This is a genomic window from Mannheimia haemolytica, assembly GCF_004342115.1.
In the GTDB taxonomy this organism is placed as follows: Bacteria; Pseudomonadota; Gammaproteobacteria; order Enterobacterales; family Pasteurellaceae; genus Mannheimia; species Mannheimia haemolytica.
In genome coordinates this window covers 1-94035 of sequence record NZ_SMAC01000008.1, presented here as the reverse complement: position 1 = coordinate 94035, position 94035 = coordinate 1, and the positions used below count along the sequence as shown (strand labels likewise).

At 42.0% G+C, this 94035-nt stretch carries 90 protein-coding genes, 4 tRNA genes, 1 rRNA gene and 2 riboswitches; of the genes, 35 read left to right on the top strand and 60 right to left on the bottom strand.

Annotated features, from left to right (window positions below; all coding sequences use genetic code 11):
- Positions 1-66 precede the first annotated feature (66 nt).
- Positions 67-885 (bottom strand): chalcone isomerase family protein, encoded by an 819-nt coding sequence (locus tag EDC41_RS04255; protein WP_020831136.1) that lies wholly within the window; start codon positions 883-885, stop codon positions 67-69.
- 189 nt (positions 886-1074) lie between these two features.
- On the opposite strand from EDC41_RS04255, the gene EDC41_RS04250 reads away from it, so the two are divergent.
- Entirely contained in the window at positions 1075-1290 is a 216-nt protein-coding gene (locus EDC41_RS04250; protein ID WP_006251804.1) for an HP1242/YdcH family protein, read from the top strand.
- Between the two features lie 58 nt (positions 1291-1348).
- On the opposite strand, the gene EDC41_RS04245 is transcribed toward EDC41_RS04250, so the two are convergent.
- From EDC41_RS04245 to focA, 6 genes are all read right to left on the bottom strand, one after another.
- Complete coding sequence (locus tag EDC41_RS04245; RefSeq protein WP_006250033.1) at positions 1349-2506, bottom strand: chorismate mutase; 1158 nt, start codon at positions 2504-2506, stop codon at positions 1349-1351.
- Between the two features lie 122 nt (positions 2507-2628).
- Positions 2629-4695, bottom strand: coding sequence for an oligopeptidase A (prlC, locus tag EDC41_RS04240; RefSeq protein ID WP_006251803.1), 2067 nt, complete (start codon positions 4693-4695; stop codon positions 2629-2631).
- A 107-nt stretch (positions 4696-4802) separates the two neighbouring features.
- Positions 4803-5543, bottom strand: coding sequence for a pyruvate formate lyase 1-activating protein (gene pflA, locus EDC41_RS04235; RefSeq protein WP_006251802.1), 741 nt, complete (start codon positions 5541-5543; stop codon positions 4803-4805).
- Between the two features lie 248 nt (positions 5544-5791).
- On the bottom strand, positions 5792-6817 hold the full coding sequence (locus tag EDC41_RS04230; protein ID WP_006251801.1) for a virulence RhuM family protein: 1026 nt from the start codon (positions 6815-6817) through the stop codon (positions 5792-5794).
- A 234-nt stretch (positions 6818-7051) separates the two neighbouring features.
- Entirely contained in the window at positions 7052-9376 is a 2325-nt protein-coding gene (gene pflB / locus EDC41_RS04225; RefSeq protein WP_006251800.1) for a formate C-acetyltransferase, read from the bottom strand.
- 89 nt (positions 9377-9465) lie between these two features.
- Positions 9466-10290 (bottom strand): formate transporter FocA, encoded by an 825-nt coding sequence (gene focA / locus EDC41_RS04220; RefSeq protein WP_006251799.1) that lies wholly within the window; start codon positions 10288-10290, stop codon positions 9466-9468.
- A 200-nt stretch (positions 10291-10490) separates the two neighbouring features.
- Between focA and EDC41_RS04215 the strand changes: the two genes are divergently transcribed.
- Positions 10491-10985 carry a YqaA family protein gene (locus EDC41_RS04215; RefSeq protein ID WP_006251798.1) on the top strand — a complete coding sequence of 165 codons (495 nt, stop codon included), beginning with the start codon at positions 10491-10493 and terminating at the stop codon, positions 10983-10985.
- 53 nt (positions 10986-11038) lie between these two features.
- Here EDC41_RS04215 and htpX read toward each other — a convergent pair whose 3' ends face one another.
- Both htpX and dinB read right to left on the bottom strand, forming a co-directional pair.
- Positions 11039-11908 carry a protease HtpX gene (gene htpX / locus EDC41_RS04210; protein ID WP_006253684.1) on the bottom strand — a complete coding sequence of 290 codons (870 nt, stop codon included), beginning with the start codon at positions 11906-11908 and terminating at the stop codon, positions 11039-11041.
- Between the two features lie 87 nt (positions 11909-11995).
- Positions 11996-13078, bottom strand: coding sequence for a DNA polymerase IV (gene dinB / locus EDC41_RS04205; protein WP_006251796.1), 1083 nt, complete (start codon positions 13076-13078; stop codon positions 11996-11998).
- 122 nt (positions 13079-13200) lie between these two features.
- Between dinB and EDC41_RS04200 the strand changes: the two genes are divergently transcribed.
- The 3 genes from EDC41_RS04200 (at position 13201) to EDC41_RS04190 (ending at position 20717) form a co-directional block, all read left to right on the top strand.
- Positions 13201-14112 carry a LysO family transporter gene (locus EDC41_RS04200; protein ID WP_006251795.1) on the top strand — a complete coding sequence of 304 codons (912 nt, stop codon included), beginning with the start codon at positions 13201-13203 and terminating at the stop codon, positions 14110-14112.
- 154 nt (positions 14113-14266) lie between these two features.
- Complete coding sequence (gene aspS / locus EDC41_RS04195; protein ID WP_006253225.1) at positions 14267-16033, top strand: aspartate--tRNA ligase; 1767 nt, start codon at positions 14267-14269, stop codon at positions 16031-16033.
- Positions 16034-16352: 319 nt separating this feature from the next.
- Positions 16353-20717 carry a S6 family peptidase gene (locus tag EDC41_RS04190; RefSeq protein ID WP_006251793.1) on the top strand — a complete coding sequence of 1455 codons (4365 nt, stop codon included), beginning with the start codon at positions 16353-16355 and terminating at the stop codon, positions 20715-20717.
- A gap of 74 nt (positions 20718-20791) precedes the next feature.
- Here EDC41_RS04190 and EDC41_RS04185 read toward each other — a convergent pair whose 3' ends face one another.
- A complete protein-coding gene (locus EDC41_RS04185; protein WP_006251792.1) occupies positions 20792-21628 on the bottom strand; it encodes a DUF72 domain-containing protein in 837 nt (278 codons plus the stop codon).
- Between the two features lie 77 nt (positions 21629-21705).
- Between EDC41_RS04185 and EDC41_RS04180 the strand changes: the two genes are divergently transcribed.
- From EDC41_RS04180 to ruvC, 5 genes are all read left to right on the top strand, one after another.
- A complete protein-coding gene (locus EDC41_RS04180; RefSeq protein ID WP_020831133.1) occupies positions 21706-22611 on the top strand; it encodes a DMT family transporter in 906 nt (301 codons plus the stop codon).
- 135 nt (positions 22612-22746) lie between these two features.
- Positions 22747-23187, top strand: a complete 441-nt coding sequence (gene nudB / locus EDC41_RS04175; RefSeq protein ID WP_006249686.1) for a dihydroneopterin triphosphate diphosphatase — start codon at positions 22747-22749, stop codon at positions 23185-23187.
- 12 nt (positions 23188-23199) lie between these two features.
- A complete protein-coding gene (locus EDC41_RS04170) occupies positions 23200-23940 on the top strand; it encodes a YebC/PmpR family DNA-binding transcriptional regulator (protein WP_006249687.1) in 741 nt (246 codons plus the stop codon).
- 129 nt (positions 23941-24069) lie between these two features.
- Entirely contained in the window at positions 24070-24597 is a 528-nt protein-coding gene (locus EDC41_RS04165; protein WP_006251789.1) for an ACP-like domain-containing protein, read from the top strand.
- Between the two features lie 66 nt (positions 24598-24663).
- Positions 24664-25242 (top strand): crossover junction endodeoxyribonuclease RuvC, encoded by a 579-nt coding sequence (ruvC, locus tag EDC41_RS04160; protein ID WP_006249689.1) that lies wholly within the window; start codon positions 24664-24666, stop codon positions 25240-25242.
- A 65-nt stretch (positions 25243-25307) separates the two neighbouring features.
- On the opposite strand, the gene murA is transcribed toward ruvC, so the two are convergent.
- The 7 genes from murA to mlaF all read right to left on the bottom strand — a co-directional run bounded on the left by murA (position 25308) and on the right by mlaF (position 30124).
- Entirely contained in the window at positions 25308-26588 is a 1281-nt protein-coding gene (gene murA, locus EDC41_RS04155) for a UDP-N-acetylglucosamine 1-carboxyvinyltransferase (RefSeq protein ID WP_006251788.1), read from the bottom strand.
- Positions 26589-26697: 109 nt separating this feature from the next.
- Positions 26698-26958: a BolA family protein gene (locus EDC41_RS04150; protein ID WP_006249691.1), complete on the bottom strand. Its 261-nt coding sequence runs from the start codon at positions 26956-26958 to the stop codon at positions 26698-26700.
- Between the two features lie 32 nt (positions 26959-26990).
- Positions 26991-27314 carry an STAS domain-containing protein gene (locus EDC41_RS04145; RefSeq protein ID WP_006249692.1) on the bottom strand — a complete coding sequence of 108 codons (324 nt, stop codon included), beginning with the start codon at positions 27312-27314 and terminating at the stop codon, positions 26991-26993.
- An 11-nt stretch (positions 27315-27325) separates the two neighbouring features.
- Entirely contained in the window at positions 27326-27961 is a 636-nt protein-coding gene (mlaC, locus tag EDC41_RS04140; protein WP_006249693.1) for a phospholipid-binding protein MlaC, read from the bottom strand.
- 45 nt (positions 27962-28006) lie between these two features.
- Positions 28007-28531 carry an outer membrane lipid asymmetry maintenance protein MlaD gene (gene mlaD, locus EDC41_RS04135; RefSeq protein WP_006249694.1) on the bottom strand — a complete coding sequence of 175 codons (525 nt, stop codon included), beginning with the start codon at positions 28529-28531 and terminating at the stop codon, positions 28007-28009.
- 20 nt (positions 28532-28551) lie between these two features.
- On the bottom strand, positions 28552-29328 hold the full coding sequence (mlaE, locus tag EDC41_RS04130; RefSeq protein ID WP_006249695.1) for a lipid asymmetry maintenance ABC transporter permease subunit MlaE: 777 nt from the start codon (positions 29326-29328) through the stop codon (positions 28552-28554).
- A complete protein-coding gene (gene mlaF, locus EDC41_RS04125; protein ID WP_006253227.1) occupies positions 29321-30124 on the bottom strand; it encodes a phospholipid ABC transporter ATP-binding protein MlaF in 804 nt (267 codons plus the stop codon). Before mlaF ends, mlaE begins: the two co-directional genes overlap by 8 nt.
- A gap of 224 nt (positions 30125-30348) precedes the next feature.
- On the opposite strand from mlaF, the gene EDC41_RS04120 reads away from it, so the two are divergent.
- Positions 30349-31743: a Do family serine endopeptidase gene (locus tag EDC41_RS04120; RefSeq protein ID WP_006249698.1), complete on the top strand. Its 1395-nt coding sequence runs from the start codon at positions 30349-30351 to the stop codon at positions 31741-31743.
- A 51-nt stretch (positions 31744-31794) separates the two neighbouring features.
- Here EDC41_RS04120 and EDC41_RS04115 read toward each other — a convergent pair whose 3' ends face one another.
- The 8 genes from EDC41_RS04115 to nrfA all read right to left on the bottom strand — a co-directional run bounded on the left by EDC41_RS04115 (position 31795) and on the right by nrfA (position 39490).
- Positions 31795-32556, bottom strand: a complete 762-nt coding sequence (locus EDC41_RS04115; RefSeq protein ID WP_006249699.1) for a TPR domain-containing protein — start codon at positions 32554-32556, stop codon at positions 31795-31797.
- The gene (gene nrfF, locus EDC41_RS04110; RefSeq protein ID WP_006251786.1) at positions 32543-32995 is read right to left on the bottom strand and encodes a heme lyase NrfEFG subunit NrfF; all 453 of its coding nucleotides are present in this window, start codon (positions 32993-32995) and stop codon (positions 32543-32545) included. Before nrfF ends, EDC41_RS04115 begins: the two co-directional genes overlap by 14 nt.
- Positions 32985-33518 carry a redoxin family protein gene (locus EDC41_RS04105; protein ID WP_006251785.1) on the bottom strand — a complete coding sequence of 178 codons (534 nt, stop codon included), beginning with the start codon at positions 33516-33518 and terminating at the stop codon, positions 32985-32987. The genes nrfF and EDC41_RS04105 overlap by 11 nt, the downstream gene beginning before the upstream one ends.
- Entirely contained in the window at positions 33515-35419 is a 1905-nt protein-coding gene (gene nrfE, locus EDC41_RS04100; protein ID WP_006249702.1) for a heme lyase NrfEFG subunit NrfE, read from the bottom strand. Before nrfE ends, EDC41_RS04105 begins: the two co-directional genes overlap by 4 nt.
- 269 nt (positions 35420-35688) lie before the next feature.
- A complete protein-coding gene (gene nrfD / locus EDC41_RS04095; protein ID WP_006251783.1) occupies positions 35689-36636 on the bottom strand; it encodes a cytochrome c nitrite reductase subunit NrfD in 948 nt (315 codons plus the stop codon).
- Entirely contained in the window at positions 36636-37313 is a 678-nt protein-coding gene (gene nrfC / locus EDC41_RS04090) for a cytochrome c nitrite reductase Fe-S protein (protein WP_006251782.1), read from the bottom strand. The genes nrfD and nrfC overlap by 1 nt, the downstream gene beginning before the upstream one ends.
- Entirely contained in the window at positions 37313-37969 is a 657-nt protein-coding gene (gene nrfB, locus EDC41_RS04085) for a cytochrome c nitrite reductase pentaheme subunit (protein WP_006251781.1), read from the bottom strand. Before nrfB ends, nrfC begins: the two co-directional genes overlap by 1 nt.
- Before the next feature lie 18 nt (positions 37970-37987).
- Complete coding sequence (gene nrfA / locus EDC41_RS04080; RefSeq protein WP_006249706.1) at positions 37988-39490, bottom strand: ammonia-forming nitrite reductase cytochrome c552 subunit; 1503 nt, start codon at positions 39488-39490, stop codon at positions 37988-37990.
- Between the two features lie 341 nt (positions 39491-39831).
- Here nrfA and ilvG point away from each other — a divergent pair, with 341 nt between their 5' ends.
- The 10 genes from ilvG to EDC41_RS14010 all read left to right on the top strand — a co-directional run bounded on the left by ilvG (position 39832) and on the right by EDC41_RS14010 (position 49936).
- The gene (gene ilvG, locus EDC41_RS04075; RefSeq protein ID WP_006251780.1) at positions 39832-41484 is read left to right on the top strand and encodes an acetolactate synthase 2 catalytic subunit; all 1653 of its coding nucleotides are present in this window, start codon (positions 39832-39834) and stop codon (positions 41482-41484) included.
- Between the two features lie 9 nt (positions 41485-41493).
- A complete protein-coding gene (ilvM, locus tag EDC41_RS04070) occupies positions 41494-41712 on the top strand; it encodes an acetolactate synthase 2 small subunit (protein WP_006251779.1) in 219 nt (72 codons plus the stop codon).
- Between the two features lie 212 nt (positions 41713-41924).
- Positions 41925-42398, top strand: a complete 474-nt coding sequence (gene nrdG / locus EDC41_RS04065) for an anaerobic ribonucleoside-triphosphate reductase activating protein (RefSeq protein ID WP_006249709.1) — start codon at positions 41925-41927, stop codon at positions 42396-42398.
- On the top strand, positions 42395-44176 hold the full coding sequence (gene nrdD / locus EDC41_RS04060; protein ID WP_006249710.1) for an anaerobic ribonucleoside-triphosphate reductase: 1782 nt from the start codon (positions 42395-42397) through the stop codon (positions 44174-44176). Before nrdG ends, nrdD begins: the two co-directional genes overlap by 4 nt.
- A 56-nt stretch (positions 44177-44232) precedes the next feature.
- Positions 44233-44329, top strand: a riboswitch (TPP riboswitch).
- A 56-nt stretch (positions 44330-44385) separates the two neighbouring features.
- Positions 44386-45204, top strand: a complete 819-nt coding sequence (gene thiM / locus EDC41_RS04055) for a hydroxyethylthiazole kinase (RefSeq protein WP_006249712.1) — start codon at positions 44386-44388, stop codon at positions 45202-45204.
- Positions 45197-46510, top strand: coding sequence for an MFS transporter (locus EDC41_RS04050; RefSeq protein WP_006249713.1), 1314 nt, complete (start codon positions 45197-45199; stop codon positions 46508-46510). Before thiM ends, EDC41_RS04050 begins: the two co-directional genes overlap by 8 nt.
- A gap of 135 nt (positions 46511-46645) precedes the next feature.
- A riboswitch (TPP riboswitch) is annotated at positions 46646-46742 on the top strand.
- 67 nt (positions 46743-46809) lie between these two features.
- Complete coding sequence (gene thiE, locus EDC41_RS04045) at positions 46810-48339, top strand: thiamine phosphate synthase (RefSeq protein ID WP_006251778.1); 1530 nt, start codon at positions 46810-46812, stop codon at positions 48337-48339.
- A complete protein-coding gene (gene cytX, locus EDC41_RS04040) occupies positions 48332-49504 on the top strand; it encodes a putative hydroxymethylpyrimidine transporter CytX (protein WP_006249715.1) in 1173 nt (390 codons plus the stop codon). The genes thiE and cytX overlap by 8 nt, the downstream gene beginning before the upstream one ends.
- 38 nt (positions 49505-49542) lie before the next feature.
- A complete protein-coding gene (locus EDC41_RS14125) occupies positions 49543-49752 on the top strand; it encodes an autotransporter outer membrane beta-barrel domain-containing protein (protein ID WP_080542704.1) in 210 nt (69 codons plus the stop codon).
- Complete coding sequence (locus EDC41_RS14010) at positions 49733-49936, top strand: autotransporter outer membrane beta-barrel domain-containing protein (RefSeq protein ID WP_006249717.1); 204 nt, start codon at positions 49733-49735, stop codon at positions 49934-49936. The genes EDC41_RS14125 and EDC41_RS14010 overlap by 20 nt, the downstream gene beginning before the upstream one ends.
- A gap of 40 nt (positions 49937-49976) precedes the next feature.
- On the opposite strand, the gene sppA is transcribed toward EDC41_RS14010, so the two are convergent.
- Positions 49977-51833, bottom strand: coding sequence for a signal peptide peptidase SppA (sppA, locus tag EDC41_RS04025; protein WP_006249718.1), 1857 nt, complete (start codon positions 51831-51833; stop codon positions 49977-49979).
- Between the two features lie 107 nt (positions 51834-51940).
- On the opposite strand from sppA, the gene EDC41_RS04020 reads away from it, so the two are divergent.
- Positions 51941-52504 (top strand): nitroreductase family protein, encoded by a 564-nt coding sequence (locus EDC41_RS04020; protein ID WP_006249720.1) that lies wholly within the window; start codon positions 51941-51943, stop codon positions 52502-52504.
- A gap of 70 nt (positions 52505-52574) precedes the next feature.
- Here the strand turns inward: EDC41_RS04020 and EDC41_RS04015 are convergent, their stop codons facing one another.
- Positions 52575-54899, bottom strand: a complete 2325-nt coding sequence (locus tag EDC41_RS04015; protein WP_006251774.1) for a Tex family protein — start codon at positions 54897-54899, stop codon at positions 52575-52577.
- On the bottom strand, positions 54899-55453 hold the full coding sequence (pilW, locus tag EDC41_RS04010; RefSeq protein ID WP_006251773.1) for a type IV pilus biogenesis/stability protein PilW: 555 nt from the start codon (positions 55451-55453) through the stop codon (positions 54899-54901). Before pilW ends, EDC41_RS04015 begins: the two co-directional genes overlap by 1 nt.
- A 219-nt stretch (positions 55454-55672) precedes the next feature.
- Here pilW and EDC41_RS04005 point away from each other — a divergent pair, with 219 nt between their 5' ends.
- On the top strand, positions 55673-55924 hold the full coding sequence (locus tag EDC41_RS04005; RefSeq protein WP_006251772.1) for a type II toxin-antitoxin system RelE family toxin: 252 nt from the start codon (positions 55673-55675) through the stop codon (positions 55922-55924).
- The gene (locus EDC41_RS04000; RefSeq protein ID WP_006251771.1) at positions 55908-56255 is read left to right on the top strand and encodes a helix-turn-helix domain-containing protein; all 348 of its coding nucleotides are present in this window, start codon (positions 55908-55910) and stop codon (positions 56253-56255) included. The genes EDC41_RS04005 and EDC41_RS04000 overlap by 17 nt, the downstream gene beginning before the upstream one ends.
- A gap of 40 nt (positions 56256-56295) precedes the next feature.
- Here the strand turns inward: EDC41_RS04000 and rlmN are convergent, their stop codons facing one another.
- The gene (rlmN, locus tag EDC41_RS03995) at positions 56296-57456 is read right to left on the bottom strand and encodes a dual-specificity RNA methyltransferase RlmN (protein WP_020831129.1); all 1161 of its coding nucleotides are present in this window, start codon (positions 57454-57456) and stop codon (positions 56296-56298) included.
- Positions 57457-57715: 259 nt separating this feature from the next.
- Here rlmN and EDC41_RS03990 point away from each other — a divergent pair, with 259 nt between their 5' ends.
- Positions 57716-58612: a metal ABC transporter substrate-binding protein gene (locus tag EDC41_RS03990; RefSeq protein WP_006251769.1), complete on the top strand. Its 897-nt coding sequence runs from the start codon at positions 57716-57718 to the stop codon at positions 58610-58612.
- Between the two features lie 12 nt (positions 58613-58624).
- Complete coding sequence (locus tag EDC41_RS03985; protein WP_006250122.1) at positions 58625-59368, top strand: metal ABC transporter ATP-binding protein; 744 nt, start codon at positions 58625-58627, stop codon at positions 59366-59368.
- A 56-nt stretch (positions 59369-59424) separates the two neighbouring features.
- Here the strand turns inward: EDC41_RS03985 and EDC41_RS03980 are convergent, their stop codons facing one another.
- From EDC41_RS03980 to mfd, 13 genes are all read right to left on the bottom strand, one after another.
- Positions 59425-60234: a metal ABC transporter permease gene (locus tag EDC41_RS03980; RefSeq protein WP_006250123.1), complete on the bottom strand. Its 810-nt coding sequence runs from the start codon at positions 60232-60234 to the stop codon at positions 59425-59427.
- Entirely contained in the window at positions 60227-61087 is an 861-nt protein-coding gene (locus tag EDC41_RS03975; protein WP_006250124.1) for a metal ABC transporter permease, read from the bottom strand. Before EDC41_RS03975 ends, EDC41_RS03980 begins: the two co-directional genes overlap by 8 nt.
- Positions 61088-61160: 73 nt before the next feature.
- Positions 61161-61946: a Rossmann-fold NAD(P)-binding domain-containing protein gene (locus EDC41_RS03970; protein ID WP_006251768.1), complete on the bottom strand. Its 786-nt coding sequence runs from the start codon at positions 61944-61946 to the stop codon at positions 61161-61163.
- An 87-nt stretch (positions 61947-62033) separates the two neighbouring features.
- Positions 62034-62109 (bottom strand) — tRNA-Gly (locus tag EDC41_RS03965).
- A 21-nt stretch (positions 62110-62130) separates the two neighbouring features.
- Positions 62131-62217 (bottom strand) — tRNA-Leu (locus tag EDC41_RS03960).
- Positions 62218-62258: 41 nt separating this feature from the next.
- A tRNA-Leu gene (locus tag EDC41_RS03955) sits at positions 62259-62345 on the bottom strand.
- Between the two features lie 18 nt (positions 62346-62363).
- Positions 62364-62439: transfer RNA gene (locus EDC41_RS03950), tRNA-Gly, on the bottom strand.
- A gap of 166 nt (positions 62440-62605) precedes the next feature.
- Entirely contained in the window at positions 62606-63844 is a 1239-nt protein-coding gene (gene pepT / locus EDC41_RS03945) for a peptidase T (protein WP_006251767.1), read from the bottom strand.
- 19 nt (positions 63845-63863) lie between these two features.
- Positions 63864-64253: a type II toxin-antitoxin system VapC family toxin gene (locus tag EDC41_RS03940; RefSeq protein ID WP_020831127.1), complete on the bottom strand. Its 390-nt coding sequence runs from the start codon at positions 64251-64253 to the stop codon at positions 63864-63866.
- Positions 64254-64514 carry an antitoxin gene (locus EDC41_RS03935; protein ID WP_006251766.1) on the bottom strand — a complete coding sequence of 87 codons (261 nt, stop codon included), beginning with the start codon at positions 64512-64514 and terminating at the stop codon, positions 64254-64256. It abuts the gene before it with no gap.
- Between the two features lie 115 nt (positions 64515-64629).
- Positions 64630-64842, bottom strand: coding sequence for a BrnA antitoxin family protein (locus EDC41_RS03930; RefSeq protein ID WP_006251765.1), 213 nt, complete (start codon positions 64840-64842; stop codon positions 64630-64632).
- Positions 64843-65130 carry a BrnT family toxin gene (locus EDC41_RS03925; protein ID WP_006251764.1) on the bottom strand — a complete coding sequence of 96 codons (288 nt, stop codon included), beginning with the start codon at positions 65128-65130 and terminating at the stop codon, positions 64843-64845.
- 162 nt (positions 65131-65292) lie between these two features.
- Positions 65293-68826 (bottom strand): transcription-repair coupling factor, encoded by a 3534-nt coding sequence (mfd, locus tag EDC41_RS03920; RefSeq protein WP_006251763.1) that lies wholly within the window; start codon positions 68824-68826, stop codon positions 65293-65295.
- A 160-nt stretch (positions 68827-68986) separates the two neighbouring features.
- Between mfd and EDC41_RS03915 the strand changes: the two genes are divergently transcribed.
- Positions 68987-70204, top strand: coding sequence for an aromatic amino acid transport family protein (locus EDC41_RS03915; RefSeq protein WP_006251762.1), 1218 nt, complete (start codon positions 68987-68989; stop codon positions 70202-70204).
- Positions 70205-70283: 79 nt separating this feature from the next.
- Here the strand turns inward: EDC41_RS03915 and hutX are convergent, their stop codons facing one another.
- From hutX to EDC41_RS13660, 3 genes are read right to left on the bottom strand one after another with little or no spacing between them, the layout of a single operon-like run.
- On the bottom strand, positions 70284-70790 hold the full coding sequence (hutX, locus tag EDC41_RS03910) for a heme utilization cystosolic carrier protein HutX (protein WP_006249322.1): 507 nt from the start codon (positions 70788-70790) through the stop codon (positions 70284-70286).
- Positions 70791-70844: 54 nt separating this feature from the next.
- Positions 70845-72872, bottom strand: a complete 2028-nt coding sequence (locus EDC41_RS03905) for a TonB-dependent hemoglobin/transferrin/lactoferrin family receptor (protein WP_230269122.1) — start codon at positions 72870-72872, stop codon at positions 70845-70847.
- A 17-nt stretch (positions 72873-72889) separates the two neighbouring features.
- A complete protein-coding gene (locus EDC41_RS13660) occupies positions 72890-73273 on the bottom strand; it encodes a TonB-dependent receptor plug domain-containing protein (protein ID WP_006251760.1) in 384 nt (127 codons plus the stop codon).
- A 153-nt stretch (positions 73274-73426) separates the two neighbouring features.
- Between EDC41_RS13660 and hutZ the strand changes: the two genes are divergently transcribed.
- Together hutZ and pepN are read left to right on the top strand one after the other, a co-directional pair.
- A complete protein-coding gene (hutZ, locus tag EDC41_RS03900) occupies positions 73427-73945 on the top strand; it encodes a heme utilization protein HutZ (RefSeq protein ID WP_006251759.1) in 519 nt (172 codons plus the stop codon).
- A 149-nt stretch (positions 73946-74094) separates the two neighbouring features.
- Complete coding sequence (pepN, locus tag EDC41_RS03895; protein WP_006251758.1) at positions 74095-76707, top strand: aminopeptidase N; 2613 nt, start codon at positions 74095-74097, stop codon at positions 76705-76707.
- A gap of 59 nt (positions 76708-76766) precedes the next feature.
- On the opposite strand, the gene EDC41_RS03890 is transcribed toward pepN, so the two are convergent.
- The gene (locus EDC41_RS03890) at positions 76767-77039 is read right to left on the bottom strand and encodes an acylphosphatase (protein WP_006249326.1); all 273 of its coding nucleotides are present in this window, start codon (positions 77037-77039) and stop codon (positions 76767-76769) included.
- Positions 77040-77092: 53 nt separating this feature from the next.
- Positions 77093-78727, bottom strand: a complete 1635-nt coding sequence (locus EDC41_RS03885) for an ABC transporter substrate-binding protein (RefSeq protein WP_020831124.1) — start codon at positions 78725-78727, stop codon at positions 77093-77095.
- Positions 78728-79153: 426 nt separating this feature from the next.
- Here EDC41_RS03885 and leuC point away from each other — a divergent pair, with 426 nt between their 5' ends.
- Together leuC and leuD are read left to right on the top strand one after the other, a co-directional pair.
- Positions 79154-80572 (top strand): 3-isopropylmalate dehydratase large subunit, encoded by a 1419-nt coding sequence (gene leuC / locus EDC41_RS03880; protein ID WP_020831122.1) that lies wholly within the window; start codon positions 79154-79156, stop codon positions 80570-80572.
- 12 nt (positions 80573-80584) lie between these two features.
- Complete coding sequence (leuD, locus tag EDC41_RS03875; protein WP_006249786.1) at positions 80585-81187, top strand: 3-isopropylmalate dehydratase small subunit; 603 nt, start codon at positions 80585-80587, stop codon at positions 81185-81187.
- Between the two features lie 71 nt (positions 81188-81258).
- Here the strand turns inward: leuD and EDC41_RS03870 are convergent, their stop codons facing one another.
- Genes EDC41_RS03870 through dusA form a run of 3 tightly spaced genes read right to left on the bottom strand, consistent with a single transcriptional unit; the run spans position 81259 to position 83253 of the window.
- A complete protein-coding gene (locus EDC41_RS03870; RefSeq protein WP_006249785.1) occupies positions 81259-81723 on the bottom strand; it encodes a hypothetical protein in 465 nt (154 codons plus the stop codon).
- A gap of 23 nt (positions 81724-81746) precedes the next feature.
- Positions 81747-82253 (bottom strand): DUF2301 domain-containing membrane protein, encoded by a 507-nt coding sequence (locus EDC41_RS03865; RefSeq protein WP_006251755.1) that lies wholly within the window; start codon positions 82251-82253, stop codon positions 81747-81749.
- Between the two features lie 22 nt (positions 82254-82275).
- Positions 82276-83253, bottom strand: a complete 978-nt coding sequence (gene dusA, locus EDC41_RS03860; protein ID WP_006251754.1) for a tRNA dihydrouridine(20/20a) synthase DusA — start codon at positions 83251-83253, stop codon at positions 82276-82278.
- Positions 83254-83603: 350 nt separating this feature from the next.
- On the opposite strand from dusA, the gene EDC41_RS03855 reads away from it, so the two are divergent.
- The 3 genes from EDC41_RS03855 to EDC41_RS03845 are packed head-to-tail and all read left to right on the top strand — an operon-like array spanning position 83604 to position 86658.
- Positions 83604-84581, top strand: a complete 978-nt coding sequence (locus EDC41_RS03855) for a ribonucleotide-diphosphate reductase subunit beta (protein WP_006251753.1) — start codon at positions 83604-83606, stop codon at positions 84579-84581.
- Complete coding sequence (locus EDC41_RS03850) at positions 84568-86235, top strand: ribonucleoside-diphosphate reductase subunit alpha (RefSeq protein ID WP_006249789.1); 1668 nt, start codon at positions 84568-84570, stop codon at positions 86233-86235. Before EDC41_RS03855 ends, EDC41_RS03850 begins: the two co-directional genes overlap by 14 nt.
- Before the next feature lie 3 nt (positions 86236-86238).
- A complete protein-coding gene (locus tag EDC41_RS03845) occupies positions 86239-86658 on the top strand; it encodes a hypothetical protein (RefSeq protein ID WP_006249790.1) in 420 nt (139 codons plus the stop codon).
- A 234-nt stretch (positions 86659-86892) separates the two neighbouring features.
- Here the strand turns inward: EDC41_RS03845 and nudC are convergent, their stop codons facing one another.
- Genes nudC through pepQ form a run of 5 tightly spaced genes read right to left on the bottom strand, consistent with a single transcriptional unit; the run spans position 86893 to position 90984 of the window.
- Positions 86893-87654 carry an NAD(+) diphosphatase gene (nudC, locus tag EDC41_RS03840; protein WP_006249791.1) on the bottom strand — a complete coding sequence of 254 codons (762 nt, stop codon included), beginning with the start codon at positions 87652-87654 and terminating at the stop codon, positions 86893-86895.
- Complete coding sequence (locus EDC41_RS03835) at positions 87647-88306, bottom strand: pseudouridine synthase (protein WP_162832621.1); 660 nt, start codon at positions 88304-88306, stop codon at positions 87647-87649. Before EDC41_RS03835 ends, nudC begins: the two co-directional genes overlap by 8 nt.
- 20 nt (positions 88307-88326) lie before the next feature.
- Complete coding sequence (locus tag EDC41_RS03830) at positions 88327-89175, bottom strand: DMT family transporter (RefSeq protein ID WP_006251751.1); 849 nt, start codon at positions 89173-89175, stop codon at positions 88327-88329.
- Complete coding sequence (locus EDC41_RS03825) at positions 89175-89660, bottom strand: FxsA family protein (RefSeq protein WP_006251750.1); 486 nt, start codon at positions 89658-89660, stop codon at positions 89175-89177. The genes EDC41_RS03830 and EDC41_RS03825 overlap by 1 nt, the downstream gene beginning before the upstream one ends.
- Position 89661: 1 nt before the next feature.
- Positions 89662-90984 carry a Xaa-Pro dipeptidase gene (gene pepQ / locus EDC41_RS03820; protein ID WP_041447983.1) on the bottom strand — a complete coding sequence of 441 codons (1323 nt, stop codon included), beginning with the start codon at positions 90982-90984 and terminating at the stop codon, positions 89662-89664.
- A gap of 10 nt (positions 90985-90994) precedes the next feature.
- Here pepQ and tusA point away from each other — a divergent pair, with 10 nt between their 5' ends.
- A complete protein-coding gene (tusA, locus tag EDC41_RS03815; RefSeq protein WP_006249796.1) occupies positions 90995-91237 on the top strand; it encodes a sulfurtransferase TusA in 243 nt (80 codons plus the stop codon).
- Positions 91238-91303: 66 nt separating this feature from the next.
- On the opposite strand, the gene rraB is transcribed toward tusA, so the two are convergent.
- The 5 genes from rraB to rrf all read right to left on the bottom strand — a co-directional run.
- On the bottom strand, positions 91304-91735 hold the full coding sequence (gene rraB / locus EDC41_RS03810) for a ribonuclease E inhibitor RraB (protein ID WP_006249797.1): 432 nt from the start codon (positions 91733-91735) through the stop codon (positions 91304-91306).
- A gap of 14 nt (positions 91736-91749) precedes the next feature.
- Complete coding sequence (gene yihA / locus EDC41_RS03805; protein ID WP_006251748.1) at positions 91750-92361, bottom strand: ribosome biogenesis GTP-binding protein YihA/YsxC; 612 nt, start codon at positions 92359-92361, stop codon at positions 91750-91752.
- 1 nt (position 92362) lies between these two features.
- Positions 92363-92779 (bottom strand): DUF805 domain-containing protein, encoded by a 417-nt coding sequence (locus EDC41_RS03800; protein WP_006249799.1) that lies wholly within the window; start codon positions 92777-92779, stop codon positions 92363-92365.
- Positions 92780-92782: 3 nt separating this feature from the next.
- Complete coding sequence (locus tag EDC41_RS03795; RefSeq protein ID WP_006251746.1) at positions 92783-93613, bottom strand: ZIP family metal transporter; 831 nt, start codon at positions 93611-93613, stop codon at positions 92783-92785.
- A gap of 336 nt (positions 93614-93949) precedes the next feature.
- Positions 93950-94035: ribosomal RNA gene (rrf, locus tag EDC41_RS14120) — 5S ribosomal RNA — on the bottom strand; the annotation flags it as partial.

The window sequence follows — 94035 nt, the reverse complement described above, 5'->3', positions numbered from 1 at the left end:
TTTGGGTGGAAAAGAATTTAAGCTCAAATTAATCTGACAGACACGGTAATTTAAAACGGGGGACTGTCAGATTAGGTTTGATCTTCTACACATTAAGATATCATCATAAATCGGTGAAATGAACACTTCCGGATTTTCAATCTTCATCTCCTTTGGTTTTTCTTCTAGCTTTTCTGGCTCTTTCTTATCTTTATTCTCTACCGGTTGAGTCGCTTCATTTGCCACACTGGATTGGGTCTTATCTACCTCTAGGGTTTCTGTTTTGTTTGATTCTTGCTCTACAGTTTGAGACTCTTTCATCTCCTTAGAAACCTCAGTATTGGCAATAGGTTCTTGTGCTTTCACTTCCGCTGATTTTTCCTCAGCTTGTGATTCTATATTTTTTGACTCAACTCTTGGCTTATAAGAGGGATCAAGTAATTGATGGCTAATATCCATTTTCGGATCAAGCCAAATTGCTACAATGGCATCATTGAAAGCTTTATTAAACACATCAGAGACTACTTTATCATTTAAAATAAAATAACCTCTATCTTCTAATGCAATATAGTGCAATGTATCTTCAGGCTTAATATCTGGGAAAGTTTTTCTCAGGTGGGTAATAACCTCATCTAGCTCTTTTTCAGGTAGCTTAATGCCTAAATTATTCCAAGTTCTTGCTAAAGAAACCGCAAAATCGCGCCCTTCCCACGGTTTTTTATATTGTAGAGTAAGCATTAAAGGACGTGTACCTTCTACATAAGTACCGCTCTCAGTAAAAAGCGTAATATGGTAAATATTAAATGGCCCCCACGTATAATTCACATCATTAATTTTTGTCCAATTTGCATTTGCTGTTGATAAAAATAGAGAAAACAACAGCGAAAAGACCACTTTATAGCTCATTATTTTTGTGTCCTTAAATCTAAAATTCCTACTCATTATTATAGCCTTAAATATGGCTCACACACATTATAATTTTCGATATAAATTTTGTGATCAAGTTCAAAAAAATAGAAAGATTTAACAGTAAATCAACAAAAAAATGCTAGTATTTAATCAAGTAAAATTTGCAACCACTATTAGGAGTTAAATATGTTTCCAGAATTTCGTGATCTCATAACCCAATTAAAGCAAAACAATTCACATTTTGCTCGCTTATTTGATAAACATAATGAGCTAGACCAGCGTATTAAGAATATGGAGGCAAATATTGAACTGGCAACATATGAAGAAGTTGAGGCACTAAAAAAAGAAAAATTGCATTTAAAAGACCAACTTTATGCAATTCTAAAACAAGAATCGGCTTAACCTAAAGTAAAAGCTCAGAAAATATTCTGAGCTTTAATTTCGGTCATATTAGACAATATTACAGTTTTACCGGCTCAATAATTTCGCTTGGGTAGCAACCCAACACTTTGAGGTAGCTGGTAACTTGCTCCAATTCCGCCAATGCTTTTTGGGTGTTCTCGGAATGAATATTTGCCTCCAGCTCCACATAAAACATCTCTTCCCAAGGTTTGCCGTAAATCGGGCGGGATTCCAGTTTCATCATACGAATATGATGATTTTTGAATACCATTAACGCATCGACCAATGCACCCGCCTGTTGCGTGGTGGTCATTAACAGTAACGTTTTGGTTTGTACCTGTGGCGAAACCTGCACAGCCTCTTTGGCAACAACAATAAAACGGGTGATATTGTGAGCTTGATTAGCAATATCGGTTTTGATATTCGTCAAGCCATACAATTTTCCGCCATCTTCATTGCCCAAGGCAACAATATTCGGCTTATTCAAGCGAGCCACCATTTGCATTGCGTGCGAGCTGCTTTCGCAATATTTGATATGTACTTTATCTAGCCCGGCTAAAAATTGGCTACATTGCTGGGCAGGCTGAGGGTGGGTGTAAATGGTATCCACCTCCGCCAAATCAACCGTGCCGTTTGCCAATACACAATGTTTGATTGGGTACGCCAATTCACCCACTAAGGTTAAATCGGTATGCTGCAATAAATCATACACTTCATTGATCGAACCTGAAGTCGTGTTTTCAAGCGGCAGTACGCCAAAATCGGCTTCACCAAGGCTGACTTTCTCAAATACTTCATTAAAAGAATGGCAGCTTAATTCCGCCAATGTGCCTTGATATTTTTTGGCAAACTGTCGAGATGCCATATTGGAATAAGAGCCTCGCATTCCCAAAAACGCAATCGAAACCTGCTCTTCTTTTTGTGCATTCAATTTATTTTGCAGATAATTTTGCTGAGTCAGCACTGAATCTTCAATAATACGTTGGAAAATTTGGGTCACATATTGCGGATCAAGCTGGTAATTCTCCGCTTCGGCAAAATTTACCAGTTCTTGAAGCAAAATCTTTTCCCGTTCTAAATCTCTCAAGGGTTTTTGTGTGATTTCTTTGCTCCGCACCACATCAAAGGCTAAGCGGTGACGTTCTGCCAGTAGCTTTAATAAATTGCGGTCTAAGTTGGTTATTTGGGTTCGAATATCGGCTAAATCTAAAGACATTATTTCACTCTCTGTCAGGCTAAATGCTGAAAATTATAACGAGTTGCAAAAGAAAGAAAAGACAAGCGGTCAAATTTACAAAAAAAATTTGCAAATCTAACCGCTTGTAAAACGTGTTTACTTTATTGAGTGCAATCAACAGGCTCGGCATTACCTAAAATGCCTTTGTGTCTGAGCAAGGCATCAAGGGTTGGCTTACGCCCACGGAAGCGTTCGAACAGCACCATTGGCTCTTCTGAACCGCCTCGGGTTAAGATATTATCTAAGAAAGACTGCCCCGTTTCAGGGTTGAAAATCCCCTCTTCCTCAAAGCGTGAATAGGCATCTGCTGAAAGCACTTCCGCCCATAAATAACTGTAGTAGCCCGCCGCATAGCCGCCTGCAAAAATATGCGAGAAACTGTGTGGCGTTCTCGCCCACTCTACGCCTTTGGCAACAGCGACTTGGTCTTTCACCTCTTTAAGTAAGGCTAACACTTGTCCTTGTTTGCTCGGGTCATATTCGGTGTGTAGGCGGAAATCAAACAAGCCAAATTCTAATTGGCGAAGCACAAACATTGCCGCTTGGAAGTTTTTCGCCGCCAATAATTGCTCCAATTTCGCTTTTGGTAACGGCTCGCCGGTTTCATAATGCCCTGAAATAAAGGCTAATGCCTCTTCTTCCCAGCACCAGTTTTCTAAGAATTGGCTTGGCAACTCCACTGCGTCCCACGGCACGCCGTTAATACCGGCAACATCGCCCACATCAATTTCAGTCAGCATATGGTGAATGCCGTGTCCGAATTCATGGAACAAGGTAGTCACTTCATCGTGAGTAAACAATGCCGGTTTATCGCCAATCGGTTTATTGAAGTTACAGGTTAAATATGCCACCGGTTTTTGTAATGTGCCGTCAGCCAAGCGTTTTTGGTTGATGCAATCATCCATCCACGCCCCACCACGTTTGTTTTCACGAGCGTATAAATCTAAGTAGAACGAGCCACGCAAGCGGTCATTTTTATCAAAAATATTGAAAAAACGTACGTCTTTGTGCCATACATCAACCTCTTTTTGTTCTTCCACACGCATACCGAAAATGCGTTTAATCACCTCAAATAAGCCCGATAATACACGATTTTCCGGGAAATACAGGCGAAGTTCTTCATCATTGACTGAATACAATGCCTGTTTTTGTTTTTCGCTGTAGAACGGAATATCCCATAAATCTAAATGTTCAATGCCGAAATGGGCTTTAGCAAATTTTTTCAAATCGCATAATTCATTTTTGCCTTGAGCTTTCGAGCGAGTGGCTAAATCGTTCAAGAAATCCAGCACCTGTTGTGGATTTTCCGCCATTTTGGTGGCTAATGAATAATCAGAATAGGTCTTAAAGCCGAGTAGTTGGGCTTTTTCGTGACGCAGTTTTAAGATCTCATCAATCACCGCACTATTATCCCATTTGCCTGCATTCGGGCCTTGATCAGAGGCACGAGTCACATAAGCACGGTACATTTCCTCACGCAATGCTTTGTTTTCACAATAAGTCATCACCGGCAAATAACTTGGGATTTCAAGAGTGAAGCGATAGCCTTTCTTACCTTTGCTTTCTGCGGATAATTTTGCCGCTTCTAATGCCGATTCCGGCAAGCCTTTAAGCTGTGCTTCATCGGTAATCACAATATCCCAGCCCATTGTTGCATCAAGTACGTTGTTGCTAAATTGCGAGTTGAGTTCCGACAAACGAGCTGAAATTTCGCCGTAGCGTTTTTGCTTCTCTGCCGGCAGTGAAATGCCTGATAATTCAAAATCTTGCAAGCTGTTTTCAATCGCCTTTTTCTGTGCAACCGAATAAGTTTCAAACTCAGGGCTGTTTTTTAACTTCACATAGCCTTGATATAACCCTTGATGTTGCCCCGCCCAAGTGCTGTATTCCGATAATAACGGCAAGCACGCTTGGTAAGCCTCACGCAACTCTGGGGAATTTTTCACCGCATTTAAATGCCCGACCGGTGACCACGCACGGGAGAATTTATCCCCAGCCATTGCTTGTGGCATATAGAAATTTTCCCACGTCGGGTTTTCAATTTGTGCGACTTTTTCAACAGTTTCACGGCATTCTTTGATCACCGCTTCTACCGCCGGTTTAATATGTTCAGGTTTGATTTGTGAGAACGCAGGCAAGCCCGTGTAATTTAAAAGAGGGTTAGACATATTAATGTTCCTTTTTAGATGTAGGGGCGAAATATTTTTCGCCCTTTTAAAAATAATATGACAAGGGCGAAAAATATTTCGCCCCTACAATTCAGGATTTTACAAAATTAAAATTTCACGGTATGCCCGTAACTTTCAATGATTTTTTGGATACGCTCTAAATCCTCTTTAGACGGTGGCATTACCCCTTCCAGCTCATATTTATAGCCTAAAGTTTCCCATTTATGAGCTCCTAAACGATGATAAGGCAGAAGTTCCACTTTCTCAATGTTATCCATTCCTTGAATAAACTGCCCTAAACGATGGGCAGAATCATCGTCATCGGTATAACCCGGCACGACCACATAGCGAACCCAAGTCGGTTTATTTAATTTGTGTAGATAACGGGCGAAATCAAGGGTACGCTTATTCGACACCCCGACTAAATCTTGGTGAACTTCATCATTGAGCTGTTTTAAATCCAGCAAGACCAAATCGGTCACTTCAAGCATTTCATCCACCACCGGGCTATAATGGCGAACAAAACCATTGGTATCTAAGCAGGTATTAATGCCTTCAGCCTTACAGGCACGAAACCAATCCCGCACAAACTCCATTTGCAACACCGCTTCCCCACCCGAAGCTGTTACACCACCGCCGGTTGCTTTCATAAAATGCTTATAAGTCGTGACTTCTTTCATCAGCTCTTCAACCGTAATTTCCTTACCACCATCAAGATCCCAAGTATCACGATTATGGCAATATTTACACCGCATCAAACAGCCTTGCAAGAACAGAATAAAACGAATCCCCGGTCCATCTACCGTACCGCAGGATTCAAAAGAATGGATACGTCCAACAACAGACATTTGTCACCTCAACCCTCAAAAAATTTTGAGAAATTGTAGCAAATTTTTATGTTGTTCGCAGAAATAAATCACACCGGTATATTTTAAGAAAGGAGAAAGTCATACTATTTTTTGCCTATTTCAGGAATAGGCTTTTATTAATCTATTGACTCCATCAACATATCAACCAAATATGTTTAAATTTTTGCATTTTTTAAAGCTATTTTGACCGCTTACAAGCAGTCGGTTTTTCTGAAAACTTTGCAAACCTAGCCGGCGTGGTATTTGGCGGCGACCTCTTTTACCAGTAAGTCGAAATCGCTTTCGTAGGTGAGATCCTGCTTGACTCGGTATTTTTCAAATTCGCTGAGGGCGAAAGATTTAGCAATTTCAGCGGTAACTTTGCCGGCATCTTGTAAGATTTCTCGGTCGGTGGCGGCAAGAAAGCGGTTAAGGCGGGTTTCCCAGTCTGCCATTGTCATCGGAATTTGGCGTTCTGCCATATCTTCCGCCATATCCAAATAGGCAGAGACCAGCCGTTGTAGTTGTGCTAATTCATTATCCGATAAATAATTTTTGGCAACCACCACATCAAAGGGGTAAATTTTGCCTTGCGGAGCGTCTTTCCAATTCGTTAGCCCCATATTCGGCTTTTCAGCGTTGGCTCGTGCCATAATCAGCTCGGCGGCGGTATGCCCGTGAATTGCCCAATGGAGCTTGTTCTGCACGGTGGCAAAAAAGCGTTTGGTGGCGGTTGCGGTGCGGTCGTAGTCCACGGCGGTAGCGTAAATGTCGGTGATTTTTTGGTAGAACTTGCGTTCGGATAACCGAATTTCCCGAATACGAGCAAGCTGTTCTTCAAAGTATTTTTTGCCCAAAATCGTGCCGTCATTTTTCAGCCGTTCATCGTCCATCGCAAAGCCTTTAATCGCAAAGCTCTGCACGATTTCGGTTGCCCATTTGCGAAACTGCACCGCTCGCTCGGAATTGACTTTATAACCCACCGCAATAATTGCCGACAGATTATAATGCTTGGTGTGGTAGTTTTTGCCGTCTTGGGCAGTTATCCAAAAAAATTGGATAACTGAATTTTCAGCTAACTCATTGTCACTAAAGATTTTTTTGAGATGATAGCTAATGGTTCGTACATCAACATCATACAACACCGCCATCATTTTTTGGCTAAGCCATACATTTTCATCGGCGTAAACGGCATCAACTTGGCTTTCGCCGGTAGCTGTAATAAAAGTGAGGTATTCCGCCACAGAGGAACGAATTAAATCTTGCTTAGACATCTCTTTCTCCCATATAGAACACTGTAATTATAAACAATATTACGAAAGCTGTGTAAATGAATAGCCAATTTTTCGAGCGAGATCACAAAAAAACCGCTTGCGGCATAAATGCTACAAGCGGTTGATTATTACTCACAAAATTGTTTCCAATTTTGTTCGCTCCTACGGAGCCGTCGGCAAAGCCAACGTTCAAAACGCAATGCGTTTTGTGGCTAAAAGTTTTGCAAATTGTAATTACATACTTTCAGTGAAGGTGCGGGTAATTACGTCCATTTGTTGCTCTTTGGTTAAAGAGTTGAAACGTACCGCATAGCCTGAAACACGAATCGTTAATTGCGGATATTTTTCAGGGTGTTCTACCGCATCTAATAATGTATCACGGTTTAACACGTTCACATTTAAGTGCTGACCGCCTTCTACAGTTGCTTCGTGGTGGAAGTAGCCGTCCATTAAGCCTGCAAGGTTACGTTTTTGGGCTTCGTAATCTTTACCTAACGCATTTGGTACGATAGAGAAAGTATAAGAAATACCATCTTTCGCATAGGCAAACGGTAATTTCGCCACAGAAGTTAATGAAGCTACCGCACCTTTCTGGTCACGACCGTGCATTGGGTTCGCACCCGGTCCGAATGGAGCACCTGAGCGACGACCGTCCGGTGTATTACCGGTTTTCTTACCATATACCACGTTAGAAGTGATAGTAAGCACAGACTGAGTCGGCGTTGCATTGCGGTATGTTTTGAGTTTTTGAATTTTCTTCATAAAACGTTCAACTAAATCAACTGCAATGTCGTCCACACGGTTATCGTTGTTACCGAATTGCGGATATTCACCCTCAATTTCAAAGTCGGTTGCTACGTTTTTCGCTACACCAACCACTTCGCCAGCTTTGTTTTTGATTTCAATATCGGTACGGATTGGTTTTACTTTCGCATATTTAATGGCTGAAAGTGAGTCTGCCGCTACTGAAAGCCCTGCGATACCACACGCCATTGTGCGGAACACATCACGGTCGTGAAGAGCCATTAATGCCGCTTCGTATGCATATTTATCGTGCATAAAGTGGATAATGTTCAGTGCTGTCACATATTGGGTTGCAAGCCAATCCATAAAGCTGTCTAAGCGGGTCATTACATCATCGTAATCTAAGTATTCACTTGTAATTGCTTCAGTTTTAGGCCCTACTTGGTCGCCTGATTTCTCATCAACACCGCCATTGATTGCGTATAACAAGGTTTTCGCTAAGTTTGCACGAGCGCCGAAGAACTGCATCATTTTACCCACGATCATTGGCGATACGCAGCACGCAATCGCATAGTCATCGTTTTGGAAATCCGGACGCATTAAGTCATCGTTTTCATATTGAACTGATGAAGTATCAATAGACACTTTCGCACAGTAGCGTTTAAATGCTTCCGGTAATTGTTCAGACCAAAGAATAGTTAAGTTTGGCTCCGGTGACGGTCCCATTGTGTAAAGGGTATGTAAAATACGGAAGCTGTTTTTGGTTACTAATGTGCGACCGTCTAAACCCATACCGGCTAAGGTTTCGGTTGCCCACATTGGATCGCCTGAGAATAATTGATCGTATTCTGGAGTACGCAAGAAACGCACCATACGCAATTTCATTACTAAGTGGTCGATTAATTCTTGGGCTTCTTGCTCGGTAATTTTACCGGCTCTTAAGTCACGTTCGATATAAATATCTAAGAAAGAAGACACACGACCAAAAGACATCGCCGCACCGTTTTGCGATTTTACCGCTGCAAGGTAAGCGAAATAAGTCCATTGCACCGCTTCTTGTGCATTGGTTGCCGGACCTGAAATATCAAAACCGTAGCTTGCTGCCATCTCTTTCATTTTGCCTAAAGCACGATGTTGCTCGGCAATTTCTTCACGCAGTTGAATCGTGGCTTGAATATCTTCGCCGGATTCTAAACGAGCTTGTAATGAGGCAAACTGGCGTTGTTTGTCTTTCATTAAGAAATCCGCACCGTAAAGTGCCATACGGCGGTAGTCACCGATAATACGACCACGACCATAAGCATCCGGTAAACCGGTAATTACGCCCGATTTACGGCAACGTAAAATATCCGGAGTGTAAACATCGAATACCCCTTGGTTATGAGTTTTACGATATTCAGTAAAGATTTGTTCTACTTCAGGTTTAAGCTCACGGCGATAAACTTTGCACGAACCTTTTACCATATTGATACCGCCAAACGGCATAATGGCACGTTTTAATGGGGCATCTGTTTGCAGACCGACGATTTTTTCTAACGATTTATCAATATAACCCGGTGCGTGTGAGGTAATGGTTGATGGCGTGTCGCAGTCAATATCATACGGCTCGTGTGTTTTGTTTTCTACTTTGATCATTTCCATCACATCTGCCCACAATTTGCTGGTTGCAGGTGTTACTTCAGCTAGGAAAGACTCATCACCCTCATAAGGTGTGTAGTTTTTTTGGATAAAATCACGTACATTTACTTCAGTTTGCCACTCACCTGCGGCAAAACCTTCCCACGCTTTTTGTTGAGCGTCTGTTAGTTGAGTCATTTTAAGTCCTCTGTGTTAGTAAGTTAAAACGGGAAAGCGGTAATTTTTTGCAAAAAATTTGCAAAATTTGACCGCTTGATTCTGAAATCTTAGTGCTTTCTAATGTATAAGAACCACTGCATTAAGCCGATGAAAAACACACCGCCGACAATATTACCCAGCGTTGCCGGAATTAGGTTCTTAAACACAAAATGATATAGATCTAAATCGGCAAATTGCGTTTGGTCAACATTGATTGCCGTCCAAAATTCAGGACCGGCAAAGTGAGAAATCGCAATTCCCATCGGAATCATAAACATATTTGCCACACAGTGTTCAAAGCCGGAAGCCACAAACATTGCAATCGGTAACATCATAATAAAGGCTTTATCGGTTAGGCTTTTACCTGCATAAGACATCCACACCGCAATGCACACCATAATGTTACAGAAAATGCCTAAACAGAAAGCCTCAAACCATTGGTGGTGAATTTTGTGCTGTGCGGTATTTAAAATAACCAAACCCCATTGCCCTTTGGCTGCCATAATCTGACCACTAAACCAAATCAACAATACAATGGAAATCGCCCCAACAAAGTTACCGAAATACACCACTACCCAGTTTTTAAACATCTGTAACCAGTTAATTCTTTGGCTGGCTCTGGCTACAATCGTAAGTGTTGATGAGGTAAAAAGTTCTGCCCCAAACACCACACACATAATCACGCCGAGTGAAAATACCAAACCACCAATCAGTTTAGCCATACCCCAAGGCATTTGGCTCGCACCCACTTGAGTTGTGGTATAAAATACAAATGCTATTGCAATAAAACCGCCCGCAGTAATGGCAGAGAGAAAGGAATATAATTGATTTTTTGTTGCTTTATAAACCGCACCATCTTCTGCGATTTTTGCCATTTCAGCAGGAGAAAACATCAGACAACCTTAACAATGAGAATTGAAAAACCGATATATTATGTAGAAATTATAGACCTCTTGAGATAATCTTCAAATAAAAATATTACACAATCAGAGGTATTTCGATGTCTTTTTTTGATATAGAACAAAATCCATAAAAAACACAACATTCAAGAAAATTTATAACTACATTTTAATAACAAACCAACTACAATTTTATGACAGAATATCTCACTTCCTTTTTCAGTTTATTCTTTTCCGAACAAAATCAACTCTTTACTATGTTTCTGAGTGGATTTCTAAGCGCTACCCTCTTACCCGGAAATTCTGAAATTATCTTCACTACCTTAGCAAGCCAACATCTCATCACTTATGGCTCTTTATCCTCATTTTCACTGTTCAATTTACTCTTGGTTGCAACCTTAGGTAATAGTTTAGGTAGCATAACCACTTATGCGATAGGGCTATTACTCCCTCGCCCACAGAATACTACCAATCGTTATTCACAATGGGCATTAGCCAAAAGTGAAAAATATGGCGTGTTAGTCTTGCTTTTTAGTTGGTCACCGATTGTAGGCGATATTTTCTGTGGCATTGCCGGCTGGCTACGGTTTAGCCTTTGGCAAAGCATTCTCTTTATTGTGATTGGGAAATTGTTACGTTATCTGTTTTTGCTGGCAACTCTCTATTCGGTGTTACCGCATATTTTATAGAAAACAAAAGCGGCTGTTTTGCAAAAAATTTTACAAAAACAACCGCTTGTGCTTTATAAGTTTCTTAACGCTTCAATACGTTTTTCTAACGGAGGGTGGCTCATAAACAACTCTTTACCACGGCTACCGTTAATCATAAAGGCAGCAAGAGAGCCTTCCATTTCTTGCGGTTCGTGAACACGTTGCAAGCGTTGTAATGCCGCAATCATTTTCTCTTTACCGACTAATTGAGCAGAGCCTGCATCTGCACGAAATTCACGTTGGCGAGAGAACCACATTGCAATCATTGTTGCTAACACACCAAACACCATCTGTAACACAATATCTACTACCCAGAACACCAGCGTATTGGTGCTTGAATTGCCATTTTCGTCACGTGAACTTGCCGCCATTGTCGAAATAATACGAGCTAAGAAAATGACGAAAGTATTTAACACGCCTTGTAATAAAGTCATTGTAACCATATCGCCATTCGCAATGTGCGCCACTTCGTGTGCTACTACCGCTTCAGCTTCGTCTTTAGTCATTGAATTCAGCAAGCCGGTGCTGACTGCAACTAAAGAATTACTTTTCGTTGCTCCTGTAGCGAATGCATTTACATCAGCCGAATGGTAAATCGCAATGTCCGGCATTGGGATATTCGCTTGCTGAGCCTGACGTTGTACAGTGTTGAATAACCATTGCTCCGCTTCGTTACGAGGCTGTGTAATCACCTCTGCCCCAACCGAACGCAATGCCATTGATTTCGACATAAATAGCGAAATTAAAGACCCACTGAAACCGAAGACTAACGAAAGCACCAAAATACCGGCAGTGCTTTGCCCTTGAATGCCGGTCACTTTAAAAATAAGGTTTAATACGATCCCTAAAACAAAGGTAATCGCTAAGTTAGTTAATAAAAATAGAATGACACGTTTTGCCATAATGTTTTCAATCTCCAAAAATATAGATGCAATGATTGCACGAATAAGATAATGACTTTAGCCTTAATTTCAAGTCATTATTTACAATTATTCCCACAAATTTAACTGTTTATTCACTTTTTTCTCGGGAAAGTGAACACTTAGACCGATTAATCGCACCTTTCGTTCCTTTCTTCGGGTAAAAATTTGCTGTAGCAACTCGCCAAATCGCTCATACGCAAAGCCATCGGTGGTTCGTTCAAGCGTGGTTTGGCTAAAATCATCAAACTTGAGTTTAATGCCTAACTTTTTAAACTCAGTTAATGGCGTATCGCCCCAGTTTCGTTGCAACCGAAAAACCAGTTTGTCGAATAAATCTGCCACAATCTTTTCCGCTTGCTCAAGGGTTGAAATATCGTGCAACAGCGTATTTTCCACCGCCAGCGATTTTCTTTCACGATAAGACTCTACCGCTCGTTCATCAATACCGTGGCTAAAATCCCAAAGCCGTTGCCCGAATTTGCCAAACGCTCGGTAAATAACCGCTTTTTCTGCTTGCTGAATATCACCACAGGTTTCAAAGCCAAGCTGTTTTAATTTTTCATTGGTTACTTTCCCCACACCCGGAATTTTTGCAAGCGGTAGATTTTTCACAAAATTTTGCACATCATCAGGCGTAATCACACATTGTCCGTTAGGTTTGTTTTGATCGGAGGCAATTTTTGCTAAAAATTTAAGCGGAGCAACTCCTGCCGAGGCAGTTAAATGCAATTCATTGAAAATATCATTGCGGATTGCTTGAGCAATCCAAGTGGCGGAGCCAAAATAGCGTTCGCATTCGGTTACATCTAAATAGGCTTCATCAAGCGACAAGGCTTCAATCACATCCGTATAGCGATGAAAAATTTCGTGAATTTGAGCGGAAACCAATTTATACAACGCCATATTCACCGGCAATAAAATTAAATTCGGGCATTTCTTCAACGCAGTTGCCGTTGGCATTGCACTGTGTAAGCCGAATTTTCGAGCCTCGTAATTACAGGTTGTCAGCACACCTCGTTGATTAGCATTGCCGCCCACCGCCACCGGCTTACCGACCAACGCCGGGTTTTCCCGCATTTCGACCGCTGCATAAAAACAATCCATATCAATATGGATAATTTTTCGCTTATGTTTAGCTTGAATCGACATTTGCAATATTTTCCCCAAAAACGACCGCTTGCAACACAAATAACTGTATATAAAAACAGTTTTATTTTATGCCCTTATTGTTAGAATTTCAAGTTTAAAAATAGCGATAAAAAGGATAAAAAATGCTCTACGGTTTAGCCATTGTGCTGATTCCGCTTTTTCTCGGTTACTTAATAACCCTCAAAAACCACCGCTATATGGCAATAGTAAACAGAGTGGTCAGCCTCTGCCTTTACTTGATTTTATTAGTGATGGGGATTTCTCTCGGACAAATTGATAACATTCTCACCGAACTGCCACAGATTGGCGGTACGGCGTTTAGTTTAGTGGTAATTTTACTCCTTTCAAACATTATCGGCTTGGTGATTTACGACAAATTACAACCGATGAAAAGAGACAAAGTCAATCAAGATCAACTTCCCTCCCGCCTGCATTTGTTGATTGATTCCTTTAAATTAATCGGCATTACCTTATTAGGCGGGATCATCGGCTATTTCACCAAAGGCGTGGTGGATTTCCCTCTGCACGCCAGCACCTATGTGTTAGAAGTGATGATTTTCGGGGTGGGGATTCAACTGCGAAACAGCGGTATTCCCCTGCGTGAAGTGTTCTTTAACAAACGGGGGATTTATACCTCGATTGTAATGGTGGCAAGTTCCCTGATTGGTGGCGTGATTTCGGCATTCACCTTAGATTTATCCCTTGCTAAAGGCTTAACCTTTGCCTCTGCATTCGGTTGGTATTCCCTTTCAAGCGTATTGGTAAACGATGCTTGGGGCCCGATTTACGGCAGTATTGCCTTTTTTAACGACATCTCGCGTGAAATTTTATGCCTGTTTTTAGTACCACTGTTTATGCGTCAATTTCCGTCCACCGCAGTCGGCATTGGCGGAGCGACTTCATTAGATTGTATGCTCCCTATTATTCAAAAATCGGGCGGTATTCAAATTGTGCCGCTGGCAATCAGCTTCGGTTTTATTGTTAATTTAGCCGCTCCATTGTTATTAGCCGTTTTTATTGGGCTGGAAGGATAAATCACAAGCGGTGATTTTTATCCCACTTTTTGCAAAAAATGGAATAAAAATCACCGCTTGTTTGCTTTTATTTATCCATCTTCGCTGAATTTTCCGCTATAATCCTTAAGTTTTCCCCGAAACTTGGGATATTTATTTTCAAAAGGATAATTTTATGATGCGTTCTCACTACTGCGGTGCATTAAACCGCTCACACCTTGGACAAACAGTTACCTTAAGCGGTTGGGTTCATCGTGTTCGTAACCTTGGTCGTTTTATTTTTATGCAAATTCGTGATCGTGAAGGCATTGTGCAGGTGTTTTTCGATGAGAAAGATGAAGCACTTTTCAAGCAAGCATCGGCCTTACGTTCTGAGGCGTGCGTGCAAATTCAAGGTGAAGTGATTGCCCGTGATGAATCGCAAATCAATAAAGAGATGGCAACCGGTGAAATTGAAGTGTTAGTAAAAAATTTAGTGGTGTATAACAACGCTGAAGTATTGCCGTTAGACTTCAATCAAAACAATACCGAAGAACAGCGTTTAAAATACCGCTATTTGGATTTACGCCGCCCTGAAATGGCAGAAAAGCTCAAAACCCGTGCTAAAATCACCAGTTTTGTCCGCCGTTTTATGGACGATAACGGTTTCTTAGACATTGAAACCCCGATGCTGACCAAAGCTACTCCTGAAGGTGCGAGAGATTACCTCGTGCCAAGCCGTGTGCATAAAGGCAAATTCTATGCTCTGCCACAATCACCTCAGCTATTTAAACAGTTGCTAATGATGTCGGGCTTCGACCGTTATTACCAAATCGTGAAATGTTTCCGTGATGAAGATTTGCGTGCCGACCGCCAGCCGGAATTTACCCAAATAGACGTGGAAACCAGCTTTATGACTGCCGAAGAAGTGCGTGCATTAATGGAAGCGATGATCCACGGCTTATGGAAAAAGACCTTAGGCGTTGATCTCGGTAAATTCCCAATGATGACGTGGAATGAAGCAATGACCCGTTTCGGTTCAGACAAACCGGATTTGCGTAACCCACTGGAAATGGTTGATGTGGCAGATATTTTAAAATCGGTTGATTTCAAAGTATTTAGCGGTCCGGCGAATGATCCGAAAGGGCGTGTAGTGGCACTTCGTGTGCCAAACGGTGCAGCTCTAACCCGTAAAAATATTGATGACTACACCCAATTTGTCGGCATTTATGGGGCAAAAGGCTTGGCTTGGTTAAAAGTGAATGATATGAACACAGGTTTAGAAGGCATTCAAAGCCCGGTTGCAAAATTCTTAAATGCAGAAGTGCTAAAAGCCTTAGTTAAACGCTTAAACTTGCAAAAAGACGACATTGTATTCTTCGGTGCGGATAACTGGCACGTTGCGACTAACGCCATCGGTGCGTTACGCTTAAAAGTGGGGAACGATTTAGGCTTAACCGATACCACAGCGTGGAAACCGTTATGGGTGATTGATTTCCCAATGTTTGAACGTGATGATGAAGGCAACTTATCGGCAATGCACCACCCGTTCACTTCACCGAAAGAATTATCGCCGGAAGAATTAGTGCAAGATCCGGAAAATGCGGTGGCAAACGCTTACGATATGGTAATTAACGGCTACGAAGTGGGCGGTGGCTCGGTACGTATTTTCAGCCAGCAGATGCAACAAACCGTGTTCAGCATTTTAGGCATTAACGAAGAAGAGCAAAAAGAGAAATTCGGTTTCTTATTAGATGCGTTAAAATTCGGTACTCCGCCACACGCAGGCTTAGCCTTCGGTTTAGACCGCTTAACGATGTTGATTACAGGAACTGATAACATTCGTGATGTCATCGCTTTCCCGAAAACCACCGCTGCAGCGTGTTTAATGACAGAAGCACCAAGTTATGCGAATCCGAAAGCGTTGGAAGAGTTAGCAATCCGTACAATTCCACAAGAGTAATCGGTAGGGGCGAAATATTTTTCGCCCTTTTTATTTAACAAGCGGTCGAAAAAGTGAAAAACTTTGCAAAAGTAATAATCGCAAAATTATTCTCTAAATAACATAATAAAGACTCTTTTCTCTTCTCTATGTTACTACTAAATATCCCCTATTATTTTAATTATTACCTTATTTGGGTATTGAGCAGATTTATGCCGAACAAGATAATAGCGCTGAATAATTGTGTGGTATTTAAATGAATATTTAATCGATTTAAATAATCTTTTTAATAGCGCTCAAATCTGATCTACTTACATATTTATACAGGTTTCAAATAATAATGAAGCATACTTTCAAGCTCTCTCTTCTAGCAACATCAATTGCTATTTCTCTTTCACCAACATTACTGGCATCTATTGTACGTGGTGATGTCGATTATCAATATTTTCGTGATTTAGCAGAAAATAAAGGCCAATTTTTTGTTGGGGCAACCAATATTCCAGTTATTGATAAAACGGGCAAAAACATCGGTACTTTTTTACAGGTTACACCAACTAAGCAGGTTGAAGTGGAATCAAATATTTCACCTAAGCCGAATGTAAGCCTATCTGAATGCTTTGATAATGAAAGTTTACCCGGTTGTTATGAATTTCTCTATGGTGGAGGTGATGAAGACTCTAATGATCTACCTGTTTTTGAAACAGTAACAGGTGAGACTATGTCTATTCCAATGATTGACTTCTCTTCCATTACTCGTCAAACAGGGATTGCAACATTAGTTAATCCACAATACGTTATTAGTGTAAACCACAACCAAGGCTATCGGGACATTCAATTTGGTGATTCATCTAGCGAAAAAGCCGACGACCATCATTACAATTATAGTGTGGTGCGCCGTAATAACTATATGCCTGATCCAAATAAAGAAAGAACAGATCTCGGGAAAGGCATAGAAAAACGTGAACGTAATGACGAAGGAGAAAAACTGATTTTAGATGGTTCAGGTAACCCAACGCCCCGCTGGGACTACCACGCACCTAGGTTATCGAAATTAGTAACTGAAGTCGCTCCAGCTAATGAGATTGAACGCACTACCGAAAATGTACAAGATTTTTATAGTGTATTTAGCGACCCTTTTATTTTCCCCATGTTTATTCGTGCCGGTTCTGGTAGACAAGCAGTGATTAACAACGAAAGAGATCGCTTAAACAACGGGCGTATTGAAGTCGGTAACGGTCCTTTTTTGACAGGAGGTAGCGTTCTGCCTGTTACTAATGGCGATCCAAGCGTTCCAGGCAGCGATTTTAACAGCCGTATTTTAGTAGCAAAAACTGAAAATAATACTATAAACGATGTATTTAAAGACCACGGCTACGGTCCCTTAACAACTCTCGGTTTACCTGGCGATAGTGGCTCCGCTCTTTTTGGTTATGATGTTCGTACCAAAAAATGGGTTGTGTTAGGTGTATATAGTGACTATTTCTCAGAGAATAATACGCCTGGGGGAGATGTTTATAAATCTTACTGGAACTATCACCACCCACATTATGTACGTGCTTTAGAAAAAGAAAATAATGCAGGCGCTATTAATGCAAATGGTGCTAGACTCACTTGGACACCTTCTGGCAATACCAGCTCAATCGTAGGAGGGAATGCTCCTCTTACAGTTAATTTAGCAGATACTTCATTACCAACACTTCAAGGTCATAATGGTAATACAGGCGATAACCCTTGGAATCCTCAACTCCAACACGGTAAAACATTCCATATTTTGGGTGAAAACAATACGCTAAGTCTCACAGAGAATATCAACCAAGGTGCAGGAGCAATCCATTTTCATGGTAATACCACTGTGGAAGGTATGAAAGCAGGCATTACTTGGTTAGGAGCCGGTGTTGATATTGATAAAGATAAAAATGTGATCTGGAAAATCAGTAACCCTGCTGGTGACAGATTATCAAAAATCGGACAAGGGACACTAACTATCAACGGCAAAGGAGAAAACAAAGGCTCCGTTAGCGTTGGTGACGGCACTGTTATATTAAATCAACAAGCGGATGAAAATAACAAAAAATCTGCATTTTCAGAGCTAGGTATTGTGAGTGGCAGACCTACCGTAATCCTCAATTCATCAGATCAAATGGATCCTAACAATATCTATTTTGGTTATCGTGGTGGGCGCTTAGATGTCAACGGCAATGATCTCACGTTCCGCCGTATTCAGAATAGCGATGAAGGAGCGATGGTTGTCAATCATAATACAGCCCAAACAGCAAACATTACACTAACCGGCATAGTTAGTCCAACAATTGACCAAGTGAAAGTTCAAGCAATTACTAGTCCAGATCAGGTTTCTCGTCATTTGGACAAAGATATTTTCACATATCAACGTTTTCCACACTTGCCAACTAATTTTATCCGTTTGAAAAAACCTTTAAGCGTTGCAGAGATCACAGCTATTTTTAATGCGCGTAAAGTTTTCATCGATTTAGACTTTGCTACTGGTCTCATTCGTGAAAACGAATACTTTGAAGTACTCAAGGTAACAGATGAAAGTGCTGCAAAGCAACAAATACTTGCTGAAAAAATCAAAGCAGCAGAAGGCACCGTCCAAGGTTTTAACGGTTATTTTGGTGAAACTGATCCTAGCAAAACCAATGGTCGATTAAACATTACAATGAACAGTAATGAAGTAGCAAACGGCAAATTGCTTATCACTGGGGGAACGAACCTCAACGGTACGCTTTCTGCAGAAGGTACAAGCGAAATCATTTTATCGGGCCGTCCAACACCTCATGCCTATGATAAAGTAGCGAATAAAGAAGTCCTGATTGAAGGCGACTGGATCAACCGATCGTTCAACGCAACAATCTTTGCAGCTAAAGACAATGGCAAGCTTGAAATCAGCCGTAATGTTGCCAATATTAACGGTAATTTTAATTTAACAGATAATGCTACCGCTCAAATTGGTTTTACCCAAGGTACCTCACAAGCATGTATTCGCTCTGACCGCACAGGCGTAGCAACCTGTAATATTAACGCTACTTTATCAGAGACTGATTTAAACAGCTGGGAGAGAACCAAAGTGGCTGGCAATGTCTCTTTAGCTGACAATTCAACATTTTCGTTAGGCAGTAAAGCAGACTTAACTGGCTCAATTACAGCTCAGGAGTCCACTAAGGTTCAACTTAATGATGGAAGTATTGCTAATTTAACCGGCTTGAGTACAACAGGAATATTTAATGGCGCCAATGGTTCAACCGTTAATCTTTCTGGGGTATGGACAACCTTAACCAACACTGTTGTAGATGTCTTGAATGTCGCAAATGGTAGCCAAATCCATTTAAACACTCCAACTGCAACAAAACAGAATACGCTTACCGCTAATACCCTCACAGGGAACGGCATATTTAAATTTGTCGCTGATCTGACGAAAACAGCGAGCGATATAGTCACAATTAAAGACACCGCAAGCGGTCAATTTTCGATAGAAATTAGCACAAATGGTAGCGCCCATTCAGCCCAAAAGATTAAATTATTTGAAACAACAAATGAAGAAGACTTTTCTCTTAATTTAGCAAATGAAGTGCGCTCAGGCGAATATCGCTACCATTTACTCAAAGAAGGGAATGTGTATTACCTCAATCCAGAGAAAGAGGAAGAACCTAAAATTACTCAAAAAGGGCCAAGTGAAACCGCTGACCCATTACCTGAATACACCGGGGATATTGAGTATTCTGAAAAAGGGCCGGGTGAAACTGCTGATCCGTTACCTGAATACACAGGAGACATTGAGCATTCAGAAAAAGGATCGGGTGAAACCGCTGAGCCATTACCTAAATACAATGGAAATGCACATTTGATCGCATCCGAGTTAACTGCGCAAACTAATGCTGTATTAGGTGTAACTACAGTATTAGATCATGTAATTCATTCGGAAGGGACCCAAAATTGGAAAGTATGGTCTAAAACAGATTATCAAACGACAGAGCATCGCTCTGCCGGATATGGATTTAAACAAGATGCGAACGTTATCCATCTAGGATTAGAGAAAGCCTTAGATAATCAGGTCACACTTGGTATGATATTATCTCAATCAAAAGCGAGAAATAATTTTGACCATTATTATAGCGGTAAAGGCCGCTTAACAATGCTATCAATGTATGCGAAGAAAACATGGCAAAATGGTGTTTTTGTTGCGATAGATACCGGTTTTGGGAAAGCAAGCAATCGCTTAACTTATCAAGCAAATACAGTAAAATTAGATCGTTCAGTATTTGTAACAGGGCTTAGTATCGGTAAAGCATGGGAATCTGCAAACGTGAATATAATCCCATCATTTAGCGCCCGTTATCATCATTTATCTTCAGCAGGTAATCAACTTGTAGATGCAAAAATCGAAACAAACGCTGTTGATCTTCTCGCTCTTCAAGCTGGTCTGTCAATTAATAAAACGCTTGAACTAAATGGCCTGCAAATAAAACCGGAAATAGGTAGCTATTTTGTTGATGCAAGCCATGGGAAATTAAGAACACGTTTCAATAATTTACAAATAGAGCAGCAAATGGGGCGTTATTTTAAACAAGAAGCAGGTATATCCGCTAATTATCGCAATATAAACGCAGGAATTCAGGCAGGTTTCTTAACGGGGAATACGCTAAATAAACAGCGTTATATCTCGTTCAAAGTTACATATGAATGGTAAATATTGAGATTAAGGGCTATCCATTACTAAATGGCATAGCCCTTTATTTACTCCTCAACAATGTAAATTACCCATCAAAACAAACTCTGCTGCCCAAGCAAATTCTCCGGCACAGGTTTGATTTGAAATCCTTTTTCCGCCAAAAAGCCTTTTAGGGTTTGAATATTATAAAAGGCGTGGCTTTTAGTGGTGTTTTCAAAGTAGAGATAGAGCCTGTCAAATTCCGTTCTGCGGTTAAAAAGCAATTCTGCCAAGCCTTTTAATTCCTCGTCTGAATAGCGGTAATCGTGGCATTCTGCCGCACTCTGCCCTTTCCACCAATTCGGGTTACGACCATGTAAGCGTAAATAAGCAGTACGTTGGTTGGCAAAAAAGTGAAATGCCGGTAAGCCGATATTTTGTGGGTAATCCACATTACACCAAATCAGATTAGAGCTTTTCGCAAAGGTATCAAACACCGCCGGAATATGCCAGCTTGGGTGGCGAAATTCAATCGCTAACGGATAATCCGCAAACCATTGGCACAACTCGGCAAGGTAACGGCGGTTAAGTGGCGTACGTTCAAATTGAGTTGGGAACTGAACAAATAAATTTGCCAATAACCCTTCAGCGGTGAACGGAGCTAACGCATTAAGAAATAATTGTGCTTGATCTAAAGTCGCCGTGCGTTGATGGCTGAAATCTTGATGCAGTTTCACCGAAAAATTCAGCCGACCTTCCGCTTTCTGCACCATTCCTTCAAAGGCTTTCTGCCCGATGGGGGCGTGGAATGTGCTGTTAATTTCCAGCGTGTCGTAATGTTGGCTATAGACAAAGAGAAAATCCTCTTTTGCAGTGCCGAATGGGTAAAGCGTGCCGATTAAATCTGTGTCGGCATAGCCGCCGGTGCCAATATAAATATGAGGGAGCATTGTGTTTATTCTTTCAATTTTTTGCAAATTTTAATGGTTTTTTAACCGCTTGCAAACTGAGAATAAAAGAGTAAGATTTGGCTATCTTTTCTTATTTCATCATCATTATGTGGATTTGGTTTACTCTGCTGGCAGCCGTGGCTCAAGCCGGTCGCAATGCCTTTCAAAAGCAATTAAGCGTCAATGTGCCTGTATTGGGGGTAACGCTCGCCCGCTTTTTCTATGCTGTGCCGTTGGCAAGCGGTTATCTCTATTTTTTATACCAATATGACGATAACCTCAACATTCCCCATTTTCCACCGCTGTTTTTTGTATATGCTATCGGGGCTGGGTTGGCTCAAATTCTGGCAACTTCGCTAATGGTGCAACTTTTTCACTTAAAAAATTATGCAATAGGTGTCGGGCTGGCGAAAAGCGAGGCAGTATGGGCGGCTTTACTGGGCGTGTTATTTTTTGGTGTAACCATCAGTGGCATTGGCTGGCTTGGCGTGGTACTAGGTGGAGTGGCGATTTTCTTAATGACCGGCAGCGGTAATCTACGCCAACTTTCGTGGAAAACACTCTTTCTCGGCATAGCCAGCGGTTTATGTTTCGCCCTCACATCACTTTTGGTGCGAGAGGCAAGCCTGCAACTCAACAGCCACTATTTGCTTTCAGCGGCGTGGGTACTTTTTAGCGTGATTAGCTTTGAGGCAGTGATATTGGTTATATACCTAGCTCTTCTCCAAAAAGAGACACTGATTAAATTCTTTCGTTTTCCAAAATTAGGTATGTTGACCAGCCTGTTTTCATTTCTCGGCTCATTCGGTTGGTTCAATGCAATGAGCCTGAACCACGTTGCCTTTGTAAAAACGCTTGGACAAGTGGAAATTTTCTTTATTCTCGGTATTTCCTATTTTGTGTTTAAAGAACGGCTTAAAATTCAAGATTTTATAGGGCTGATTTTAGTAGTGATTGCCGCAATCTTGGTGGTGCTGGGCTAGATCGGATTTTTACGTTTTTTATCTAGCTTTGTAGGGTGGGCATAAGCCCACGCAAAACCAATAAATCATTTATCCGTGGGCTTACGCCCACCCTACGATACCTAAAAAAATTAAATTTCACATCTTAGTAATAAAATGAACTATAAAAATCCTCATAGTATCCTTGTGGTGATTTATGCTAAAAATACCCAACGAGTATTGATGCTACAACGCAAGGACGATCCTGATTTTTGGCAATCGGTGACCGGTTCGATCAATATTGGAGAAACACCGCTGGAAGCAGCAGAACGGGAAGTGAGCGAAGAAACCGGTTTGCAAACTTTTGAGCAAAAACAACCGCTTGTTGATTGCCAAAAGCAGATAGAATTTGAAATTTTCCCGCATTTTCGGTATAAATACGCACCTAATATCACACATTGTGTCGAACATTGGTTTTTGCTGCCACTTGATAGTGAGCAAGAGCCTATTTTAACCGAACATTTGGCATATCGTTGGGTTTCAGTGGAAGATGCGGTTCGACTGACTAAATCTCCCAACAATGCCCAAGCAATACAAGAATATTTAACATCAAAATAAGGAAACAACAGAATGGCAGGCCATAGTAAGTGGGCAAATATTAAACACCGTAAAGCGGCACAAGATGCACAACGCGGTAAAATTTTTACTAAATTAATTCGTGAATTGGTGACTGCCGCCAAACTCGGCGGTGGTGATACCTCTTCCAACCCTCGTTTGCGTGCGGCGGTGGATAAAGCGTTATCCAGCAATATGACCCGTGATACCATCAACCGTGCAATCGAGCGTGGTGTAGGCGGTGGCGATGATACCAATATGGAAACCAAAATCTACGAAGGTTACGGCCCGGGTGGTACAGCAGTGATGGTGGAATGTTTAAGTGATAACGCTAACCGTACGATTTCCCAAGTTCGTCCAAGTTTCACAAAATGTGGCGGTAACCTAGGTACTGAGGGTTCGGTAGGTTATTTATTTAGCAAAAAAGGCTTAATTTTAGTGGCAAATGCCGATGAAGATGCCTTAACTGAAGCTGCTATTGAGGCCGGTGCGGACGATATTCAACCACAAGAAGATGGTAGCTTTGAAATTTATACCGCTTGGGAAGATTTAGGCTCAGTGAAAGACGGCATTGAGGCTGCAGGCTTTAAAATTGAGAATGCAGAAGTAACAATGATTCCATCAACTACCGTTGAACTTGACGCAGAAACTGCACCAAAACTTCTTGATTTAATCAACCGCCTTGAAGATTGTGATGATGTACAAAACGTTTATCACAATGGTGAAATCAGTGACGAAGTCGCTGCATTACTGTAATAAAAAAATCACGCAAAATAAGCATAATTTAGGTTATGCTTATTTTTTATGAACTTTTTTCCTATATTACTGACTAACCTAATGTAGTTTATATGCTACTACTTTACTATAACATTTTAAGGAGAGTCTATGAAATTAGTGAAATTTGTCCCTGCCCTAGCAGCAACTTTAGTATTAGCCGCTTGCTCTAATGCAAACACACAATCTGCTCCTCAGCAAGCTCAGGACGCTGTGACTAAAGCGGCTGAACAAGCAACACAGCAAGTGAATGAAATTGCAGGTAATGCACCTCGTGCAAGTGGTGCAGTAAAAGTAGAAAAAGCAACTGATGGTGCAAAATCAATTGTATATCGTTGCCAAAGTGGTAAACGTGTAACTGCGAATTATGTCTTCCAAGGAGAAGAGGCAAAAGCAGTAAATCTATTAGTCCAAAGCGGCGGTAAAACACAAAAGATCCCAACATTAACTCGTGATGCCTCAAACCAAGATTCTACTTCATTCAAAACGGATAAATATTCTTGGGATTTAGACACAGGCTTTACCTTATCATCTAATGGCCAGTCAGGTATGCTAACCAAATATGGTGCTAAAACAGATACCATCGTTGCTAAATTATGTGATGTAGATAAAGCATTAACCTCAAAATTAAATAAATAATCTTTCTTGATTTTACTACTCATAAGCGAGAAGATAATATCTTCTCGCTTATTTTATTGCACAAAGATGGCTATTATTTTAGGAATTGACCCCGGCTCAAGGGTAACAGGTTACGGTGTGATTCGCCAAAACGGGCGACAGCTGGAATATTTAGGAAGTGGGGCTATTCGAACCACGGCTGAAGATCTGCCTACCCGCTTAAAACGGATTTATGCAGGCGTGAGTGAAATCATCACTCAATTTCAACCAAATATGTTCGCCATAGAGCAGGTATTTATGGCAAAAAACCCTGATTCTGCCTTAAAGCTCGGGCAGGCTCGAGGAACAGCGATTGTAGCAGCGGTTAATCACGATTTACCTGTGTTTGAATATGCCGCCCGATTAGTCAAACAAACCGTTACGGGAATTGGTTCTGCTGATAAAGTACAAGTGCAAGATATGGTAACCCGTATGCTTAAACTCTCCGCCAAACCACAAGCCGATGCGGCTGATGCATTAGCCATTGCGATTACCCACGCTCATTCAATCCAACATTCACTGATTGTTGCTAAGCAAAGCCAGCAGAATGTGAGTAGTGAGAAAGAGCAAATTTTAGCACTAATGAAAACCCGTTATAGCCGGGGAAGGTTTAGGTTAAAAGGCTAACTCAATATAAAATGACCGCTTGGAACTAATGTTTCAAGCGGTCATTTTTTGAGAAAATTTTACAATTACTCGCCTTCAAAAGGAGCTGAGAAACGTTCAATTCTCGCCCCAATCTGACGTAATTTTTCTTCGATGTGTTCATAGCCACGGTCTATGTGGTAAATTCTATCCACAATCGTTTCACCCGTTGCAATACAGCCTGCCAACACTAAGCTGATGGAAGCACGCAAGTCAGTTGCCATTACTTCTGCTGATTTTAACTGCTCTACACCATAGCAAATTGCAGTATTACCTTCAATTTCCGCTTTGGCACCCATACGAATCAGCTCAGGAATATGCATAAAACGGTTTTCAAAAATCGTTTCTGTAATACGGCTTGTGCCTTCTGCAACGGTATTTAATAAGGTAAATTGAGCTTGCATATCAGTTGGGAAACCTGGGTGTGGCATAGTGCGAATGTTCACTGCTTTCGGGCGACGACCTAGAGAATCAAGCGTGATAGTATTTTCCGTCACATCAACCTGCATTCCAGCTTCACGTAATTTTTCGATCACTGCATCAAGAGTGTCTGCTTTGGTGTTACGGCAAGTAATTCGACCACCGGAAATAGCCGCTGCCACTAAAAATGTACCGGTTTCAATACGATCCGGCACTACGCTGTGTTCGCAACCGCCTAAATGCTCAACCCCTTCAATGGTAATCATATCGGTACCTGCACCAGAAATTTTAGCTCCCATCGCATTTAAGAAATCGGCAGTATCTACAATTTCAGGCTCACGAGCAGCATTTTCAATAACAGTAGTACCTTTTGCTAGAGTACCTGCCATCATCACCGATAAAGTTGCTCCTACGCTCACTTTATCCATATAGATTCTTGCACCGTTTAAACGACCGTTTGAAGTTGCTTTGACATAGCCTTCATCAAGCTCGATTTTCGCCCCCATTTTTTCAAGACCGGAAATGTGCATATCTACCGGTCTTGCCCCGATAGTACAACCGCCCGGTAAAGAAACTTGCCCAAGTTGGAACCGGGCAACTAATGGAGCTAACGCCCAAATTGAAGCACGCATTGTTTTCACTAATTCGTAAGGTGCAACGTAATTATTGATCTTACTCGCATCAATATGTACCACGCCTTTATCGCTACCTTTTTCAACCGTTACCCCTAATTGGCGTAAGATTTTAAAAGTGGTGTCCACATCTTTTAAATCAGGCACATTTTTTAACGTAACTGTTTTTTCAGCCAAAATAGCGGCAAATAAAATAGGGAGTGCGGCATTTTTCGCACCTGAAATATCGACAGTACCATTTAAAGAAAATGGACCATACACACGAAATTTTTCCATTTGGGAGATCCTAAAAAATAATAATTTGTAGGGGCGAAAAATTTTTCGCCCAATTTTCCAACGTTTACAAAAGAGTTTGGGCGAATAGTGATTCGCCCCTACATTTCATCTATCCAACCATATTTAGCAAACGCTCAGTTTTCCATTTTTCCACGCTGAATACTTTAATGGTTAAAGCGTGAATCGCATTAGTAGTGAAATACTCAGCTAAAGGGGCATAAACAGCTTGCTGTTGTTTTACTTTTGAAAGAGAAGCAATGCTGTCACTTACTACAATAACGCCAAAGTGGGCATTCTCGCCTTGAGCGTGGACTTCTGTTGCATCAGATAATGCTTGTTTTAAAATTTCTTCAATTTGTGATGGATTCATTCTGACTTCCTAAAATATGATTGGTAACTCACTCAAATAATAAATTGCTCAAACCAACCGTCTAAATCGTATAATGCAGCCAAAGTTCTGACAGAATCTGGCGTATTAATCAAACTGTTTGGTATGATTTTATGGTAATGATTCAGTAATTCAGCAAGTAAGGTAAAACCGGCAGAATCAATCCGAGTGATTTCTTTTAAATCCCAATATAGGCTTTGTTTCCCTGTTGGAGATAAAAAAGAAGCACGTTGCTTCCATAAAGGGAGCAACGTGTTACGAGTTAATTCGCCTGATAGTTTCACAAAAAGACTTTCGTTATTTTGCTGAATGTCCCATTGTAATGTTTTTTGAGGCATAACTAAACTACTTATTTTAAAGTGATAGGCTGTTTTGCAGATTGTGCCACTTGTGCAATTAAGGCATCAATCCCTTTTTGACGAATCACACCCGCCCATTCGTTTTGCTTGGTTGCAACCATACTTACTCCTTCAGCGGCCATATCGTATGCTTGCCATTCACCTGTTTTGCTGTTTTTACGCCATTTAAAATCTAATTTGATCGGCTGTGCAGCACCTTTACCTGACACGTTTACACGAATGCTTACGATAGATTTACCATCCACCGATTTCGGGCTTTCAATTTGCACACTTTGATCTTGATACTGGGTTAACACCTGAGCATAAGACTGCTCAACAAATTGACCAAAAGCATTAAAGAATGCCTCTTTTTGTGCATCAGTCGCAGCCGATAAGTTTTTCCCTAACACTAATTGGCCTGCATATTTCACGTGAACGTGTGGCATTAAATCGTTACGCACAATGGTACGCAAATATTCAGGGTTTGATTTAATTTTCGCTTGATTTGCTTTAATATCGCCAAATAATTTATCTGCGGTTTGTTGCATTAATACATAAGGGCTAGTTTCAGCAAATGCGGTGGTTGAAAATAATGCAGAAACTGCCACTAAGCCTGTTACGATAATTTTTTTAATGTTTTTTAACATTATTGATGCTCTCCAAAACTCTAAATTAGAGGTTGTTGTACTTAATTACTCTGCTTTTGGTTCAGCAGAATCACTTGCTTTTTCATCTTCAGTTTTATCTGACTTTTTATCACCATATAAGAACTGACCGATTAAATCTTCTAACACCATTGCAGAATTGGTATCTACAAAAGTATCACCTTCTTTCATCATTGCAGTTTCACCTTCGATTACGAAGCCAACATTTAACGCAACGTATTGCTCGCCTAATAAGCCTGAGGTTTTAATTGAGAGCGAGCTGGTATCGGGAATTTGATTAAAACTTTCATTTACCGCTAATGCCACTTTCGGGGTGTAGGTTTTGTTATCAAGTGAAATATCAGCCACTCGGCCAACTACCACACCGCCAACTTTAATAGGCGCACGAACCTTTAGTCCACCAATATTATCAAAAGTTGCATACAGGGTGTAAGTTTTCTCATTTGAGAAGCCCTGCACATTTGCTACTCTTAAGCCTAAAAAGACAAGAGCTGCAAGCCCAAGTAGTACAAATAAGCCTACCCAAAATTCATATTTAATTGATTGACGCATTGTCTGTTCCTTTCAAAAAATCAACCGCCGAACATTATCGCAGTTAAAATAAAATCTAATCCTAAAATCACCAGTGAGGCATTTACCACCGTTCTTGTGGTCGCTTGGCTGATTCCTTCTGAAGTCGGTACGCAATCGTAGCCGTTAAATAAGGCAATCCAGACCACCGCAAAGGCAAAAATCACACTTTTAATAAAGCCGTTAATTAAATCGCTGGTATTTACCGAGTTTTGCATTACCGACCAAAAACTGCCACCATCAACGCCTTTCCAATCTACCCCGACTAATGAGCCGCCCCAAATTCCGATAGCGGTAAAAATAGCAGCTAACACCGGCATTGAAATCACGCCTGCCCAAAAGCGAGGAGCGATGATACGTCTAAGCGGATCAACCGCCATCATTTCAAGACTGGAAAGTTGCTCTGTGGCTTTCATCAGCCCGATTTCTGCGGTCAATGCCGAACCGGCTCGCCCTGCAAATAATAATGCAGTAACTACAGGACCAAGTTCTCGTAAAAGCGAGAGTGAAACCAAAGTTCCCAAGCTACTTTCGGCGGCAAAATCGACCAATACCACATAGCCTTGTAAGCCTAACACCATTCCGATAAATAAGCCCGACAGCATAATAATTAAGAGCGATTGCACTCCTAACACATAAAGCTGTTTAATCAGTAACGGGGTATGTTTTCTAAATTCAGGTTTACCGATTAATGCTCCCCATAACATAAAAGCGGAACGCCCTAATGTACGGATAAAATTAATCACCACCGCCCCGATAGAGCTAATAAAATTAACCATTAAATAGCTCCTCCGTATAATCTTTTGCTGGATAATGGAACCGCACCGGACCATCAGCTTTACCGGCTAAGAATTGTACCACTTGCGGATCTTCGCTTGCCTGTAAAATTTCCGGTGTACCTTCAGCAATCACTCGTTTATCTGCCACAATATAAGCATAATCGGCAATACTTAATACTTCTTTCACATCGTGAGACACCACAATGGAGGTCAAATTCAATGCCTGATTTAACTCTTTAATCAGCTCGACAATCACACCCATACTAATCGGATCTTGCCCGGTAAACGGCTCATCATACATAATCAGATCCGGATCTAACGCAATCGCTCGAGCAAGGGCGGCACGTCTTGCCATACCGCCGGAAAGTTCGGACGGCATTAAATTTGCCGCACCTCGCAACCCAACCGCCTCGAGCTTCAATAACACCAATTTGCGAATTAGCTCTTCGGGTAAACGGGTACGCTCCCGAATCGGGAAAGCCACATTATCGAAGGTAGAAATATCGGTAAATAACGCCCCCGATTGAAACAACATCCCCATTCGTTGGCGAATTTCATACAACTCTTTGTTATTGGCTTTGCAAATATCTCTGCCATCAAATAAAATTTCGCCCGATTCAGGTAAAATCTGCCCACCGATTAGCCTCAACAGGGTGGTTTTACCAATCCCAGAAGACCCCATAATGGCAGTCACTTTACCTTTCTGCACTTGCAGATTCAGGTTATCGTAAATCACTCGCTCCCCTCGCTTGAAGGTCAAGTTTTTTACTTCAACCAAATTTTCCGTTTTTGTCATCAAATAGGACTCAAATTAATAAAAGTGATATTTATGGTCTATCAAATTTGCCAGAATGTCAAAAAACTTTTAATAATCTGACAAAAATCTGCCTTTACAAGCGGTCAGATTTGCTAAATTTTTTGCAAATCGGCTGAACTGAAAAAGAAAGGTCTTGTCTTAGCCAATACGAGCGTTTTCACTCGTAGATTATAAAAACATAGGATATGAGGAACATTCACAATATGAACAAAACAATGAAAAAATCATTTTTAACTGCATTCATTTTAGGCTCAACCATTGCCGCAATGCCGGCGTATGCAGAAGCAACATTACCCACAGCCGTAAATGGGCAAGCTGTGCCAAGCCTTGCACCAATGCTGGAAAAAGTTCGCCCGGCGGTGGTGAGTATTGCAGTAGAAGGTAAAACCAAAGGCGATAGCCGCCGCAGTCGTGAAATTCCGGAAGAATTTGAATTTTTCTTCGGTCCTCACGCCGATTTATTCGGCAACCGCTCATCAGCTCCACGCAATTTCCGTGGCGTTGGATCAGGTGCAGTCATCAATGCCGAAAAAGGTTATGTGATTACCAATAACCACGTGATCGACAATGCCGATAAAATTACCGTAAAACTTGAAGACGGACGTGAATTTAAAGCTAAATTAGTTGGTGCTGATCCCCTTTCAGATGTGGCGTTAATTCAAGTTGAAGATCCAAAAAACTTAACTGAAATTAAATTCGCCGATTCCGATAAATTACAAGTGGGCGATTTTACAGTTGCAATCGGTAACCCGTTTGGCTTAGGACAAACTGTTACTTCAGGCATCATCTCGGCACTTGGTCGTTCAACCGGTCAATCCGATGAAGGCTATGAAAACTATATTCAAACCGATGCGGCAGTTAACCAAGGTAACTCTGGCGGCCCGTTAATTAACTTAAACGGCGAATTAATCGGAATTAACACCGCTATTATTTCTCCAAGTGGTGGCAATGCCGGTATCGCCTTTGCGATTCCAAGTAATATGGCAAACAGCTTGGTGACTCAAATTATTGAGTTTGGTGAAGTAAAACGTGGAATGTTAGGCATTAAAGGCGGTGAATTGAATGCTGACCTTGCTAAAGAGTTCAATATTTCCACCCAACAAGGGGCATTTGTAAGCGAAGTCTTACCGGATTCTGCTGCTGCTAAAGCCGGCTTTAAAGCAGGTGATGTGATTACTGAAATCAACGGTCAAAAAATCCGTAGTTTCAGCGAATTACGAGCAAAAGTAGCTACTTCAGGTGTAGGTAAAGAGATTGAACTTACTTACCTGCGTGACGGCAAAGAAGCCAAAGCAAAAGTGACCTTACAATCGGATTCTGAAGCCAAAGTTACTGCTTCAAACCTCATTCCGGCATTAAAAGGGGCAGATTTTAACAACTACAATGCCAAAGGCATTAAAGGGGTTGAAATTTCTAACGTAGAAAAAGGCTCGATTGCTGAAATGCGAAGCCTCAAAAAAGGCGATATTATCATCGGCGTGAACCGCCACTCGGTAGAAAACATTGCCGATTTACGCAAAATATTAGAAACCAAGCCATCTGTGGTTGCACTCAATATTGTGCGTGACGGTGCAAATTTCTATGTGATTTTGCAATAAACCTTTTGATCCACTCAAACAAAAGCCGATGACAAAAATCATCGGCTTTTGTTATTGCTGGGAATTTAACATCTGTCGTGCCATTTCCATACTTTGGATAATCGCTCTGCGGTTGATAGAATCATTATTGCTATCTAACACTTTACGCCAATTATCGAGAGCTTGTTGAAAATTGTTATTTAAAAAGCTGTCGGAGGCTAGCAGGAGTAAACTGGCATTTTCATTTTTATCCAACTGTAGGGCTTGCTCGATAATGGCTTGAATTTCAACGGTCATTTTCTGCCCGTTATCGTAATAACGAGCGGTGGCAATCGCCCCCAAAATAGCCGCTCGTTTTCCGAGTAGCTTCTCGGCATTATCGTAGCAAACCAGTGCCGAATCAAAATCATTGCTTAACGCATAAGCCTGCCCTAGTTCGTACCATAAATCACCGTTATTCGGGTTTTCTCGAAGCTGGTTTTGCAGACTCAAAATATAGCGTTCATTTTTCGATGTGCCGTGTGCATCGCTCATCTGTTGTTGAAAATCTTGATGTTGTTGCAAACCTGATTGCACCACTTGATAACGTCCGGAAAGCCCATAGTAAGTCATTGCTAACAACAAAATCGCCACGCAACTCAGGCTTGCGATTTTAGCAAGCGGTCGATTTTGAGCATTATTTTGCAAAACGCTCTGTTCAAATTGCGTTCGTTCAAATTGGTAACGTTGCTCTGCCTCACGCTCAAACTCTTGTCTGACGTCATCTGCAAAATGTTGGGCAAATTTAACCGCTTGTTGGTAGTTTTCTTGGCTTAATTGCTCACGCGTTTTCATTTTTGTTGCCTTTATTTTTGCTAGTTCGCCACAAAATAGCTAGAAATAACAGGCTAAACAAGCCAACCGGCAAGCCCCATAATACCCATGTCTGTGGCGTGAATGGTGGATCGTAATTCACAAAACTGCCGAAACGCTCGGTCATAATGCGGATAATTTCCTCATTACTTTTCCCTTGATTCACCATTTCATACACTTCAATTCGCATATTGTAAGCCGCCGTCGCATTGGATTCGACCAAATTTTGGTTCTGACATTGCAAACATCGCAACGAACGAGCCAGTGAAATCGCCCGTACCCGATCCGCCTCATTTTGAAATTGAAAGGTGTCCACCATTTCAGCTTGAACCGTGCCGACAAATAGCAACAAGCCAAATACAAGCGGTAATATTTTGCGGATTTTTTGCAAAAAGCCGATGGAAATTATGCTATTTCTCATTTCTGAGAGCCTCTAATTTGGGTAGGAAATCCTGTGCAAAATCAGGGTTGTAACCCTTTTGTTGGTAACGCACTACACCGTGTTTATCAATCAAATAACTGGAAGGTGCAGAAGAGACTTTCAGGGTTTGGATCAAAAAGCCTTTTTCGTAATCATCAATAATTAAACTAAACGGATTTCCCCAGTTTTTCAATGCGTTGAGGGCATCATTTGGGCGGTCGCTATAAGTTAAGCCGACAATCGGCACGCCTTTTTGTTTTAGCTCCAACAAAATCGGGAACTCTTTAATGCACCAAGTACACCAGCTCGCCCACACATTGAGAATATAAGGCTCTTTCGGCAAGCTGTTGTTATTTAAATGCGCGTTACTATCAAGTAAGTTCTTGCCTACAAACTCTGGAAACGGCTTGCCCTGCCAATCTTCAGTGGGAGCAAGGGCATCTTTATTCATTAACGGCACAGTCAAAAAGCCAACAATAACTACAAGTAACAGGAGCGGAATAAGTAACAGGATTTTTTTCATTTTTTGTTTTCTCTACGATAACCGAATAATGCCAACAGGGCGGCCATTACCATCATCATACCACCTAACCATAAGGCTTGCACATAAGGCTTATAGTGCAAACGGAAGGCATATTCTAAATTGCCGAACTTATCCCCCATCACAATATAAATATCGTCTAAATTGTGGTGGAAAAGCCCTACTTCTGCCATTGTCATCGTTCTTACATCATAATAGCGTCTTTCCGGTGTGACGGTTGCCAGCAACTGTTCATCTCGGCTGATAGAAAAAACGGCTTGCTCGGCGGTGTAGTTCGGACCGATGAGATCGTGATAATCTTCATATTTAAAGGTATAACCGGCAAGTTCCGCTGCTTGATTCGGCTTTAACCGCACGCCGATTTCATCGCCGTAATAACTGTTCATCATTGCCCCAATCACGCAAACCGCAAAGCCGATATGGGCTAACCGCATCGCAAGCGGTCGAATTTGCCACATTTTTTGCGAATAGGGCAAATGAGTGAGAATAATCCAGATCGCAAGGCTGATAAATATGGTGGGTAACGGCTGCAAAGCAAAATGCTCTCTTTGCGAGATGGAGGCATAAATCAACCCTAACGCTAAACCGACTGCAATCGGCAGCAACCAAAGTTTTACCAATATCTGCTTATTTGAAATCTGTTTCCAGCCCAGCACCACCGCAAAGCCCATTACTATCATTAACAGTAACGCTAGTGGCGTGAATACGCTATTGAAATAGGGGGCCCCCACTGAAATCGATCCCCAATTCATCACTGTGAAGATCATCGGGTAGAAAGTCCCCAGCAATACCACAGAAGCAGCCACACTAAATAAGCCGTTAATCAATAAAAATGCCGTTTCTTTAGAAAGTAAGTTGAAACGCACTTTGCCTTGCCAGAGATTCGCTCGGAATGCAAACAGAGCAAGGGCAATGAAACTTAAGCCGAAGAATAAGATCAGCAGTGCCATTCCTCTGTCGGGATCGACCGCAAAGGCATGAACCGAGGTCAGTACACCCGAACGAACAATAAACGTGCCTAATAGGCTTAAAGCAAAGGCGAAAATGGCAAGTAGAATCGTCCAATAATAGAAAATGCCACGCTGTTGGCTCACAATTAAACTATGCACCAATGCGGTGCCAAGTAGCCAAGGCATTAGGGAGGCATTTTCCACCGGATCCCAAAACCACCAGCCACCCCAGCCGAGTTCGTAATATGCCCACCACGCCCCTAAAATAATGCCGGCGGTGAGAAATCCCCACGAAATCATCGTCCACGGACGAAGCCAACGCATAATCGCAGCGTCCATTCCGCCTGAAACGAGGGCGGCGACAATCATTGCAAAGCTCACCGCAAAGCCGACATAGCCCAAGTAGAGCAAAGGCGGGTGAAAGATGAGCCCAATATCTTGCAACATTGGGTTGAGATCTCGCCCTTCAGGTGGTGGTGGAAAGCCACGTTCAAATGGGCTGGAAACCAATAGAATGAAAAGTAGAAAACCTAGTGCAATTAGCCCTAACATCGCTAAGGTTCGGTTGGCAAACAAGCGGTCAATTTTTTGCGAAAATTTGCAAAATACCGCAGACCAAATCACAAGAGCGGTGAGCCAAAACAGCATTGAACCTTCGTGTCCGCCCCAAGTGGCGGCAAATTTAAAAAAATCGGGGAGCTGGCTGTTGGAATGAGCGGCAACGTAGATAACCGAAAAATCATCGGTTAGAAAAGCATAAGCTAAGGTAGAAAAGGAAAATGTGGTAAAAGCAGCTTGCAAATAAGTGAAAAGCGGAGCCAATGCCAGCCAATGATATTGCTTGCGAACTTCGCCTAGAAGTGCAAAACCAACTTGAAAAATGGCACTAATTGCAGCCAATAAAAGTGAAAAATAGCCGAGTTCCGGTAGCATAAAAAATCCAAAAAATGACCGCTTGTGAATGTAAAAAAAGCCCTCTCCACTTGTGGGAGAGGGACAGATTTTTCTTCGTTCAGAAGAAAAATCAGGGAGAGGGGAATTAAATAATTTTGCTAAAAATAACAATACTCCCTCTCTCTGAAAAATATTTCTGAACGAAATATTTTTCGGTCTCAATACTCGCTACGCTCGCTCCTTCGGAGCCGTTGGCAAAGCCAACGTTCAAATGTAAACATTTGTCCCACAAGGGGAGAGAGTATATCCTAACTTGCAACCGTTAGTTGCCCTGCATAAAGGATAAAGTAACGCAAGCAGAGTACACCGATTAAGTCGAAAACGGAAATTAAGATAATAAATTTCACGTTATGTTTCAAGCGGTGGCTACCAAAAATATTGGCAACAAGCGGAATCGCAATACCGATTAACATTACGCCTATCCAGAACACATTCCCCCAGAAGCCGTTAAGTGCATTGGTTAAAGCGAGCGATTTATCTGCTCCACCGAAGTGTAAGCCCACAAAGAACGCTACAATTAAGCCTAATTCGGTTACCATAATCGGCACTTCAAATTTGTGCATAAAGTGGACTTCGTGGCTTTCACCGGATAACTTGCCTGCGAGTAAAATCACTAGGAAAGTTGCTGCAATACCTGACGATGCCCCTGATGCCAAGAACAATGCCGGTAACACCGGGTTGTTGAGCATTGGATAACTCACTAACGCCGAGAGTAAGAAACCGGTGTAAGCACCAAGTACAGCAGCCAATACGAATAAGATAAATTCAATTGGTTTTAACAGCTTCGCTTCGGCAAAATCGATCAAACCAGAGACCACAGGTAGATACCGAACAATCCAATCTTTAAACATTATGGCGATCCAAACCACCAATACTGCCATATAAAGTTGGAATAACATTACCCCCATCGACATTACTGAGGTAAAGTTATAGTTGAACATTAATTTCCAGAATGTCCAAGGTTTGGTTAAGTGGAAAATCAGTAACAGTAAGCCGATAATGGTTGGTAATGTGCCAAGAATAGCCGCACTACGAATAATCCAGTTTTGGCTTGGTTTTTCCATTTTGACACCGCTATTACGGTAAGCAATCGCTAACTGAACCGCACCTGATGAAATACCAAGTAGGAATAAGTAAATAGCGATAGTGCCATCCCAAACAAGGTTTGGGGTTTGGAAAGGTACATATTCATTCATTATCTATGTTCTCCTTTACCAAATGGAATGTGATATAAATTCGGCTCCGTGCCTAATGCCGTTTTGGTGCGATAAACCGGATTATTTTTCACTTTATGGAAAATATCGCTACTTGGATCATTCATATCACCAAAGGTTAAAGCTTTAGTCGGACAAGCCTCTACACAAGCAGGCTGTTTGCCTTCTGCAAGATTGGTATCTCGGCAAAAGTTACATTTATCCGCCGATTTTTTCTCAGGGTGAATAAAACGTACACGATACGGGCAAACCGCAATACAGTATTGGCAACCGACACACAAATCTGAGTGTACATCAACAATCCCGGTTTCAGGATCGATAAATGAAGCACCGGTCGGGCAAACACTCACACAAGGTGCATTGGTACAGTGTTGGCAAGATTGGCGGAAAAACTCATATTGTACGTTCGGAAACTCACCGAAAGGCTCACTACGGATAATTTCTAAACGAGAAACCCCTTCCGGCACTTTGTTGGTGGTGCGACAAGCGTCCATACAAGCCGTACAGCCGATACAGGCAGTTTCATCGTGAACCATCGCATAGCGGATTTTCTTTTGTTCTTTCTCAGTAGCAAGAGTTATGGAGGTGGCAAGCCCTGTACTTGCCACAACTGCGATAGCACCTGCCCCTGAGACGAAATCTCTACGGGTGCAAGTCATTATTTTGTTCCTTTTGCTTCTGTGGCTTTCATTTCAGGATTTTTAAATTCGCCTGAATGAATTTTGGTATGACAATCCGTACAAAGTTTAATGCGATCTTTTTCAGGAATGTCTTTCATCGGATCTTTTTCCGGGTGAATTTCATGACAGTTGGTACAAGCAATTTTAGTTGCGTGCGTGTCGTGAGCCCAGAATTTTTCACGCAATTTCTCTGCCGTATGGCAAGCAAAACAGACTTGATTTTGCTCATTTACCGAACGTTCAAGTGATGGGTTACTTGCTTTACCGTGTGGGTTAAAACGCATTACGTCTTTTGCCCCTTTGCGGTGGCTTTCAGAAATATTACCGTGGCAACTTACACAAGTGAGTGGCTCTCCATTATTCGGGCTTTTCACATCTTTTTGGAAATGTTTGCCTGCGTGATGGAAAGGCTTACCTGTTGCGTTTGCCGATTCGTGACATTGAGTACAATATTTATTTGGATCACGGCGTGCATCTTGAGCTACTTTTGCATCATCAGCCGTTTCTGATTGCCAAAGAGGTTTTGGCTGCTCAGGCATTAACGCATTCGCACTGGAAATTGCAAAAAAACCTGCAAATACGACCGCTTGTATGAGGGCGACTGCTCGTCCTGCTTTTGAGATTAATTTTTTCATAGTTCACCTCAAGCTACATTATTTTGCTTCTGCTTTTGGTGCTGCTACCGGTTTGTCTGCTTCTTCTGCGGGTAATAAACCTTTAGCACGAGCTTCTTTTTCCCATTGAGGAACCACAGTTTTTAAGAACTCATCTTTTGCTGCTTGCTCTTTAGGAATATCTAAACCAATAGCAAGTTGTGCTTTCTCTTTAGTTGAGATGTCCGGAATCGCCACTGGCGTTGTTACACCGTGTTTCGCTAACACTACACCTAATTTAGCACGGGCATCTGCTGCACGGTCGATACCTGTTGCGATGGTACGTAACATTACATCAGGTGCGTGGAAGTGGTTACCGTGACCTGCCGCAGAGTAATCCCAACGCCATTGAGCGTGACGAATTGCCATTAAGATCTCTTTCATCTCTTCTTGAGTTGCTCCAGCTTCCCAAGCAGCTTTCGCTTCAAAGTGAGCTTTCACTAATTGATCTTCTAAGCGAATCATTGCCTCTTTTACTTCGTGTTTATACTCTTTTACACGTTTTTCCAATGTTTCTTTGCTTTGTTCATGACAAGTTTTACAAGTCGCTTCAAATTGGTCAAACGGATTACCGATTTTGTGGTCAGTATAAACTTTGCCGTCTTTGTCTTTCACTTTTGGCATATGGCAATCAATACAGGTTACACCATTTTTCCCATGTGTACCTTGTGACCAAACTTCAAAATCTGGGTGCTGCGTTTTTAGCATCGGAGCTTTCGATAAAGCATGAGTCCAGTCTGTAAAATTGATTTCATCGTAGTATTTTTCAATGCTATCTACATCTACACCTTTATCCCAAGGGAAAGTTACATCTGTTTTATTTTTGAAATAGTACTCCACATGGCAGTTAGCGCACACAGCAGGGCGTTTACCATGTTTATCTAAATCCTCAAACTTCCAACCAACCGTATTCAATGCACGTAATACGTGAGGACGTGCAACACGTAGTGCAGGTTTACCTTGTTTAAACTCTTCTGATGTCGTGTCATGGCAGTCTGCACAACCTATTGAGTTTACAATTTCAGCACCATATTTCGCCCATTTAGGATCAAAATATCCTCGCTCACCTTTCTCCTCAATTAAGCGTGGAACATCAGGGCCTTTACATGTCCAACAAGCCATAGGTTGTGGACCATCATTTTCATCTTTAGGCGCGCCGGTACGCAAAATATCACGCACATCGGTAACTGCATAAAAGTGACCTCGTGGTTTATTATAATCTTTCGCAAAAGCATAGCCTGCCCACAAAATAACATAACGAGGGTCAGCCTCTAACGCACTTCCTCGATCTGTGGATTTTGCAGTTGACTTCCAAGAATCGTATTGTAGCGGATATTTTTCTGCAAATAGGTGGTTTGCAGACTCAATTTTCACGCCTAATTTTTCATGCTTAACTGCTTTATCTGTTAATGATTCAGTTTTCGCCTCTTCAGCTAAAGCAGTTTGTAAACACCCCAATATTGAAATTGTTGCCACAGCTAGGCTTTTTATTAAAAATTTCATTTTGGCTCTCCCACTCAGGTAAAAATAATTAGATAAAAATAAGAATTTTTCCTATTAAAATTAATAAGATAATCCCTGATATTCAGTTGCGAGAATATGAAATTTAAACCAAGCCGACTATATCAAAATGAAGATTTATTGAATTAAATCAATAAAATTTGCCAAAATACCTCTTAAGTAGTAACTCCTTTCTCTACCTAAATAAAAACGACTTTTATTTGTCCAAATAAATGATGGAATCCTATTTATTTTTACTGAAAATAAAGTTTAAAAAACAGGGAATTTATGTTATCTATATTGCCTGGTTTTAAAATAATAAAAATATTAAGGACACAACATCCATGAATGGAGCAAGATTTATCACCGAGAGTTTAAAAGCTCACGGGGTAACGACACTTTTTGGCTATCCGGGCGGGGCTATTATGCCTACCTATGATGCAATTTATGATTCAGGCTTAGATCATTTACTTTGCCGCAATGAACAAGGTGCTGCAATGGCAGCTATCGGTTATGCCCGTGCAACAGGTAAAGTAGGGGTTTGTATTGCGACCTCCGGCCCTGGGGCAACTAATTTAATCACCGGTTTAGGCGATGCCGCACTTGATTCTATTCCTGTGGTAGCAATTACCGGACAAGTTGCCAGCCATTTAATCGGCACTGATGCCTTCCAAGAAGCTGATGTACTAGGTTTGTCACTCGCTTGCACTAAACACAGTTTTATTGTTCAGAATATTGAGGAGCTCCCTGAAATTTTAGCCCTCGCATTCCAAATTGCACAAAGTGGCAGACCTGGTCCGGTGCTGGTCGATATTCCACGTGATGTGCAACTAGCTCAAACTTCGGCTCTGCCTATCGTTTATCCTAAAGAACCTGCCGATGCACAAGATCCCAACAAATTAGTGGTTGCCAAACAATTATTAGCCACCGCCAAACGCCCGGTACTTTATGTCGGCGGTGGCGTTAGTATGGCTGATGGTGTACAAGCGGTCAGAAATTTTGTAAAAATTGCAAATATTCCGTCTGTTTCTACCTTAAAAGGGTTAGGCACTATCGATCCAACCGATCCGCTCTATATGGGAATGATCGGTATGCACGGCACAAAAGCAGCAAATTACGCGGTACAAGAGTGTGATTTACTCATTGCCTGTGGTGCCCGCTTTGATGACCGTGTTACCGGCAAATTAGACACTTTTGCCCCTCACGCTAAAGTGATTCACATTGATATCGACAATGCGGAAATCAACAAGCTCCGTCAAGCACAAGTTGCCTTAAAAGGGAATTTGATTGAAGCCGTGAATTACTTGGCTCAACCGTTAGATATTGAACCATGGCGTGAAGATGTGCGTAATTTAAAGCAGCAATTTGACTTTCAATATCAAGAAAATAGTGGTGATGGCAATATTGATGCCGTGGCGTTATTACACACGCTTTCACAGCGGAAAGCCAAAAACAGCATCGTCACTACCGATGTAGGGCAGCATCAAATGTGGTCGGCACAACATTTAACTTATCACGATCCGAAAAACTATATCACCTCTGCCGGTTTTGGCTCTATGGGTTTTGGCTTGCCTGCGGCGATTGGGGCAATCAAAGCTCGAGCGGAAGATCAGGTTATTTTAATTACCGGTGATGGCTCGATTATGATGAATATTCAAGAACTCGGCACGCTTAAAAGAGCTGATTTAGCGGTCAAAATCCTATTACTGGATAACCAACGTTTAGGTATGGTTCGCCAATGGCAATCGCTGTTCTTCCACGGGCGACACAGCCAAACCATTTTAGATGATAACCCTGATTTTGTGTTGTTGGCGAAAGCCTTTGATATTGACGGTGAGCGAATTGAGAAAGCGAGCGAAGTGTCAGATGCAATAGACAGAATGCTCAATGCCAAAGGGGCTTACTTACTTCACGTTTGTATTCCACAGGAAGATAACGTTTGGCCACTGGTGCCGCCGGGGGCGTGTAATGCCGATATGTTAGACGATGAGGTATAGGAGAATAAGATGGAAGAATATCAATTAACGCTTAAAGCTAACAAACGCCCTGAAACCTTAGAGCGTATTTTACGGGTTATACGTCACCGTGGTTTTGAGGTGAAATGCTTAAATGTAGAATCAACAGACAGCACCTTTAACCTAAATTTTACATTAGCAAGTAAACGTCCACTCTCTCTTTTAAGCCATCAATTAGAAAAACTGTTTGATATCATTGAAATCAATTAATCAGACTTTTCATTCGCCGTGTAAAAAAATACACGGCTTTTTTATGCTTAAAATTTATCATTCGCTATCCTTTTGATTTTATTCATTTCTTCAAATTTCAACTCTTTTTTTTCACTTATTGCTCTTTATTTTCCCATTCAACAGATCTAACATACTATATATAGTGTTAAATAATGTTAAAAAACACAATATATTGTGTTAATGAATTAGTAATGGAAAATCTCAGATTCAGCTCGGAACAAATTGTTTGGCAAGAAGTGCCGAATGAGACCTCACTTGCTTTTCTGATTACAGGCTGCCCGCTTGGCTGTAAAGGTTGCCATAGTGCGGATAGCTGGAAAGCCTGTCTTGGGAAAGAGCTTAGCAGTGAATATCTCTCTGAACGCCTAAAACGCTACCAAGGCTTAATTAGCTGCGTATTGTTTATGGGCGGAGAATGGGAAGCAGAAAAATTACTGCCGCTGTTGCAACTGGCAAAAAAACAGGGGCTAAACACCTGTCTTTATAGTGGTTTGGAGCAGCACGAAATCGCCGAGACTTTATTACACGAGCTAACCTACTTAAAAACCGGGCGTTGGATTGCCGAACGAGGAGGATTGGAAAGTTTAACCACCAACCAACGCTTTACTGATTTACGCAATAACCAAAATCTTAACCATCTTTTTATTCGAGGAGCTTCAATATGATTCGCTTACAACCGACACAATTAGACGGAAAACTACATTTCATTAACCAATATATTCAAGCCAAAAATGCCGCAGACGGTTCAAAAATGGACGCCAACGCTAACGTCACGCAAAAAAACATAGCGACAATGGAACAGGAGCTAATGAAAGATTTTTTTGTGCAAATCAACCGAGCAAAAGTGAGTGAAAAAATTGCAAAAATTTTTGGAAAAGAAACCGCTTGTGAATATTTACGTCAAATCGAAGCACACGAAATTTACGTACACGATGAAACCAGCCTAAAACCCTACTGCGTTTCAGTCACTATGTACCCTTTCTTGCGTGATGGTTTGACTAAACTCGGCGGCGAATCCAAAGCCCCGAAACATTTAGCCTCATTCTGCGGTTCTTTTATCAATTTTGTCTTTGCAGTCAGTTCTCAGTTTGCCGGTGCAGTCGCCACGGTTGAATTTCTGACCTATTTTGACTATTTTGCCCGCAAAGATTACGGCGATAATTACTTACAGACTCATCGTTCAGATATTGAAAACCACCTGCAGCAGGTTGTGTATAGCATCAACCAACCGGCAGCCGCTCGTGGTTATCAAAGCGTCTTTTGGAATATTTCAGTGTATGACAAATTCTATTTTGAAGCGATGTTTAGCCGTTTTGTTTTTCCTGATTTTGAGAAACCAAATTGGGAAACCACTTCAAAATTACAACTTTTCTTTATGCAATGGTTCAATAAAGAGCGAAGCAAAGCGATTCTCACTTTCCCTGTTGTGACCGCAGCAATGCTTACCGAAAAGGGCAAATGTAAAGATGACGAGTTTGCCAATCAAATGGCAAAAGAGCTATCTCAAGGCAATTCATTCTTTATTTATCAATCAGATAATCCGGATTCCCTTGCTTCTTGCTGCCGCTTGAGAAATGAAATCAGCGATCATAGCTTCTCCTATTCATTAGGGGCTGGAGGTGTTGCGACAGGTTCAATCAATGTAATTACTATTAATATGAACCGTTTGGTGCAAGATAACCGTGATTTAAGCGAAGAAGTCAGCAAGATCCATAAATATCAATACGCTTACCGCAAACTGATGGAAGAGTATTTAGCTGCCGGTATGTTGCCGGTTTACGATGCCGGTTTTATTTCACTGCATAAACAATTCCTAACTATTGGCATTAACGGAATGGCAGAAGCTGCTGAATCACAAGGTTTAACCGTAGGTTACAATCCAGACTATATTGATTTTGTGCAATCTCGGTTAAAAATTATTTTCCAAGCTAACCAAGCAGCCGGTGAAAAGTATGGGGTAAAATTTAATACCGAATTTGTGCCTGCTGAAAATTTAGGGGTCAAAAACGCCAAATGGGACAAAGAGGACGGCTATTTCGTACCACGAGATTGCTACAATTCCTATTTCTATGTGGTAGAAGATGAAGAAATTAATGCTTTGGATAAATTCTTACTGCACGGCAGAGAGCTGATTGAATGGCTGGACGGAGGCTCCGCTCTACACTTGAATTTAGACGAAGCCTTAACCCAAACCGGATATCGCTCCTTGCTGGATACCGCCGCTAAAACCGGCTGCAATTATTTTTGTATTAACGTTAAAATCACGATTTGCAACGAATGTAGCCACATCGACAAACGCACGTTGCACAGTTGTAGCAAATGTGGCTCCGATAATATTGATTACGGCACTCGGGTAATCGGCTATTTAAAACGAGTCTCCGCCTTTAGTTCCGCCCGCCAAAAAGAGCACAGCTTGCGTTTCTATCACCGAGAAGCAGCTTAATTGAAAACTGCAGTTGTAGCCCTTTACAACCGCTTTTTTAGTGATTATATTAAAGCCTCATTTAGTCGGGGTGCTTGCCTAAGGGCAAGCTGAGAAATACCCGTTGAACCTGATGCAGTTAGCACTGACGTAGGAAACTAAAGGCGTAAACCCATCTATTCCCCGTTGGTGTTGGTGCGTTGTTTTTCAATCATATTAAGGAATAAACGATGACCACATCACTCCCCTATCACTCGCATTATTTGCAAAAAATTCGACAAAATCGACCGCTTGTTCACAACATTACCAACATTGTTGCCGCTAATTTTTCTGCCAACGGCTTATTGGCTCTTGGTGCTTCTCCCATTATGGCAGCTGCTATTGAGGAGATGGAATCCGTGCCGGCACTCAGTAACGCCGTGGTGATTAATATCGGCACGCTTATCGGCAAAGAAGTAGAAGCAATGGAGCTTGCTGGCAAAACCGCCAACCGTTTAGGTATTCCGCTCATTCTTGACCCTGTCGGCGTTGGAGCAACACCTTTCCGCCGTCAAACAGTTGAAACCTTAGTCGACCAAATTCACTTCACCGCCATTCGTGGAAATGCGGGGGAACTAGCTACCCTCGCCGGTGTAGAATGGCAAGCCAAAGGCGTTGATGCCGGCGAAGGCTCGCATAATGTGGTTGAAATCGCCCAACAGATTGCCAAACGTTACCAAACCTTAGTCGCAATCAGTGGTGAAACCGATGTGGTAAGCTCTGGCTCACACACAGCTTTATTGCACAACGGCAGCCCGATGTTCCCCAAAATTACCGCTTCAGGCTGTTTATTAAGTGCGGTATGCGGGGCATTCTTAGCCGTTGCCGACAAAGAGCACTATTTCAACGCACTTATTGAGGCTTGCGCCGCTTATGCCGTTGCAGGCGAAGTGGCTGCTCAAGCACTCAAACCAACTCAATACGGGCAATTTGCCGTCAATCTGCTGGATACCCTTGGGGCATTAACGCCTGAAACCGTTGAGCAATATGTGAGGGTTGAATATGTCTAAAACTCACTCAAACCCAACTAAAGTGGCGGTTGCCTCAATGGTCGGCACGGCGATTGAATATTTTGATAACTACATCTACACGATGGCAGCAGTGCTGGTGTTTAATGTGCAGTTTTTTAATAGCGATGATCCGGTTTCCAACCAATTAATGTCGCTTTCCGTACTAGCTCTTGCCTTTTTCACCCGCCCGATGGGGTCGATTTTATTCGGGCATTTCGGCGATAAATACGGACGCAAACAAACTCTGATTGCCTCGCTCTTATTAATGGGCTTATCTACCGTAGCAATCGGGCTTTTGCCTAATTATGCCGCCATTGGCATTTGGGCAACCGTGTTACTCTGCCTCTGTAGAATCGGACAAGGTTTAGGCTTAGGCGGCGAATGGGGCGGAGCTGCTCTCGTTGCCACTGAACACGCCCCGAAACACAAGCGGGCATTTTTTGGTATTTTTCCGCAAATGGGCGCCCCAATCGGCTTGCTGTTGGCAAACGGAGCGTTCTACTTGGTGAATTTAATTTACGGTGAACAAACCTTCTTGGATTGGGCGTGGCGAATTCCGTTTGTCGCTTCTATTGTGATGATCGCCATTGGGCTTTATATCCGAATTAAGATCAGCGAAAGCCCGATTTTCCTTAAAGCGGAACAACAAGGTAAAAACCGCCATACCCCGCTTAAAACTTTGTTTAGCCAACACCTCAAGCCTTTTATGATCGGCGTGCTGATTGCCACCGCCGGCTATGTGTTGTTCTACATTTTAGTTGCTTTCACCCCGATTTTCGTCAAAAGCCCGGTGGCAGTTTCTCAAGCAGGACACGCTACAGGCTTAGGTTTACCGGTAAATCTCTACACCCAATATTTGCTGATTACCTCCGTGATTTTCGGCATTGCGATTTTCTTCTCCGGCATTTATTCAGACAAAATCGGACGCCGTTTACTGCTGTTACTTGCCACAGGAGCAACCGTAGTTTACGGCTTAACAATGCCGTTTTTCCTCGAAAACGGCACACCGACTTCGATCTTTATTTTCCTCACCATTGGAATGATCTTAATCGGCTTAAGCTTCGGCCCGATGGCAGTAATTCTACCCGAACTCTTCCCAACAGAAGTACGTTACACAGGGGCTTCGCTTGCCTACACCGCTGCCGGTATTTTAGGAGCTAGCGTGTTCACTATTATTGCGGTCAAAATCAATGAAAATTTCGGCTTATTCGGTGTAGGCGGCTATTTATCGGTTGCCTCATTACTGAGCTTCTGGGCATTGTGGCAAGTCCACGAAACCAAAGATTTGGAATTAGAGGAGATATAAAAAACCACTCACTTAACGACGGGGCAAGTTACCACCTTGCCCCAAGATGAGGGAATGCAAATTTCCCTCTAATAGACTTCACAACGGATATTTTGCATTTTTTTATAAAAAATAACCGCTTGTAAGCTATACTAAAAACGCTTGTCGGAGTGCCGTAAGGCTGAGATCGCAACAGCGAGATCCGTGGAACCTGTAGGTTAGTACCTGCGTAGGGAACAAGTTTTACCCAAATTCAGATTTTGGGATCATTACCACATCTCTGGCAAGCAAAACCCTAAGCATATTATGAGGATTTTGCGATGTCTAATTATTCAAACTCTCCATACCAACCTAACGTCATTTGGACGGTTGCCGGCTCAGATTCCTGTGCCGGTGCCGGTCTGCAAACCGATTTACATACCTTTCACGATTTTAACCTAGTGGGTTGTTCAGTAGTTACTTCTGTAACGGCTCAACATCCGCACGGTGTGCTGTGTGTAACGCCTGTTGATGATCACACCTTCCGCCAACAGTTTGAAGCCTTGCTGGTTCAAGGCTACCCGAACGCAATCAAAATCGGCTTACTCTGCTCGCAAGCACAAGTAGAGATCTTGTGTGAATATATCCAAAAAATCCGTGCAGAAAGCTCGCATTATTGTTATGTGGTTTACGACCCTGTGGCAGTGGCAAGCAGTGGGCAGGCGTTATCCGACAGTATTTTATTGCCGATAGTGCAACAAAAATTGTATCCGCTGGTGGATTTAATCACTCCAAACGGCACTGAACTCGCTTTATTAAGCGACACAGAAATCCAGACCTTTGGTGATGTGAAAACCGCTAGCCACAAACTGTTTGCACAGGGAATCAAAGCCGTGTTAGCCAAAGGTGGACATTTTGAATGGCTGGGGGAAACGGTAAGAGATTATCTGCTGACTGCAAATGAAATTTATGCCTTTAGTCACGCCCGACAGCAAAGTGTGAATACCCATGGCACAGGTTGCACCTATGCTTCAGCGGTTGGAGCGATGTTGGCAACCGGCTTTGATTTAGCTGATGCCGTCACTGTTGCCACCGCTTATTTGCAAAAAGGCTTATCGGAAAAACAAGGCAGAGGGCAAACTGCTTTAAGTTCACTTTGCCACACCGGCTACCCTGATGATATCGCTTTCTTCCCACAAACCGAGCTGATTTCTGCCCCTCTTAAATTGCCGAAAGAGCCTTTTGCTCCAACGGAATATCAACTTGGGCTTTACCCTGTTGTAGATAGCGTTAAATGGCTTGAACGCTTAATTCTTGTAGGGGTAAAAACCTTGCAAATTAGAATCAAAAATCGACCGCTTGCAGAGATTGAGCAAGAAATTGCCCATTCGGTCGCACTGGCGAAACAGCACAATGTGCGTTTGTTTGTAAATGATTACTGGCAGTTAGCCATGAAGTATCAGGCTTACGGCGTGCATTTAGGGCAGGAGGATTTAGCCACCGCCGATTTAAATGCAATTCAGCAATCTGGGTTACGGCTTGGTGTTTCAACCCACTGCTACTTTGAAATAATGCGGGCATTGGCGGTGAAACCGTCTTATATCGCTTTTGGCCACGTTTTCCCTACTCAAACCAAAGTAATGCCGTCTCAACCACAAGGCTTAACAAATTTAGCCAAATATGTTGCTCTCGTTGCACCGCTTAACATTCCAACTGTGGCGATTGGTGGAATTAATGAGCAAAGCATTGAAAATGTAATGCATACCGGTGTCGGCAGTGCCGCGGTGGTAAGTGCCGTTACCCAAGCAAAAGATTGGCAACAAGCGGTCAAAAACTTAGCAAAATTTGCAAATGGAGGCCGTAATGAATAGAACTCTTAGTACGCTAAACAGTGGTTTGATTTGGGCGGGAGCGGGCATTAGTGCCAGTGCAATCGTGGTTGGCACTTGGATTGCCCCACTTGGCTGGCAACAAGGCTTGCTGGCGATAGTGCTAGGGCATTTATTAGGCGGCATTTTGTTTTTTGCTGCCGGCTTAATTGGGGCGAAAACCGGCAAAAATGCGATGCAAACGGTGCAAATTTCCTTTGGCAGAGGCTCGGTGTTTTTCTCCCTTGCCAATGTGCTACAGCTTGTTGGTTGGACAGCCATTATGATCTATACAGGGGCAGAGATCAGTAATGCCCTTAGCCTTGCCTTATGGGAATATTCGGCTTTCTCGCTTTGGGCAATCGTGCTTGGGTTGCTGATTGTGCTATGGTTATTTACCGGCTCTAATCAGGTCGGAAAATTCAAGTTAGTGACATTGATAGCGATGTTTTTGCTCACCTTATGGCTAAGCATTAAGGTATTGAATGGGCAGGAAAATTTTCCTGTTTCGGGTGAAATGCCGTTTAGCACCGCAGTGGAATTAGCAACTATTATGCCTCTTTCGTGGCTACCTTTGGTATCAGACTATACCGCTAAAGCGAAAAAGCCTTTTGCCGCGACCCTTTCGGCGACCATAGGCTATTTGATCACCAGTGCGTGGATGTATGCGTTAGGTCTGGGTATGGTGCTATTTACCGGGCAAACCGAAATTGCCCCTATGTTACTAATGACAGGAATGAGCCTTATCGGCATTATGGTGATGATTCTTTCGACTGTGACTACCACGTTTCTTGATGCCTATTCCGCCGGTGTCAGTGCCGGCAATATCACGGCAAAATTCAAAGAAACCCCAACCGCCATTCTAGTCACAATCATCGGCACGCTACTGGCAATCAGTTTACCGGTTACCCAATATGAAAATTTCCTGCTGCTGATAGGCTCGGTATTCGCCCCGATGATTGCCGTGCAAATTGCGGATTTCTTTGTGTTAAAACGCCACCAAGCACAGCCTAATGTTGATTGGGTTGCTGCCGGATTATGGCTTGTCGGCTTCGTGCTATACCACCTTCTCTCTTACCACCAAGTGCATTTACTACTCGGCTTAACCATTCCAGTGATGTTAGTGATTTTTCTCAGCACCATTTTTGTGAGGAGGTTCACAAAATAGAAAGATAAGCGGTTCAATTGGAGTGAAAATTTGCTAAAATTGAGTCGCTTGTTTTAAACAATGACTGGGTAGTAACACCACAAGCTCAACTTGCCTACCACACCATTAACGGTAAAGCCGATGAGGAACGGTTAAATCTTTTAGTTGCCCGTGCCGGCGTAAGAGTAGCAAAAGGCTTTGCCTTGAATAATGGTTGGAATCTGCAACCTTATGCGGAAGTAAACGGCATTGCTGAAAAAGGCCAATAGTACGAAAGTGCAAGTAAACCAATATCAGTTTGGAGTTGCCGAAAACAAGGGCAGAGTGCAAGGTTCACTTGGCTTGAGTGCAGGAAACGGTAATCACCGTTTAGGTTTAGAGGCATCAGTTGCTTCAGGTAAGAAACTGAAACAACCATTTAATGTATTAGTAAATTATCGTTATCAATGGTAATTTAAGAGGGCAGGTGAAAACCTGCCCTTAAATTCAATAATTAATCTATCTTCCCACAATTTAAACAGTAAAGATACATCTGTTTCGGATCGTTAAAACGTGAAAGAGTCTCTAGCTGTTGTTGCGGTTGCTTCAACAGCGGTAAATCAAGCCAATTTGCCACGCTAAATTGTAATTGAGCTTTGAAATCACGGGCAAGCGTGCCAAATAAGCTGTCATCTTGCTCCGCAAACCATTGTAAGCCGAACTGTTCGACTTTAGGTTGGTTTTCCGCTTCACGTTTTTGGTTGATCAATTCAGATAACGCATTATATGCCACATTAAAATTGCCCAACTCATCAACCAATCCGTGTTTTAACGCATCAGTTCCCAGCCACACTTGCCCTTGAGCCACTTTATCTACCACCTCTTTTGGCATTTTCCTGCCACGAGAAACCAGCTCTAAAAAACGGTCGTAGCCGTTTTCAATCCCAATTTGCAGCACTTCTGCCTGCTCTTGCGGTAGGCTTTTTAAACCGGCTTGTTGTGCTAGGGCAGAAGTCGCTATGCCGTCTTCGCTCACACCGAGATTTTTAGCGGTTTTTTCAAAAGTTACTGCTAAACCGAAAATACCGATAGAGCCGGTAAGCGTATTCGGGCTAGCAATAATTTTATCGCTGGTAGCCGCAATCCAATAACCGCCCGATGCTGCCATTCCGCCCATTGAAGCAACCACCGGTTTGCCGGCTTGTTGAAAGGCTTCCACTTCTTGGCGAATCAGTTCAGACGCCACAGCACTGCCGCCGGGGCTGTTAATGCGTAGAATTAAGCCTTCCACATTTTTGTCATCTCGAGCTTGTTGCAGTAATTTTACCAGCGTCTCGCTGCCCACATTCATTTCGTCACTTTCACCGCCAGCAATCGCCCCTTCCACATTCACTACCGCAATTTTCGGAGCATTCACTTCTGCAAAGCGGTCGTTTAGTTCAGTCATATAATCTAAAAACTCAATCTGGTTATAACTGCCTTCGCTGTTTTTGCCAAACTGTGCAATCAGTTTATCCCGACTTTCTTGGCTGGACACTAACTGACTAACCCATTTTTGATTTAATGCCAGTTGAGCATCATCTCCTTTAGCTTGTTTATATTTTTCAATGTAATTGGCAGGCGATAAATCCAGTGCTTGCGGTTCAATGTTGCGGTTTTGAGCTAGTGTTGCCACAGTTTGTTGCCAAGTGCCGTTTAACCAGCCTCGGGCATTTTGTTTCGCCTCCTCAGACATATCATCACGCATAAACGGCTCAACCGCCGATTTATAAGTACCGACACGGAAAATATGCGGTTCAGCCTCAATTTTATCGAGCAAGGTTTTGAAATAAGTGTTGGAATAATTTAAGCCTTTTAAATCCACCGCACCGACTTTATTGAGATAAATTTCATCAGCAAAGGAAGCAAGATAATATTGTTTTTGCGAGTAGTCTTCGCCTACTGCAATCACCGGCTTGCCCGATTGTTTGAAGTTGTTGATTTCATTGCCGATAAAATCCAATGAGCTGAAATCAGCACTTTGTAGCTTTTGCAGATCTAACACCAAGCCGGTAATTTTCGGGTCATTTTTAGCGTGGCTAATCGCTTGCACCACATCAAAAGTCGAGATTTTAAACGGCTCGGAACTACCTAATTCCGATTGCACCAAGCGGTAGAAATCAGTGAATTCTTCCCGATTATCTGCTAAATAACCATCTAAATTTAAACGTAACGCCCCTTGATTGAACACCGGCTTTTGCGTGCTGCCAGAAGAGCTGATAAATGCGACCACCGGCACTAATAGCAAAATAAACAGAATAAAAAAGAGATTAATGACACACTCTCTAATACAACGGAAGATTCGGTAAAATGCTTTTAAAATCGTTAACATCGGAAATTCCTAAAAATAAACTCAGTCGGCACAGTATAAAGCAATCGCTAAATGAAGAAAATATGCTATTCTTGACTTGAACGCAAAAAATTAACAAAGGAACGCTTATGCAAATCTTGGATTTATTACACCATCGCCGTTCAAATAAAAAATTTGGCGATAAAGCCCCGAATGCAGAACAACTGGAACAAATTCTAAAAGCCGGCTTGCGAGTGCCGGATCACGGGCGGTTAAAGCCTTATCGCTTTGTGGTGATTGAAAAAAGCGGTATGCCACAGTTTGGTGAATGCTTAAAGTCTGCGGTAGCAGAATTTGATATGGGCGAGGAACGCTTAAAAAAAGCGGAAAAATTAGCTAATCAAGCTCCAATGATTATCGGCGTGGTAGCAACATTAGACGACAGCATCGCCAAAGTGCCAAGTTGGGAACAAATGATTACCGCAGGCTGTGCAACTTATGCGATTCAGTTAGCGGCAAATGCACAGGGCTTTGATACGGTTTGGATCACCAATAAATGGATTAACGGCTCTGCTCTTCGCTCCGCTTTTGGTTGCCAAGAATCTGATAAAATCATTGCCTTAATTATGCTTGGCTCACCGGCAGAGGGCGAGCAAATTGCATTAGCCCCTGAAAGTGAAAGTTTAGAGGGGTTTGTACGTTATCTTAAGTAAGCAGGTTAACAGATAAAAGTTAGTAATAAGGGCGAAAAACATTTCGCCCTTGCTTTTATCTGTTTTCGCCTTACTTCTTCCAGCCTTTTAACGCATCGGCAAAGGCATTGTTACCAAAAGCGTTGCGATTGTTGCTTTGCAAGCGGTCATTTTTCTGCGTATTTTTGCGAATTTCTGCTGAATTTCGACCGCTTGTTGGCTCTTTTTTATCGGTTGGTTTGTCGTCTAAACGCATCGTAAGGGCAATACGTTTGCGGGCAGCGTCCACCTCAAGCACTTTGACTTTCACCACATCACCGGCTTTCACTACCGTGTGCGGATCTTCAACAAAAGAGTTTGAGAGCATTGAAATATGCACCAAGCCATCTTGGTGTACGCCAATATCGACAAAAGCCCCAAAGTTTGCCACATTGGTCACTGTGCCCTCCAAAATCATACCGGCTTTGAGGTCGGTAATTTCTTCCACGCCGTCCATAAACACGGCGGTTTTAAACTCTCCACGAGGGTCACGCCCCGGTTTTTCTAACTCTTTGAAAATATCGTTCACCGTTGGTAAACCAAACTGCTCATCCACAAAATCTTTGGCGTTGAGCGAGTGAATTTTGCTGTTGTTACCCATTAATTCTGCAAGTGTTGAGGTAGTTGCCTGTAAGATTTTTTCTACCACCGGGTAAGCTTCCGGGTGAACGCTTGAGGCATCAAGGGCATTTTTCCCGCCGATAATTCGCATAAAACCGGCACACTGTTCAAAGGCTTTCGGCCCTAAACGAGGCACTTTTTTCAGCTCTGAGCGGCTGGTAAAACGGCCGTTTTCGTCACGGAATGCCACGATATTTTGTGCCAATGTTTTGGTCATTCCCGCCACCCGAGCCAGCAACGGAGCGGAGGCTGTATTCAGATCCACGCCCACTGCGTTTACACAATCTTCTACTACCGCATCGAGTTTACGGGCAAGTTGGGATTGGTTTATATCGTGTTGATACTGCCCAACACCAATCGCTTTTGGTTCGATTTTCACCAACTCGGCAAGTGGATCTTGCAAACGGCGGGCAATCGAAACCGCTCCCCGTAATGAAACGTCTAAATTTGGAAACTCGTTAGCCGCAAATTCAGAGGCAGAATAGACCGATGCCCCAGCCTCACTCACCACCACCGTTTGCGGTTTATTCTCTTTGATTTCTTTAATCACCGCTTTGGCAAAACGTTCGGTTTCACGAGAGGCCGTACCGTTACCAATCGCAATCAGTTCCACATTGTGTTGTTTGATTAAGCTGAAAATCGCAAGCTGTGCCTCCGCCTCTCGCCCAGTGTGAGGGTAAATTGTGGCGGTATCCAGCAATTTACCGGTGTTATCCACCACCGCCACTTTCACGCCGGTACGCAAGCCCGGGTCTAGCCCCATTGTATTTCTCGCACCGGCAGGGGCTGCCATTAATAATGCCGAGAGATTGCGGGCAAACACATCAATCGCCTCTTCTTCAGCTTTTTCACGCAGGGTTGCCATTAATTCGGTTTCTAAATGCAGAGCTGCTTTGATTTTCCACGTCCAAGCAATCACTTGCTCACGCCATTTATCTGCTGGTTGATTATTAAAAATCACGCCCAAATGCTCACGAATAATTTCTTCACAATGGCTGGATTTTGTGCCTTCTTCTGCAGTCGGATCGGCATTTAATGAAAGTGATAACACCCCTTCATTTCGCCCACGGAACATCGCCAAAGCACGGTGGGAAGGCACGCTGTTAAACGGCTCGCTATGAGCAAAATAATCACGGAATTTCTCGCCCTCTTCCTCTTTGCCGTCAATCACTTTCGATTCCAACGTGGCGTAAGCGGTCAAATATTGGCGAAGTTTTGCAAGTAGCTCAGCATCTTCGCTAAAACGCTCCATTAAAATATATCTTGCCCCGTCTAATGCGGCCTTGGTATCCGCAACGCCTTTTTCCGCATCAACAAAGTTTGCCGCTAAGGTTTCAGGATCTTGTTTCGGATCATTCCATAAACTGTCCGCCAATGGCTCTAACCCTGCTTCAATCGCAATTTGCCCTCTGGTGCGACGTTTTGGTTTATACGGCAAATAGAGATCTTCCAGCTCGGTCTTGCTTTCACTGCTTAGAATTTTGGCTTTTAATTCATCGGTTAATTTGCCTTGTTCTTCAATCGACTTCAAAATGGTTTGGCGACGTTCGTCCATTTCACGCAAATAAATTAAGCGGGTTTCAAAATGGCGAAGTTGGGTGTCGTCTAGCCCGCCGGTCACTTCTTTACGGTAACGAGCAATAAATGGAATGGTATTGCCCTCACCTAATAGCGTGATGGCTGCAAGAATTTGGTGTGAGCCAACGTTGAGTTCGCCGGCAATAATTTGGCTGATTTTTAGATTTAAGTCAGTCATTAGTTTTCCTTCAATAAATTTGCTCGAGGTTTATCCAATTTCTCAAGCTCGGTCAATGTTTCGGCAATTTTTTGCAGATTCGGCTCTTTTTTCGCACATAACACCATATTTTCTAAGCTATCCGCTTGGTGATAGTAGGGTGCTTTGCTTTTGACAGCCTGCTCAAATTGCTGATAAGCCTGTTGAAATTGACCCTGTTTACATAAAAAAGTGCCGTAATTATTCAGCACATCAGGGCGGTTTTGACTCAATTTCAGTGCCGTTTGGTAAGCTTTTTCGGCATTTTCAGCATCACCTGTTTGTTGGTAATAATAGGCAAGCACCGAATAAGGGAGGTAATCTTTTTCATCGTGAGCCAAGGCTTTATCAATATTCTGCTTAGCTTTTGGGAAATCATTTTGCTCCAGATAAGCTAAAGCCAAATTAATACGGGCTTTTACCGCTTCCGAGCGGTTAAATTCGACTTCAGAGGAAGAAGGGGGAAGAGAAGAACAAGCCGCTAATAAAAAAATCAGAATACAAGCGGTCATTTTTGGAAAAAATTTTGCAAACATAACGTTCTCCTACAACAAAGGGCTTAATTTTACTGTTCCATCCTCGCTAAGACTAGCGATTTTTTGCGAAGAAGAAAAATTTTTCGTTTTCATTTTTCGACGCAGATCGCAAAAATAATAATGGGGTGTTGTGCTAGGGTAAATGGTAGGAATACACTCTCTATTTAATATAAGAATTTCATTGAAAAAACTTATAAAACTTATAAAATAGAGGCAAAAATGAAAATAGTGGTATTCCAGCGTAAAGCCTTAAAGCAATTACGAAAAATCCCAACTGGTGCAGAAATTCGCCGAAAATGTGATGATTTAGCTTACTTTCCCTACTGTGCCAATATTAAGGCATTAACAAATCATCAATATGATTATCGCTTTCGGGTCGGAAATTACCGTATTTTTTTCAATATTGAAGGCGAAACGATGAATATTGTGTCTATCGAAGAGGTTAAAAAACGAGATGAAAGAACTTACTAATATTCAATATTTAAATAATGAAGAAGGAAAACCTGCCTTTGCCGTACTTCCGATAGCAACACTTGAATGGCTTAAGCAGAAAGCAAATATTAAAACCGCAATAGAGACCGGTATTCCATCTGCTGTTGCTGGAATTGCATTAGATAATAACTACTCAGCTCTGCGTGCTTGGCGGGAATATTTAGGTTTAACTCAAGAAGAGGTGGCACAACGCTTGGGGATTTCGCAATCAGCTTATAGCCAACACGAAAATGCAAAAAATCTACGAAAAACGACCCGCATAAAAATTGCCTATGCGTTGGGTTTAAATGAAGAGCAATTAGATTTCTAATAACAAAAAGGCAGGAACCTCTGCCTTTTCACTATTCAGATTAATGGGTTTTAACCGCAATACCCTGCCCAAATTTACGTTTTTCAAGGGTACGTTTAGTGCGGTCAATCACATCGCCGGCAAGCTGTCCGCAAGCGGCATCAATATCATCGCCTCGTGTTTTACGCACTGTTACAGTAAAACCGTACTCCATCAAGGTTTTTTGGAAACGATCCACCCGAGAGTTGGAGCTTTTTCCATAAGGTGCTTCCGGGAACGGGTTCCACGGAATCAAGTTAATTTTACACGGCGTGTTTTTCAATACTTCAGCAAGTTGGTGGGCGTGGTCGGTGCTGTCATTAACGTGATCTAACATCACATATTCAATCGTGACCTTGCCGTGGTTGGCGTTAGAAACTTCAAGGTATTTATTCACCGAATCCATCAACATTTTGATGTTGTACTTTTTATTAATCGGCACTAATTCATCACGCAGTTCATCGTTCGGAGCGTGAAGTGAAATTGCCAACGCCACATCAATTTGCTCACGCATTTTGTCTAATGCCGGCACCACACCTGAAGTGGAAAGCGTGACACGACGTTTAGATAAGCCGTAAGCAAAATCATCTAACATGATTTCCATTGCCGGAATCACGTTATTCATATTCAGCAATGGTTCACCCATTCCCATCATGACCACATTGGTAATCGGGCGAACACCGGTCACGCCAAAATTGCCGATAATTTTAGAAGCACGCCACACTTGCCCGATAATTTCCGCCACGCTTAAGTTACGGTTAAAGCCTTGTTGAGCGGTTGAGCAGAAGGTACAAGCCAAGGCACAGCCTACTTGTGAAGAAACACACAGGGTTGCACGGTCATCTTCAGGAATATATACCGTCTCGATTTGCTGATCGCCCACTTGCATTGCCCATTTAATCGTACCGTCTGCAGAACGTTGTTCTACCGCCACTTCAGGGGCTTTAATTTCGGCAATACGCTTTAATTTTTCACGCAATACTTTATTGATATTGCTCATATTATCGAAATTTTCTTCGCCAAAATGGTAGATCCATTTCATTAGCTGGTCGGCACGGAAAGGTTTTTCACCCATTTCTGCAAACAGTTCTCGCATTTCTTGACGATTAAGATTTAATAAATTGATTTTTTCTTTTGGTTGTTCAGCAGACCCACAGCCTGCATTGGTAATCAGTTCTGACATAAAGTTGAAAGCCTCGTTATTACACGGATTACGGCAAAAGGTTAGGGCAAATGCCCTTATTTTGCGATTGGATTTTAAAGCGTGCAATTTTACTGGCTCTTGAGGGATTAGGCTAGTAATTTTTAATCAAAAGAGTTGAATTGCCTGAGTAAACTTATCAAGAATAACCTTATAAAAACAAGACTATTTACATCATTCCCAATGTTCTATAGAATAGCTTTCGATAATTCTCATTCTCAATAACAAAAGGAGGCTAAAAATGAAACTATCAACAATTAAAAAAGCATTGGTATTAACCTTTGGTTTAAGTGCAGCGATGGCAATGGCAGAGCCGTTTAAAGTAGTTACCACTTTTACCGTGATTCAAGATATTGCACAAAATGTCGCCGGCGATAAAGCCACTGTGGAATCCATTACTAAACCGGGTGCTGAAATTCACGATTATCAACCAACACCAAAAGACATTGTAAAAGCTCAAAAGGCAGACTTAGTGTTATGGAACGGTATGAACCTTGAGCGTTGGTTTGAACGTTTCTTTGAAAATGTAAAAGGCAAACCGGCGGTTGTCGTCACCGAAGGCATCACCCCAATGCCGATTACCGAAGGTGAATATAAAAATCTACCAAATCCGCACGCTTGGATGTCCACCGATAACGCATTAATTTACATTGAAAATATTCGTGCGGCTTTAGTAAAATATGACCCACAAAACGCAGACACCTATAATGCCAATGCAAAAGCCTATGCTGAAAAAGTAAAAGGTATTGCTGAGCCACTCCGCCAACGTTTAGCTTTTATTCCTGAGCAGCAACGTTGGTTAGTAACCAGTGAAGGGGCATTTAGCTATTTAGCGAAAGACTACAACTTAAAAGAACTTTATTTATGGGCAATCAATGCGGAAGAGCAAGGTTCGCCAAAACAAGTGAAAAAAGTGATTGATGGTGTAAAAGCCAACAAAATCCCTGTTGTGTTTAGCGAAAGTACCGTTTCCGACAAACCGGCAAAACAAGTGGCGAAAGAAACCGGTGCATTATACGGTGGCGTAATTTATGTGGATTCACTTTCAGAGAAAGATGGTCCGGTTCCAACCTATTTAGATTTGCTTAAAGTGACTATCGGCACCATTGTCGAAGGGTTCGAACGAAGCAAAAAATAATAAGATTTAGCAATGACAACTGTTTCAGCCTCCATTTCCGTCGAAAATTTATCGGTCCGTTATAATAACGGACATATCGCTTTGCAAGATGTCTCGTTTCATCTGGAAAACGGCACAATTTGTGCATTAATCGGCGTGAATGGAGGTGGAAAATCCACTCTGTTTAAAAGTTTAATGGGGCTGGTTAAGCCATTAACCGGCTCTGTTAAGCTGAGTCAGCTCCCGATTGCTAAAGCCCTCAAACAAAATTTGGTTTCCTATGTGCCACAAAGTGAAGAAGTGGACTGGCAATTTCCAGTTTCGGTTTACGATGTGGTAATGATGGGGCGATACGGCTATATGAATTTTCTACGCCGCCCAAGCCAAACCGATAAGCTCAAAGTAGAGCAAGCAATGCAACGCCTTGATGTTTTACATCTCAAAGACAGGCAAATCGGCGAACTTTCCGGCGGGCAAAAAAAACGGGTATTTTTAGCCCGTGCCTTAGCTCAAGAAAGTAAAATCATCTTACTTGATGAGCCTTTCACCGGTGTGGATGTTAAAACCGAAAATGCGATTGTTGAGCTACTTAAACAGCTTAAAAATGAGGGGCATTTGATTTTAGTTTCCACCCACAACCTTGCCAGCGTACCAAGCTTTTGCGATCAGGTTTTGATGGTCAATCGCACGCTACTGGCAAAAGGTAAAACGGAAGAAATCTTTAATAATCAAAATTTAGAACGGGTGTTCGGCGGTTTATTGCATTATCAAAAGTAGTGTTTCAGCAACAAATCACAAACAAATAGGGAGGCAAATGCCTCCCTATTTTTGTATCAATGAATCTTAGAATATGCAAAACTGAGGAAAAAAATGGCCGCTTGCACGAGAATAATCGTCGGCCCTGTTGCGGCATCAATATGGTAGCTAAGCAACGTGCCGAATACCGATGAAAATATCGCAACGCCTAAGGCAATCAGTAACATACTATCAAACCGCTTAGTCAGCAGGTAAGCAGTGATCCCCGGGGTAATCAACATTGCCACCACTAAAATCACGCCCACCACTTGCATTGCACTAATAATAGTTAAAGCAAGCAAGGAAAGTAAACCATAATGCAATAATCTAACCGGTAAGCCTGCTACTTTGGCTTGATTAACATCAAAGCAATAGAGCAAGAAGTCTTTGCGTTTCGCCACCATCACCACAAAGGTAAAGAGGCTTATGAGTAAAGTCTGAAGCAAATCGCTTTTGGTTACGCCTAATAGATTACCAAATAAAATATGGGTTAAATGCTCACCGGTATTAAAGGCGGTAAACAGCAAGATCCCAAAGGCAAACATACCTGAAAATACAATCCCCATTACCGTGTCTTCTTTCAAGCGACTATTTTCTTTTAAATAGCCCACCGATAAGGCACAGCCTAATCCTGAAAAAAACGCCCCTATTGAGAGTGGTAACCCGGCAAGTGAGGAAATCACCACACCGGGCAGAACAGCGTGCGAAATTGCATCGCCCATTAAAGACCAGCCTTTCAGCACCAGATAGCAAGATAAAACCGCACTCACGCCAGCAACTAAAATTGCGGTAATTAACGCAATTTGCATAAATTCAAATTGCAACGGCTCTAAAATCCAATTAAGCATTTTGAACCTCCACACGGTGCAATTTCCGCTTTTGAGTAATCAAGCCATATTTAGGAGCAAAGCAGAATGCGAATAAGAAAATTAAGGTTTGTAAGCACACAATTACCGCACCGGTTGCACCGTCTAAAAAGTAGCTTAAATATGCCCCAATCCCTGATGTCAGCGTGCCGATAAGCATTGCGATCAGCACTAATCTAGGGAAACGGTCGGTAAGTAAATAAGCAGTTGCTCCCGGCGTGACGACCATCGCAATAACCAAAATTGCCCCAACCGTTTGCAGAGCCACTACTACACAGGCACTTAATAAGGTAAAGAAAATCACTTTATAGCGTAATGGCGAAAGCCCGACTGACAATGCGTGGTGTTCGTCAAAAAAGACGAGTAGCAAATCCTTCCAAAATAGGATTAAACCCAGTAACGAAATCGCAATAATCAGTACCACCTGCCACAAGTCATCATCAGCAATGCCTAAAATATTTCCCATTACAATCGAATTAACATCAACCGATGTTGGATTGAGGGAAACAATAAACATACCAAGCGCAAAAAAAGTCGTGAAAATAAAGCCGATAACCGCATCTTCTTTAATTTTCGTCAGGCTTTTTACCCAAAGAATCGATAATGCCGCCAAAATCCCGGAAAAAAACGCACCAAAGGCGTAGGGCAATTTTAGTGCATAAGCGATGGCAACACCTGGCACTACAGCGTGTGATAAGGCATCACCAATCAAAGACCAGCCTTTTAACATCAAAAAGGCGGAAAGAAAAGCACAAACTAACCCCACGCCCATACTGACAAAAATCGCTTTTTGCATATAGTTGTAGGTAAAAGGCTCTAATAAAAGATCAAGCATAAAATCCTAACAAGTTGTTGATAATAGTTCGCATATACTATCATATAAACTCCTTTTCTTGTATGGATTAAACTTAAATATCTACTTTAAATTGATAAGGATCAGGATAGTAATAACGAAAACCAAGCTCTTGGCAAATTTTGTCTGCTTTTATCAGCCTTACAAGCGGTTGATTTTCTTCAGAAAAATGCAAATCCGCTAACCCAAAACGTTTTGCCATTTCACTATAATAATCTTTACGGCTTGGGTGCTGTTCGGCACATAAATGAAAAATACGCTGCCCGTTCGGCTGCTCCAACAGCAATGAAATGGCTGCAATACAGTCCTCTAAATGCACTAAATTGACCGGCTGCCCTGCTCCACTCAAGTTCTGTTTTCCCGCCAAATAAAAAACCGGGTGCCGTTTTTTGCCCACCAAGCCAGCTAAACGCAAAATATCACAATGAATTGGCTGGCTCAGCAACCAATTTTCCATTTTTACTAATAGGTTAGCAGAATCAACCACTGCATTTTCATCAAAAACGCCCGATTTCATTGGCAAAACCGAAGTCGAGCTGGTGAAAACCAGATGTTTCAAGCCCTTTTCTATTGCAAGCGAAACTAATGTTTGAATACCGCAACCGTAATTTTCAGGGCGAATTTGGCTAAGGGGCAAGGCAATCACTAACGCATCAGCAGCAAGTAATTGCTCGATTTCGCTTGTCACTGCTAACGCATTTAAATCTAGAGGATAACATTCTATCGCTAATTCTCCGACCGTTCGCTTAGTACCTGCAACACGCCAGCCCTTATTTTGTAATGCTTCAGCTAAAGGTAGTCCGAGCCAGCCAAGCCCTAAAATGGTAATTTTTTTCATCATTTACGTTTCTCAAGATTAAAATTGGAATGAGGGGAAATTCAGGTACAAAAAAAGCACCTCGTGGTGCTATCTATTTTATTTCTAGATTGGAGCGGGAAACGAGGCTCGAACTCGCGACCCCGACCTTGGCAAGGTCGTGCTCTACCAACTGAGCTATTCCCGCATATTTGCTTAATTATCAAAATGGTGCCCGAGGCCAGACTTGAACTGGCACGCCCCGAAAGGCGAGGGATTTTAAATCCCTTGCGTCTACCGATTCCGCCACTCGGGCTTCGATAACTATCTATTTTGTTAAAATTTAATTCTTCTAAATGGTGCCCGAGGCCAGACTTGAACTGGCACGCCCCGAAAGGCGAGGGATTTTAAATCCCTTGCGTCTACCGATTCCGCCACTCGGGCAGCACGATATAGAAAAATTGGAGCGGGAAACGAGGCTCGAACTCGCGACCCCGACCTTGGCAAGGTCGTGCTCTACCAACTGAGCTATTCCCGCATTTAAAAACGCTACGAACCTCGTAGAGGTCTCAACAGGTGCATATTCTATGGATTTCAGATTTAATGTCAAATAAATTTGTAGGAAATCTGTAAAAAATCGTTTAATTGGTGAAAAATAACGCTTTTTGCAAATTTTTCATCAAATTTGACCGCTTGCAGCCGCCTTATTTGTTGAAATCATAATCAGCAAATTTCCGACAAATATCAATTACAACCTTTGTGGCTTTTTCCATCGTATCAACCGAAATAAACTCAAATCGTCCGTGGAAATTTTCGCCGCCGGTAAATAAATTCGGGCAAGGCAAGCCCATAAATGAAAGGCGTGAGCCATCAGTACCGCCACGGATCGGTTCTAAATTCGGCTCAATGCCTTGTTCACGCATTGCGTTTTCGGCAATTTCAACCAAGTAGCCGTAATCGTCCAGCACTTCACGCATATTGCGATATTGCTCGACAATCTCGACTTTTCCGCACTGTTCGCCGTAAATCTGTTGCATCTCTGCCAGCGTATCATTCAGCATTTTGCCGAATGCAGCTAATTCATCACGCTCAAAGCTACGTAAAATATAGTGAATTTCCGCTTTATCAATTCCACCCTCAATGCCGTGCAACATAATAAAGCCTTCACGCCCTTCGCTGGTGGCAGGGGTTAAATGGGGAGGCAGACGGTGTTGGAACTCGCAAGCTCGCTCTAAGGCGTTGATCATCTTGCCCTTTGCCGTGCCGGGGTGAACGCTCCGCCCGAAGAACGTAACGGTCGCTGCATCGGCATTGAAATTTTCATATTGCAATTCGCCCAGAGGCCCGCCATCAAGGGTAAAGGCAACATCGGCACCGAATGCGTTTACATCAAAATGATCTGCGCCTCGACCGATCTCTTCATCGGTGGTAAAGCCGATGCGGATCTTGCCGTGCGGAATGTGCGGATTGGCTTGTAAATACTCGATAGCCGAGAGAATAATCGCAATGCCGGATTTGTCGTCTGCGCCAAGCAAAGAGGTGCCGTCAGTGGTGACTAGGGTGTCGCCAATCAGCTTGTTTAAATTCGGGAAATCCGTTGGCGAAAGATAATCGCCACTGCCGTTTAGCAAAATATTGCCGCCTTGATAAGCCTCAATCACCTGTGGTTTCACGTTTTCACCATTAAAATCGGGCGAAGTATCAACGTGGGCAATCAGCCCAAGCACCGGCAGGGTTTTGTCAATATTGGCAGGCAAGCTGGCGAACAGATAGCCGTTGGGGTCAAGATAAATCTCGCTTAGCCCCATCGCCTCTACTTCCGTTTTCAGCAGATGAAGCAAATCCCACTGCTGTTGCGAGCTTGGCACAGTTTGGCTTTTCGGATCTGAAGTTGTGTGAATTTGGGTGTAACGTAGTAAACGGTTAAGAAGGGATTGTTTCATTGTTTTTCCTTACTATAGTTTAGTGTAACCAATTCTCCAATTTCAGATCAGGTACCATTTTAAATGCCTGATCGCTAGAAACTAAAATACACTCTTCAGCAAGAGCGTGACTAGCAATCATTTGATCCTGCACGCCCATTACTTTGCCATTTTTCTCCATCTCTGCCCGTAACTTTCCATAAAGTTCAGCACAACGATAATTCCAATCTAAAACCTTTACACTCGATAAAAAATAACCTAAAAATTGAGAAAGCTGCCCATTATTTCTTTTCGCCACACCATAAACCAATTCAGCAGCAGTTACAGATGAAATACAAAGCCTCTCAGGATTAATGGACTTCAATTTCGCCACCACATTTGCATTTCCACGAAAAAAATAGCTTACAGTATTCGTATCTAACATATACATTTAAGCTACCTCAAAAGGATCCCGTTGCTCAAAGGATTGGTTTCTCTCTTTTGTATCTAAAAATGTTTCATCACATACAACAGCAGGCAATAGCTCAAACAATCGTTGCCAATGCTCGGTATTTCTCGATCTCAATGATAATAAAATATCGCCATTTTCTTGTTTAGAAACATAGACTTGCTCTGCATCAAACTCAAATTCAACCGGTAAACGCACTGCTTGGTTCCGCCCGTTACGGAATAATCTCGCAATTTTTTCCATCCTACTTTACCCTCCGATAGATAGTGTATATGCCAAAGTATATGCCTATTTTATACAACTGGCAAGATAACCCATTCTCAAATACTCAATAACATACTGATTTCAAATCATAATATTACCAACTAATAGTCGGTTTACGTTTCTGCTCAACGCAATCTTTCAAATAAAGATTGATCAACGTTTGGTAAGGCAAATTCACCTCTTCGGCAAGTTGTTTAAAATAGCTGATAACATCGTCTTCAATCCGAATAGTAACCACACTTTTGCTTTTTAGCCCTTTTGCGTAAGGGTTTTTCACTGCATTAGAAAAATCGTATTCATCTCTCATTTAATGTACTCCTTTATATTGCCCACTTTCGCGTTTTGTTGCCAAACGTGCTGAAATAATCCGAATGTTGGTATTTCTCTCGCAATGCACAACCACAAGTAGATTATCTTTATTGCTACGCCCGAGTAGCAAAAAACGCTCTTCCCTAGATGAGTGATCTGGATCCGGGATTAACATCGCATTATTATCATAAAATACGCTTACCGCCTCGATAAAACTAACTCCGTGTTTTTGTTGATTACGAAGAGCTTTCTCACTATCCCATTCAAAACCATTAATTTCTTCCATTGCCAGTTTACTCCTTTTTGATTGTAAATAAAATATATTTACATCTATTTTTTTAAGTTATAAACAGCCTAGATGAAATTACTGGATTCGCAATAAACAAAAACGATTTTTACGATACAGATCTCAAAAATCGTTTTTCAAGATTGACAACCTTAGGAGGCTTTATCCGCCCACAACCTCCCTTAGCAAATTTTCCACAAATTCTAACCGCTTGCGGTTGTCTTCGAGTGCTAAGCGGAATTTGAACTTCACCGCCCCTTCAAAACTGTACACCGCTGGTTGTTTTTGGATTAAGGCGATAAACTTCATTGGGTCGGGCTGGGCTGTCGGTTTAAATTCAAGATAACCGCCGTGAATGCCGGCATCGATTTTCTTAATCCCGAGCGTTTGTGCCGACAAGCGAAGTTGGGTAATCGCAAACAGGTTTTTGGTTGCCTCTGGGAGCAAGCCGAAGCGATCGATCAGCTCCACTTTCAAGTCGTTCAGGCTTTGCAGATTTTCCGAGCTTGCGATCCGCTTGTAGAACGACAGACGCATATTCACGTCAGGCAGATAATCGTCCGGCAATAAGGCCGGTACACGCAATTCAATCTCCGCTTGGTGTTGGGTGATTTCATCGAGGCTCGGTTCTCGCCCTTCTTGCAAAGCTTTGACCGCATTTTCGAGCAAGTCCATATAGAGCGAAAAACCGATGCTTTCAATCTGTCCGCTCTGCTCCGAACCGAGCAATTCGCCTGCACCACGAATTTCTAAATCGTGGGTCGCCAACGCAAAACCGGCCCCGAGATTATCAATGGTACTCATCGCCTCCAAGCGTTGCTCGGCATCTTTGGTGAGCGTTTTCGGGTGCGGTGTGAGCATATAGGCGTAGGCTTGGTGGTGCGAGCGTCCGACCCGTCCACGCAGTTGGTGCAGTTGTGCCAGCCCGAATTTGTCCGCCCGTTCGATAATAATGGTATTGGCAGTCGGCACGTCAATCCCCGTTTCAATAATGGTGGAGCAAACCAGCAGGTTAAAGCGTTGATGATAGAAATCGCTCATCACCCGCTCCAATTCACGCTCACGCATCTGCCCGTGTCCGATCACAATTCTTGCCTCTGGCACGAGTTCAGCCAATTTCTCGGCACAATTTTCAATGGTTGCCACATCGTTATGGAGGTAGTAAACCTGCCCACCACGCAGAATTTCACGCAAAATTGCCTCACGGATTACCATTTCATCACTTTGTCGCACAAAGGTTTTGATTAAAAGTCGGCGAGCCGGCGGGCTGGCGATAATCGAGAGATCACGCATTCCGTTGAGTGCCATATTCAGCGTTCTTGGAATTGGCGTGGCGGTGAGGGTCAGAATATCCACATTGGCACGCAGTTGTTTGATTTTCTCTTTTTGGCGTACGCCGAAACGGTGTTCTTCATCAATCACTAAAAGCCCAAGATCACGGAACGCTACATCGTCTTGCAACAGTTTGTGCGTGCCGACCAAAATATCCACTTTGCCCTCCGCCACATTTTGCAAAATCGTTTTCTGCTCTTTGGCGGTTTTAAAGCGAGACAGCACTTCCACATTCACAGGGTAATTGGCGAAACGGTCTTTGAAATTCTCATAATGCTGTTGGGCGAGCAAGGTAGTTGGGGCAAGAATAACCACCTGTTTATGGTTCATCACTGCCAAGAAAGTCGCTCGAATGGCCACTTCGGTTTTGCCGAAGCCAACATCGCCACACACCAATCTATCCATCGCTTTGGCTTGGCACATATCGCTAATTACGGCATTGATGGCAATTTTCTGATCGTCCGTTTCCTCATAAGGGAAAGTGGCACTAAACTGATCAAATTCCGCTTTATCGTAGGCAAACGCAAAACCGGTTTGGCTTTCTCGTTTGGCATAAACATCAAGCAATTCTGCCGCCACATCACGGATTTTTTCCGCTGCTTTTTGGCGGGTTTTCGCCCACGCTTCACTGCCTAATTTATGTAGCGGCGCAGTTTCATCCGCCCCACCGATATAACGGCTGATTAAATGGAGCGAGGCAACCGGCACATAGAGTTTGGCATCGTTAGCATAATGTAGCACGAGATATTCGGCTTTGATCCCACCAGCGTCCAGCACGGTTAAGCCACCGTAACGCCCCACGCCGTTTTCCAAATGCACCACCGCCTGTCCGATTTTGAGTTCTGCTAAATTACGGATTAAGGTATCAGGATTGACGGCTTTGCGGTTTTTCTCACGCCGTGTTTGCACACGTTCGCCCAGCAGGTCGGTTTCGCAGATGATGGCAAGGTTGCGGGCGGGCACAGGACCCGCCCCTACGTAGTTATTATCATTTTCGCCATTTGTATTTAATTCATCATCGTAGGGGCGGGTCCCGTGCCCGCCCGTTTCCACCACAAACCCTTGATCAAGCGGTGAAATAATCAGGGAAAATGGCAAACCTTGTGCTTCATCTAATGAATTGACCTGCTTCGGCTTCACCCCAAGCGGAGCAAGCAAATCCAGCAAGGTTTCTCTTCGCCCTTCGCTCTCCACCGAAAACAGAATGTTGCCGTCAAATTTTTGGCGGAATTGCTGGAAAGCAGAAAACGGCTCTTTGGCAGAGGATTGAATAGCAATATCCGGCAAGTTAGCCACATTTGCATTCATTTTCGCTGCTGATTTACGGATTTTCTCCGAAGTTATCGTTAAACGGGGATAGCCTTTCAGCCAGCGATTTACCTCATCAATCGCAAACCAGAGATCGCTCGGCGGCAGTAGCGGTCGCATCGGATCCACTCGGCGGCTTTCATAGCGGTTTTGGGTATCTTGGTGAAATTGTTCAGCTTTTTGCTGAATATCGGCGAAAGTGATAAACAGCGTTTGGGCAGGGAAATAGTCAAACAGACTTGCCATTTCCTCAAAAAACAACGGCTGCCAATACTCAATCCCTGCATTTAAAATGCCTTTGCTGACTTGCTGATAAATATGCTCTGGCTCACGGCGGATTTCACCGAATTTTTCACGGAATTTGACTCTAAAATGCTCGATCCCGTTGCTATCAGTCGGGAACTCGTGTGCCGGCAGTAAATTAATTTCGGCAATTTCCGTTTTGGTGCGTTGGTTATCCACATCAAAAGTGCGGATACTGTCGATCTCATCATCGAAAAAATCGAGGCGAAACGGCTCTTCTGCTCCCATCGGGAATAAGTCTAAAATCGAGCCACGCACGGCGTATTCACCATATTCCAACACCTGTTCCACCGCCCGATAGCCGGCATTTTCCAGTTGTAACCGCAGTTTTTGAATCGAAAAACGGTCGCCTTTTTTAATCAACAGCACATTGTTAGCGAGATAATTCGGCGGGCAGACCTTCTGCATTAAGGTGTTGATCGGCAACAGCAAAATCTGCTGTCGCCCTTGTTGCAGTTCAAACAGGGCAGAAAGTCGGGCGGAGATAATGTCTTGGTGCGGCGAAAAATTGTCATAAGGCAAGGTTTCCCAATCGGGGAACAGTTGCACTGGCAGCCCTGCAAACTGAGGCAAGGCTTTTTCCAAGCGTAACGCCGTACGGGTGTCGGGTGTGACAACCACCGTCAAGCCGTAAAAGGCTCGGGCAGCTTGGCTGATCGCAAGGGTATCGGAATACCCGACAAGGTTACCGAGGGTTTGATGATCTTGAAAATTGCCGTCAGATTTCGGCAGATTAAGTGAAATTAAAGACATACAAGCGGTCTGTTTTAAATAAAAAATTGCAAATTGTTGCTTAGTTTACTAAAGCACGGCTGATTGTGCAAAATAAGCGGAGAAATTATGTTATCTAGATCGCATTGCGAAAAAATTCTGATAAAATGTTCCCCTTTTTTAACTCTTACTCACACATATTATGAAAAATAAAATTTTAGGAAGTGCATTAATGATTGCAGGCACTACCATTGGTGCAGGAATGCTTGCAATGCCACTCACCTCTGCCGGAATGGGTTTTGGGGCAACCGCATTACTCTTAGTCGGATTATGGGCTTTATTGGCCTACACCGGTTTATTATTTATGGAAGTTTATCAAACCGCTCCGCAAAAAGATGTTGGAGTGGCAAGCCTTGCCGAGCAATACTTTGGCTTAATCGGGCGTGTATTAGCCACTTTCAGTTTGCTCGTACTACTTTATGCCCTACTTGCGGCTTATATTACCGGTGGTGGTTCACTGTTAGCCGGTGTAATGCCTGAAATGGCAGATGCTGATATGAAACTGAAAATCAGCATTTTAATCTTCACTGCGGTATTAGGTACATTTGTGGTAGTCGGCGTGAAATCGGTTGATGGTTTAACCCGAGTACTGTTTTTGGGAAAAATTGTTGCTTTTATTGCCGTGTTGCTGATGATGCTGCCTAAAGCGAAGCTGGAAAACTTGACAGCAATTCCATTAGATAACTTACTCATTATTTCTGCTATACCCATTTTCTTCACTGCGTTCGGTTTCCACGTTATTATGGGAACAATTAATAGCTATTTAGACGCAGATATCGGCAAAATTCGTAAATCTATTTATATCGGGACGGCAATTCCGCTAGTGGCTTATTTATTGTGGCAGCTCGCTACACACGGGGTATTAAGCCAAAATGAATTCACCACAATTTTGACACAAGATCCGACCTTAAACGGCTTGGTGAAAGCCACTAGCCAGATTACCGGTAGTACGATTTTAGGCGAAATGGTTCGCTTATTCTCAGTGCTTGCATTGATTACCTCATTTTTAGGGGTTTCGATGGGAATTTTTGAAGGCGTGGGCGATTTGTTAAAACGCTTAAATCTACCGACTAACCGTTTATGGCTGACCATCGCCACCTTTACACCGCCAATTCTGTTCGCTTTATTCTATCCGAACGGCTTTATTAAGGCATTAGGTTACGCCGGTTTACTCTTTGCGTTCTATGGTATGATTTTACCTATCGGCTTAGCGTGGAAAGCACGTCGCCAATATCCGAATTTACCTTACCGTGTGATTGGTGGTAATTTGGCATTAGTGGTTGCGTTAATTGCCGGTATTATCATTATGGTCATTCCGTTTTTAATTCAGGCTGGCTATTTACCGCAAACGGTAGGCTAATATTGAAAAGGGCTACGATTCAATATCGTAGCCCTTTCTATAAGTTACAAGCGGTCATTTTTCGATGACTTTTTACAGATTAGCCAATCAACTGATACAGCGCCTTAATTTGATGCTCTTTTAATGCCCCGCCAATTTTCTCTCTGCCGACAAAAATCTTAAACATTGCGTTGCCTTTTTTATTAATGAAAATCAGTGAAACAGTACGTTTTCCCATAAAAGGACGATCCAACAAATAAATTTTGGCACAATTTTCGTAGCGTAGATGCCCTTGTAAGCCTCCGCCCTCTTTATGTTCGAAATTGTAAAATCCACGAGAAATTGAACCGCTTGGGAGCTTTCCCACAAACTCAATAATGGTATCTTCCGTATGCGAAATCAGCGTAATCGCATCGTCCCATTCGTGGATTTGCTGTAGCACTTCGGCAAAACGTTCCCCTTCGGTTACTTTTAGCATTTCAGCCGGTAAATTCAGCATTACCTCTTCCAGCGTGCATTGATATTTTGCCGCTAACATTTCTAAAATTTGCCCCGGATTTTCGGCCAATTCATTGCGTAAGGCGGTTTGTTGTTCGATTGATATCATTAAATGTTCCTTTAAGTAAAGAGAGTTTCTTAGCTCTCTAAGTAAATTTGTAAATTAGAAACGGTATTCAAAATTAGCCGAGAAGTTACGTCCAGGTTCATAATAGCGTTGTAATCCAGGATAGCCACCGTAAGTTGCATTTTCACGTACTCCAACAGAATTAACGATTCCACCTGTTGTATTTAAACCACGTAAAGTATCCCAAGTATGATATTTACGGTTAAACAAATTATAAATACCGGCACGTAATGTAATATTCTCAGTTGGTTTATAGAAACCGTATAAATCCACAACAAAGGCTTTAGCATTTAAGTGCTTCCAGGTATCTAAACCTGTCTCGTGAGAATATTCAGTACAACGAATGTCATATTCATCCCCCCAATAAGGGTAATACGGATTTGGCGTTCTATCCTCTTTAAGGCATTTTTCCGGTAATGTTTTTAAATATTTTGCATCTTTCGCCTTTTTAGCCCCCAAGAATGTGAAGCGAGAAAATACTCCCCATTTACCTTCAGGTTGTTCATAATCTAAGCCAACTACGGCTTTAATCGGCTGAATAGAAAGTAAATCTGCCCCGTTAGACATACTACCTTTGCTGTAACCGAAGGCTCCAAATAGCTTCCAGCCTTCAGGTATTGGCATAGCTGAATTTAAATTCCATTTACCACTCACTTCTAGCCCGTAGATTTTCGCAGAATCAATATTTTGCATTTGCTGTACCGGGCGCCAAAACTCTCTACCATATGCTTGGTAAACATCCCAGGTTTCTTGCTCCCATAAAAAATCTTTATATTTAGTATGGTGGAAATTAACTGAGAGCAGCCCAACATTGCCACTACCTTGCAAACTTAAATTTTGGCTTAAACTACGTTCCGCTTTTAGGTTTGGATTGGACATCCAAGCTCCTGCAGCATTATCACGGTAATCAAAATACATTTCTGATGCATTTGGAATACGGAAGCCTGTCCCAATGTTATATCCTACTTTCCATGCCTCAGTCAGATGTTTTTCTAAACCGGTAACCCAAGTTAGTTGATTAAATTTCGCATTGTCAGTTTTTACGCAGTTACGACAAACAAGACCATTGAGTTCTTGTTGTTCATACTTCGCCCAATCATAACGAATGCCTAGCGTTGCAATCCAATCATGCGTTAAATCAATCTTATCGTGCAATGAAAAAGTGTGCTGTTTCGTTTTAATTGGGTACATCATCGTAGAATCGGGAGAATTTACCCAAACACCGGATAAATAAACCGAGTCCTTATGTAATACATCGAAATCTCTCTCTGCAGTAGAGGCTTTGAAAGATAGCTGATGAGTCCATTTACCAAATTCTAATGCTTGGCTGTCTAAACGGAAATTTAAGCGTTTCAATTCAGTATTAAAAATACGAATATTATTGTCACTTGGTTTTCTTTGTTTAACAGGGCTCCAGTCTGTTGCATCTTCAGCGCGTGTACCTTCATAGTTATAAGCAGATGTTTCAGTATCTTGATAATCTGCATCTATCTTCGCTAGAGATATCCATTTTGACTCTGGGAAATACTCATAAAAAACATTTACTGTATCACGTTTACTACGGTCTTCCGCTTCACGCCAAAAAGAAGTAATAGTAACGGCTGAATCTTCGATAATATAATTTTTATTATTTTGCCCACTGTAAGAAACACCAACGCGGTGATTATCATTAAATCGATAAGCAAATTTGGCTAAATAATTATGATGATTATGAGTAGAATCATCAGGAGTTTGTTTACTACTGCGTAAAGAGCGAGTTTGTAGAGAATCTTCAGGAAGTGTATAACCTCCTGCACTTTTCATTTCATGCCCATGGCGATTTGAATAAACCAATATCGCCTCAGCTTTCTCACCTAAATATCCAACACCGAATGTATTCAACCATTCATTATTACGAGTACCATATCCTGTGCGATAAAAAGCACCAAATTTATTACCGTTACGAACAATATCATAAGGCTCAAGCGTCCGATAATTAACTCCGTCGCCTAAATTACCACTACCTTGATTGAAAGAATCTGCACCTTTAGATACTTCAATAGTACGAGCTAATTCCGGATCTATAGATTGGCGAGATGTATTTAAATTACCATAGCGTTTATAAAGGGAATTTTCTTCTGAATCAGGAAAAGCGAGACACCATCAATACTTATTCCTACACGGTTGTCTTCCACTCCACGAATAGCAAATCCTTTTTGATGTCTACCTTGGTTAACAATGCCAACATCAGGGCTATAACGAACTAAATCTCGATTATTTTGAATCAACTCTTGCTGAATTATCTCTTTATTTTTCTTTTCTATAGAAGCCTTCACATCTTCTTTAGCAACAACATTTACTTCAGATAATTCCGCTGTTGTTTCTTCCGCATAGGTAGCTTGTGAAGACAAAATGCTACTAACGCTTAAAGCCAATATAGTCGGGCACAATTTTTTAGACTTTATTGAATAAGAGGTAAACACCATGATTCTCCCTAGATAGATTTTTAATATACTTTATTATTAATAATATGTATTATCAGTTACATCACATTTATAGTCAATAATGATTCTCATATGGATTGAAAGTTTTCACTCTTTATAGTAATCTAAAAAACACTATTTAAATTGAGGTATTTTATGACAACCAACCGTCAAGAGGTCTTACAAAACCGTTTAGGTCCAGAAATTGAAGAATTAAAACAACAAATCAAAACTATAATGCTTGCAACCATAGATAAAGATGGTGTACCGAATGTGAGCTATGCCCCTTTTGTAATTAATAACGGCGAATATCAAGTCTTAATCACTACTATTGCCCGTCACGCTCGTAATTTACAAGAGGTGCCAAAAGTCTCTTTAATGCTAATTGAGGATGAAAGTAAGAGCCGTCAAATTTTTGCCCGTCGTCGCTTAACCTTTGACGCAACAGTGCGAATGATTGAACGTACTGATGAGGAATGGAATAATAGCATTGCAGCACTTAAAGCTCGTCACGGCGATTTAGTTGATGAACTGTCAAATATGCAAGATTTCAAGCTCTTTAGCTTTAAGCCAACGGCAGGCTTATTTGTAAAAGGATTTGGTAAAGCCTTTGATGTTGGTGTTGATGACTTAATTAATATCGTTCATTTAGACCAAGGCCACCAAACTGCCTAATTGCGAAATAAACTCACGGCTATAAATAATCCTATTTATAGCCGTTTTTATTGCGACAAGCGGTCAAATTTTTTGGAAAATTTACCGCTATTTTAGTACAATAACGACACTATTCTATGAGCTAAACGCAACTAAAAAAAGGAAATCCTATGCAACCTAAAGCGAAACTCAGAAAAGATTATCGAGCTCCCGATTTCACTATTACTGATATTTATCTTGACTTCCAACTTGACCCAGATCGCACTTTTGTCACCTCAAAACTAACTGTCGTGCGTAAAAATCCTGAGGCGACAACACTTCGTTTAGACGGTCATAGTTTCGATTTCCTTTCGCTTAAATATAACGGCGAGCCGTTTTCCGCCTTTCAAAAAGATGATGAATCTTTAACCTTAAATTTAGCCGATGTGCCTGCCGAGCGGTTCGAGCTTGAAATTGAAACCGCATTAAATCCGGCACAAAACACCTCGTTACAAGGTTTGTATAAATCGGGCGACGGGTTTTGCACCCAGTGTGAGGCTGAAGGTTTCCGCCAGATTACCTATATGCTCGACCGCCCTGATGTACTTGCAAAATATACGACAAAAATCACCGCTAGTAAGAGCAAATACCCGTATCTGCTTTCTAACGGCAACCACATTGCCCAAGGCGACTTGCACGATGGCAGACACTGGGTGGAATGGCAAGATCCGTTCTTTAAACCAAGCTATTTATTTGCCTTGGTTGCGGGGGATTTTGACTTACTCCAAGATAAATTCATCACCAAAAGCGGACGTGAAGTCACGCTTGAAATTTATGTCGATCGTGGAAATTTAGACCGTGCACCTTGGGCGATGGAGAGCTTAAAACGTTCAATGAAATGGGATGAAGAGCGTTTCGGTTTGGAATACGATTTAGATATTTATATGATTGTTGCCGTTGATTTCTTCAATATGGGAGCAATGGAAAACAAAGGGTTAAATATTTTCAATTCCAAATTTGTATTGGCAAAACCGGAAACCGCAACCGATACGGATTATTTAGATATTGAAGCGGTGATTGCCCACGAATACTTCCATAATTGGACGGGCAACCGCATTACCTGCCGTGATTGGTTCCAACTAAGCTTAAAAGAGGGCTTAACCGTCTTCCGTGATCAGGAATTTACCTCCGATTTATGGTCTCGTTCGGCAAAACGGATTGAAGATGTGCGTTTACTGCGTACCGTACAATTTGCCGAAGATGCCAGCCCGATGGCTCACCCGATTCGCCCGGAAAAAGTGATTGAAATGAATAATTTCTACACCGTGACTGTGTATGAAAAAGGGGCGGAAATTATTCGTATGATTCACACCCTGTTAGGTGAAGAAAAATTCCAGCAAGGTATGCAACTTTATGTGGCAAGACACGATGGTTCTGCGGCAACTTGTGAAGATTTCGTTAAAGCAATGGAAGATGCTTCAGGCGTTAATCTTGAACAATTCCGCCGTTGGTATAGCCAATCCGGCACGCCTGAGCTCACCATTTCCGATGAATATGATGAAACCCGCAAGGCATACCGCTTGCATATTTCACAAATGACACCGGCAACCCACGATCAGATGGATAAACTCAATCTGCATATTCCGCTTAAAGTAGCGTTATATGGTGAACAGGACGGTAAACGCATTCCGTTACAATATGAATTATTGACCGTAAGCGATGTGTTAGATGTAACCGCAGAACACCAAACCTTTGAGTTTCATAATGTAACACAACGCCCGGTGCCTGCATTACTGTGTGATTTCTCTGCACCGGTACGGTTAGATTACAACTATACCACCGAGCAGCTTTTAACCTTACTCAAACACGCTGAAAATGATTTTGTACGTTGGGATGCAGCTCAAATGCTCTATACCAATGAACTGCGTGAAAATTTAAGCCGTTATCAGCAACATCAACCACTCAGCTTCTCAGAAGGGTTGGTGAATGCCCTAACGTTCGTGTTGGATAACTCAGCAAGCCTGCCGGAACTAACTGCATTAACCCTCACATTGCCAAAAGAAACCGAGTTTGCAGAATCGTTCAAAACCATTGACCCACAAGGTATTGCGGTTGTGCGTGAATTTATGCAGCATTCCATTGCTCACGCCTTGCAAGATAAGTTATTAGCGGTATATCACCAAAACCAATGCGGGGAATATCAAGTCGTGGCTGAAGATATTGCTAAACGAGCCTTGCGTAATGCTTGCTTAAGCTATTTAGCCTTTACTGATTTAGGCAACGCGTTGGTGCATAAGCATTACAATAATGCCGATAATATGACTGATACGCTTGCTGCATTACAAGCCGTAACCAAAGCCCAGCTAAGTTGCCGTGATGCATTATTAGCCGATTTTGAGCAAAAATGGAAACATGATGGTTTAGTGATGGATAAATGGTTTATGCTACAAGCCACCCGACCGGACGACGATGTGTTATCCATCGTGCAAAATTTAATGGAACACCCAAGTTTTAACTTTAATAACCCGAACCGTTTACGTTCATTAGTAGGTGCATTCTGCGGTCAAAACCCGAAAGCCTTCCACGCCATTGACGGTTCAGGCTATCGTTTCTTGGTAGATACGCTGATTAAACTTAACGAAAGTAACCCACAAGTTGCTGCTCGACTTATTGAGCCGTTAATTAAACTCTCACGCTACGATAACCAACGCCAAACCTTGATGCGTCGTGGTCTAGAACGCCTGCGTGAGCTGGATAATTTAGCACGAGATCTGTTTGAGAAAATTGAAAAAGCGTTAGATTAAACCAAGCAATACAAGCGGTGTCGTTTGCAAATTTTTTTACAAATGACACCGCTTGTTAGTTAATACCTTACCTCAAACCTTTTAAACCTTTCTGAACCAAGATAATCGCTCACAATTACCCGTTCCACCTTTGCAGCAGGTGAGCCTTGTTGTAACCAATTTTCCAGTTGAGCGATTGTCTGTTCATCCGCTTCAGCTACCACTTCTACCGAGCCGTCATCACGATTTCTGACATAGCCTTTTATGCCTAATCGATTCGCTTCCTGCAAGGTAAAAAACCGAAAAGCGACACCTTGAACCCGTCCGTAAACCGAGAATAATTTTGCGACCACTCTTCCCCCATAAAAATAGGCTGCTTATTTTTCAATAAACAGCCCATAATGTCTTATTTCACGATGTAGAGGTTACGCAGTAAAATATCATCTTGCGGATCTTTACCCTCATAGCCTTTCACGTAAGGTTTCACCAAACGTGGGTTTACATAGTTATAAATCGGAATAATCGCATAATCTTTGGCTAACTGCTCCTCTGCTTTTGCATAAGCAGCTGCACGACCAGCTGCGTCTGTCGCTTTGTAAGATTCTGCTACCGCATCATCATAAGCTTGGCTCTTATAAAACGCAGTATTGTTGCTGGAGTTCGATAAGAAATAGTTCACAAAGGTGGTTGCTTGGTTATAGTCTGCCGACCAACCTGCACGAGAAACATCATAATTTGCATTGCGGCGGGTATCTAAGAATGTTTTCCACTCTTGGTTTTCTAATTTCACATCAACAATGCCGTCTGTGCCTTGTTTCCATAATGATGAAACTGCAATCGCAATTTTCTTGTGGTTGTCGTTGGTATTATAAAGAATAGTAAATTTTAACGGGTTCGCTTTACTGTAACCGGCTTCTTCCAATAATTTCAACGCTTTGGCTTTTCTATCTGCCATTGAATCTTTGGAATAAGCAGGTTGCTGGATTTTTTCACCCTCGTGAATATAAGGCGGTGTAAATACATAAGTTGGTGTTTGACCTTGTCCTAGCACTTTATCGGTAATAATGGTGCGATCTAAAGCTAAGTTTAACGCCTCACGCACTTTCACATTATCAAACGGTGCTCGTTTATGGTTAATTTCATAGTAATAAGTAGAAAGGGTTCTTGCCGTAAACACTTCGTTTGGAATCTCTTTTTTCAAGGTTGCAAACTGCTCCGGTGGAAGAGCATAGTTGGTCATATCCAAATCACCGGCACGGTAACGTGAAACATCAGTTGCGGCATTAGCAATGGCTAAGAAAGTCGCTTTATTAATCACGGTTTCTTTATCATTCCAATAATTTTTATTACGCTCAAACACGATTTTTTCATTAATAACGTGATCGGCTAAGGTATAAGCCCCGTTTCCAACCAGATTGCCTTTTTTCACCCACGCATCGCCGTGTTTCTCAACGGTTGCTTTGTGTACAGGTAATAAAGAAGAGTGTGTTGCCAGCTCAACTGCATACGGGACAGGTTGGCTTAACTGCACCTGGAAAGTATGATCATCAATCGCTTTAACTGCCAGTTCCTCCGGTTTTTTCTTGCCGCCAATAATATCTTGAGCATTTTCTACATTGAGATAAGTTAAATAGCTTGAATAAGGTGAAGCCGTAAGTGGATTAACCAAACGCTGCCAAGCAAATACGAAATCGTGAGCAGTTACGGCATCACCGTTTGACCATTTAGCGTCTTGGCGTAATTTGAACGTCCACGTTTTGTAATCCGGTGTATTTTCCCAACTTTCTGCCACACCCGGCTGAATATTGCCGTCAGAATCTTTCGTTACCAATCCTTCAAATAACTGATAAGCAACTTGCGATTCCGGCACGCCCTCAATTTTATGTGGATCAAAACTTGATGGCTCAGAACCATTATTAATCGTAATTTCTTGTTTTTCTGCAAGCGTTGTTCCTTCAGGCACTTTGGCTGCAAACACATTTGCCGATAAGCCTAACACTAATGAGGTTGTTAATAAGGAAAGCGAGAATTTTGACTGCATATTTGATCTCCATTGATGAATATTGGCTTGCAACCAGCCGATTTGTTCTAATTAATTTTTTTAAGTCTAGGCATTATTATTTTGATTGCAAGGAATTTTTTAAAAAAATGTGATAGATATCACCTTTCAATGCAAAAATTGCATAAAAAAATCCCGAAGAAAATAGCTCTATAAACTCTGATAATGGCTAGATAACTTGCTGTAACTTTCTAATTATTCAGAATAATATTCTGCACATTATTAACGAATACTATTTTTAGGCTTATTTAGCAGAATAAAAACCCTTATTTAGCATAAAAATACTGTTTTACTTTCATTTTTTTAATCGTTATATTCACTCCATATCAGCAAGCGGTCATTTTTGCAAAATTTTTTACAAATTTAACCGCTTGTATTAAAAGTTACCCTTTTGAGTTGGAACATTTTATGCAACAAGCCAAAACCCTATATCAAAAACTATTCGACTCACACGTTGTGTATGAAGCCGAAGGCGAAACGCCGATTATTTATATTAACCGCCACTTAATTCACGAAGTTACCAGCCCGCAAGCGTTTGACGGCTTGCGTGTTGCCGGTCGCCAAGTTCGCCAAGTCAGTAAAACCTTCGGCACAATGGACCACAGTATTTCAACCCAAGTGCGTGATGTACAGCAACTTGAAGGGCAAGCGAAAATTCAAGTATTAGAATTAGAAAAAAACTGCGAAGAAACCGGTATCCCACTGTTTGACATCACTAAAAAACAACAAGGTATCGTTCACGTAATGGGGCCGGAGCAAGGCTTAACTTTACCCGGTATGACCATTGTATGTGGTGACTCGCACACCGCCACTCACGGGGCCTTTGGTGCGTTAGCCTTCGGTATCGGTACTTCCGAAGTGGAACACGTTTTAGCCACCCAAACCTTAAAACAGGCCCGTGCAAAAAGTATGAAAGTGGAAGTCCGTGGCAAAGTAAACCCGGGCATTACCGCAAAAGATATTGTGCTTGCGATCATCGGTAAAACAACTATGGCTGGCGGTACAGGCTATGTAGTGGAATTTTGTGGCGAAGCAATTCGTGATCTTTCAATGGAAGGGCGAATGACAGTGTGTAATATGGCGATTGAGTTTGGTGCGAAAGCCGGTATTGTTGCCCCGGATGAAACCACGTTCGCTTACTTGAAAGACCGCCCAAATGCACCAAAAGGTCAAGATTGGGAAGATGCCATTGAATATTGGAAAACCCTCAAAACCGATGAGGGTGCAGTTTACGATGCGGAAGTGATCTTAGAAGCAAAAGACATTGCTCCACAAGTGACTTGGGGAACCAACCCGGGGCAGGTGATCGGTATTGATGATGTAATTCCAAATCCGGAAGATATGGCCGATCCTGTTACTCGTGCCTCTGCGGAAAAAGCCTTAGCTTACATCGGCTTAGAAGCCCATACAGATATGAAAGATGTACCGGTTGATCAAGTCTTTATTGGTTCTTGTACTAATGCTCGTATTGAAGATTTGCGTGCTGCGGCAGCAGTAATGAAAGGGCGTAAAAAAGCCGACAATGTAAAACGTATTCTCGTTGTGCCAGGTTCAGGTTTGGTAAAAGAGCAAGCAGAAAAAGAGGGCTTGGATAAAATCTTCATTGAAGCCGGTGCAGAATGGCGTAACCCGGGTTGCTCAATGTGTTTGGGAATGAACGATGACCGCTTGGGCGAATGGGAACGTTGTGCCTCTACGTCTAACCGTAACTTTGAGGGCAGACAAGGACGTAACGGTCGTACCCACTTAGTCAGCCCGGCAATGGCGGCTGCGGCGGCGGTGTTCGGTAAATTTATGGATATTCGCAAAGTGTCATTAAACGCATAATAGGAGGAAAAAATGGCAGGTATTAAACAACATTCAGGCTTGGTCGTTCCTCTTGATGCAGCGAACGTAGACACCGACGCAATCATTCCAAAACAATTTTTGCAAGCCATTACTCGAGTCGGCTTTGGTAAGCACCTTTTCCACGAATGGCGTTATTTAGATGCGGAAGAGACTCAAATCAACCCCGATTTCGTACTGAACTTCCCACAATATCAAGGTGCAACCATTTTACTCGCCCGTAAAAATTTAGGCTGTGGCTCTTCTCGTGAGCACGCCCCTTGGGCATTGGCAGATTACGGTTTTAAAGTAATGATCGCCCCAAGTTTTGCGGATATTTTCTACAATAACAGCTTAAATAACCATATGTTGCCGATTAAATTAACCGAAGAGGAAGTCGAAGAGATCTTCCAATGGGTGTGGGCAAATGAAGGAAAACAGATCCACGTTGATTTAGAAGCGATGACTGTGACTGTTGGCGAGAAAGTTTATACCTTTGAGTTAGACGAATTCCGCCGCCACTGCTTATTAAACGGTTTGGATAATATCGGCTTAACCCTACAACACGAAGCTGCGATTGCTGCTTATGAGAAAAACATTCCGGCATTTTTACGCTAATTAAAATACAAAAAAACGGCTAACATCTTTAAGGCGTTAGTCGTTTTCTTTTTAGCCATTTTCTTTGGCAATTAGCCTTCTCGGCACTCTAACCAAGGCACATTATTTTTGTAATAAGTTGAAGTAAACTCTCGTGCCACTAACTCTACAAAACTGCCTTCAATCGGCTGATAAGAACGATAACGCACTTCAAATTTTGTTGCTCTTGCATTCAAACTGATGTTGGCAAGATGGTCGAACGGATAAACCTTTCCGCCATCAAGTTGAAAATAGATACCAAAATTCTCTTGCTTACGGCTTTCAGACCAAAGTGGAAAATAGGTTGCCAAATATGAACTGCTGCCTGTTGCAAAATTCTTACAATAATAGCTATAACGCTTAAAATCTTTCGGATTATTCAATTCCGCTTGGCTGATATTCTGTTTCAAATATCCAACCTGTGCTTGTTGCTTAGTTGAGTTTGATTGTGGTGAGGGCGTACAAGCAAATAAGCCAATTGCCACTGTTGCCATTAAAGCAATTTTGAATTTATTCATAAAAATCCCGATAAAATATTAAATTAAATCTGATATTTGCTTTTATCGCCAATATCAAAATGCAGCGGCATTCGCCATTTTTGAATACTCAGCACAAGAAGCAACAAGCCACAGACAAGGCTTAAAATTTGCACCAATAAAGACCATTCTAGTGCAAAAGCAATCCACAATACCGCCACTAAAAGCGGTTGGAAATTTAAGCCGAATACTCTAAAACAGAAATATTCTTTATAGCTTAATCCGCCGATCACCAGTAGCATTGCCCCGAACGCAAGCAAAGGGAAATTAAACACAGCACCAAGTAAGCCAATCCAAGCAGAAAATTGGAAAATCAGGCGAAACGATTTGGCATAAAGATGCAAAGAAGATGCCAACATTGTGCCAGATACTAATAAACCATATTGTGCCGTTTGCGGATAATAAGGCAATAAAAGCAACATCAATGTAGCTAACACAAAACCGCTGCGGTAAATGATGACGGTTAAACAATCCCAAAAATCCATTGGCGATTGAATATGTGGATCTGCCATAACTGCCTCCTTAAACAATAAATTAGCCAATAAACGCAAGGGCTTGTTCCACTACTTCTACACCGGCTCCCGGCTTAGTGGCATTTTCACTTAAATGACGACGCCACTGCCTCGCTCCTTTGCAATGTTGAAACGCACCAAGCATATGGCGAACGATATGATTTAAATAGACACCTTTGGCAAGCTCACGTTCAATATAAGGGAACATCTTTTCCACCGCTTCTTTTGCCGTTACAAGCGGCCGATTTTCATTAAAAATTTGCGAATCGATCTCGCCTAGCATTGACGGGTTTTGATAGGCCTCACGCCCTACCATTACCCCATCAACAAACTGCAAATGCTGTTTAATTTCCTCAATGGTTTTAATGCCGCCATTGATGCTAATCTTTAAATGCGGAAAATCTCGCTTGAGCTGATAAACCCGATCATAATCTAAAGGCGGAATTTCACGGTTTTCCTTCGGGCTTAACCCTGTCAGCCACGCCTTGCGGGCGTGTACGATAAAATCATTGCTATAAGGTTGCACTTTTTCGATAAAATCACACAAAAATTCATAGCTGTCTAAATCATCAATCCCAATACGATGTTTAACCGTGACCGGAATTTCCACCGCATCTTGCATTGCTTTAATACAATCCGCCACTAAATCTGCTTTTGCCATCAAACAAGCCCCAAACATACCGTTTTGCACTCGGTCTGACGGGCAACCGACATTTAGATTAATCTCGGCATAGCCTCGCTCTGCCACCAATTTGGCACAATGAGCCAACTGTGCCGGGTCGCTTCCACCCAGTTGCAAAGCCACCGGATTCTCGCTCGGATCATATTCCAACAAATCATATTTGGCGTGAATAATCGCCGGGGCGGTGATCATTTCGGTATAAAGCAAGGCTTGACGACTAAATTGGCGATGAAAATAGCGGCAGTGACGGGTTGTCCAATCTAACATTGGAGCAACCGAAAAACGTCCACGGTAAAAAGGTTGAATTTCGTTAGTCATAAAAATATCAAAATAAAGCGGTAAAAAATCAGTAAAAAATAACCGCTTGTAAGCGATTCAAAACAAGCAGCCATCATACTCGAAAAAGCCAGATAAACATAGTTTCCTCAAGGCTTCCCCATCTATCTGTGCACTTTTAAAACAACCTTAAAACACAATATATAGTGTTTCAACATCAAATCACACACAACATATTGAAGCAAAAATTTACAAAATTATTTTTCTTTATAAATCAATAAGCTACCAAAGACCAATAAAAAAGAGTGTTTGTCAAGACTTGTCTTGAAACTTTTTTTGCATACAATCATCTACCAGTTCCAAACATAAACTTTAAGATAGAGCCTACGAATATGTCTAGAAACCTCTTCCAAAAACGCTTAAATATTAAGCCGTATGAGTATCCTGAGCTTCTTGAATTTAAAGATGCAATTCGCCATTCTTACTGGTTACACACCGAATTTAACTTCACCGGCGATATTCAAGACTATCGCACCACCATTAACGATCACGAACGTCACGTGTTAACCCGAGCAATGCTTGCGATTTCACAAGTAGAAGTGAATGTAAAACGTTTCTGGGGCGAGCTATACCGCTATTTCCCAAAACCGGAGATGGACGATGTAGGCGGTACTTTTGCTGAAAGTGAAGTTCGCCATAAAGATGCTTACTCGTTCCTATTGGAAAAATTAGGCCTAAATGAAATGTTCAGTCAAATTCATGAAATTGAACCATTAATGAACCGCATTCGTTATATGGAAAGTTTTATGAAAGATAAAGATGCTGGCAAAGGCGAATTTGTTTTATCGTTAGTGCTGTTCTCTTTATTTGTTGAGCATATTTCATTGTTTGGACAGTTTATTATCATGATGTCGTTCAACAAGCATAAAAACCTGTTTAAAGGGATTTCCAATGCGGTTGAAGCCACCTCAAAAGAGGAAGAAATTCACGGTAAATTCGGAATTGCGTTATACGAAATTTTACGTGACGAACACAGTGAACTATTCACACCAGAATTTTTTGAAGATTTGCAAACCTTGGCAAATCAAGCGTTTGAAGCAGAACGTGGCATCTTAGACTGGATTTTCGAAGAAGGTGATTTAAGCTTTATCACCAAAGCGACGGTAGAAAATTACATTAAAAACCGTTACAACAATTCTTTAAGCATTTTAGGGTTAGAGCCGCCACACGACATCGACCCTGAATTCTTAAAAGAGACTGAGTGGTTTGATATTGAAATTCTTTCAACCAAAGAAACCGATTTCTTTAACAAACGTAGCACCGATTATTCTAAAAAAATGAAACAGATTACCGCAGATGACTTATTTTAATACAGACCGCCCGGACTTCCACTGGCTTAATGAAGACAGCCGTTTATTCTTACAACGTGGCTATTTATTGGAAGGAACAACCGCATTAGACCGCATTCGTTTTATTGCCGAACACGCAGAGCGAAAACTCGGCATTGAAGGCTATGCCGATAAATTCTATCACTATATGGCAAGAGGCTACTTCTCGCTTTCTTCGCCAATTTGGTCAAACTTTGGCTTAGATCGTGGCTTACCGATTTCTTGTTTCGGTAGCTACATCGGCGACTCTATCCATGAAATTATGGTGACTACCGCTGAAGTGGGCATGATGAGTAAAATTGGCGGTGGTACTTCGGCCTACTTTGGCGATATTCGTCCGCGTGGCTCGTTAATTAAAAACAACGGTAAATCAGACGGCTCATTTAACTTCAGTAAATTATTTGACACTGTGATTGACGTGATTTCACAAGGAACATCACGCAAAGGTCAGTTTGCCGGTTATATTGATATTGAGCACGGCGATATTGACGAATGGCTGGATATTCACACCGAAGGCAACCCAATTCAATTAATGTATTACGGTGTGTGTGTCGGTCACGATTGGTTAGAGTCAATGAAAGCCGGCGATCCATACAAACGTCAGCTTTGGGCAAAATTGTTACAACGTAAAACCGAAACCGGTATCCCTTATTTATTCTTTAAAGACAATGCCAACGCAGGTCGTCCTGATGTATATAAAGATAAAAATATGACGATTCACGCCTCTAACTTATGTACTGAAATTATGTTGCCTTCCAGCAACGAAGAAAGTTTCGTATGCTGCTTATCGTCTATGAACCTACTCTACTTTGATGAGTGGAAAGATACCGATGCACCAGAAACATTAACCTATTTCCTCGATGTTGTAATGAGTGAATTTATTGAGAAAAGTCAATCAATTCCATTCTTAGACCGTGCAAACCGCTTTGCCCGTCGCCATCGTGCATTAGGTTTAGGCGTGTTGGGCTGGCACAGCTATCTACAGGCAAATAATATTGCCTTTGACAGCTTCCAAGCGATGCAAAAAAACAACGAGATTTTCAAAACGCTTCAAGCAAAAACCTTGAAAGCCTCGCAAGAATTGGCTCAACGCTTCGGCGAGCCGGAAATTTTAGAGGGCTATGGTCGCCGTAATACTACATTAATGAGTATTGCTCCGACTAAATCCAGTAGCTTTATTTTAGGCAGTGTGTCGCCATCGGTAGAGCCGTTTAAATCCAACTACTATGTAAAAGATTTAGCGAAGATCAAAACCGTGTATAAAAACCCGTTCTTAGAGAAATTACTCCAAGAAAAAGGGCTAGACACCGAAGAAATTTGGACGTCTATTTTACAAAATGATGGCTCGGTTCAGCATTTGGAACAGCTTTCCGAGCACGAAAAAGAAGTATTTAAAACCTTTGCCGAAATCAGCCAATTAAGCGTGATTCAGCAAGCTGCTCAACGTCAAAAATATATTGACCAAGGGCAAAGTATTAATGTGATGATCCACCCAGCCACACCGGCTCGTGATCTTAACCAATTATACTTAACAGCAGAAGAGCTGGGCTTAAAATCCATCTACTACCAAAACTCAATGAGTGCAGCACAGGTATTTAACCGTAACCTATTAAGCTGCTCAAGTTGCGAAGGGTAAATAATGGGAAATTTATCGCATACTTCACCTAATACTATTGTTGAAGTTGTTGGTGAATTTCCTGAAATAACATCTAGTGGGTATACCTTTGATAAAGGTCCTATTCAATTAAGAATCGGCAAACATACTGCTCCAAATAAAGGCTTTGGTGTAAAGCATATTGAAGCCGAGCATATGCAAGAAATTCTTAATCTAGGATTTACATCAGTTAATGAATTTGTCAAAGCTATCATAGTAGAAAACGCTAAAATTTTTTGCGAATTCTCAGATTTAAAAGGCAATCATCGCCCTATTATTCTGAAAGCAAGTATTGGCATTGTGGTTCTAGAGCGTAAGTTTTTGGAAAGCGGTACGATATATTCAGTTGTAACCGCTTATAGAAGAACAAATCCCCACGGAATACAAATAGGCACTATGAAATAAAGTACGTTAGTGTTATAATCAGTTCCACGCAAGAGCATTTGTAGAAAATAACAGGCGGATTTGGTTTTCTACTGTGGGCGGCAGGTTTCCGCTAACCTGTAATAGCTATTTAATTTTTATATTAAATCCTGAACTTGAAACAGACTAAGGGATTGCTGCGGTAGCTAAGAATACAAACCTCTCTATAATCATATAGAGAGGTTTTTTCTTATTGATGAGCACAAGTTAAGATAATTATTTACTCTCCCGACATAACTTCAAGGTAGCTTGAATCAGCTCAAAAGCTATTGTGCCTTGTTGTGGGATTTCAGGTAAGCTTTCCTCACAGTCGAACCATTTTGCATCGCAGATTTCTTCTTCCTGTAGCTGAATTTCACCGCTTTCATAATCCGCTAAAAAACCTAGCATTAATGAATTGGGAAACGCCCAAGGTTGGCTTCCAAAATAACGCACATTTTTCACTTTAATGCCCGTTTCTTCAAACACTTCACGATGCACCGCAGTTTCTACCGCCTCACCGGCTTCGACAAAACCGGCTAAAGTGGTATAAATTGTGCCTTTATGGCGTAGATGATTGGCTAGTAGGATTTGTCTGCCTTTTCGCACCGCCACAATAATTGACGGGCTAATCGTTGGGTAAGCTCGATTGCCACACGCATTGCAGTAAATTGCAATTTCATCGCTTGCCAGTATGGTTTTCTCGCCACATTTTCCGCAAAATTGGTGAGTCTGAAAGAAATGGTTAAGCGAAACAGCTCGATGCAACAAATGAGACAGTTCGGGTGGTCGGTTAATTTGGCTTCTTAAATAAGCAAACTCTCGCTGATTATCCGATTCTAACGCCTTCACCAAATAAGCCGGCGAGCCTTGATATTGCCCGATGGTTAATTTCTCACGTCCACTTAAGCCCAGCTCTTCCGCACTTCCGAATGGAATTTCCCCAGCCTCCAAGGCAATATCAAAATCGCTGACGATAATCCAATATCCTTTATTCATCTTTCAATCCTAATTGTGTAAACAACTTACGTTTTTCATTTTCAGATAGCACTTGAAACTCACCACAGCCTAAATTGCCTAATCTAAACTGGCCTATCCCAACACGAATTAACCGTAAAGTCGGGAAACCGATATGTGCAGTCATTCTTCTGACTTGGCGATTTTTCCCTTCAGAAATAATCAATTCTATCCAGCTGGTCGGAATGGTTTTCCGCTCACGAATTTGCGGGGCGATATGCCAAGCAAAATCGGGCGTTGCTATTGCTCTGACTTTCGCGGGCTTGGTCAAACCATCTTTTAACTCCACCCCTTTTGCTAATTTGGCAAGATCTTCCGGTTGTGGAACACCCTCCACTTGTACCCAATAGGTTTTCTGCTTGTCAAATTTCGGGTGAGCTAAACGGTGCTGGATTTCGCCATTATTAGTCAAAAGCAACAATCCTTCACTGTCTCTATCTAGCCGCCCGACCGGGTAAATATTGGGCATCGTAATAAAATCTTTTAGCGTTTTTCGCCCCTGTTCATCGGTAAATTGGGTTAGTACATCATAAGGCTTATTGAGTAACACAAGGGTGGTTTCCGCAAAGGTAAGCGGTCGTTTTTGCGGATTTTTTTGCAAATTTTTAGCGAAATTTGACCGCTTGTTTGTCATTCTTTTAAAGGTTGGTTGTTTCATTTTTTCAGGTTCGCCCACGCAACAGAAAGTAAAATAATTAAGCCACCGATAATCATTTTAAGGGTTGGCACTTCATTAAAGCAAAGCCACGCGATCACAATCGCATACACCGGCTCGAGGGAAATAATCATTGAGGCAGTACGGGCGTTGATGGTATCAAGGCTTGAAATAAACAGCGTATAGGCAAGGGTTGTACATAAAAAACCGATACAGAAAATCCAAAACCAATCTTGGGTGGAAACGCTTGGAAATTCAGTGATGGAGAGAGGCAACAGAAAAAGTGTAGCAAAAATATACTGCCACCAGCTTGCTTGCACACCGGAAATTTTGCTCATGGTACGGCGATTCGCTACCGCCAAAATACCATACACCAAAGCAGATAACACGCCCCACAATAAACCTTGAGTGGCTTGATTACCAAAAGTAAATTCAGGGGTAACTAAAATTAAACCAACCGTGATGGCAATTAATAGCACCACTTCACGAAAGCGTAATTTTTCACGGAAGAACAGGCTTTCAAATAACGCCACAAATGCCGGAAAGCTGGCAAAGCCTAAGGTTGCTACCGCCACACCACCTACTTTAACCGCCACAAAAAAAGTAACCCAGTGGGCAGCTAATAAAGCTGCAGAAAATGCAAGTTGAGCCATTTGCTGTAAGTTGAGCTTTACAAGCGGTTGTTTTTTCCATAAAAAATACAAAGAGATGATAGCAAAAGCAATCATCACTCGCCCAAGCACAATGGTTTCAGCCGAGCTTTGAATTAATGCTCCGAAGATCACCGAGGCACCAAATAAAACCGCTGTGCCGTGTACTTTAAGTAGTGCAAGTGTTCTTTTCTCCACTATTTGATCCTATTATGTTGATCTTGCTCGTCCGGCTTGCGTTCAAATTCTGCATCAAACGTGTTGCTATCTTGCGCAGATGTAGCAGAAAAAGACGAAGTTTGGGCGGTAAAATGCATAAACACCTTATTCTTTACGCTATTAATTACGAAGGCTTGAATCCATTTTCGGCTAAAGGGTAACACGCATAAAATCGCTAAAATATCACTTAAAAAGCCGGGAATAATCAGCAAAATGCCGGCTACAATAAACATCACCGAGTTGCCGACTGCTTCAGTCGGTATCTTGCCTTGGCTTAAATCTTGCTTGATGGAAAAGAGGGTATAAACGCCCCTTAACTTCACAATCCATAACCCTAAAAATGAAATCACGACCAGTAACAAAATCGTGGGTAACACGCCAATGATCGAGCCAATATTCACCAGCAGCGAAATTTCGCAATAGATATAAAAGAAAATACCAAACAGAATCGCTAAAATAGGCATATTATCCTCCCAACGTTGCGGCAGCGTTTGCCGTCAGATTTTCTGCCCCATTGGCTCGCATGACAATATTGTCTTCGGTACGAATCCCGCCAAAGGCTTTGAAAGCCTCAATTTTCTGCCAGTTAAAGGCAGAAGATAAGGCACTGTTTTTCCAAGGCTTAAGTAGCATCTCAATAAAATAAAAACCCGGCTCAATGGTAAGCACCATATTTTCCTGTAGCTCACGGGTACAACGCAAACTTGGGTAAACCTCTGGAGGAGCTTTATGGCTGCCTCGGGCATTTTGCTGAAAACCGCCCACATCGTGCACTTGAATACCCAATAAATGCCCTAGTCCGTGTGGGAAGAACGTACGGCTAATCCCTTGTTCAAAAATTTGCTCGGCTGAAAGATGAATAAATTGATGTTCCGCTAATAATTGCGAAATCATCTGCTGCATTCGGGTGTGATAATGCAGGTAGTTCACCCCAATACTCAGCTCAGCAATAATCTGCAACTTCAACTGTTCCATTTTCGCCACCAGCTCGGCAAATTCAGAACCGCTGTCAAAGGCATAGGTGCGGGTGAGATCGGAGGCATAACCATTTACCGTTGTGCCGGCATCAATTAAAAAACTGTGGCGTTTTGCGTGGGTGTCAAAATCTAACGCCGTATAATGTAGCACCGCACCATTTTGATTAATCGCCACAATATTGCCATAAGGAACATTGAGATCAGATTGCTGCGTCGCTTTCAAATATTCAAGGTTGATTTCAAATTCGCTTTTGCCGACAAAAAATGCCTCTTTTGCTACTTGATGCCCTTTTAAGGCTGAAAATTGGGCTTGGTAAATACTTTCAATTTCAAACTCCGTTTTGATGGAGCGGGCAAAATTCAGGCTATTCAGCACTTTCTGCGGATTAATATGGCTAAAGCCTAACTTTTTGGCTAGCTCAACATCTTCACCGATAAAGGCACAAGCGGTCGGATTTTGGATAAAGGTTGCAATTTCATTCTCTGCTCTCAACAAAACCCACTCAAATTCCGCAGCGAAAAAGGCCTCCGTTGGCACTTTTAGAGTGGAAACCCAATAATCTTCAGGGGCATAAAAATAGATTTTCGGCTTATTTTTGCCATCTAAAAATAACCAGCAATTTTCAGCTTGGGGATATGGGAAAAAGTAATTAAAATAAGGGTTAATTTTAAACGGGACGGTTTGATCGTCTAAAAATAAGGTTTTTGCCTTGCCGGCATAAATCCATAAACCGTCTAAAAAGGCATTTTCCAGCAAGCTTTGCACTGTCTGTTGCAAACGTGCGAGATGCGTAGAGAATAGATTTTTCATAAGGAATAAAATGACTCAATTAACTGTAAATAAAGAATTAGATACCTTGGGGCTACGTTGCCCAGAGCCGGTGATGCTCACCCGTAAAACAATCCGTAATATGGAAGAGGGAGAAATTTTGCATATCATCGCCGATGACCCGGCCACTACCCGTGATATTCCGAGTTTCTGCGAATTTATGGATCACCAATTAATTCAAAAAGAGGTGGACTCCACCCCATACCATTACTGGATTAAAAAAGGCTTGGAATAAACCACAAGCGGTCGATTTTAGCCATAAAATTGCAAATTTATGCACAAAATCGACCGCTTGTTTTAATTAATGACGGCGAGGTTCGTCCTCAAAATCGTCATTTTCATCATCGAAAAATTCACCGTCATCGCCGTACTCATCTTCATCAGCATTCGGATCTTCAAAGTAGGTTCCCCAGCCCTCATACTCCGCACCGGCTTTTTCAATTAATGGCAGTAACTCTTTTTGTTGTGCGGTAATGAGATCCGCATTCAAGTGAATTTCGCTCACAATGTCGCATACAAAAATCACTTTACCATTTTCGTCTTCCACTTCTTCCGCTTCGGAAATTTCATAGCCCAGCTTATAGGCATCAACTACTAATTTTTCCAATTTATCAAAATCGTGGTGAGCAACGTGGTGTTCAATAATATAAAGGGCTTCAGGGTCTGAACCATCGGCTAATAATGATGAAATGGTTTCATCGGTTTCTGTGCGTAATTCATCGAGATTGTACATATTGAATTCCTTACTTATTCTGTGATTAATTTTGGTGCAAACCAGCTATCTAATTTGTTCGACAGCTTATCAATACCGATTTTATTCAGTGCGGAATAAGCCTCTACTTGGATATCACCTTGGAATGGTAAAATCGCTTCTCTTACCATTTTTACCTGCTTAGAGCGTGCCGATTGGCTTAACTTATCCGCTTTGGTCAACAGCAGTAACACCGGCAAGTTGGCTGACACTGCCCATTCAATCATCTGTTGATCTAAATCTTTCAACGGGTGGCGAATATCCATTAAAATCACCACACCGCCTAAACATTCACGCTTTTGTAAATACTCGCCTAATGCTTTTTGCCACTGGATTTTCATCTGTTCAGGTACTGCTGCATAGCCATAGCCAGGTAAATCCACTAATTTACAATTCGTTTCAACCTCAAACAAGTTAATCAACTGCGTTCGCCCCGGTGTTTTGGAAGTTCGGGCTAAACTTTTTTGGTTAGTTAAAGCGTTCAAAGCAGTCGATTTACCGGCATTTGAACGCCCGGCAAAAGCAATCTCCACACCTGTATCTTCAGGTAAATGACGAATATCCGGTGCTGAAGTTAAAAAATGGGTTTTATGATAGTTTAATTTCATTTTATTCTCTAAATTTAAAAGATAAGCCTTGCTCGCCATATTGATTCGGTTCAGGATTACCGGCAAATACACCCCATTCTAAAAAGAGCAACATTCCAATAAATGCCGGCATCACCTGTCCAAGCAATATCTGCATAATTCCTTGTGAATAAGGAGCTGCAAGATAACAAATAATCGGCACTAATGCCATTAACAGGGCTTTTGCCGAACGATTTCGGTCGTGTAATCGTTTAATAATAATAGCAGACAGGCTAAATCCTGTAATTATAAGCGGTAGCACACTCAATAAAGACAATTCAGCCAAATTTATCCACATAGCAACCATAAACAGGAAAAGAAAGTGGATTCCAAATCCAATCCAAAAACCTCGTCTATTTAGCCTACCGTTAAAACTAAAAAGTGCTTTATACCAACTCATTTTCTACCCTAAAGTTACATCAAGTACCATCATTACTACAAAGCCTAACATCAGGCTTAAAGTCGCAATATCAGTATTTCCCGAACTTTGCGATTCCGGAATCAGTTCTTCTACGACCACAAAAATCATCGCTCCGGCAGCAAAGGCAAGAGCATAAGGTAAAATAGCCGTCATCGACAGCACAAAAACCGCCCCAATCACCGCCGCAATAGGCTCAACCACTGCTGACATAGAGCCATACCAAAATGCTTTCTTCCGACTATGCCCTTCGCCTCGAATTGGCAATGCAAGTGACGAGCCTTCGGGAATGTTTTGTAACCCTATTCCGATTGCCAAACCGATAGCTCCCATAATGGAAGCATCTACGCCTGAAACTTGGGTTGCCAAAGCACCGAAAGCCACCCCTATGGCTAATCCTTCTGGAATATTATGAATGGTAATCGCAAGAAAAAGCAAAGTAGATTTTGATAAGCCTTGTTTAAGTTGATCATTTCCTTCAGCTTGCTCAATCGGCTTACTCAAGTGCAAATGCGGCACAACATAGTCAATTAATCGAATAAAAGCTCCACCGGCAAGAAAGCCAATCGCTGCAGGCAGCCAAGCTAAAGAGCCATAATCCGCCTCGGCATATTCTAAAGAAGGTGCAAGCAAAGACCAAAACGAGGCTGCAATCATTACACCCGCGGCAAAGCCCATCATACTGTCTAATAATTTTCGATTAACCGATTTAAAAAAATAGACAAATGACGAACCGAAAATCGTACAACCCCAAGTAAATAAACCCGCTAAAAAAGCTTGCCATATTGGAGAAAGTGAAAGGAAATATTCAAACAAGAAATAGTACCAGCTAAAATAAATATTGGCTCATTCTATCAAAGATTCAGGGTTATTAATATAGTGTAGCCAAAGGCTCAACGAAGATTTCACTTGTAAAACTTAGCAAGAAAATAACCGCTTGCATTTCCCTTTCATAAATACAATGAAAATCCTAACAAGCGGTCATTTTCCGTGAGTTTTTTATCTTTACCACAACAACAAAAAACCGCCTGTATCTCTACAGGCGGCTCTTTCTTGGATTACTTGTACTTTGTTTATTTGTACTTATTTTGCTTTTGCTTAAGTTTTCGCTTTTGTAACTTTTAGCTTTCGCTTAAGCTCGCTTAAATTAAAACCCGACGATGCTCTACTCTCACATGGCGAATCACCACACTACCATCGACGTTACTGCGTTTTACTTCTGAGTTCGGTATGGGGTC

Bases quoted from the DNA above. Each gene is read 5' to 3' on its own strand.
- EDC41_RS04255 (WP_020831136.1), bottom strand. From the start codon at position 885: ATGAGCTATAAAGTGGTCTTTTCGCTGTTGTTTTCTCTATTTTTATCA.
- EDC41_RS04250 (WP_006251804.1), top strand. From the start codon at position 1,075: ATGTTTCCAGAATTTCGTGATCTCATAACCCAATTAAAGCAAAACAAT.
- EDC41_RS04245 (WP_006250033.1), bottom strand. From the start codon at position 2,506: ATGTCTTTAGATTTAGCCGATATTCGAACCCAAATAACCAACTTAGAC.
- prlC (WP_006251803.1), bottom strand. From the start codon at position 4,695: ATGTCTAACCCTCTTTTAAATTACACGGGCTTGCCTGCGTTCTCACAA.
- pflA (WP_006251802.1), bottom strand. From the start codon at position 5,543: ATGTCTGTTGTTGGACGTATCCATTCTTTTGAATCCTGCGGTACGGTA.
- EDC41_RS04230 (WP_006251801.1), bottom strand. From the start codon at position 6,817: ATGTCTAAGCAAGATTTAATTCGTTCCTCTGTGGCGGAATACCTCACT.
- pflB (WP_006251800.1), bottom strand. From the start codon at position 9,376: ATGACTCAACTAACAGACGCTCAACAAAAAGCGTGGGAAGGTTTTGCC.
- focA (WP_006251799.1), bottom strand. From the start codon at position 10,290: ATGTTTTCTCCTGCTGAAATGGCAAAAATCGCAGAAGATGGTGCGGTT.
- EDC41_RS04215 (WP_006251798.1), top strand. From the start codon at position 10,491: ATGACAGAATATCTCACTTCCTTTTTCAGTTTATTCTTTTCCGAACAA.
- htpX (WP_006253684.1), bottom strand. From the start codon at position 11,908: ATGGCAAAACGTGTCATTCTATTTTTATTAACTAACTTAGCGATTACC.
- dinB (WP_006251796.1), bottom strand. From the start codon at position 13,078: ATGTCGATTCAAGCTAAACATAAGCGAAAAATTATCCATATTGATATG.
- EDC41_RS04200 (WP_006251795.1), top strand. From the start codon at position 13,201: ATGCTCTACGGTTTAGCCATTGTGCTGATTCCGCTTTTTCTCGGTTAC.
- aspS (WP_006253225.1), top strand. From the start codon at position 14,267: ATGATGCGTTCTCACTACTGCGGTGCATTAAACCGCTCACACCTTGGA.
- EDC41_RS04190 (WP_006251793.1), top strand. From the start codon at position 16,353: ATGAAGCATACTTTCAAGCTCTCTCTTCTAGCAACATCAATTGCTATT.
- EDC41_RS04185 (WP_006251792.1), bottom strand. From the start codon at position 21,628: ATGCTCCCTCATATTTATATTGGCACCGGCGGCTATGCCGACACAGAT.
- nudB (WP_006249686.1), top strand. From the start codon at position 22,747: ATGAACTATAAAAATCCTCATAGTATCCTTGTGGTGATTTATGCTAAA.
- EDC41_RS04170 (WP_006249687.1), top strand. From the start codon at position 23,200: ATGGCAGGCCATAGTAAGTGGGCAAATATTAAACACCGTAAAGCGGCA.
- EDC41_RS04165 (WP_006251789.1), top strand. From the start codon at position 24,070: ATGAAATTAGTGAAATTTGTCCCTGCCCTAGCAGCAACTTTAGTATTA.
- ruvC (WP_006249689.1), top strand. From the start codon at position 24,664: ATGGCTATTATTTTAGGAATTGACCCCGGCTCAAGGGTAACAGGTTAC.
- murA (WP_006251788.1), bottom strand. From the start codon at position 26,588: ATGGAAAAATTTCGTGTGTATGGTCCATTTTCTTTAAATGGTACTGTC.
- EDC41_RS04150 (WP_006249691.1), bottom strand. From the start codon at position 26,958: ATGAATCCATCACAAATTGAAGAAATTTTAAAACAAGCATTATCTGAT.
- EDC41_RS04145 (WP_006249692.1), bottom strand. From the start codon at position 27,314: ATGCCTCAAAAAACATTACAATGGGACATTCAGCAAAATAACGAAAGT.
- mlaC (WP_006249693.1), bottom strand. From the start codon at position 27,961: ATGTTAAAAAACATTAAAAAAATTATCGTAACAGGCTTAGTGGCAGTT.
- mlaD (WP_006249694.1), bottom strand. From the start codon at position 28,531: ATGCGTCAATCAATTAAATATGAATTTTGGGTAGGCTTATTTGTACTA.
- mlaE (WP_006249695.1), bottom strand. From the start codon at position 29,328: ATGGTTAATTTTATTAGCTCTATCGGGGCGGTGGTGATTAATTTTATC.
- mlaF (WP_006253227.1), bottom strand. From the start codon at position 30,124: ATGACAAAAACGGAAAATTTGGTTGAAGTAAAAAACTTGACCTTCAAG.
- EDC41_RS04120 (WP_006249698.1), top strand. From the start codon at position 30,349: ATGAACAAAACAATGAAAAAATCATTTTTAACTGCATTCATTTTAGGC.
- EDC41_RS04115 (WP_006249699.1), bottom strand. From the start codon at position 32,556: ATGAAAACGCGTGAGCAATTAAGCCAAGAAAACTACCAACAAGCGGTT.
- nrfF (WP_006251786.1), bottom strand. From the start codon at position 32,995: ATGAGAAATAGCATAATTTCCATCGGCTTTTTGCAAAAAATCCGCAAA.
- EDC41_RS04105 (WP_006251785.1), bottom strand. From the start codon at position 33,518: ATGAAAAAAATCCTGTTACTTATTCCGCTCCTGTTACTTGTAGTTATT.
- nrfE (WP_006249702.1), bottom strand. From the start codon at position 35,419: ATGCTACCGGAACTCGGCTATTTTTCACTTTTATTGGCTGCAATTAGT.
- nrfD (WP_006251783.1), bottom strand. From the start codon at position 36,636: ATGAATGAATATGTACCTTTCCAAACCCCAAACCTTGTTTGGGATGGC.
- nrfC (WP_006251782.1), bottom strand. From the start codon at position 37,313: ATGACTTGCACCCGTAGAGATTTCGTCTCAGGGGCAGGTGCTATCGCA.
- nrfB (WP_006251781.1), bottom strand. From the start codon at position 37,969: ATGAAAAAATTAATCTCAAAAGCAGGACGAGCAGTCGCCCTCATACAA.
- nrfA (WP_006249706.1), bottom strand. From the start codon at position 39,490: ATGAAATTTTTAATAAAAAGCCTAGCTGTGGCAACAATTTCAATATTG.
- ilvG (WP_006251780.1), top strand. From the start codon at position 39,832: ATGAATGGAGCAAGATTTATCACCGAGAGTTTAAAAGCTCACGGGGTA.
- ilvM (WP_006251779.1), top strand. From the start codon at position 41,494: ATGGAAGAATATCAATTAACGCTTAAAGCTAACAAACGCCCTGAAACC.
- nrdG (WP_006249709.1), top strand. From the start codon at position 41,925: ATGGAAAATCTCAGATTCAGCTCGGAACAAATTGTTTGGCAAGAAGTG.
- nrdD (WP_006249710.1), top strand. From the start codon at position 42,395: ATGATTCGCTTACAACCGACACAATTAGACGGAAAACTACATTTCATT.
- thiM (WP_006249712.1), top strand. From the start codon at position 44,386: ATGACCACATCACTCCCCTATCACTCGCATTATTTGCAAAAAATTCGA.
- EDC41_RS04050 (WP_006249713.1), top strand. From the start codon at position 45,197: ATGTCTAAAACTCACTCAAACCCAACTAAAGTGGCGGTTGCCTCAATG.
- thiE (WP_006251778.1), top strand. From the start codon at position 46,810: ATGTCTAATTATTCAAACTCTCCATACCAACCTAACGTCATTTGGACG.
- cytX (WP_006249715.1), top strand. From the start codon at position 48,332: ATGAATAGAACTCTTAGTACGCTAAACAGTGGTTTGATTTGGGCGGGA.
- sppA (WP_006249718.1), bottom strand. From the start codon at position 51,833: ATGTTAACGATTTTAAAAGCATTTTACCGAATCTTCCGTTGTATTAGA.
- EDC41_RS04020 (WP_006249720.1), top strand. From the start codon at position 51,941: ATGCAAATCTTGGATTTATTACACCATCGCCGTTCAAATAAAAAATTT.
- EDC41_RS04015 (WP_006251774.1), bottom strand. From the start codon at position 54,899: ATGACTGACTTAAATCTAAAAATCAGCCAAATTATTGCCGGCGAACTC.
- pilW (WP_006251773.1), bottom strand. From the start codon at position 55,453: ATGTTTGCAAAATTTTTTCCAAAAATGACCGCTTGTATTCTGATTTTT.
- EDC41_RS04005 (WP_006251772.1), top strand. From the start codon at position 55,673: ATGAAAATAGTGGTATTCCAGCGTAAAGCCTTAAAGCAATTACGAAAA.
- EDC41_RS04000 (WP_006251771.1), top strand. From the start codon at position 55,908: ATGAAAGAACTTACTAATATTCAATATTTAAATAATGAAGAAGGAAAA.
- rlmN (WP_020831129.1), bottom strand. From the start codon at position 57,456: ATGTCAGAACTGATTACCAATGCAGGCTGTGGGTCTGCTGAACAACCA.
- EDC41_RS03990 (WP_006251769.1), top strand. From the start codon at position 57,716: ATGAAACTATCAACAATTAAAAAAGCATTGGTATTAACCTTTGGTTTA.
- EDC41_RS03985 (WP_006250122.1), top strand. From the start codon at position 58,625: ATGACAACTGTTTCAGCCTCCATTTCCGTCGAAAATTTATCGGTCCGT.
- EDC41_RS03980 (WP_006250123.1), bottom strand. From the start codon at position 60,234: ATGCTTAATTGGATTTTAGAGCCGTTGCAATTTGAATTTATGCAAATT.
- EDC41_RS03975 (WP_006250124.1), bottom strand. From the start codon at position 61,087: ATGCTTGATCTTTTATTAGAGCCTTTTACCTACAACTATATGCAAAAA.
- EDC41_RS03970 (WP_006251768.1), bottom strand. From the start codon at position 61,946: ATGATGAAAAAAATTACCATTTTAGGGCTTGGCTGGCTCGGACTACCT.
- pepT (WP_006251767.1), bottom strand. From the start codon at position 63,844: ATGAAACAATCCCTTCTTAACCGTTTACTACGTTACACCCAAATTCAC.
- EDC41_RS03940 (WP_020831127.1), bottom strand. From the start codon at position 64,253: ATGTATATGTTAGATACGAATACTGTAAGCTATTTTTTTCGTGGAAAT.
- EDC41_RS03935 (WP_006251766.1), bottom strand. From the start codon at position 64,514: ATGGAAAAAATTGCGAGATTATTCCGTAACGGGCGGAACCAAGCAGTG.
- EDC41_RS03930 (WP_006251765.1), bottom strand. From the start codon at position 64,842: ATGAGAGATGAATACGATTTTTCTAATGCAGTGAAAAACCCTTACGCA.
- EDC41_RS03925 (WP_006251764.1), bottom strand. From the start codon at position 65,130: ATGGAAGAAATTAATGGTTTTGAATGGGATAGTGAGAAAGCTCTTCGT.
- mfd (WP_006251763.1), bottom strand. From the start codon at position 68,826: ATGTCTTTAATTTCACTTAATCTGCCGAAATCTGACGGCAATTTTCAA.
- EDC41_RS03915 (WP_006251762.1), top strand. From the start codon at position 68,987: ATGAAAAATAAAATTTTAGGAAGTGCATTAATGATTGCAGGCACTACC.
- hutX (WP_006249322.1), bottom strand. From the start codon at position 70,790: ATGATATCAATCGAACAACAAACCGCCTTACGCAATGAATTGGCCGAA.
- EDC41_RS13660 (WP_006251760.1), bottom strand. From the start codon at position 73,273: ATGGTGTTTACCTCTTATTCAATAAAGTCTAAAAAATTGTGCCCGACT.
- hutZ (WP_006251759.1), top strand. From the start codon at position 73,427: ATGACAACCAACCGTCAAGAGGTCTTACAAAACCGTTTAGGTCCAGAA.
- pepN (WP_006251758.1), top strand. From the start codon at position 74,095: ATGCAACCTAAAGCGAAACTCAGAAAAGATTATCGAGCTCCCGATTTC.
- EDC41_RS03885 (WP_020831124.1), bottom strand. From the start codon at position 78,727: ATGCAGTCAAAATTCTCGCTTTCCTTATTAACAACCTCATTAGTGTTA.
- leuC (WP_020831122.1), top strand. From the start codon at position 79,154: ATGCAACAAGCCAAAACCCTATATCAAAAACTATTCGACTCACACGTT.
- leuD (WP_006249786.1), top strand. From the start codon at position 80,585: ATGGCAGGTATTAAACAACATTCAGGCTTGGTCGTTCCTCTTGATGCA.
- EDC41_RS03870 (WP_006249785.1), bottom strand. From the start codon at position 81,723: ATGAATAAATTCAAAATTGCTTTAATGGCAACAGTGGCAATTGGCTTA.
- EDC41_RS03865 (WP_006251755.1), bottom strand. From the start codon at position 82,253: ATGGCAGATCCACATATTCAATCGCCAATGGATTTTTGGGATTGTTTA.
- dusA (WP_006251754.1), bottom strand. From the start codon at position 83,253: ATGACTAACGAAATTCAACCTTTTTACCGTGGACGTTTTTCGGTTGCT.
- EDC41_RS03855 (WP_006251753.1), top strand. From the start codon at position 83,604: ATGTCTAGAAACCTCTTCCAAAAACGCTTAAATATTAAGCCGTATGAG.
- EDC41_RS03850 (WP_006249789.1), top strand. From the start codon at position 84,568: ATGACTTATTTTAATACAGACCGCCCGGACTTCCACTGGCTTAATGAA.
- EDC41_RS03845 (WP_006249790.1), top strand. From the start codon at position 86,239: ATGGGAAATTTATCGCATACTTCACCTAATACTATTGTTGAAGTTGTT.
- nudC (WP_006249791.1), bottom strand. From the start codon at position 87,654: ATGAATAAAGGATATTGGATTATCGTCAGCGATTTTGATATTGCCTTG.
- EDC41_RS03835 (WP_162832621.1), bottom strand. From the start codon at position 88,306: ATGACAAACAAGCGGTCAAATTTCGCTAAAAATTTGCAAAAAAATCCG.
- EDC41_RS03825 (WP_006251750.1), bottom strand. From the start codon at position 89,660: ATGCCTATTTTAGCGATTCTGTTTGGTATTTTCTTTTATATCTATTGC.
- pepQ (WP_041447983.1), bottom strand. From the start codon at position 90,984: ATGAAAAATCTATTCTCTACGCATCTCGCACGTTTGCAACAGACAGTG.
- tusA (WP_006249796.1), top strand. From the start codon at position 90,995: ATGACTCAATTAACTGTAAATAAAGAATTAGATACCTTGGGGCTACGT.
- rraB (WP_006249797.1), bottom strand. From the start codon at position 91,735: ATGTACAATCTCGATGAATTACGCACAGAAACCGATGAAACCATTTCA.
- yihA (WP_006251748.1), bottom strand. From the start codon at position 92,361: ATGAAATTAAACTATCATAAAACCCATTTTTTAACTTCAGCACCGGAT.
- EDC41_RS03800 (WP_006249799.1), bottom strand. From the start codon at position 92,779: ATGAGTTGGTATAAAGCACTTTTTAGTTTTAACGGTAGGCTAAATAGA.